The following is a 100,918-nucleotide window of genomic DNA, read 5'->3' as shown; positions in this document are numbered from 1 at the left end:
GCCTGCGCCGCGACCCCGTAGACGGCCTTGATCCCGGGGACCGCGGTCTGGATCCGGATCGACTTGTAGCCGAGCTCCAGGTGCTCCCGGACCGAATCGAAGAGCGAGGGCAGGTCCGCGCCGGAGGCGTGGCCATAGGCGCGCAGCCCGTTCCGGGACGCCCCGCCGAGCAGCTGGTAGACCGGCATCCCGGCGAGCTTGCCCTTGATGTCCCACAGCGCCATGTCCACCGCGGCGATCGCGGCCATCGTGACCGGGCCGCGGCGCCAGTACGAGGACCGGTACAGGAACTGCCAGGTGTCCTCGATCCGGTGCGGATCCTTGCCGATCAGCAGCTGCGCGACATGCTCCTTCAGATACGCGGCCACCGCGAGCTCGCGCCCGTTCAGGGTCGCGTCCCCGATCCCGGTCACCCCGTCCTCGGTGGTGATCCGCAGGGTCACGAAGTTCCGGGAGGGGCTGGTCACAAAGACTTCAGCGGCAATGATTTTCACAACAGGTCCTTTTCTGGTCTTTCGGGGTGTCTTAGTTGCGGGGCGCCAGCGGCGCGGCCTCGGCGGGAACAGGTGCGCCGGGACTTCCGGCGCCGTCGCCGTCAGTGCGCCGGGCACGGATTTCGGTGAGGATCCGTGCATGCATGGCATCGGTGAGTGTGTACTTGGCCATCACGAGCACGGCCAGGATGGTCATGACCGCCGGAAGTGCGCCGGCGGCGAGTTGGATGCCGAAGACGGCGTCGGGGGTCTGGACAGCGCCGGACTTGTAGCCGCCCAGGGCCAGGGCGTAGGCCGCGAGCGCACCGCCCACTGCCTGTCCGGTCTTACGGGTGAAGGAGAACAGGGCGTACGTGATGCCCTCGGTGCGGACGCCGGTCTTCCATTCGCCGTACTCGACCGTGTCGGCTTCCAGCGCCCACACCACGATGTTGACCGCGAGGACACCCACCAGGCTGATGACCAGGCCGGTGAAACCGATCCAGACCTGACTGGCCGGGGTAAAGAAGACGATGGCGCCGCCAATTACCGTGAGCAGCGACGAGGAGATGTAGACGCGCTTCTTGCCGAGGTTCCGGACCAGCTTGGGCATGAAGCCGGCCAGCACGAAGGTCAGGACGAGCTGGGTGATGGACAGCACGGGGTACAGATCCAGCCGGCCCAGGACGTCGCGGAGGTAATACAGCTGGACCGAGGTGAGGGCCAGGTATCCGGTCAGGAAGAAGAAGGAGCTCAGGCACAGCATCAGCAGCGGCCGGTTGCCTTTGAGCGTGTCCATGCTCTGCTTGAACGTGACGTTCGGGACGGCACGGTGGACCCGTTCCTTGGCGGTCAGGAAGGTGAAGAGGTACAGGGCCGCCCCGATGACGACGAACACCAGGGTGATGGTGGTGAAGGTGGCCTGCAGGTTGGCGCCCGGCTTGATCAGCGGGGCCACGAAAATGCCAAGGGCGGAGCCGACCAGCATCCCGCCGATCATCCGGGCGGAGCCGAGCTTGGCGCGTTCGGCCGGGTCCTGGGTCATGGCGCCGGCGAGGGAGCCGTAGGGGATGTTGACCAGGCTGTAGGCCAGGCCCAGCGCGGCGTACGTGACGTAGGCATACAGCAGGGTGCCGGATTCGCCGAGCGCAGGGACTGAGAAGGTTGCCACGCTCAGCAGCAGCAGCGGGATGGATCCGAACATGATGAACGGCCGGAACTTGCCGAACCGCTTGCTGAAGGTCCGGTCCACCACGCGGCCGGCGAAGACGTCGGCGAAGGCATCAAAGATCCGCACCACCAGCAGCAGTGTGCCGGCGGCCGCGGCGGAGATCCCGGCCACGTCCGTGTAGTACACCAGCAGGAACATGGTGGCGGTGGTGAAGGCGAGATTGTTGGCGGCATCGCCGGCGCCATAGCCGATGATGCTGAGCTTGGTCAGCTTTTTCATGAATGGGCTCCTTTACCCGTTGCCGGACCTAGGGCCCGGCGAAAAATGTGCGTTAAGGCCTACGCCTCGGAAGTGATGTTCTTGGTGCCGGCCAGTGCCGTCCACCGTTGGCGCAGGGCGTAGGCGGCGGGTTTGGGCCGCCTGTCGCGGGTGAAGACGCCCTTCTTGTTGCCGTCCACGCGCATGATGCCGTTGGAGGTCTGGAAGTCCGCGAAGTTCCAGACCTGTTCACCCACCATGGCGTCGACCCGGTCGAAGACCCGGTGGTACATGGCCAGGAACGCGGCCTGGTATTCCTCGCTCCAGGGCTGTTCATAGATGGAGTGGAAGCCGGGCATGGTGTCCGGCCCGTACTCGGTCATGATCATGGGCTTGCCGTACTTGGCTTCCCACTCGCGCAGCTCCTTCTCGAGGTGCTGTTCGGCGGTTTCGAGGTCGCCGTTATCGACGTACCAGCCGTAGTAGCGGTTGAGCATGATCACGTCGAACAGGTCCCCGAGCAGTTCCTTGTCCGGGGTGTCGAACAGGACGTTGACGTAGCCGACGGGCCGTGTGGGGTCCAGGCGGCGGGTCAGTTCCACGAGGGGTGCGAAGTACTCGCGGGCGCCTTCCTCCGAACCGTTGGGTTCGTTGGCGATCGACCAGATCACGACCGAGGGGTGGTTCTTGTCGCGGGCGACGAGTTCGGAAATCGCCTGCCGGTGGTTCGCGGCGGTGTTGGCATCCACTCCCCCGTCGACATAGGTCTTCTTGGCGATGCCGCCGAAGACGGCGCCGAAGCCCAGGTGCAGCCCGACGGCGGCGGTTTCGTCGATCACCACGATTCCGTGCCGGTCCGCGAACTCCATGACTTCCTCGGCGTAGGGGTAGTGCGAGGTCCGGAACGAGTTCGCGCCCACCCAATCCAGGAGCTGGAAGTCGTTGACCATCTGGGCGTTGCTGTGGCCCTTGCCGATGCCCACGTGGTCCTCGTGCATGCCGAAGCCGGTGAAGTAGAACGGTTCGCCGTTGATGAGGAATTCCTTGCCGCGGACTTCCACGGTGCGGATACCCACCGGCAGGGTGTAGCTGTCCAGTAGCCGGCCGGCGTCGCGGATTTCCGCGGTGAGGCTGTACAGGTAGGCGGCACCCGGCTTCCACAGGACGACGTCGGCGACCGTCAGGGTGCCGCGGGCGCCGTCGGCGCGGGCGGCCTCGACGCCGTCGGCGTCGCGGAGGGAAACTGTGACCGTTTCGCTGCCGGTGCCGCCGTCGGTGGCAATTGTGTAGTCGACGCTGCCGGTTGTTCCTTCGAAGCCGGTGACGACGGTGATGTCGTCGACCGTGACCGCGGGGGTGCTGAACAGCCAGAGGCTGCGGTGCAGGCCTGCGTAGTTGTAGAAATCGTGCAGGTAGCTCTGCTGCCGGCGGCCGTCCGCGGTGACGGTGATGGTTCCCGGCGGGATGGTGGCCTGCGTGAGCTCGTTGTTGACGGAGACCGTCAGGCGGAAAACCTGCCCGGCCGTCATGTGGTCCGTGATGTCCGCGCTGAAGGGCATGTAGCCGCCGGTGTGCTGGGCCACGAGGATGTCGTCGACCCACACCATGCCCTCGTGCGTGGCGGAGTCGAGGCGGACGTGGATGCGCTCCCCTGCCCAGCCGCGCGGGACGCGGACGTCGCGCTGGTACCAGACGTAGCCCACGTGGTCCCTGATGGCCTTGTCCGGGAAGACGTCGTTGTAGCTGGCCGGGACGCCCATTTCCAGTCCGGTTTCCAGGGGCGCCTTGAACCATTCGTCCCGGTGGCCGGAGCGGTCAAAGTCCACCTTGAAGCGGTACAGGCCGTCGAGGTTGACCATCTCGCGGGTTTCGCTGGCCTGGGGCTCGAGCATTTTTGGAGGTCCTATCGCGTCTTTGCGTGCAGTGCCGGGGGAGGAATTTGGGGGCCGGCGGTGCGGCCGGCTTGTGCTCTCGTTGTAATCCTAATCACGTGGCAATCAAATGGCAAGCGGTTGCCATCATTTTGTTGAAAGTTCATTGAAACACGGCTGCCCGGCTCCCCGTGATCCGGGAACCGGGCAGCCGCGCTTGCACGGAAGCCGCTACGGGGAGACAGCCCGCTCCCCGAACGTTCCGCTCAAGCTTTCAATCAGGTCCACGACGGAACCGTCTGCGGCCACGGCCGGATCCACCAGGGCCAGCAAGGCGCGGATCCGCCCGGCGCCCGCCAGGCGGTTGGCTGCGGCCACCTCGTCGGCCAGCGGGTCCTGGAACGCGGCGGAGGCGGCGCTGTAGTCCATCCAGGCGGCAATCATGAGCGCGGCGGCCGCGCCGGACCTGCCCGCGGCGCGCTCCGCCCGCAGCACCGGAACGGCGCGCATCCGCAGCTTCGTGCTGCCGTCCATCGCGATCTGTGCGAGGTGGTGGGCAATCCGGGCGTTGCCGAATCGCTGCAGCAGGGCGGCGCGGTAGGCCGGGATCTGCAGTTCCGCGGCGGTTCCCTCCGGCCCGGACAGGCTCGCTTCCGCCTCGTCCCAGAACTTTTCAACGGCCTGCAGGCACAGCGGGTCCGCCAGGGCCTGGGCCACGGTGGTGTGGCCGCGAAGCTTGCCGGCGTAGGCCAGCAAGGAGTGCGCGCCGTTCAGGAGCCACAGTTTGCGGTTCTCGTACGGCTCGATTTCAGCCACGAACACGGCGCCGGCGTCTTCCCAGCGCGGCCGGCCGGCGGGGAAGTCTCCGCTGAGCACCCAGTTGGAGAAGGGCTCGGCCACCACGGGCGACGTGTCGCGGTATCCGCAGGCGGCCTGGACGGCGGCAATGTCCGCGGCAGTGGTGCGCGGAGTGATGCGGTCAACCGAGGTGCTGACAAAGCTGACGTTGGCGTCGATCCATCCGGCCAGCCCGGCGTCCCAGGCCCCGGCCATGCCTGCCACGGCGTTGTGCGCCACGGCGCCGTTGTTGGAAAGGTTGTCGCAGCAGACGACGGCGAGCGGCCCCGCCCCGGCAGCCCGGCGGGCGGCGAGGGCCAGCACCAGCCGGCCCAGCGGCGTCGTCGGGCTTACGCTGCCGGACGCCAGCAGCGCAAGGTCGGCGGCGACGTCGGGCGCAGTGCGGTCAAGCTGCCCGTCGGCCCGGAGCCGGTAGGCCGCTTCGGTGACGGTCAGGGTGATCACCGCGGTGGCGGGAGCGGCAACCAACTCCGCCAGCCGCTGCACGTCAGCCCCGTCCACGGCTTCGACGATGCTGCTGACCACGGCGAAGGAGTCTCCGTCGTCGGCCCGGTTCACTACCGTGTAGAGCCCGTCCTGTTCGGCCAGCGCCAGCGCGGCGTCGGGGCGGCGGCCGGTAAAGGCCGCGATGCCCCAGTCCGCGGCGTCGGATGCCTGGTGGGTGTACCACGCCTGGTGCGAGCGGTGGAAGGCGCCCAGGCCCAGGTGGATGATCCGTACGGGCGCCTTGGCGCCGGGGTGCAGGCGGCGGTTCAGTTGGGGAAGATCCACGGCGGGCGCCACCTCGGAGTGCTGGTCGATGCTCACAGTTTGAAGACCCTTCGGGGCGAGCCGTCCACGATGTCGACGATCAGTTCATGGGCGCGGTCTTCGCTGACGCGGTGCTCCGCCACCAGCCGGGCCAGGAATGAGGCCTCGATCCGGCGGGAGGCATCGTGGCGCGCGGGGATGGAGCAAAACGCGCGGGTGTCGTCGATGAAGCCGGATGAGCGGGAGAATCCTGCGGTTTCGGTCACGGCCGAGCGGAAGCGCAGCATGGCGTCCGGTGCGTCCAGGAACCACCACGGGGCACCGAGGTAGACGGAGGGGTAGAAGCCTGCCAGCGGCGCGAGTTCGCGGGAGAACACGGTCTCGTCGAGGGTGAAGAGCACCAGGTGGAAGTCCTTGGCGGTGCCGAAGTCTTGAAGCAGCGGGCGGATTGCCTCGGTGTAGTTGACGGCGAACGGGATGTCGTGGCCGGTGTCGGCGCCGTGGGCGTTGAAGGTTGGTTCGTGGTGGTTGCGGTAGGACCCCGGGTGGATGGTCATGACCAAGCCGTCTTCCACGGACATGCGCCCCATTTGGTACATCATGTGCGCTTCGAAGTCGTCGCGGTCCTGCGCCGTGGCCTGGCCGGACCGGGCGCGGTCGAACAGCCTGGCCGCGTCGCCGGCGTCGAGCTTGAGCGTTGCCGGTGTGCGGACGCCGTGGTCGGCCGAGACGGCGCCGTGGTCCACGAAGTAACGACGCCGGTTTTCCAGGGCGGTGATGTAGCCGGCATAGCCGGTGGCGCCGTCGCCCGCTGCCGCGATGAGCCGGTCCACGTTCGCGGACCACGTGGGGTGCGCGATGTTGAGGTAGGCGTCCGGGCGGAAGGTGGGCAGGACGCGGCCGTGGAACGTGGGGTCCTCGGCGATCGCCTTGTGGCTGGCGAGGCTGTCCAGGGGGTCGTCCGTGGTGGCCAGGACCTCAATGTTGAAGTCCTTGAAAAGCTGGCGGGGCCGGAAGCCGGGCTCCAGCAGTCTGGCCGAGATCGCGTCAAAGCTGGCATCGGCGCTCGCGGCGCTGATCTCCTGCCGCAGGCCGAAGACGCTCTCGAACTGGGTGCGGAGCCAGTAGCCGGAGGCCGTCCCTTCGAACAGCGGCCAGGCCTTGCAGAACTCGTGCCAGACCGCGCGGGAGTCCGCTGCCCCGGCTGCGGGGCCGCGCAGCCGCTCCAGCGGCACGCCGCTGGCGTGGATCAGCCGGGTGACGTAGTGGTCCGGGCTGACCAGCAGCGCTGCCGGGTCCGGGAAGGGGGTGTTGTGCTCGATGACTGCGGCGTCAACGTGCCCGTGCGGGGAAATGATGGGGAGGTCCTGGACGCGCTGCAGGAGTTCGCGAGCAATGCTGCGCGTTCCGGGATCCGCGGGCAGGAGCCGGTCTGGGTTGGCGGCAATCGACTGTGACATAGGTCAATGGTCCGGCTTGCCTCGCGCATTTGTCAACCGGTTGCCAATAATTGCCAACAAGTTGCGGCCGGCTTCACCGGCAAGGCTAGCCCACGGGCAGCAGCCGTCCGCTCGAGCCCCGCAGCACCAGCTCCGTCTCGACGCGCAGGGTGACGGCAGGCTCCCCCGCGCCGTGCAGGAGATCCCTGTTCAGGAGATCCCCGTGCAGCAGATCAAGCAGCAGTGTGGCGGCGCCCGCGCCGCACTCCCCCAGCGGCGAGCGCACGGTGGTGAGCGGTGGTGTGGTGAAATCCGCCCCGAAGATGTCGTCGAAGCCCACGATGCTGATCTGGTCTGGGATGACCATGCCGGCGGCCTGGAGTTCCTGCATGAGCCCGATGGCCAGGAGGTCGTTGTAGGTCAGCACCGCCGTGGCACCGCTGGCCCGGACGTCGCGCGCCACCTGGCGGCCACCGTCGACGGTGGGCTTGGTGGATTCCAGCCGCACGGCTTCGAGCCGGGACCATTCGCAGGCAGCCTGAACGCCTTCCCAGCGGCGCGCGGACATCCAGGACTGCGGCGGACCGGCAACAAAGGCAACCTTGTGGTGCCCGTTGGCGGCAAGGCTCCGGACTGCCTCGCTGATGCCCTTGTTCACGTCGGGAACAACGCACGGCACGCCGTCGACCTCGCGGTTGATCACCACCACGGGCTTGTCGCGGGCGATCGTGCGGATGTCGTCGTCGTCCATGCGGGGGCTGGCCAGGATGAGGCCGTCCACCGTGGCCATCATGCGGCGGGCTGCCGTCAGCTCGGTGACACCGGACTCGGCGGACTCGGCCAGGACCAGGGTGTAGTCCCGTTGCGTGGCCGTCGTTTCCGCCCCGCGGATGATGTCGAAAAATGTGGGGTTGGTGATGTCCGCGACGATCAGGCCGAAGGTGTTGGTGCGGCCGGTGGGCAGCGCGCGGGCGAACGGGTTGACCTGGTAGTTCAGCTCGGCGGCGGCATCCTCGATCAGTTTCTGCGTTTTGGCGCTGACGCGGCCCGGCTTGCTGAGCGCCCGTGAGACGGTGGATGGGTTGACGCCGGCAACCTTGGCAATGTCGTAGATGGTGGCGCTGGACTTTCCGGCCCGGGAATGCTTCTTGACCGGGCCTGTTGTTGCGGCAGCGTCCGGCGTCTTGGGTTCAGTCACCGGCCCATCCTAACGAGGAAACAACCCAACTAGCTCGCGGTTGTTGCCGTTTTGAGCGCTCAAAACGGGGCAACTGCGAGCCAGTTGGGCTGGGGTTGCGGCGCGGGGCTAGGAGCGCTCGGGGAACTTGCCTTCGTCTGCGATGCGCTTGTTCAGCTCGGCGAGGAACTCGTCCTCGTCGAAGTCCAGCCCCACCTCCGTGCCCCTCCAGCTGGAGAGGTGGATGGCGTTGGCCAGGCGGACCCCCTTGATGCCGTCCGATCCCGGGGCAAGCAGCGGTGTGCCGTCCAGGATGTTGGCGGCGAAGTTCGCCAGGACGCCGGAGTGCTGTGCGCCCCAGGCGGACTCGAACTCGATGACCTCGGTGGTGTAGTACTCCTCGGGGTTCAGCTCGCCCATGAAGAGCTTGCGGACATCGTCCATGTCCATGCCGTCGCTGAGTTCACGCTCGGGCTTCTTCAGGCGGGTCACGGTGGCGGTCTTGCTGTTTTCCACCACGATCTTGCCCTGGTCGCCCAGGATCTCGAAGCGGTCGGTTCCCACGAGGTCGTGCGTCGCGGTGACGAAGACGCCCGTGGCGCCGTTGCCGTAGTCCACGACGGCAGTGACTTCGTCCTCCACTGCGATGTCGCGGCGGAAGCCGTAGGCAACCTTGGAGTAGACGGACTTCGGCACGCCGCAGATCCACTGCCACAGGTCCAGCTGGTGCGGAGCCTGGTTGACCAGCACGCCGCCGCCCTCGCCGCCCCAGGTGGCACGCCATTCGCTGGAATTGTAGTAACCCTGCGGGCGCCACCAGTTGGTGATGATCCAGTTGGTGCGGCGGATGCTGCCGATCTCGCCGTTATCGACAATCTCTTTCAGCTTCTGGTACAGCGGATTGTTGCGCTGGTTGAACATGATGGCGAAGGACAGCTCGGGCTTGCCCGCGGCAAAGTCGTTGAGCTCCTTGACCTGTTTGGTGTACACGCCGGCCGGCTTCTCCACGAGGGCGTGGATGTTGCGTTTGAGGGCCTCGATGCCCATCTCGGGGTGCAGGAAGTGCGGCACGCACGTGACCACCGCATCGACGTCGCCGCTTTCGAGCATGGCGATGTAGTCGTCGTAGAACGGCGCGTCCGGGTACTGGGAAGCGGCAAGTTCCTTCTTGGCGGGGTCGGTGTCGCAGATGGCGCCAATCACCATGTTCGGGACCGCGCCGTCAGCGATGAACTTCGCGTACATGCCGCCCTGCTGGCCCAGGCCGATGATGCCAAGGCGTACTTTCTTACTCATGTGGTGATTCTCCCTGTCTAGAAGAGGTTGGAGTGGCCCATGGCCACGAGGTTGTCGTAGGAGGTCTGCAGTGCGTCCCACACCGTGCGACCGTAAAGTTCGTCCTGCTCCACGAGCAGGTACCGGGCGCCGGCGGCCTGGGCGGCCGGGATGATGGACGGGAAGTCCAGGTTGCCTTCGCCCACCTCGGCGAACTGGACCACGTCCTTGAACTCGGCCATGAAGCCCTTGAAGTCCCCGGTTTCCAGCAGCCCGAATGCGCGCTCGGGGAGCTGGCCGATCCGGTAGTCCTTCAGGTGCACCATGGCCGTGCGGCCGGCGTACTTCTGCAGCGCCCGGACCGGGTCCAGGCCGCCGCGCTGCACCCAGTGGACATCGATTTCCAGGCCCATGGCCGGGGAGTTCGCGGCGATGATGTCCAGCATGTAGGTGCCGTCAAACTTCGCGAACTCGATGTGGTGGTTGTGGTAGTACAGGCCGATCCCGTGCTCGGCCAGGCGCCCGGCGTAGTCGTTGGCCTGCTTGGCAAAGTCCACCATGGCGTCGATCGATTTCATGGCGGGGAACGGCAGCATGCCGATCCGCAGGAGCGTCGTGTCCAGCCGCTTGGCGTCCTCAACGATCTTGTCGAAGTGGTCCTTCAGGGAATCGCCGGGCATGCCCTTGGGGGTTTCCATGGCGACGGAGAGGGCGGCCACGTCCATGCCGAGTTCGGTCTGCGCGCGGTCGAGTTCCGCCACGTTCTCCGCTGTCATGGGGATCTGGGAGACTTCGACGGCGTTGTAGCCGATCGCGTTGACCTTCCGGAGCGTCTCGAACGCCCCGAGTTCGGCGAAGCTGTCCTTCAGCATCATCGCCTGCACGCCAATTTTGGCTGTTGTTGCCACGCTTTTCCTCCGTTGCCTGCCAGATTCCCCAGGGGAAGCCGGCCGTTGTGTTCGCTTGCTGTCGTGTTCGGTTTGGGCGGGCGTCCTCAGGCGAGGACGCCCGCTTGTTCGTGCTGCATCCGCTGCGTTTCGAGCAGGCGGTGCCGGTCCGCTCGGCGCTGTTCCTGCCGGTCCGGGTCCGGGACCGGGGAGGCGAGCAGCAGCCGCTGGGTGTAGGGGTGGTCGGGGTCGGTGGTGACCACGCCGGCCGGGCCTTGTTCGACGATCTCCCCGTGATACATCACGGCGACGCGGTGGCTGATGTGCCGGACGACGTCGAGGTCGTGCGAGACGAAGAGGTAGGACACGCCGGTGTCCTTCTGGATCTGCAGGAACAGGTCCAGCACGCGGGCCTGGGTGGAGAGGTCCAGGGCGCTGACCGGCTCATCGCAGACAATCAGCTTGGGCGCGAGGGCCAGGGCGCGGGCGATCGCCACGCGCTGGCGCTGCCCGCCACTGAACTCGCGCGGCAGCCGGTTGATGGCGTCGGAGGGCAGCCCCACCTGGTCCAGCAGTTCCTTCACGCGCTTTTTGGCCGCCGCGGCATCCATGCCCTGCACCCCCAGTGGCTCGGCGAGGATGTCGCCGATCTCCAGTGCGGGGTTCAGCGAGGTGTACGGATCCTGGAAAACCACCTGCAGGTCCCGGCTCAGGACCCGCCGGTCCTTGCGGCTGGCGTGGCTGATGTCCTTGCCGTCGAAGCTGATCTTCCCGCCGGTCACCGGTGCCAGCCCCAGGATGGCGCGGCCCAGGGTCGTCTTGCCGGACCCAGACTCCCCCACCAGGCCGAGGGTCTCGCCCCGGCCGATGGTGATGTTGATGTCCGTCAGGGCGCGGAAGGGCTTTGCCCGGAACTTCTTGCTGGGGTACTCCACCACCAACTGGTCCACGGCGAGCAGCGGTGCGCTTTCGGTGGTGCTCATGCGACTGGCTCCTTCGGCCGGGGGGAAACGAGCATGGACATGGGTTCCTTGCCTTCAAGCATCGACGCCAACAGTCTCTGCGTGTAGGGTTCCTGCGGATTGCGGAGGATGTCGCGGACGGGTCCTTCCTCCACGAGCCGGCCGTTCTGCATGACGGCCACACGGTCACAGAGGTCCGCCACCACCCCGAAGTTGTGGGTCACCAGGATGACGCCGATGTTCAGGCGCCGCTGGAGCTCGCGGAGCAGGTCCAGCACGTCCGCCTGCACCGTGACATCCAGGGCCGTGGTGGGCTCGTCGGCGATCACCAGGTCCGGCTCGCAGCTGATGGCTCCGGCGATCAGCACCCGCTGGGCCATGCCGCCGGAGACCTCGTGCGGGTAGGCGTTGAAGGTCCGGTCCGGGCTGACGATTCCGACGTCGGCAAGCAGCTTCAGCGCCCGCTGCCTGGCCTCGGCCTTGGAAATCCCGAGGACGCGCACCATGGGGGTGACCAGCTGGTAGCCGATGGTGAAGGCGGGATCCAGGTTGCTCATGGGCTCCTGCGGAATGTAGGAAATCCGTTTGCCGCGGAGTTTGGACAGGCGCTCCTGGCTGACGCGTTCCTCGCCCGGGGCCACGGTGTAGTTGCCGTCGAACTGGATGGACCCGCCCACAACGCGGGCGTTCTCCGGCAGCAGCCCAAGGATGGAGAAAGCGGTCTGGGACTTGCCCGAGCCGGATTCGCCCACGATGCCCAGGAACTCGCCGCGGTCCACGTGGAAGGAGACATCGTCAACGACCTTCTTGATGGAACCGTCCGCTTGGGGATAACCGACGCCGAGATTGGTCACCTTGACCAGATGGTGTTCGGTTCCGAGGTCGACGGCGGCCACAGACTTCCGCGACGGGCGCGCGGGGAGGCGCGCCGGCGTCGGGCCCGCAAGAGGGCCCTTAACCGAGGTTGCCGCCTGTTTGCGGTGCTTGATCTTTTCGCCGTCTTCCAGGGCATCGCGGATGGCGTTGCCCAGCAGGACCAGGCCGCCAATGGTCAGCGCCATGGCCAACGCCGGCCAGAACAGCAGCGTCGGGGTCAGGTAGACGTTCTTGAAGCCCTCCGAGAGCATGACGCCCCAGGTCGCCTTGGTGGGATCGCCCAGGCCGAGGAACTCGAGTCCGGACTGGATGGCGATGGCCACACCGGCAATGGCCGCGGTCTGGATGATGATGGGGGCCCGGACCACAGAGAAGATGTGCCGGGCGATGATGCTGAGGTCCGACAAACCGGAGACCCGTGCGGCGTCCACATACAGCTCGTTGCGCACCGACTGGACGGCCGTGCGGGTCAGCCGGAAGTAGGACGGGCTGATCAGGATGCCGAAGGCGATCATGGACATCCAGACCGAAGGGCCGAATGCCGCCCGGATGGTCAGCAGCACGATCAGGCCGGGGAGGCTCATGAGGATGCTGACCACCCAGTTGGAGACCGCCTCGAACTTGCCGGCGTAGTAGCCGGCGATCAGGCCCGCCGGCAGCCCGATGGCAATGGCCACGCCGGCGCAGAGCAGGGCCGAAAGCAGGGTCAGCTGCGCGCCGAACAGCAAACGGCTCCAGACATCGCGCCCGGCACTGTCCGTTCCCAGGATGTTGACGGAGTCCGGAGCGGCGAGGGTCTTGGCGATGTTGGCGTAGTTCTGGTCAAAGGGGGCCAGGACCGGAGCCAGGATAGCCAGCAGCGAAATCGCCAGCAGGATCGTCATGGCAACGAGGCCCAGGGGGTTCCTGAACAGGCGGCGGATGACGGTGGAACGGACCACCGTTCCGCTCTGCCCCGTTGGAACGGCGGGCGTGGAGGCGGCGGCTGCCGCCGTTTCTACGGAATCGCTCATGACACACGTACCTTCGGGTTGAGCCAGCCATTGAGAATGTCCACCAGCAGGTTCACCACGATCACGACGACCACCGTGTACATCACGACGCCCATCACCACCGGAAGATCCGACTGGCCAGTTGCGGCGACCGCCAGCGGCCCCATGCCGGGGAGGGCGAAGATCTGTTCGATGATCACCACACCGCCGAGCATGCCGATCAACTGCAGGCTCAGCACGGTCAGGCCGGCCGGAGCGGCGCTGCGGAGCACATGCTTGAACAGGATCTCGCGCTCGCCGATCCCGCGGCTGCGCAGGGTGCGGACATAGTCCCGCTCGAGTTGTTTGATGACGGCGCTGCGGATCTGCTGCGCGCCTCCGGTGACGCCGTTGATCAACAAGGCAATCACCGGCAGCGACATGGAATAGACCCACGCGTCGGCCCCGGCTTCCGGGGAAATGGTGCTGGTGGCCGGGAAGAGACCCAGCTGGATGGCCAGGATGGTGACCAGGATGACGCCGATCACGAATCCCGGAATGGAGTCGCCGATGATGGCGCCAACCTGGACCACCCTGTCCACCCAGCCACGCTTGACCGCGGCAAGAACACCAATGAGGGCGGCACAAATTGCGATCAGGATCATTGCGGTGAAAACCATGGTCATGGTCACCGGAATCCGGCTGGCCAGGGAGTTGGCCACCGGCTCCGAAGTGAACCAGGAAGCGCCAAGGTTTCCGCTGAGGGCATCAGCCACCCAGGCGAGGTAGCGGGTCAGCAGCGGCTGGTCCAGACCCAGCTCCTGTTCCTTCAGCGCCACCTGTTCAGCGGTGGCCTGGTCGCCCAGGATATTCCTGGCGATGCTCCCGCTGGAGATATACAGCAGGAAGAAGGTGAGCGCCGAGACAACAAACAGCACCACCAGCCCGCTGCCCAGCCGTTTCGCAATGAACCTGATCATGGTGTCCTACTTGGCCGGTGAGTAGTTGTAGATGGAAGGAACGGCCTGCTGGATCTGCGGCGTCACGTTCACCTTGGCGTTGTGGTAATACATCTGGTTGACCCGGAACAGCGGCGCGAACCAGGCCTGCTCCACCACGTACTTGTTGACCTCCTGGGCCAGCTTGCCGGCGTCGGCGCCGCCAGCGCGCACGGCCTCAATCTTGGCGTCCAGCTCCGGCGTCGCGTTCTTGAACGGGTTGTAGAGCGCCTTGGTGGAGATGATCTGGTTGATGGCAACCGTCGGCTCACCCTGGAAGAGGGAGAAGTACATGGTGGTGTACTTCTGGGCCGCGACATCGGACGTGAAGGTGTTTGTCAGCGCGGCACCCACCTTCAGGGTGATGCCCACGTCTGCCAGCTGCTGCTGGACAACCGAAATCTGGGTTTCGAAACCGGGGACGCTCGGGATTTCCAGGGTGACGCCGCTTTCAAAGCCGGCTTCCTTGAGGAGCTGCTTGGCCTTGGCCGGATCGTAGCTGTAGTAGTTCTCCAGCCCTTCGGACCAGGCCCCGCTGGCCTTGCCGAACGGCTGCGACGTCGGGGTGCCCTGGCCCAGCATGACCTGGTCCAGGATGGTCTTGCGGTCAAAGGCGTAGTTGATCGCCTGGCGGACCTTGAGGTTTTGCAGCGCCGGGTTCTTGGCACCGTCCCGGTCCAAGAGGAGCAGCCCCTGCCAGTCGACCTCGTTGGCGGCCAGCTTCATCTTGGCGCCCTCGGCCTGCTTGCCGTTCTTGGGATCCAGGATCGTCGCATCCACCTGGCCGGAGACCAGGGCGTTGGTGCGGGCGGTGAGATCGGTCAGGATCTTGAAGGTGAGCTTGGAGTACTTCTGCAGATCCTTGTTCCAGTAATCCTTGCGGGCCGTGAATACGGTCTGGGAATCCTTGACCGACGCTGCCTTGTCCATCACGTACGGGCCGGAGCCCACCGGTTCGGTCTTGATGGCGTCGGTTCCGAGCGCCTTGGGGCTGCCCATCAGGCCGGCCGCCTGGCTGAGGAAGTATTCCAGGGCCGGGTCCGGGGCGGTGAGGTTGATGTCGATGGTGTCGGCGTCCACAACGGCCACGTCTTTGACCGCGTTGAGCTGGGCCATCTGTGGGCCGTTGGCCTTCTTGAAGTGGTCCATGTTGGCTTTGGCGGCCTCGGCGTCGAACTTGGCGCCGTCGCTGAACGTGACGTCCGTGCGCAGGTCCACCGTCAGCTTGGTGCTGGCTGCGTTGTACTTCCAGGCCGTCGCCAGCATGGGGCTGAGCTTTCCATCCGGCTCGCGCAGGATCAGGGTGTCGTAGACGGCCTGGTACGGCTGGAGGACGTGGCCCACATGGGCCTGGGCCGGATCCCAGGACCGCACGTCCTGGATGGTGCCCAGCGTCAGGGACGTGGCCGCGGTGCCTGCGGCGGCGCCGCCTGCTGTAGCGCCGCCGCCACAGGCGGTGAGCGCGAGGGACGCGCTGAGGATGAGGGCAGCAGCTGCTGCCTGGCGACCGAACTTCATTGTTGGCTCCTTTGGATCGCTTGACGGGTCCGTTGCTTCGGACCATGGCGGCGGCAATGTGGCTTGGGCCACATTGCCGCTTGTGGGTTCAGCGTACGTTGGGTTGCCATATCTGGCAACCGGTTGTCATAACCTTTTTGAATTATTGCGGCAAGGGGGCTGTGGCTGGGCGGCTGGAGGGCGCGCCGGCAGCCCGCACTCAGTGCTGCAGGGCGCCCCGGGAAGCGCCGTCGGGCAGCCATCCAGTCGGGCAGCCGTTCAACCGGGCAGTGGTGCAGTGCAACAGGAAGTCCGCACGCGGCGTTGCTCACACTGCGTAGCCGCGTCCGGTTAGGACACTTTTTCCTCAGAGCCCGGGTAGGACTGCCGGTAGAGGTCCTTCACGATCCGCAGCGACTTCGCCCCTTCGGCGGCGTCAATCCAGAACGGGCCCGGCTGCGCGAGTCCGGCATAGAAGTCTGCGATCAGCAGGGCGTGGGAAACACCCCAGTAGGAACGCCCGCCCGAGCCACTGGCGCGTTCCCGTACCACCTCGCTGCGTCCGTCCTCGTAAGTGACGGTCAGGTCCCCGCGCAGACTCAGTGTTGCCGTCTCGGTGCTGATGTCCAGGGTGACCGGTGCGTTGAGCGAGTTGGCGAGCGTGGCGTAGAAGACGCTGCGCGCGCCGTTGCTGTGGAGCGCGGCAAACTCCGCCGTGTCCTCCACCTCGATTGCCTCTGCCAGCGCATGGGTCGAGGCGCTGCCGGCGAGCTCGACGACGTCGCCTACCAACCATTGCAGCAGGTCAACGGTGTGGATGGCCTGGTTCATCATCAGGCCGCCGCCGCCCTCGCCCCAGCTTCCGCGCCAGGGCCGGCTCAGATAGTAGTCGGGCTGCCGGTGCCACATGACCGTGGCAGAGGCCCCGAGCACGCTGCCGAGTTCCCCGGAGTCCAGCAGCCGGCGCATTTCCTGCACCGGGGCGTTGTAGCGGTTTTGGAAGCACAGGCCAATTTTCGCCGGGCTGTCAGCAGCAGCGGCCAGCAGCCTTTCGCCCTCGGCCAGGGTGTGCGCCAGGGGCTTTTCCAGCACCACATGGACGCCGCGGCGCAGGCATTCGATGGCGATTGCTGCATGCTCGTGATGCGGGGTGGTGATGTGCACGACGTCCGGGGCGGCCGCCTCGAGCATGTCGCGGAAGTCCTCGAAGCCGGGGACCCCGTGAGCCTCCTGCGCCGCGGCCCTGCGCCCCGGATCCGTGTCACAGACGGCCACCAATTCGGCGTCGTCCATCCCTGCAAGTGCTTCAAAGTGAACGATCGACACGTCGCCGCAGCCGATGATTGCCGCCTTTGGCATCCGGAGCTCCCTACTTCTTAGTGGTGGTGCATTCCTGCTAAATGAGCTCAACTAGACGAGTTCGATCTGGTTCTTCGCGGCCAGCGCGGCGAAGGCGCGGGCCGCGGTGCCGAAGGCCACCGGGCCCGAGAAGCCGCCGAGTTCGTGGGCGCTGGCCAGGTGGGGTTCCAGCGAGGCGAAGCCGGCGTACCCGTCCGCCTTGAGGGCGGCGATGGTGGCGTCAAGCTCGCCATCGCCCTCGCCGGAGGGGACCACTTCCCCGCTGGTGGCGAGCGCGTCCTTGACCTGGAAGTACGCCAAGTAGGGGCGCAGCATGGCGTAGCCCTCGGTGTAGGGCTTGACGCCCACCTGGACGAAGTTGGCGTTGTCCCACGCGATGCGGAGCGCGGGCGAGTTCACGGACTCCATGATGTCCAGCACGCGCTGCGGCGTATCGCCGTAGATGCCCTTTTCATTTTCATGCAGGAGCACGACGCCGGATTCCTCGGCGAGCGCCGCAAGGGCGCCCATGCGGACCAGGACGTCCTCGCGGATGTCGCCCGCGCTGCGGCCTTCGGGCCGGTAAAAGGAGAAGATCCGGACGTACTTTGCCTCCAGCCCCTTGGCCACTGAGATGATCTGGCGGAGCCTTGCCAGTTCATGCTCCACCGGCAGGCTCACGTCCACCTTGCCGATGGGGCTGGCCACGGCCGAGACCTTGAGGCCCTTCTCATCCAGGATTTCCTTGAGCCGGGCCACCTGTTCGGGCTCCAACTCGGAGACATTGGTGCCCCAAGCGCTGCGCACCTCGATATGGCTTGCGCCCAGTGCCAGCAGCACGGCGGCCTGGACTGCCGGGTCCGGATCTATTTCGTCGCCGAAGCCTGAAAGCGACCAGACTGCTGTTGGTGTTTTGCTCACGCGGATCTCCTGGGTTACGCGGCCGCCGCGGGCAGCTTCCGGCTCCAGCGCGGTGACGCAGTTCACAATTGGTCTACGGCCCAGCTTAGCGAGTGTCGCGGCCAATGACAACCGATTGCCAAACTTTGACAATCTGTGGCATTCTTTGCTGACTGGTTCTGTGGCGGCAATCACAGGGCCGCCATCCGACCCGGCCGTCACGATCCGGCCACCACGTTCAGAGAGGAGCGCCGTGGCGACGACGCAACCAGCAGCAGTGGACCGCCCTGCCACCATCCACGACATCGCCGCGCTCTGCGGCGTGGCAGCCTCCACCGTTTCCCGGGCGCTCTCCACGCCGGACCGAGTCAACATCAGGACGCGGCAGCGGATCGAGGCGGCCGCGGTCCAGCTGCACTACACCCCCAACAGCCAGGCGAAGGCCCTGAGTTCCGGCCGCACGGGCGCCGTGGGAGTCCTGGTTCCGGATATCACCAACCCGTTCTACTTCGACCTCATCAGGGGCACCCAGCTGCAGCTCAAGGCGGCCGGGTACACCCAGCTGCTCGTGGACACGGAAGAATCCGACGAGGTGGAGGCCAGCACCGTGGAGCAGTTGCGCAAGAGCGCCGACGGCATCATCGTTGCCGCATCCCGGCTCAGCGACGAAAGCCTGCTGGACGCGGCGGCGAAGATGCCCTTGGTCACCATTAACCGTGACGTGCCAGGCGTTCCGGCGGTCCTGATCGACACACCGTCCGCCACCAGCCAGGCGCTGGACCACCTGATCTCGCTGGGACACACGCGCGTGGCCTACGTGGCCGGCCCGCCGACGTCGCAGTCCAGCGAACGGCGGTGGACTGCATTGTCCGCGGCAGCCGAGGAGCGCGGCGTGGAAGTGCGCCGGCTGGGCCCCTTCGCCCCCAAGACGCAGTCCGGCGCGGCCGCCGCGGACGCCGCCGTACATAGTGGAGTCACCGCCTGCATCGCGTTCAACGACCTTATCGCCATCGGCATGCTCCAGCGCCTTCGCGAACGCGGCATCCGCGTCCCGGACGACATGAGCATTGTGGGCTGCGACGACATCTTCGGCGCCGACTTCTGCAACCCGCCCTTGACCACGATGGCCTCCCCGATCGAACAGGCCGGCCGCGTGGCGGTCTCCATGCTGCTGGCCCAGCTGAACCCGCTCGCCGGCGGCGGCGGCCGAAGCCGGTCCGTGATGCCCACCCACCTCACGGTCCGCGGCTCCACCGGACCGGCCCGGCAGGGATCGTGATGGCGGGCGTGGTTTGCGCTGCGCAACCCGCCGAGCGCTGCGCAAAATACCTTGCGCTAGGGGTATCCGCGCAGCGCGGGGTATTTTGCGCAGCGCCAGTGGTTGTCCGCAACGCCAGTGGTAGTGCGCGGCGCCAACGGTTTTGCGCAGCGCCAAGCTGACGGACACAGTTGAGGATGGTTGACACTGCTGACTAGGCTGGATCACATGCGCGAACTCCAGGCCTCGATCATTGAAGAAATGGGCGTCCAGCCCCGGATCGACCCCGCCGGGGAGGTGCGCAAACGCGTCACGTTCCTGAAGGAATACCTCAAGGCAACGCACACCAAGGGCTTCGTCCTGGGCATCTCCGGAGGCCTTGACTCCTCCCTGGCCGGGCGGCTGGCCCAGCTTGCCGTCGAGGAGCTCACGGCCGAAGGCACGGACGCCAATTTCGTGGCGGTCCGCCTTCCCTACGGCGTGCAGCACGACGAGGACGACGCCCAGGCAGCCCTGGACTTCATCCAGGCGAAGACCGAGTGGACGTTCAACATCTCGGCGGCAGTGGACGGCTTCGAGGACGAATTCGAAAAGACCGTAGGCAACGGGATCTCCGACTTCCACAAGGGCAACACCAAGGCCCGCACGCGCATGATCGCGCAGTACGCCCTGGCCGGCGAGCACAACTACCTGGTGATCGGGACGGACCACGGCGCCGAATCAGTCACGGGCTTCTTCACCAAATACGGCGACGGCGGCGCGGACATTCTGCCGCTGTTCGGACTCAACAAGCGCCAGAACCGGGCACTGCTCGCCGAACTCGGCGCACCGGCCCGGATCTGGGAAAAAGTGCCCACAGCAGACCTCCTCGACGGCCAGCCCGGCCGCACCGACGAGGACGAACTAGGCCTGGGCTACGACGTGATCGATGACTACCTCGAGGGCCGCGACGTACCGGATGCCGCTGCCGAACGGATCGAGGCGATGTACCTGCGGACCCGCCACAAGCGCACGGTCCCGGTGACGATTTTCGATAGCTGGTGGAGGGGCCAGGGCCCCGAGGAGCCCCGGGCCGGTCTCTGAGCCGACGTGAATCACGACGTCGGGACGTACGTCGCGGGGAAGCCCGCGCCCGCCGTCGAGCTTTTCCACGTTTTCCGGGGGCTGATGCTGGCCGCTGGGCAGTGCGAGCTCATTGAGGCCCACGACACGGTGGGGCCGGGACCCCGCTGAACCCCAGCCTTAACCCTAGCCCTGCAGCAGCAGCGAGATGCGGTGGGCCTCATCCATGAGCAGCCTCCCCAGCTGCGGGCGCCGGTCTTCCCGGAAGCGTGGTTCGATGCCGGTCAGGGAAAGTGCCCAGGCGGGGCGGCCCCGCTGGTCGAAGACCGCCGCGCCCATCCCCCAGCTGCCTTCCAGGACCAGCCCCGGGTTGACCGAATAGCCGGCCTGCCGCGTCGCTTCGAGGTTCTCCCGGACACGCGCTTCTGTGTGTCCAACCGCAAAGGCGCCGGCGTGCGCTGCCCAGTTTGCGAGCATCTCCTCCTGCTCCTCTGCCGGCAGGAACGCCATGATAGCGGTGCCGGCGGAGGCCACGCCGAGCGGAAACCGCACGCCCTCATGCAGCACGAAGGAACGGACCGGGAAGCTGCCCTCCTCCCGGAGCAGGCACACCGTTTCGTTGCCGCGGCGGATGGAGAAGAACGCGCTCTCGCCAGTCTCTTCGGCGAGGCGCCGGAGGCTCGGCCTCGCGATGTCCTCCAGCGGGAAACGCGCCGAGGCCACGGACCCCAACAGCAGGATCTCCGGGCCCAGGACCCAGTTGCCGCTGCCCGGGTCCTGGTCCAGCAACCCCTCGGCCGCCAGGGAGCTGAGCAACCGGTGCACCGTGGGGCGCGTCAGGCCCGATTCGCGCACCAGCTCCACCAGCGGGGAGCCTTCCGGCTTCTGGCCCACGATCCGGAGCAGGCCCGCCACCCGGCTCACCACCTGGGCGCCCTGCACTGGGACGGAGTTCATCATTTTCCTCGCGCCTCCTCGTGTCTATCCACCATGAATATCCACATTGTGGACACTCATAACCCTACCGTCCACACTGTAAAAATGCACCAGTGTTGGTGGAAATCCGGCGTTGACAGTGCTCCACGCCACACCATAGGCTCCTTCTTCAGGTGAACAGTCCACAAAGTGGATCACAGCGGCGGGCATCGGCCCCCGGCCGCCGGTGACTCAATAGCTCAATGAGGAGATGCAATGTCAAAGGTGAAATCCGGGGCAGCGGCCGCCCTGCAGGATGTATTGCGGGACGGCATGACGCTCGCCGTCGGCGGTTTCGGCCTCAGCGGGATCCCCGCCGACCTGATCGAGGCGGTGCGGGACTCCGGGGTGAAGGACCTGACGGTGGTCTCCAACAACATGGGCGTGGACGGCAAAGGCCTCGGCATACTGATCGAAGGCGGCCAGGTCCGCAAGGTCATCGCCTCCTACGTCGGGGAAAACAAGCTCTTCGCCGAGCAGTACCTCGCCGGCCAGCTCGAGGTGGAGTTCACCCCGCAGGGCACCCTTGCCGAGCGGCTGCGCGCCGGCGGCGCCGGCATCCCGGCCTTCTACACGAAGACCGGAGTGGGCACCCTCGTCGCCGAAGGCAAGCCGCTGGCGGAGTTCGACGGCGAAACGTACGTACAGGAACGCGCCATCAAGGCCGACGTCGCACTGGTCCACGCTCACACCGCCGACACCGACGGCAATCTGATCTACCGGCACACCGCCCAGAACTTCAATCCGGTGGTGGCTACGGCTGGCGCCGTGACGGTCGCCGAAGCCGAGGTGATCGTCGAGCCGGGCCAGCTGGACCCGAACCACATCATCACCCCCGGCGTGTTCGTCCAGCGCCTGGTCCAGGCCAGCGGCCGTGTCAAGGACATCGAACAGCGCACCGTCCGCCCGCGCCCAGAAGTGGAAGCAGCAGCGGCCCACGCCGCATCCGCCGTCACTGTCTAATCCGGCCTGAGCGCCGCCCCACCCACACGTTTTCAGGAGAATCACCATGGCTTGGACCCGAGATGAAATGGCCGCAATCGCGGCCGAAGAACTGAACGACGGCGACTACGTCAACCTTGGCATCGGCATCCCCACGCTGGTGGCCAACAACCTGCGCGACGGCGTCCGCGTTGTCCTGCAAAGCGAGAACGGCCTGCTCGGCATGGGCCCGTTCCCCTACGAGGGCGAGGAAGACGCCGACCTCATCAACGCCGGCAAGCAGACCGTCACGGTCCTGCCCGGCGGCAGCATCTTCGACTCCGCGACCTCCTTCGGCATGATCCGCGGCGGCCACGTCAAGGTCGCGATCCTCGGCGCCATGCAGGTCTCCGGCGCCGGCGACCTCGCCAACTGGACCATCCCCGGCAAGATGGTCAAGGGCATGGGCGGCGCCATGGATCTCGTGGCCGGCACCCCGCGCGTCGTGGTCCTGACGGAGCACAACGCCAAGGACGGCACCGCCAAGATCGTCAAGGAATGCACGCTGCCGCTCACCGGGCTCAGCTGCGTGGACCGCATCATCAGCGACCTCGCGGTCTTCGACCTGATCAAGCATGACCACGGCGCCGGCCGGCAGCTGACGCTGACCCGTCTGGCCCCCGGTATCACCGTGGAGGAGATCCGTGAGAAGACCGAGGCAGAGTTCGACGTCGCCCTCGAACTTGCAGCAACCGAACAGATCGAAGCAACCGTCGTGGAGGTGGCGGGAGCATGAGCCTGAAGGAACAGTTCGGCAAGGACGTCCTGCTCACCGGCTGGGGCCACAGCCGCTTCGGCAAGCTGGCGGACGAGACCCTGGAATCCCTAATCGTGCAAGTCGCCACCGAGGCGATCGGTAACGCCGGGATCGAGGCCGGCCAGATCGATGAAATCTACCTCGGCCAGTTCAACTCCGGGATGATGCCGCTGGCCTTCCCGTCCTCCCTGGCGCTGCAGGTCTCGGACCAGCTGGCCAACGTGCCGTCCACCCGGGTCGAGAACGCGTGCGCCTCCGGCTCGGCCGCGTTCCAGCAGGGCACCAAATCCCTGCTGGCCGGCACCGCGAGGACCGTCCTGGTAATCGGCGCCGAGAAGATGACGCACGCCGGGGCCGACGTCGTGGGCGCGGCCCTGCTCGGCGCAGACTACGACATGGCCGGCAAGGCCTCCACCACAGGGTTCACCGGGCTCTTTGCCGAGGTCGCGAAGCACTACGGGAAGCGCTACGGGGACAGCAACGGAAAGCTCGGCGACGTCCTGGGCACCATCGCGGCGAAGAACCACCGCAACGGCGTCGACAACCCCTACGCCCAGCTCCGCAAGGACCTCGGCGAGGACTTCTGCCGCACCGTCTCGGACAAGAACCCGATGGTGGCGGATCCGCTGCGCCGCACCGACTGCTCCCCCGTGTCCGACGGCGCCGCCGCCGTCGTCCTCAGCGTTGCGCCCACCGGGGGTGCCACAGCCCCGGTACGGCTCGCCGGATTCGGCCAGGCGAATGACTTCTTCCCGGCCGAGCGCCGGGACCCGACCGAATTCGCCGCCACGCGGGCTTCCTGGCACCGCGCCCTGGCGATGGCCGGCGTCGGGCTGGAGGACCTCGATTTCGCCGAAGTCCACGACTGCTTCACCATCGCCGAACTGCTGATGTACGAGGCCATGGGACTGACCGAACGCGGCCAGGGTGCCCGGGCGCTGGAGGAAGGCTGGGTCTTCAAGGACGGCAAGCTGCCGGTCAACGTCTCCGGCGGTCTCAAGGCCAAGGGCCACCCCGTGGGCGCCACCGGCGTGTCCCAGCACGTCATCGCCGCCATGCAGCTCACCGGCACCGCCGGAGCCATGCAGCTGGCCAACCCGCGCCGGGCCGCGGTGCAGAACATGGGCGGTGTGGGCATCGCGAACTACGTCAGCGTGCTCGAAGCCGTCTAGCCGCGGCGGACACCAAGGGCCGCCGAACCTCCCCACCTTTGACCGCCTTGACCGGCGTGTTCCAGGCCACCGCCCGGCCACCGGCGGCATAGGTGGGGAATTTCCGCACCGTCACCGCGGCTGGTCCCGCTCCCGGATCAGCTTCGCGATGGCGCCGAAGCCCAGCCGTTCCGCGTTCTCCAAGGCTGCGCGTCCCCGGGGGTCGCGGATGCTGGGGTCCGCGCCGGCATCGAGGAGCTGGCGCACCACCTCCTGCTGCCCGGGACCCCCGTTGTTGAGCAGGATGGCCTCCTGCAGCGCGGTCCAGCCGAGCTTGTTGACGTGGTTCACAGGCACGCCCGCAGCGATCAGGATCTTCACGGTATCCACGTGCCCGTGTTCGCTGGCGGGAATCAGCGCCGTTCCGCCGAAGCGGTTGGTGCTCCGCACGTCCGCACCGGCGGCCAAGGTCAGCTGGAGCACCTCGTTGAACCCCTCTGCCCCTGCATAGAGGAACGCCGAGTCCTGGAGGGCGTCCTTCGCGTTGATGCTGCCCCCGGCCCGGATGAGCTCCGCCACAGCGCCGGCATTGTTGGCTTTCGCGGCCCGGATCAGTCTCTGGTCCAGGTCCAACTGCTCCTCAGGGGACAAGGCGGGACGGGTACTGGCAGCCTGCGTTGCCGCCGCCGTTGGCGGACCGGACGACGGCGGTGTCTCCAGCGGGCCGGGATCCCCGGCCGGCTGGCAGACAGCCAGGCAGGCGGCCAAGCAGGCAGCCAGGAATGCTGTGGCGAGGAATGCCATGGATCCCTGCCGACCGCCGCCATGGTTGCGCCACTTCATGGACCAGAGCCTACTTCGAGGTCCCGGCACCGATGGCCCCGGCGCCGGCACTTGCGCACGCTTCGTCCAGCATGCCGTCCGGGGCGCCGCCCACGCCGATCCCGGCCACGGAGACCCCGTTGACCTTGAGCGGGACTCCGCCGGCCAGGAACAGCGTGCCGGGGAGGTCAGCGATGCTGGGTCCGTTGCCGTTGATGCGCTTGGCAAGTTCGCTGGTGGGCGTGCCGAAGGCGGCAGCCGTATAGGCCTTCTGCCGCGCCGCTTCAATCGTGTGCTCTGCAGCATTGTCGCCGCGGAGCAAGGCCTGCACGGTCCCGAACCTGTCCACCAAGGCCACCGTGACGAACGGCAGCTTATCCGCCTGGCACTTGGCTAGGGCGGCCTTGACCGCGTCCGCGGAAGCGCCGGCGCTGATCCAGTTCTGGGCAACCACGGTTTCGGGCACCGGCTGGACGTCCACAACGGGAACAGCGACGGCGGGAACGTCCGCCGCCGCTGGAGAAACCGCTGACGTGCCGGCCGACGTGCCGGCATTCGCCGCAGCCGTCAGCCCGCCCGTCAGGAGCAGCGCTCCACCGAAAGCGGAAGCGGCGATTTTCTTGGACATGTTCACGAGTACTCCTTGGAATCAGGTTCTGGGACCGCCCGGCTAGTGCCCCCGGGCCTTGACTCCATGCTTCCGCTCAGGACCTGGCAGGGCATCGGGCGTTAGTCTGCCGAAGCCTCCCCCATCGGGCTGGGCGTATCAGCCAAATGGCTGAGAGACCAGTAACGGCGCGGGTCATAGCATGGTGGGTAGCACTCCTCCAGCGGAACCGGACCCCATGCCCTCCTCTCCACCAGCCCTTCCCACGCCGCCAGTCCCCGCGCCTGTCCCGCACAACGCCGCTGCCGGAAGCGGCACCCTTGGCCGGATCGACGCCGTCGTCCATCTTGGTTTTGCCGTCCTGCTGGTGGCGTCGGCAGTCCGCTACGTGATGCGGCACAGCCCCGCGGACAACCTGTGGGTGCTGGCCCTGGCCGCGGGGGTGTGTTCGCTGTATGCCGTGATCGCCGTGCTCTCGCAGCGGCGCCGGCCGTGGGCGGTGTGGATGTTTGCCCTGGTGGCGCTTTGGGCGGTGCTGGTGATCGCTGCGCCAAGCTTCGCGTGGTGCTCGTTCGCGCTGTTTTTCCTGTGCCGGACCGCCTTCAGCGGCCGCGTGGCGTACCTGGCGGGTGGCGCGACGGCAGCGGCCACCGCCGTCGGGCTGTTCCGGCTCAGCGGCGGCAGCGATATTGCCATGCTCCTGGGGCCACTGGCCGTCGGCGTCATGCTGACGCTGATCTACGACCGCATCGAGCAGGACGCCGCCGAGCAGCGCCGGCTGCATGCCGAGGTGTCGCTGGCCCAGGGCCGGCTGGCGGCCAGCGAGCGCAGGGCAGGCACGGTCGAGGAGCGCGAGCGGGTGTCGCGAGAAATCCACGACACCGTGACGCAGGGCCTGGCAAGCAGCCTCCTCCTGTTGGAAGCCGCGAACAGGTCATGGCCCAGCCCGGCAGCGCGCGAGGACGTCCTGAACGCCAGCGGAATGCTGCGCCGGAACCTGGCGGACACCCACAGCCTGGTCCACGAGCTCGCCTCCCCCGGACTGGACACGGCACCGCTGCCGGATGCCCTGCTTCAGGCGGCGTCCCAGTATGTCCCGGGCGTGCGCCTGCTGGTCACGGGCGAGCCGCGCTCTGTCCCCGCGGATGTCCGGCACGCACTGCTCCGCGTGGTCCAGAGCGCTGCGGCCAACACCAAGCTCCACGCAGCGGCCGCCAGCGCCACGGTGACGCTGGGCTTCCTGCCCGGCGCCGTCACCCTGGATGTGTACGACGACGGCGCCGGCTTCGACCCGCAGTCGCTGGCGCCGCCGTCGGACGCCGGAGGCTACGGGCTCCGGGCCATGCGCCAGCGGGTGGAACGGCTGGGCGGCGTATTCTCGGTGGAAAGCACCCCCGGCGAAGGAACCATCGTGGCCGCCCAAGTGCCAACTGCGGAGGAACAGTGAATCCGATTACTGTGCTGCTGGTGGATGACCATCTGGTGGTCCGCAGCGGACTCAGGGCGCTGCTGGGAACGCAGCCCGATATCCAGGTCGTGGCCGAGGCGGCCTCCGGCGAGGAGGCGCTGGTCCAGACGGAGCAGCTTGGTCCGGCCGTGGTGGTGATGGACCTCGCCATGGGGCCGGGCATGGACGGCATTGAGGCCATCAAACAGTTGCGCCGCCGCAACAGCCGGCAGGCGGTGCTGGTGTTCACCACCTACGATTCGGACGCTGACATTGTCCGCGCCGTTGACGCCGGCGCCATGGGCTACCTGCTCAAGGATGCCGCGCCGGAGGAGATCTTCGCCGCGATCCGAGGGGCGGTCCAAGGCAAGAGCGTGATGAGCGCTCCGGTGGCGTCGCGGCTCTTCCAGCAGCTCCGGGCCCCGGATGAGACCCTGACGCCGCGCGAAGCGGAGCTTCTGAGCCTGCTGATCGAAGGCCTCAGCAACCGTGAGCTCGGCCAACGGCTGTTCATCTCCGAGGCCACCGTGAAGACTCACCTGGCGCACATCTACGCCAAGCTGGGCGTGGAAACCCGGGCCGCTGCGATCGCCACCGCGATCCGCCGCGAGGGCATGCGCTGACCGCTGCCCTCCGCCCGGGACGCTGGTCTTGGCTCGAAACGGCCAACCGCGCAGGGGAGACTAAACTCGGTCCAAGCCCACCCACCACCATGCGAGGAGCCCCCCATGCGCGCCACCATCATCCACGGTCCCGGCGACATCCGAGTCGAAGACCGCGACTACCCCACCCTCCAGCTGCCCACCGACGTCATCGTGAAGGTCACCGCCTCCTGCGTCTGCGGCTCGGATCTGTGGCCCTACCGCGGGGTCAAGCCCACCCACAAGCCGTCCGCGATCGGCCACGAGTTCATCGGAACGGTGGAAAGCATCGGCGGGGACATCAAGGACCTGGCCGTGGGCGACCTCGTGATCGCGCCTTTCGTGGTCAGCTGCGGCAAGTGCCCCCAGTGCCTCAACGGCGTCACAGTCGCGTGCGACCACCTCGCCGGCTGGGGTGGCAAGGATGACACCGGTCACGGGATCGACGGCGGCCAGGGCCAGGCTGTCCGAGTGCCGCTCGCCGAGTCCACGCTGGTCAAGGTTCCGGGCGTTACCGATCCCGACGACGCGCTGCGCGCCAGCCTGCTCACGCTCTCCGACGTCATGGCCACCGGCCACCACGCGGCCCTCGCCGCCAAGGCCGGCCCCGGCCGGACGGTGGTCGTGGTCGGCGACGGCGCCGTCGGCCTCTGCGGCGTGCTGGCCGCCAAGCGCCTCGGCGCGGAGCGGATCATCGCCATGTCACGGCACGCCGACCGGCAGGCGATCGCCCGCGAATTCGGGGCCACGGACATCGTCGCCGAACGCGGGGACGACGGCGTCGCCAAGGTCCGCGAACTGCTCGGCGGCGTTCTGGCCGACTCTGTGCTGGAGTGCGTGGGGACCAAGGAATCCATGGAGCAGGCGCTGCACAGCGTCCGCCCGGGCGGCGCCCTCGGCTTTGTGGGCGTCCCCACCGGCGGGGCCGAAGCCCCGCTGCGTTTCCTGTTCGACACCAACATCTCGATCGGCGGCGGCATGGCCCCGGCCCGGACGTACATCCCGGAGCTACTGGCCGACGTGCTGGACGGCACCATCAATCCGGGCCGGGTATTCGACTCGGTCATGCCCCTTGAGGAGGCGCCCGAGGCCTACCGTGCCATGGACGAAAGGCGCGCCATCAAGGTCCTGCTGACCCCGTAGCCGAACTCCCGACGGCGGCGGCGCCGGATGCCGCGGAACTGCTTGCCGCCGCCCTTGCACGGGCAGGGGCGAGGGTCTAGCGTGAAGCGCATCAGCATCCGCCGCCGTCGAGGAGCCGTCATGGCCAGGTTTGTGCAGATCATCGAATTCCAGACGTCCCGCATCGAGGAGATCGAACAACTCGGCCGCCCGTCAAGGACCGAGGGGTCCACGGCCCCGACCTTCCGCCGCATCATGGCCACCGCAGACCGCGACCGCCCTGGCACCTACTTCACGATCGTTGAATTCGACTCCTACGAGTCTGCCATGGAGAACTCCAACCGGCCCGAGACCTCCGAGTTCGCCGCGAAGATGGCCGCCCTCTGCGACGGTCCGCCGGTCTTCCGCAACCTGGATCTCATGTGGGAGGACACCGGAGAGGCCGACGCCGGCCAGTAGGCCGGCAGCCGCATCAGGGAGATCGCCGTAGGGATCGCACCGGGCGCAGGACCGGCAACCGGCCATGGCTTCAAGCCATGGCCTGAATACGCGACTTGGATACGCGGACAGGACGTGGGAGCAGGGAAATGGGTTCTGCAGAGGGCAGGGCGCCGGAAAGCTTCGTCGTGGGACTCAGTGCACTGGGCTCCGCTCCCCTGCAACTCGTTGGCGGCAAGACCGTGAACCTCGGCAAGCTCACCGCGGCCGGGTTCCCGGTGCCGCGCGGCTTCTGCCTCACCACGGCCGCCTACTGGAAGGCCGCCCCGGCCGAACTGGACGCACTGGCGGCCCGCCTGGACGCCGCGCAGCCCGCATCCCCTGACGGCGGCGAACCAGACGACGGCGAACCAGGCCACCCCGAGTTGGACCACCCAGAACCTGACCTGCGCGAACTGGCGAGGCAGGCGCGGGAAATGATCGTGACCGCGCCGATTCCCGCCGACGTCGATGCCGCCGTCCGCACCGCGTATGCGTCGCTAGGCCGTGGGGCCGTGGTGGCCGTCCGGTCCTCCGCCACCGCCGAGGACCTGCCGTTCGCGAGCTTCGCCGGGCAGCAGGATTCTTTCCTCAACATCTCCGGAGCCGATGCCGTGGTCGAGTCGGTCCGGCGCTGCTGGGCCTCACTATGGACCGAACGGGCCGTGGCCTACCGCGCCGCCAACGGGATCAACCACCGCGAGGCGGGGCTCGCCGTCGTCGTCCAGGACGTCATCACCGCCACCAGCGCCGGCGTGCTGTTCACCGCTAACCCCGTGACTGGCACCCGCACTGAAACGGTCATCAATGCGAGCGCCGGTCCGGGCCACTTGGTGGTCTCCGGCAGTGTAAACCCGGACCATTTCGTCGTGGATACGGCCACCGGACGCATCCTGATGCGCTCTCCGGGGGCGACCACAGCAGGGCGGAACCGGAGCCTGACGGACGCCCGGATCCGCGAACTCACGGCGCTGGGCGATACGGTCCAGCGGCTGTTCGGTGCACCCCAGGATGTGGAATGGGTGATCGATGCCGGGGGCAAGATCTGGGTGACCCAGTCACGGCCCATCACCACGCTGTACCCGCTGCCGGACCCGGCCGCCGCCGAACCCCTGGGCGCAGAGTCGGGGGCCACCACCGACCCCCGCGTGTACCTGTGCGGCACCTTGCTCCAGGGCCTGACCAGGCCGCTGACCCCCATGGGGCTCTCCGTGCTGGGCTCAATGCGCAACCGCAACGGGCCTTGGGCGTACGTCAACCCGGGGCTGCGCATGTACGTGGATGTGACGGCCATGGTGCGCAACAGGTACGGCCGCCGCTACTTGCTGCGGATGCTCCCGCTGGCGGACGGGAGGTCCGGCGCGGTTTTCCCGGCGCTACTGGCTGATCCGCGGTTCGGCGTGCGCCAGCGGCCGCCCCGGCGGACACGTCCCGGCGCAGCCATCCGCCGGGTCCGGCGGAAACCGGGGCCCGGCAGCCCCTCAGCAGACGACCCCGCAGCGCGCAGTCCCAACACTCTGGCCGGCCTCGGCCTGACGCTCCGGCTGGTTCCGTCCCTGTTGCGGGCCGCGGTGCGGCCGACCGCCGAACTGCGCCGCGCCTTCGATTACGGAAGGCGCCTCGAAGCCGAGCTTGTCCTGTCCGAGCCGGCCACCGTCTTCGGCCGGCTCGATCACGCCCAGCGCATCCTGGACCGCACCGTGGACGGGCTCATCCTGGCGACGCTGCCCGGACCGTCCGTTGGTTACCTCATGCTGGCTTGGGCCCGCAGGCTGTTGCGCGGCATCGCGGAACCGAGGGAACTCGAGGCAGTGTTGCGGGGGCTGCCCAACAACGTCACCACCGAAATGGACCTTGAGCTCTGGCATCTCGCCGTCACGATTCGCGCGAACGCCGCCTCCCGTGAAGTGTTCCTGGCCCACGGCCCGAAGGAACTGGCCGCCCTGTATGCGGCCGGATCGCTGCCCACTGTGGCGCAGACCGGCCTGCGCGTGTTCCTGGACCGCTACGGCCACCGCGCCGTGGCAGAGATAGACCTTGGCATGCCGCGGTGGTCGGAGAAGCCGGCCCATATCCTTGGCATGATCTCGAACTACCTTCACGTGGAGGACCCCGAGCAGGCCCCCGACCGGCAGTTCGCCCGCGCCGAGGAACACGCCGAGGCCAGGATCCGCAGCCTGGTGGAACGGACCAGGGTCCGGAGCCGGCTCCGCGCCCGGCTGGTCGAGTTCTGCCTGCGCCGGACCCGCCAGTTGTCGGGACTGCGCGAACTGCCCAAGTTTTACATCGTCCTCGCGCTCGCAGAGATGCACCGGCAGTTGAACGCGATCAGCACCGAACTGGTCCGGGCCGGCGCGATCGCCGCGGCGGCCGATGTCTATTTCTTGGAGTTCGATGAGGTCCGCGTGGGTTTGCGCGGTGCCGACCTCAAGGGCATCGTCGCGGGCCGCCGCCGGCTCTACGACGTTGAACTACGCCGACGCCGGATTCCCCGGCTGCTGCTCTCCGACGGCACGGACGTGGAGGCCGCCGTGATGGCCAAGTCCCCCGCGTCCGGCGGCCTCGCCGGAACACCGGCGTCGGCCGGGACCGCCACCGGAAAGGTTCGGGTCATCCTGGATCCGGTCGGCGCCCACCTTGAGCCCGGGGAAATCCTCGTGGCACCTTCCACCGACCCCGGCTGGACACCCCTGTTCATGACCGCCGGTGCCCTGGTGATGGAGATGGGCGGGGTGATCTCGCACGGTGCAGTAGTGGCCCGCGAATACGGCATCCCGGCCGTGGTGGGCGTGCCGGACGCGACCACCCGCCTGCGGACCGGCCAGAGGGTGACCGTGGACGGATCCGCCGGAACAGTGCGGCAGGTGGATGCCCCGTTCTCCCCCGCGAAGGCCGCCGGCAGCCTGGCCGGCTGAGCAGATGAAGGGGCAATGTTAGGTCTATGGTGTCTGTCGGCCGCAACACACAAGGCACGCCGTTTCCCGAGCCCGAGGGCTTCGGTTCGGGGCTGGTGGACGATGCCGCCCGCCGGGACGCCGCGTTGCCCGACTTCGACTGGGCCGTCCTTCCCGAAGGCGTGGTGCGCGGGGAGTTCGCGGCGCCCAGCGGCACCCTGGCGACCATCTCCACCGGAGATCCCGGGAAGCCGCGCGTCGTGCTCATCCCGGGCGCAACCGGCTCCAAGGAAGACTTCGTCCTCATGCTGCCCGAGCTCGCCGCGGCCGGCTATTTTGTCCTCAGCTGCGACATCGCCGGGCAGTATGAATCCGCCCAGGCCGGGCCTGAAAACCTCGTTCCGCCCCGGTGCCGCTACGACTACGAGCTCTTCCGCGACGACCTCCTCGCCATGCTGAACGCCGAAGAAGGCGCCGTGCACGTCGTGGGATACTCCTTCGCGGCGATTGTCGCCCAACTGGCCTTTGCCCAACGGCCAGAGAAGTTCCGTAGCTTGACCTTGATCAGTTGCCCGCCCGAGCCGGGGCAGAGTTTCCGCGACCTGCGCCTGGCCGGCTGGTTCAGTCGCTGGGTCAACAACAGGGTGGGCACCGCATTGATGATTTGGGGTATCCGCAGGAATGTTGCCCATGTGGCGCCCAAACGGTTGCGGTTCGTGAGGAGCCGGTTCGCGTTCACGCGCCGCGCCTCGGTCATTGACATCATCGGCCTCATGAAGCACACACCAGATCTGCGGCGGGTCCTGGCCGCCGCAGAACTGCCGAAGCTTGTCGCCGTCGGCGAACACGACCTCTGGCCGCTGGCGCTGCACCGCCACTTCGCGCAGTCGATCGGGGCACGGATTGCGGTCTACCGCGGCGGCCACAGCCCGTCCGAGACCTCGCCGTACCAGATAAGCCGGGACCTGATTGAGCTCTTCGACGCCTCCGTCTCGGCATGACTGAGGCAAAGGTCCGGGACGAAGATCCCCTATAGACCCTTGCACCGCGGCCCGTCGCACCGTACGTTGGGGACAGCGGACGAATGTCTCCGCAGCCGTTGGCCTTATGGCCGCCGGAGATCAGCAGCATTTCAGAAGGATAAAGGCATGGCTACAGGCACAGTTAAATGGTTCAACGCCGAAAAGGGTTTTGGCTTCATTGCCCCGGATGACGGGTCGGCCGACGTTTTCGCCCACTACTCGGCAATCGCCACCAGCGGCTACCGCTCGCTGGACGAGAACCAGAAGGTTGAATTCGACGTCACGCAGGGCCCGAAGGGCCCGCAGGCTGAGAACATCCGCCCGCTCTAAGTACTCAGGAAAAGTCCCGGCCGCCCGGCCGGGACACCTTCCCCGAAGACCACAACGCCCCTCCGGAGGATTCCTCCGGAGGGGCGTTTGTGTTCGCCGGCCGTCAGCCGACGTGGACCCACGGGCGCCGCGTGACATCCGGTTCGGCCTCGCGCAGCACTTCACGCGTCACCGGGGCGATCTCGCCTTCGCCGAAGGCCAGGAACCGCAGGAGGTTGGTGAACGGGTTTCCCTCCGTCCAGCGGAAGTAGATGTGCGGCATCAGCCCGGTGACGTCGCGGATGTGCAGCAGCACGGAGGCGATCGTGTTCGGCACAACAGGCCCGTGGACCTCCAGGATCTGGTACCCGTGCCGGATGACCCCGCGGACCTCAAGCGCGGTCTCGAAGTCCGACGAGTCGTCCACCACGACTTCGAGGAACAGCGCCTGGTAGTCCACCGGGAGGTGGCTGACCTCGATGGCGGACGTGAGCTTGTCCTGGTACGCCTCGGCGCTCAGCCGCAGCGGCTCGTGGGCAATGATCGCGATGGGGCCGGTTTCGTTGGCGGCGAGGAATTCCAGGGCCGGGGTGTCCATCCGCACGTGGGTGGCGTGGAGCTCGAAGGAGCGCCGGAGGCGCGAGAGCAGCGAGATCACGATGATCCCGAGGATGAAGAGCGCCGCGATCCGGATGCCCTCGGGCCGCTCGAAGATGTTGGCCACCGTGGTGTAGATGAACACGACGGCGATGACGCCGAAACCGACGGTGCGCTTGCGTTGCCGCCGTCTGCGCGCGGAGAAGGTCACGGCGACGGCCGCCGACGTCATCAGGACCAGGACGCCGGTGGCGTAGGCGCCGCCCTGGGCGTCGACGTCGGCGTCGAAGAGCCAGGTGATCAGGAACCCGACAAGTGTGAACACCAGGACCAGCGGCCGCACGGCGCGGGCCCACGACGGGGCCATGCCGTACCGGGGAAGATAGCGCGGTACGAGGTTCAGCAGCCCGGCCATGGCGGAGGCGCCGGCAAACCACAGGATAGCAATGGTGCTCAGGTCGTAGACGGTGCCGAATCCGTCTCCCAGGTATTGGTGCGCGAGGTACGCCAGGGCACGCCCGTTCGCCTGCCCGCCCGGCTGGAACTCCTGCGCCGGGATCAGAACCACGGTGGTGAAGCTGGTCGTGATGAGGAAGGCGCTCATGATGACGGCGGCCGTGGTCAGCAGGCGGCGTGCGCCCTTTATCCGGCCCTCGGGGTTATCCTCGGTGTCTGTGGCGTGGCCGCGGATCTGCGGCATGACGGCGACGCCGGTCTCGAAGCCCGAGAGGCCCAGGGCCAGCTTCGGGAAGACGAGCAGTGCGATTCCCACCACCATCAGCGGGCTCCCGTGCTGGGTGGTCAGGGCCAGCCACCAGTTGTCCACTGCCACGGGGTGGGCAAAGACCTCGACGATCGTTGTGACGACGACGATGACGTTCAGCCCAAGGTAGAGCCCCACGAGGACGACGGCGACGCCGATCGCCTCCTTGAAGCCGCGCAGGAAGACCGCGGCGAGCAGGGCCAGCAGGAACAGGGTGACCGCGACGTTCTGGCCCTGCATCCAGGCGGGGGCGAAGGGGTTCTCGATCGCGTGCGCCGTTGCGTCGGCAGCGGAGAGCGTCATGGTGATCATGAAGTCGGTGGCGGCGAAGCCGAGCAGCACCAGAACGAGCAGTTTCCCGCCCCAGCGCGGCAACAGCCGCTCCAGCATGGCGATGGACCCTTCACCGCGCGGGCTTTCGCCGGCCACCCGGCGGTACACCGGCAGCGCGCCCAACAGGGTCACGGCGACCAGGACCAGGGTAGCCAGCGGAGAAATCACGCCTGCCGCGAGCGCGGCGATGGCGGGCTGGTAGCCCAGCGTGGAGAAGTAGTCCACGCCGGTCAGGCACATGACCTGCCACCACGTGTGTTTTTTCAGGTGGCTGTCGCTCACGGCCCCGGGCCCCTGATGGATTCCCTTGGCATCTTGGAGGCCGAACAGCAGCCAGTTCCTGAAGTGCTCCCCTGCGCCGGGCCGGGGCGCCGAAGGGTCTGCCGGAGGCCGGCTGAGGGTGGTCATGATGTCCTTTCCACGCGGCGCACCGCACCGCTTCCATCCGGGACAGTACCAGCGCCCGCCGCCGCCGCACCCGTCCGGCGGGCAATCCTGATGCTTCCTTAACGCCGCCCCCAAACACCGCCCTTCGGGTGCCCGTTCGGGTTGCCGTCGCGTCGCCGGCGTCGCCTCCAAGTGACACAATGGCGGCATGGCACGTGGAACGCTGCGGATCTTCCTGGGGGCCGCGCCCGGAGTGGGCAAGACCTACGAAATGCTTCAGGAAGCCCACCGCCTCGGCGAGCGCGGCGAGGACGTTGCCGTGGCGCTCGCGACGGACCACGGCCGCGCCGAAACACGGGCGCTCATGGCAGGCCTCGAGGTCATCCCGGCCCGCCGCCTGAGGTCCGGGGGTGCCGCGTACGAGGAAATGGATCTGGACGCGGTCCTGGCACGGGCCCCCGAGACTGCGGTGGTGGACGAATACGCCCACTCCAACGTCCCGGGCAGCCGCAACCAGAAGCGCTGGCAGGACGTCGACGAACTCCTCAGCGCAGGGATCAATGTCCTGTCCACGATCAACATCCAGGATCTGGCATCCCTCGGCGACGTCGTCAGCGCCGTCACCGCCGTCCTGCAGGAAGAGACGGTGCCGGATGACATCGTGCGCCGCGCTGACCAGATCGATCTGGTCGATATTCCGCCTGATTTGCTGCGCCAGCGCTTGAGCGAAGGCAAGATCTATCCCGCGGAGAGGATCGATGCGGCCCTGTCCAACTATTTCCGGCTGGGCAACCTCGGCGCGCTGCGCGAACTCACCCTGCTGTGGCTGGCCGACCGGGTGGACGAAGGGCTGGCGAAATACCGGGCCGAGAACGGTATCCAGGACAGCTGGCCTGCCCGCGAACGCATCGTCGTGGGCCTGACCGGGGGCCCCGAGGGTGAGGCGCTCATCCGGCGTGGGGCCCGCATCCTGACCCGCGTCAGCGGCGGAGATCTCCTGGCCGTCCACGTCCGCGCCGCCGGTCGAGTCGCCTCGGAATCACCGCAGGCCCTCGAACAGCAGCGGCGGCTGGTCCAGGACCTGGGCGGCAGCTACCAGATAGTGGCCGGAGAAGACCCGGCGGCCGCCCTGCTGGACTTTGCCCGCAGCGTCAACGCCACCCAAATCGTGGTCGGCATCTCGCGGCACAAGAACCTCGCGGGCCTGCTGGGCGGTCTTCTGGGCGGCGGGGTCGGAACCCGGGTGGTCCGGGACTCCGGGGACATCGATGTCCATATGGTCCCGCACCCTCTCGGGGCGAGGGGCACCGGGTGGCCGCGCCCCGGCGACCTTGGCCGGACCCGGGTTGCGGTGGGCCTGATCCTGGCGGTGCTCCTGCCTGCGCTCCTGCAACTGCTGCTGGTCTTCGTGAATCCGGAGCACAGCGTTGCCACCGCCATGCTCATCCAGCTCAGCGGCTCCGTGGCCGTCGCCCTGGTGGGCGGCCTGTGGCCCGCAGTCCTGGCGGCCCTGTGGAGCAGCCTGCTGGTGAACTACTTCTCCACACCACCGACCGGCAACCTGATCATCAGCGATCCGCAGAACTTCCTGGCCCTCTTCGTTTTCCTGGGGGTATCGTCGGCCGTAGCTGTGGTGGTGGACCTGTCCGCCCGCCGTTCGAAGGAGGCCGCCCGGGCCAGGGCCGAGGCCACCACCCTCAGTGACCTCACGCGCGGGGCGGCCGGGTCCGAGGACACCGTCCAGTCGCTGCTCGAGCAGGCCAGGACCGTCTTCCAGGTCCGCGGGACGGCCCTCCTCAGCCAGGTCCGCGGGGCTGATCTCTTCGACGACGGAACCTGGCGGCTCCTGGCGTCCGCCGGCGAGGTCCCGGCCGGCACAGTCCAGCAGGGCACAGTCCAGCAGGGCACAGGCCAGCAGGGCACACTCCAGCAGGGCACAGGCCAGCAGGGCACACTCCAGCAGGGCACAGGCCAGCAGGGCGCGGCAATGGGCGAAAGCCCCGACCGCGAGAATATCGAGGAGATCGACTCCACCACCCGGCTGGTCCTCTACGGACGCATCCTGCCGGCCAGCGACCGGCGGCTCCTCGCTGCGTTCGGCGTGCACCTGGCTGCCCAGCTGGAACGCCAGCAACTGGTGGCCAGCCGGCGCGAAATGATGCACCTGGCCGAGAGCAACACCATGCGCACCTCCATCCTCCGCGCGGTCTCGCACGATCTCCGGACGCCGCTGGCCGGGATCAAACTCGCCGTAGGCGGTCTCCGCCAGACCGGTGTCCCGTATACCCCGCAGGAAGAGCAGGAACTGCTGGCCACGATCGAGGAATGCTCCGACCGGCTCGATGTGCTGGTCGGCAACCTGCTGGACATGTCCCGCCTCACGTCCGACTCGGTCAGCCCCCGGCTCCATCCTCTCCGCTGGTACGAGGTCATCCCCGGCGCACTTCACGGTGTCCCGCCGGGCCGGGTGCGGGTGGAGCTTCCGGCCAACATGCCCGAGATTGAGGCCGACCAGGGCATGCTGGAGCGCGTCGTTGCGAACATCGTCGAGAACGCGGTCAAGTACGCCCCGGATTCAGACATAGTGGTGGCGGGCGCCGCCGGCGGGCTCAGTCCGGCCGCGCTCGCAGGGCAGCCCGCGGGAGAGCTGCGCATCATCGACCACGGCCGCGGCATCCCGGCGGAACGGGTCCTGGACATGTTCCGCCCGTTCCAGCGCCTCGACGACGCCAGCCAGGCCGCCGGCATTGGGCTGGGCCTGGCCGTGGCGAAGGGATTCACCGAGGCAATGGGCGGACGGCTCGCGGCGGAGCCGACGCCGGGCGGCGGGCTCACCATGGTGATCACCCTCCCGCTCTCCACCGGAGAGCCCTTCGACGCCCACCCGGGCGGGGCCCCGCTCCAACCGCAATCCGCCCAGCTCCAGCCGCAAACTAAGCCGACCGGCCGCCGCCACCTGACCGCGCCGTCGCCGTCGCCGTCGAACTCCAGGCAGGACGCCGGGCAGGACGCGCTGTGAGCGCGGTTCTGGTAGTCGACGACGATCCGTACCTGTTGCGGGCTCTGCGCATCACGCTGCAGGCCCACGGTTATGAGGTCTCCACAGCGGAGGACGGCCGCTCGGCGCTGCTGCAGGCCCGGCAGGGGCCGCCGTCGGTGGTGATCCTGGACCTCGGCCTGCCGGATCTGGACGGCACGGCGGTGATCCGGGAGCTGCGCGGCTGGAGCAGTGTCCCGGTCCTGGTGCTGTCCGCCCGCCACGGCTCCGAGGACAAAGTCCAGGCGCTCGACGCCGGTGCGGACGACTACATCACCAAACCGTTCGGCCTGGACGAGCTCCTGGCCCGGCTCCGCGCCCTGCTGCGCCGCAGCATCGAACCGGACCACCAAGCAGTGGTCAGCACGGAGAACTTCACCGTGGACTTGGGCAAGCGCAGGGTCATCCGGGATGGGCAGGACGTCCGGCTGACCCCCACCGAGTGGAACATGCTTCAGGTGCTGGTCCGGAATCCGGAAAAGCTCATCACGCAGCAGCAGTTGCTCTCCGAAGTCTGGGGTCCGGCGTACGCCAAGGAGACGAACTATCTCCGGGTCTACATGGCCCAGCTGCGGCGCAAACTGGAGCCGGACACCGCCAACCCCCGCCACCTGCTCACCGAGGCAGGCATCGGCTACCGGTTCATGCCCTGACAGTTTTTCCTGATGGTTTTCCGATGCCGCGGCGCGCCATGGATACTGGGGCAATGACTAATCGCAGCCCGCTCAACAGGGACGATGACGGCCCGTCGCCACTGCCTGAGATCCCAGCACAGCTGCGGGCCGTCCTCAACGGGATCCCGGCACTCGTGGGCTATTGGGACACGGGACTGCGTAACCGTCTGGCCAACGATGCCTACTGCGAGTGGTTCGGATTCGGGCCCCGGCAGCTGCACGGCATGCATGTCCGGGACGTGCTCGGCGAGGCCGTCTTCGAGGCCAACCGACCGCACATCGCGGGGGCGCTCGCCGGAGAGCAGCAGCAGTTTGACCGGACGCTGGTGGACGCCGCGGGCGAGTCCCGCTTCACCGAGGTGACCTACACCCCCGATAAGCGCGACGGCGTGGTGCAGGGCTTCTTCGTCGTGGTCACGGACATCACCGAGCGGGTGCTGGCCGACCGGCGCCGGCAACGGGACATGGACCGGTACCGTACCCTGGCGCGAAGCGTCCCCGGCGTCTTCGTGCTCCTCTTCGACGCCGAGCTACGCTATCTGATCGCCGAAGGCCAGGAGCTGGAGACCTTCGGCTACCGCAGGGAAGAGCTCGAAGGGCAGCGCATCCAGGACGTGCTCAAGGGTGATCTGGCCACAGAGCTGGAGCCGCGCTACCGTGCGGCCCTCGCCGGCCGCGAGGTCTCCTGGAGCCGGCAGATCGGGCACCGCACCTACCGGCTGAACGCCCGGCCGGTCCATTCCGACGACGAGGCCGCGGCCGGCATGGTGGTGGCGGTGGACATTACCGAGCGCCTGCAGCAACAGCAGGTTTGGCAGGCCCTGCACGAAATAGCGACCGAAGTCGCGCGCAACGCGGCCCCCGCAGACATTTCAGAACGGGTCGCCGCGATTGTCCGCAATCTGTTCAACGTGGACTCCGCCGCCGTCATCCGTTTCACGGGCGCGTCCTCGGCGGAAATCGTCGCCATGGCCCCGACCCTCCCGCCGACGCTGAGCCGGCGCCAGATCTTCGCCCCGACCGACGAGTCCGCCACCGTCCGGGTGGCAGTGACCGGCAAGCCGGCCCTCGTTCTCTACCGGCCGGAGGGCGGACAGGCAGCAAAGCAGATGCGCGCCGGCGGCTTCCAGTCCGCAGCTGCGGCGCCGATCCGGGTCCGTGGCAGCCTGTGGGGTGCGCTCAGCCTGAGCTCTAAATCGCACACCGGGGTCACGGAAGCGATGATGGAGCGGCTGGCCCAGTTCGCGGAGCTCGTCGAGATCGCCATCGGCAACACGGAGGCATGGACCGAGCTGGAGCAGCAGGCCACCACCGATGCCCTGAGCGGCTTGCCCAACCGGCGGGCCCTGGAACGGCACCTCGCCGAACACGTTGCGCAGGCCGGGAGCCGCGGAACGAGACTGAGTGCCATCGTCCTGGATATCGACCACTTCAAGCGGGTCAACGACACCCATGGTCACTTGATGGGCGACGTCGTCCTGGCGGAGGTCGCGGCGAGGCTCCGGAAAGTCGCCCGCGCCAAGGAGGTCGTGGCCCGATTCGGCGGCGAGGAGTTCGTGTGGCTGCTCCCGGAGACCGACGGAGCCGAGGCCCTGCGCGCGGCCGAACGGGCCCGCGTGGCCATCGCATCCGAACCGTTCGGGGAAGTCGGTTTCCTGACGATCTCCGCCGGAGTCTGCGAGCAGGGCGACGCCGCGGCCGGTTCCCTCCTGGACTGCGCGGACCGGGCCCTGTACGAGGCCAAGAACGGCGGCCGCAACCGCACGTCCCGGTACGGCCACCCCAGCCCGGCGGTTCAGTCTGGCCAGGCAGGCCAGACGCGGGACGGCACTGGCACTGGCACTAGCTCACGGGGAGCCTAGATCACGCGCGGAGCCTAGACGAAGGCTGACTTCCCCGTCACGGCCCGGGCCACGATCAGCGAATTGATTTCGTAGCTGCCCTCGTAGGTGTAGAGGATTTCTGCGTCGCCGAAGAGCTTGCCCATCTCGTAGTCGCTGCTGATGCCGTTGCCGCCCATGAGCGACCGGCCCATCGCCACCGACGCACGCGCCAGCCGCGTGGTGGTCGCTTTGGCCATGGCGGCTTGGACCATCTCGAGCTTGCCGTCTTCCTGGATTCGCGCCAATTGGGCCATCAGGGCCAGGGAGGCTGTCGCGTTGCCCAGGATCTCGGCGAGCTGCTGCTGGATGAGCTGAAAGCGGGCCAGTTCCTTGCCGAACTGGCGGCGCCGCAGCGAATAGGCGCGGGCGACGTCGAACGCGGCCAGCTGGATGCCGGCGCCCTGCCAGCCCACCCAGGCCCGTGAATCGCGCAGCAGCTCATTGGCCTTGGAGAAGTCGGTGGCGCCGGGCAGCAGGTTGGCCGCCGGAATACGGACCTCGTCGAGGACAATGTCGGCGTTCTGCATGATGCGCAGGCCGATCTTGTTGGCGATCTTCGTGGCAGTGTAGCCGGCACGGTCCGTCTCCACGATGAAGCCCTTGATGTGCTGGTCAGCGACGTCCCGGGCCCAAACGAGGGCGAAGTCCGCGATGGTGCCGGCGCCGATCCATCGCTTGGCGCCGTTGAGGACCCACTCGCCGCCGTCCAGCCGGGCGGTGGTTTCCAGGCCACCGGCGATGTCCGAGCCGTGGTCCGGCTCCGTCAGGGCGAACGCTCCAAGCTGCGTGAACGCTGTGAGGCCGGGGAGCCAGCGCGCCTTCTGTTCCTCCGAGCCCAGCTCATCGATCATGCCGACGATCAGCTCATTGTGGATGCCTACGAGCGCAGAGAGGGAGACGTCGGCGCGGGCCACCTCGACGTACATGAGCCCCTTGAAGAGCTTGGACGTGCCGTCCGTTTGCAGCCCGCCCAGACCGTATTTGCCGAGTTCCGCGAGCAGGCCGAAGGGAAACTCCTCGCGGTTCCAGTAGTCGATCGACGCGGCCCGGATCCGGGACTGCAGGAATTCCCGGACCTCCTGGTAGCGGAGCCGTTCGTCCGGCGGCAGCAGGTCCACGATGTACATCAGGTCGGCGTCGGGAAAGGGCGGCTGCGCTGTGTTTGTTTCGACTGCGGCTTCCGTGTTTGTTTCGGCTGTGTTCGATTCGCCTATCTCTACGGCTGTGTCTGATTCCGCTACCGCTCGCTGTCCGCTGGCACGTCCTTGTGGCTGCACGGGCACGTATCCCTTCGTCATGCGCCGCCTGCAGAGCAGCGCCGCTCTTCCAAACCCTTGGATGTCCTAGTATATTGCACAGTGACGGGGATCACTAGGCAGGCACCCTGCCGGGCCGGCAGACCCCAGGCAACGGCGCCAGACCCGGAACGGCAGCGCCAGAGGACTTCGAAAGGTGCACCATGACCGTGACTGAGGAATTCCGGGCCGCGCGGGACCGGCTGCTGGCCCTGCGCGGGGACTACGACCGCGCCCGCAACGAATTCCAGTGGCCGCGCTTCGAGGAATTCAACTTCGCTCTGGACTGGTTCGACCAGCTCGCGGCAGACCCGGCCAAGGCGGACAAGCCGGCGCTGGTGATCGTCGAACAGGACGGGTCCGCGACCCGGCGCAGCTTCGCGGACCTCTCCCGGCGCTCGTCCCAGGTGGCCAACTGGCTGCGCGGACAGGGCGTGCGGCGTGGGGACCGGATGATCATCATGCTCGGCAACCAGGTGGAGCTCTGGGAACTCATGCTGGCCGGCATCAAGCTGGGCATCGTCATGATCCCCACCACCACCCTCATGGGGCCCGCCGACCTCCAGGATCGGGTGGAGCGCGGCGGCGCGTCCTGGGCCGCCGTCGGCAGTGCCAACATCGCCAAGTTCGCCGACGTCGCCGGTGACTACACACTGATCGAAATCGGCGGGAATCCCACCAATCCCGCCGCCGCAGGCCAGGAAAATGCCCGGCAGTACACGGAGGCCGGCGCGGCCGGCGCGGATTTCATCCCGGACGCCCCCACCCTGGCCGACGAAACCCTCCTGCTCTATTTCACCTCCGGCACCACGTCCAAGGCCAAACTCGTGGAACACACGCACACCTCCTACCCGGTGGGACACCTGTCCACGATGTTCTGGATCGGGATGGAACCGGGCGACGTGCACCTCAACGTGGCCTCGCCGGGCTGGGCCAAGCACGCCTGGTCCAATGTCTTCACGCCCTGGATCGCCGAGGCGTGCGTGTTCATCTACAACTACGAACGCTTCGACGCCAAGGCGCTCATGGAACAGATGGACCGCGAATCCGTGACCAGCTTCTGCGCCCCGCCCACGGTCTGGCGGATGCTGATCCAGGCCGACCTCACGCAGCTGGTGAACCCGCCCACCAAGGTGGTGTCCGCGGGCGAACCGCTCAACGCCGAAGTGATCGACCAGGTCCACCGTGCCTGGGGCCAGACCATCCGGGACGGCTTCGGCCAGACCGAATCCACCGTGCAGATCGCGAACACCCCGGGCCAGCCGATCAAGATCGGCGCCATGGGCAAGCCGCTGCCTGGCTACGACGTCGTGCTCGTGGATCCCGCCACCGGTGAAGAGGCCGACGACGGCGAACTCTGTCTACGCCTCGACCCCCGCCCCGTGGGCCTCATGAAGGCGTACTACGGCGACCCGGAGAAGACTGCGGAGGCTTTCCGCGACGGTTACTACCACACGGGGGACATGGCGAGCCGGGACGAGCGCGGCATCATCACGTACGTGGGCCGCGGCGACGACGTCTTCAAGTCCTCCGACTACCGGCTGTCCCCGTTCGAACTGGAGAGCGTGCTGATTGAGCACCCGGCGGTGGCGGAAGCCGCCGTCGTCCCCTCCCCCGACCCGCTCAAGCTGTCGGTGCCGAAGGCCTTTGTGGTCCTCGCGGCCGGGCACCAGCCTGGTCCGGAGCTGGCCGAGGACATCCTGCGGTACTGCCGGGAGCACCTGGCCCCGTTCAAGCGGATCCGCCGGCTGGAGTTTGCCGAGCTCCCCAAGACGATCTCCGGCAAGATCCGGCGGGTGGAGCTGCGGCACAGCGAGGAGCTGCGCCACGGCGGCGGGCCCGTTCCCGAAGGCTTCGGCGTCGAGTACTCCGACTCCGATTTCCCCGGGCTCAAGGGTCAGGGCTGAGCATGGGGGCACCGCTGCCGCGAGACCCGATCGCCGACGCCCGGCTGAACTGGGAGCGCCACGGCTGGTCCGACGTGGCCGCCCCGATGGCCGCGATCACCGCCATCATGCGGACCCAGCAGATTCTGCTGGGTCGGATCGAGGCCGTCCTCAAGCCGTTCGGACTCACGTTTGCCCGGTACGAGCTGCTGGCGTTGCTCAGCTTCGCCCGCAGCGGGGCGCTGCCGATGAACAAGGCCAGCGCGCTGCTGCAGGTCCATCCCACCTCGGTCACCAACGCCGTGGACCGGCTTCAGAGCGCCGGGCTGGTGATCCGCTCACCGCACCCCACGGACGGCCGCACCACCTTGATCGAGCTCACCACCGACGGGCGCGCCCTGGCCAAACGGGCGACGGCGGTGCTGAACTCCGAGGTCTTCGGCCAGTCGGGCTTCGGGGACCAGGACGTGGACCAGCTGATCCGGATCCTGGGCACATTCCGCCGGAACGCCGGGGATTTCAGCTGAGCGGGGAAGGCGGGCCTGGCGGGGTGCCCGCGAGAGGGTCGACCTTGACTGGCTGGGTCTCCGGCGCCGCCGCTTCGCCACGTTCCGGCACCGGCTCGGCCGTGTGAAGCACACGCCACGCGGTTACCCCGGCGAGCACGGCTGCAATGGCGGCGCCCACGATTAGCCAAGGTTTCCCTGGCCAGCGTCCGTGGGCTTGACCAGTTGCCGGCGTCTCCACCTCGGGAAGGATCCGCGCAATGTGCTCGTGGACCCGCGGGGTCACCGCTTCCACTCCCCCGGCCAGTTCGTCGGCAACGGCCCTCAACGTGGCTTGGAGTCGGGGCGACGCTACGTCGATGCCGGCATCAACTTGTCCCAGCGCACGGCGGAGGGCGGCTTCGACACCGGGTGTCGCCCATTCCCTGCCCTTTGCCAGACGGGCGATAAGGTTTTCTTCGAGATGACGGGCTTGAGCCGCCCGGTCAGTTTTTTCGGACACACGCACAGCAGCCTCCAAAGGTTGATAAGTGTGAGGCACAGCCTAGGGTTTGATCCCGGTGAAGAACAGCCTTGATTTTCAACTGCGGGCTCTCGTCTGAATTCCAAGCTTTATGCAAGGAGGTTCAGGCAGGATACGGGTCCGAGGGTATCCCGATTGAACATGGGGTGGTTGTTATGGATGCAAACCCGAGGCGGAGCCCCTCCGTCCTGTTTTGGGTTGTTACCGTTGTCATTCTCGGAGCCCTAGTGGCCTTGGGCTCGTATGTGGTGAGCATCTTAGCTCCCCTGTTCTTCCCTGTCTGAGACAAATCGTTGTCATTGTCCCGGTAGCCAGGGACCACGTGGCAGCGCCTCCTCCAGCGCGCCCGCCGGCAGTGCCCCGGCCGTTCAAACGAAAACCGGTTTTGCCCGGGAACCGTCCGGAGTATCGTGGTTCGGAGCCGGACAGTGCCGTCCGGCCAGGCAGCAATTAGTGCTCACAGAGCGTCGATTGGCGATCGCCTAGGAGGGGCCATGACTTCGCCCAGCGTCCCCATACCGCAGCCTCCCACGAAGCCGGTGGTCGGCAACTTGCCGGACATCGACTCCAGCAAGGGAATCCTGGGGATAGTCGAGGTGGCCGAGCGGTACGGCCCCATTGTCCGCATCCAGTTCTTCAACCGCAGCATCATCGCCATCTCCTCCCAGCAGCTCGTCAACGAAGTGTGCGACGAGTCCCGTTTCGGCAAGGTGCTGGGCGTTTCCCTTCGGCAGGTGCGGGAATTCATCGGCGACGGATTGTTCACCGCAAGAACAGAAGAACTGAACTGGCAGAAGGCGCACCGGATCCTGATGCCGGCGTTCGGGCCAGCGGCGCTGACGCGGATGTTCAGCGGCATGGACGACATCGCCGAGCAGCTGCTCCTGAAGTGGGAGCGGCTCGGCCCGACGGCCCGGATCGACGTACCGGACAACACCACCCGGCTGACCCTGGACACCATTGCCCTGTGCTCGTTCAGCTACCGGTTCAACAGCCTCTACCGGGAAGAGATGCATCCCTTCGTCGGGGCCATGGTCCGCGGTCTGGTCGAGTCCGGGGATCGGGCTCGCAGGCTCCCGGTCCAGAACAAGATCATGCTGCGCAAACGCCACCAGCTCGAGGAAGACCATGCCCTGATGTTCGAGGTCGCCGACCAGATGATCAGCGACCGTCGGCGCAACCCCAGCCCCGCCGGCAGCGAGGACATCCTGGACACCATGCTCAACGCCGCGGACCCGGTGACCGGCGAGCGGTTGAGCGAGGAAAACGTCCGCTACCAGATGGTCACCTTCCTGGTGGCCGGGCATGAGACCACCAGCGGCCTGCTGTCGTTTGCGCTCTACGAACTGCTGCGCCATCCGGCTGTCCTGGCCAAGGCTCGCGCCCAGGTGGACGAGGTCCTCGGCACCGAGAGCGCCCGGTTCGAGCACCTGCCCCGGCTGGGGTACCTGGACCAGATCCTCAAGGAGACACTCCGGCTGTGGCCCACCGCCCCGGCGTTCAACGTCGCCCCGCACGAGGACACGACGCTTGGCGGCCGTTTCGACGTCCCGGCAGGCCAGCCCATCATGGTCCTGATCCCGCGGCTGCACCGGGACACGGCGGCCTGGGGGGAGGACGCCGCGACCTTCGATCCGGACCGGTTCTCACCTGTTCGGGCCGCGGAAATCCCTGCCAACGCCTGGAAGCCCTTCGGCAACGGACAGCGCTCCTGCATCGGCCGGGGATTTGCCCTGCAGGAGGCCATGCTCTTCCTGGCCAAGCTCCTGCAGCGCTTCGAGGTCACTGCGGCGGACCCGGGCTACGAACTGCAGATCAAGCACACGCTGACGATGAAGCCTGAGGGGCTGTTCATCCACGTGCGCCGGCGGGACGTCACGATCGCAGCCGGTCCGCAGGCCGCCGTCGAACATGCCCGGCAGGCCGAAGCGGCAGCGGCGGCTGCCGCGCCCAACGGCGTCCCGATCCGTGTGCTCTACGGTTCCAATGCAGGCACGTCCAAGGACTTCGCCCAGCGCATCGCCAACGACGCCGGCCGGCGCGGCTACAGCCCCACCATCGGTCCGCTCGACGAGGCGGCCGGTGGACTGCCATCGGAGGGACTCGTCGCAATCGTGACGTCCTCCTACGAGGGGCAGCCGCCGGATAACGCCCGGAAATTCGTGGCCTGGACCGAAGGCCTGCAGCCGGGCAGCCTCGCCGGGGTGCGGTATATGGTCTTCGGCAACGGCAACAAGGACTGGGCGCGAACGTACCAGGAGGTGCCCAAGGCCATCGACGCCCGGCTCGAGGCCGCGGGCGCCACGCGAATCTATGCCCGGGGCGAAGCCAACGCCCGCGGCGACTTCTTCGGCGATTTTGAAGAGTGGTACGCCGGACTTTGGCCTGCCGTGGACGCCGCCCTCGGGCAGAGGACCAGCCCGCCCACTGCGCAGCCCCAGCTTGAACTCCAGTTCGTCGGCAACGTCCGGGATCCGCTGCTGCGCCAGAACGGGCTGGCACTCGGTACTGTTGTCGCGAACCGGGAACTGGTCGATCTGGCCAAGCCCGGCGCCCGGTCCAAGCGGCATGTCGAGATCGCCCTGCCCGAGGGGATGAGCTACCGGACCGGGGACTATCTGGCCGTGCTGCCGCTGAATCCGAGCGCACTGGTGCAGCGCGCCCTGGTCCATTTCAACCTTGACTACGACTCGCATGTCGAGCTGAGCATGGAGCGGGGGGACACTTTCCTGCCCACGGGTGCTCCCGTGGCCGTGGGCGAACTGCTGAGCAGCTACGTGGAGCTCGCGGTCCCCGCCACCCGCATCCAGCTCGAGGACCTGGCTGATGTCGCGGCGGATCCCGCACAGCGCGCCGAACTTGAGGCCCTGGCCCAGGACCGCGGGCGGTACGCGGCCGAGATCCTGGACAAGCGGGTCTCCCTCCTGGACCTGCTGGAGACATATCCGTCATGCCAGCTGTCGTTCACCTCGTTCCTGCAACTACTGACACAGCTGACCCCCCGGCGGTACTCCATTTCCTCGTCCCCGCTCTGGAGCCCCGACCACGCCACCCTGACCTTCACCGTCATCGAGGCCCCGGCGTGGTCGGGCCGCGGCGTCTTCGAAGGCGCCTCGTCCACGTACCTCGCCCAGGCCAGGCCCGGGTCAAGGGTCGCGGTCACTGTCCGGCCCTCGAACGCGGCTTTCCACCCGCCGTCGTCCCTTAACGTCCCGGTCATCATGGTCTGTGCAGGGACCGGGCTGGCACCCTTCCGCGGCTTCGTCCAGGACCGGGCGCTGCGGGCCGAGGCCGAGGATACGACGCCGGCCCCTGCCCTGCTGTTCTTCGGCTGCCGGGCACCGGACACCGACTTCCTCTACCGCGCCGAACTCGCGTCGTGGGCGGAGCAGGCCAACCTGGATCTGCGCCCGGTCTTTTCCACTGCTCCCGAAGACGGCCTGAAATATGTCCAGGATCGGCTTTGGGCCGACCGCGCCGACGTCGTCGAGCTGGTCCGGCAGGGCGCCACGGTCTATGTCTGCGGCGACGGCAAGCACATGGCGCCGCAGGTTCGCGACACGTGCGCCCTCATTTACCAGGAAGCGACCGGCGCCTCCAAGGAGGATGCCGAGGCGTGGATGGATGAGGTGGAACGCACGCACGGCAGGTACGTGGCCGACATCTTCACGTAAGCCCGGCGCCCCGGCATTTGACGCCGCCGCGCCGTGTCCGGTTCCGTCTAGCGGTGGTTGAACTCCGGCTGCCGCTTCTCGGTGAAGGCGGCCATGCCTTCCTTCTGGTCCTCGGTGGCGAACAGAGAGTGGAACACGCGCCGTTCAAACAGCACGCCCTGGGCAAGTCCGGTCTCAAACGCCGCGTTCACCGCTTCCTTGGCCACCATCGCCACCGGCTTGGATTTGGAGGCGATCACCTCGGCAGCCTTCAGCGCCTCCTCGACGACGTCCGCGGCCGGGACCACACGGGACACCAGCCCCGCCCGTTCGGCCTCCTCGGCGTCCATGAACCGGCCGGTCAGGATCATGTCCATCGCCTTGGACTTGCCCACGGCGCGGGTCAGCCGCTGTGAGCCGCCCATGCCCGGGAGCACACCGAGGTTGATCTCCGGCTGGCCGAACTTGGCGTTGTCCCCGGCGATGATGAAATCGCACATCATCGCCAGCTCGCAGCCGCCGCCCAGCGCGAAGCCGGACACGGCCGCCACCACGGGGATGCGGAGCCTGGTGAAGTCCTCCCAGCCGCGGAACCAGTCCGCCGCGTACATGTCCATGTAGCCCTTGGACTGCATTTCCTTGATGTCCGCGCCGGCGGCGAAGGCCTTCGCGGAACCGGTCACCACCACGGCACCGACCTCCGGGTCCGCATCCATCCCGGTGACGGCCTTCACCAGCTCCTCCATCGTGGCCTTGTTCAGGGCATTGAGGGCTTCGGGCCGGTTGAGCGTCACGAGGCCCACGCGGCCGCGGCGCTCCACCAGAATGTTCGCGTACTGTTCCGTCATGAGTGGTCCCCTTAGGTGGTGCTCGTCTGGTTCTGCTTATGGTTCTGCGTATAGCTTCCGGGACTAGTGTCCGGCCGCACCGGATTCTGATTTGCCTGCTTCCGACTTTTCACGGATGTCGGTGATGATGCCGGAGAAGTCCCGGCCGGCACCGCCTTCCGCGGCAAAGGTATCGTAAATTTCGGATGCGAGGGGGCCGAGGCGGGCCGCGACGCCGGCACTCTGGAGCGCGTTGAGGGCCAGCTTGAGGTCCTTGGCCATGAGCGCCCCGGCGAAGCCGGGCTGGTAGTCCCTGTTGGCGGGGCTGGTCGGGACCGGCCCGGGCACAGGGCAATTGGTGGTCAGCGCCCAGCACTGTCCCGAGGCGGCGGAGGCGACGTCGAACAGTGCCTGGTGGGTCAGTCCGAGCTTCTCGCCCAGCACAAAGGCCTCACTGACGGCGATCATCGAGACGCCCAGGATCATGTTGTTGCAGATCTTGGCGGCCTGGCCCGCGCCGTGGGCGCCGGTGTGGACCACCCGCTTGCCCATGACTTCCAGCAGCGGTTTGACCGCCTCGAAGTCCTCCGGGAGGGCACCGACCATGAAGGTGAGCGTGCCGGCCTCGGCCCCCACCACCCCTCCGGACACGGGGGCGTCGACAGCACGGTGGCCGGCCGCCACCGCGAGTTCTGCGGCCTCGCGGGCCTCGTCCACGTTGATCGTGGAACAGTCCAGGAACATGGTGCCCGGGGCGGCCAGTTCAAGCAGGCCGGGCTCACCGCCCGTGCCCCGGTAGGCGTCGAGGAGGTGCTTGCCGCTGGGCAGCATGGTCAGCACGACGGCGGCGCCCGCCGCCGCTTCGGCTGCCGTCCCGGCGGTTGGAATGCCGTGCTCCCGGGCGGCGTCCAGGGCCGTCGGCACGACGTCGAAGCCGGTCACCCGGTAGCCGGCCTTGACCAGGTTGACGGCCATCGGGCCGCCCATGTGCCCCAGGCCGAGGAAGGCGATGGTGCCGGTTTCGGGCGCTCCTGCTTCAGACATGGTTCTTCTCCTTGTTCTTCTCCGCCGGAGAGAGCTTCAGTTCGCGCCCGCCCAGCGGGGCGAAGTAGGCCGCGACGTCCTCTGGGGTGACCTCCGCGAGGGTGGCGGGCTTCCAGCGGGGATTGCGGTCCTTGTCCACCACCTGGGCGCGGATCCCTTCGCGGAAGTCCGGTCCGGCGAGGAAGCGCAGGCCCACCCGGTATTCCTGCTCGAGTGCCCGCTCCAGGCTCAGTCCGCGGACGCGGCGCAGGGACTCCAAGGCCACCTTCACCGCCGTCGGCGACTTGGCCTCGATGGTGTCCGCGGCGCCGGCAGCCTCCCCGCCCACCGTGCGCAGCCGGAGCAGGATCTCCTCGGCGTCGTCGCTGGAGTAGCAGGCGTCGATCCATTCCTGCTGTGCGGCGAGGACTGACTGCGGAGCCGGTTCGGCGAAACGGGCGACGGCGGCTTCCGCTGCCTCGGTCTCGAGCGCCGCGGCCAGTTCAGCAAGGCTGGCGGAGGGCACGAAGTGGTCGGCGAGGCCCAGGAACAGCGCGTCCGCGCCGCTCAGGTGGGCGCCGGTCAGGGCCGCATGGGTGCCGGTCTCCCCCGGCGAGCCGGAGAGCAGCAGGGTGCCGCCGACGTCGGGCACGAACCCGATGGTCGTTTCGGGCATGCCCGTGCGGGTGCGTTCGGTGACGATCCGCACGGAGCCGTGGGCCGAGATCCCCACGCCGCCGCCCAGGACCAGCCCGTCCATGAACGCCACGTACGGCTTGGGGTATTCAGAGATGAGCAGGTTCAGCCGGTACTCGTCCGCCCAGAAGTCCGCGGTGGCGTCCCCACCGTCGAAAATGTCCCGGTAGATGGCGACGATGTCGCCGCCGGCGCAGAGGCCGCGGTCGCCGGCGCCGCGGACCAGCACCGTGGCGACGGCGCCGTCCTCGGCCCAGAGCGTGAGCTGTTCGAGCATCGCGGCGGCCATCCCGGCGGTCAGGGCGTTGACGGCCGTGGGCCGGTTGAGGGTCACCACGCCGAGGCTGCCGCGCCGTTCAAACAGGACTTCCCCATTCAAGGCTTCGCCGGCCCCTTCCTGCGCAGCCTCCGTCCCCATCAGCTGCCTTCCGGCATGACGAAGCTGCTGCCGGAACGGATGCCGGAAGGCCAGCGGCTCGTGACCGTCTTGGTCTTCGTGTAGAAGCGGAAGGCGTCGGCCCCGTGCTGGTTGAGGTCGCCGAACCCGGAGGCCTTCCAGCCGCCGAAGGTGTAGTACGCGATCGGCACGGGGATGGGGACGTTGATCCCCACCATGCCCACCTGGACCCGGCTGGCGAAGTCGCGGGCGGCGTCGCCGTCGCGGGTGAAGATGGCCACGCCGTTGCCGAACTCGTGTTCGCTGCAGAGCCGGAGGGCCTCGTCGTAGTCCTCGGCGCGGAGCACGCTCAGGACCGGGCCGAAGATCTCCTCTTTGTAGATCTTCATGTCCTTGGTGACGTTGTCGAACAGCGTGGGACCGACCCAGAAGCCGCCGTCGTAGCCTTCCACCGTCAGCCCGCGGCCGTCGGTAACGAGGCTGGCGCCTTCTTCGACGCCGGAGGCGATGTAGCCTTCGATCCGCTCCTTCGCGGAGGCCGCCACCACCGGGCCAAAGTCGGAATCCTTGGCAAGGCTGTGGCCCACCTTGAGACCGGCGATCCGCGCCTGCAGCTTCTCCACGAGCACATCCGCGGTCTTCCCGCCGACCGGAACGGCCACCGAGATCGCCATGCAGCGCTCTCCCGCGGAGCCGAAGCCTGCCCCGATGAGGGCGTCCGCGGCCATGTCGAGGTCCGCGTCGGGCATGATCACCATGTGGTTCTTGGCGCCGCCGAAGCACTGGGCGCGCTTGCCGTTCGCTGCGGCTGTGGCGTAGATGTACTGGGCAATGGGCGTGGAGCCGACGAACCCGATGGCCTGGACCCGGGGATCCTCCAGCAGCGCGTCCACGGCCTCCTTGTCCCCGTTGACCACGTTGAAGACGCCGTCGGGGAGGCCCGCCTCGGTGAAGAGCTCGGCCAGGCGCAGCGGTACGGAGGGGTCCCGTTCGGAGGGCTTGAGGATGAAGGCGTTGCCTGCGGCGAGCGCCGGCCCGGACTTCCAGAGCGGGATCATGGCCGGGAAGTTGAACGGCGTGATGCCGGCAACGACGCCGAGGGGCTGCCGCATCGAGTGCACGTCGACGCCGGTGCCGGCGTTGTCCGAGAACTCACCCTTGAGCAGATGCGGGGCACCCGCGGAAAACTCGACCACTTCGATGCCGCGCTGGATGTCACCCTTGGCATCGAGGAAGGTCTTGCCGTGCTCGGAGGAGAGCAGGGTGGCGAGCTCGTCCATGTGCTCGTTGACCAGGTCCACGAACTTGAGCAGGATCCGGCCGCGACGCTGCGGATTCATCGCGGCCCATTCCACCTGCCCCTTTTCCGCGCTGGCAATAACATTGCGCACTTCCTCTGCGCTGGCCAGCGGCAAACGGGCCTGGACCTCGCCGGTGCAGGGATCAAACACATCGCTGAACCGGCCGGAGGTGCCGTCCACCCGCTGCCCGTCAACGTAATGGGATAGTTCTCGAACCATGACCGAATGCTCCTTTGCATGTGACCTAGATCATCTCTGCAGCCGAATATACTCGGACTTCCTACTAATTTCCAGAGGGCGGAAGCCGCCGGCTGCTTCGTCCGGGGGCCAAGTTCGGTAAGTTAGGGACTGTGAAGATAGCTACCTGGAATGTGAACTCGCTCCGCGCCCGCGCCGACCGTGTGGAGGCTTGGCTCCAGCGCACGGACTGTGACGTCCTGGCCATCCAGGAAACCAAATGCAAGGACGAGAACTTCCCTTGGGAGCTCTTCGAGAGCATGGGCTACGAGGTGGCACACTTCGGCCTGAGCCAGTGGAACGGCGTCGCGATCGCCTCCCGCGTGGGAATCGACAACGTCGAACGCACCTTCCTGGACCAGCCGGTATTCGGCAAGAGCGGCAAGGACGCCGTGCAGGAGGCCCGCGCCATCGGCGCCACGTGCGGCGGCATCCGGGTCTGGAGCCTCTACGTCCCCAACGGCCGCGCCCTCGACGACGAGCACATGCCCTACAAGCTCAACTGGCTGGACATCCTGAAAACCCACGCCGGCACCTGGGTCAAGGAGGACCCCCAGGCGCAGATCGCGCTGATGGGCGATTTCAATATCGCACCGCAGGACGGCGACGTCTGGGACATCGACTTCTTCCGCGCCAACGCCATGACCCACGTCAGCGAGCCCGAGCGGGCTGCCTTCCACGCCTTTGAGGAGGCCGGGTTCCAGGATGTGGTCCGCCCGCACACCCCGGGACCTGGCGTCTACACCTACTGGGACTACACGCAGCTCCGCTTCCCGAAAAAAGAGGGAATGCGGATCGACTTCATTCTTGCCTCCCCGGCCCTGGCGGCACGGGTCACCGGTGCGATGATCGACCGCGAGGAGCGCAAGGGCAAGGGCGCCTCGGACCACGCCCCGGTGCTTGCGGAACTGGCGGACTAATGGCTGCCGCCCAGGAAGCGTCGTGATCCCATGACGGGGAACATTTACCACGGACAGGCCGGGCTGCCGTTCTCTTCCGCGCTCCGGATCTACGAGCCCCTCGAGGCGTTCCCTGAGAAGCAGCAGGAAACCCTGCGGGCCGCCGGCGCCGGCCTGGCGTCCCGCGCTGCCGTGGAGAACGCCGAGCTCCTGGCGTCCCTAGGCCGCATCACCCGGTCCGACGGGGACCCGTTTCCCACCGGCCGGACGGACCTTGTGCGCGTTGTCCCGGCCCCGGCACGGCGGGCGCCCTCCGGCTCAGCGCACGACGGCGCCGAGTCCGGCACCGGGGCCGCCGCAGCGCAGGCCGAACGGCTGCTGTACTGCCCCAGCCAGATGGTCCTCCGCGCCGGGCTGGCCGCCAATGCCCTGATGGAAGGCATCCACGGGCCCCTGGCCCAGCTCCTGATCCCGGAAGAACAGCGGGACAAGCACCAGGAACGCATTGATGAGGTGCGGGCCCACGATGGCCTGAGCCGGGTCCACACCCGGGCGTCCACGTGGGGCATCCCCTTCAGCTGGTTCTGCCTCTTCCAGGAATCGGATCCCACCGACGTCGTCGAATCCGAGGGGCACATCGTGACGGTCCGCATCCGTGCCGGCATCGGCAAGGCACTGGAGCGCGTGAGCTACGCGGTGGCGCACCTGGCCCTCGCCGCGCCCGATCTCGACATGCTCGAGGACCTGACCCAGCTCACGGAATGGCTTGAGCTGTTCCACGCGGATTCGGCAGTGGAACTCGATTACGGCGGCGTGGCAGACAAGGTCTATCCGGACGACTCGCCGCTGGACGTGCGCCTCGGCATCGAGTGCCTGGCGGATGGCGACATGACCGGCGCCGCCGCGGCCTACCGCCGGCTGGCCTCGCGCTGGGTGCCGATCCGCCAACTGGCCCGCGCTTCCTGAGCCAGGCCGGACCGCAACCCCTGCAGCCCATGCGGGACCGCCGATGCGGCCGAACGCCGCTAGCGGAGCCGCGCGGATGCCCGTACCGGCGGCGCCGTCGTCGTCCGCACAATTAGCCGGTGCGGCGCCACGGCGGACTGCACAGCCCCGGCAATTCCGTCGAGCTCGTCCAGCAGCATCTTGGTGCCGAGTTCGGCTTGGAGGTCCGGCCGCTGCCCGACCGTGGTGAGCCCCATGGCTTCGGCGAAGTCGTGGTCGTCGATGCCGATGACCGACAAATCCTCCGGGACGCGCACACCGGCCTTGTTGGCCTCGAAGATGACGCCCATGGCCATCTCATCCGAGGCGCAGAAGATTGCTGTCGGCTTGGGCAAGTCGATTGCCCAGAGACGCCGGAACGCCTCCTGACCGCTGCGAACGGTGAAGTCCCCCCACACGTCCCATTCGGCCCGGGCGGGCAACCGGGCCTCGCGCATGATGTCGTGGAAGGCCTGGATCCGGACCCTGGGTACGTCGAAGTTGAGGTCGGTTTCATCATCGCCGTGCAGGAGCGCGATGTCGGTGTGGCCCAACCCGATCAGGTGGCGGACCGCGGTGGCGGCCGCGGCGTAGTCGTCAATGCCAATATAGGGGCATTCCTCAACATGGCCGCCCACCACCACCAGCGGGATATCGATCTTCTGGAGATGCTCGATTTCCTCGTGAGTGAGCGCCATACAGAGGACCAGCAGGGCGTCTATCTGCTTGTAGACCATGGTCTTGCTGAAAAGCCGCTCACGGTTGCTGCCGTGGCCGCCGAGATTGAAGAGGGAAAGGTTGTACTGGCGGGAGTGCAGTTCCCGGTCCGCGCCCTCGATGGCCTTGGAGAAGAACCAGCGGCTGACGAACGGGGCCAGCACGCCGATGGTTTTGGTCCGGCCCGTCGCCAGGCCGGACGCCGAGGACGAGGCGACGTAGCCCAAGGATTCGGCAATACCCAGGATCTTCTCCCGCGTCGCCGGGGAAACGCGGGGCAGTCCACGGACGGCCCGGGATACGGTGGCCGTGGATACGCCGGCAGCGGCGGCAACATCCTCAATGCTGACGCCGGAGTGGCCGCCGCGCTGCGCCCTTTCTGTCCGTGCCACCTTTTGTCCCCTTGTTGACGGTCCGCGGAAGCCTGTCGGCTGCCCGCAGACGTGCTGCGCCCGCCTCCCCCGCGGCAGATGAATAGTCCTGGCCCCTGGCTGGCTAGCGGCGCCGGCTGGCCGTCCGTCCGGGCAAACGCCGGCGCAGCCGGATCATCCCGTAGAGGGCCAGCAGCATGGCCAGCAGTCCCAGTGCCCAGAAGAGGGCCGGCTGGGCGGTCACCTCCATCCAGACGGTGACCACCAGCAGCACGACGGTCCAGAAGCCGAGGAACCCGATGATGATGTCGAAGTCCTCGCCGGAGCGCACCTTTCGACGCGTTGCCGGCACGTGGCCCAGGTTCTGATCGTCAGTCATGACGGATCCATCACTTGATGCCATCCTCACTTGACCGCGCCGGCGGTGAGGCCCGCGACGATCTTACGCTGGAATACCAGCACCAGGATGACCAAGGGAATGGTCACGATGGTGCCCGCCGCCATAATCGCGGTGTACGGGATCTGGTTGGGCTGCGCACCGGCGAAGCTGGCAATGGCCACGGTGACCGGCTGCGTTGCGTCGGACGAGAGCTGGCTGGCGATCAGGAATTCATTCCACGAGGAAATGAACGCCAGGATGGCCGTCGTGAAGATGGCCGGTGCGGCCAGCGGCATGATGACCTTCCGGAAGGCCTGTCCCTGCGTACAGCCGTCCACCCGCGCCGATTCCTCGAGCTCCCACGGCATCTCCCGGAAGAAGGAGGTCATGGTGTAGACCGTCAGCGGCAGCACGAACGAGATGTTCGGGATGATCAGGGCCTGGTAGGTACCCATCCAGCCGATGTTCGTGAAGAGCTGGAACAGTGGAGTGATGAGGGCGACGCCCGGGAACATGGAAGCCCCCAGGATGAAGCCCAGCACGAGGTACTTGAACTTGAAGTTCAAGCGGGCCAGGGCGTAGGCGGCAAACACGCCGATCACCAGCGAAACAATGGTGACGACGGCACCGATGAACAAGCTGTTGAGCAGTGCCTGGCCGAAGTGGTTGCCGAAGGACGTGTCGAACGCCGTCTTGAAGTTGTCCAGCGTCACGTGGGTCGGCAGGATCGAGGTGTCGTAGGTGTAGCCGACGTCGCGGAACGCCGTCACCACCATCCAGTAAGCCGGCGCCAGGCACCAGAAGAGGATCACGACCGCACTGATGTAGGTGCGACTCTGGGCCCACTTCTCGCGGTTCTGCGCGACCTTCCGCCCCCGGTCCTGCTCTGCGCGTAGTTCGGTCGCGGCGGTCATTTCTTCCCCTTACCTGCGCCGGTCTGCTGCTCCACCACGTTCGCTCCGAGGAAGCGTACGAAGATGAAAGCCACCAGAAAGATGATGATGAACGTGATGGTGGACAAAGCCGCCGCCGCGTTGAAGCCCTGCCTGATCTGGTTGATCACCAGGATGGAGAGCGTTGTGGTGTTGTTCGCTCCGCCCGTCAGGATGTACGGGAGGTCGAACATGCGCAGTGCGTCCAGGGTGCGGAACAGAATGGCCACCATGAGCGCCGGCTTCACCAGCGGCAGGGTGATCATCCGGAACCGCTGCCAGGCTGAGGCGCCGTCGACCTTGGCCGCCTCGTAAACTTCCGCGGGAATCATCTGCAGGCCGGCAAGAATCAACAGCGCCATGAACGGTGTGGTCTTCCAGACGTCCGCGATGATCACGGCCCATCTGGCCGGCCATTCGCTGCCTGTCCACAGGACGGTGGTGTTGAAGAGTTTGTTGCCGATGCCCTCGAAGGCGAAGATGAACAGCCACAGCTTGGCCGTAACGGCGGTGGGGATGGCCCACGGCACCAGGACAGCTGCGCGGACCAGGCTGCGGCCCTTGAAGGCACGTGCCATGATGACGGCCATCCAGAAGCCGAGCACCGTCTCCAGTGTCACTGTGACGATGGTGAAGAAGAAGGTGGTGCCGGTGGCGGACCAGAACTGCGCCCCGAGTGTGCCGGGAGGGCACTCTACGGTTCCGCCGCCCGGAGCCGGGCATTGCTGGAAGATCCAGTTGTAGTAGTTCGAGAGCCCTGCCGGGCCACCTTCAGTGAAGAGACCCGTGGCGGGGTCCAGACCGGCATCCTTCTGGAATGACATCACAATGGCGGTGATGATCGGGTAAACGATCACCACTGACAATGCGAGGATAGTCGGCGCCAGCAGCCATGCTGCCCAGCGCCCCTGCGTCGCGATGCGGTTGTCCTCCCCGACACCCTTGGGTGCGTGGTGGATCGGTGCCCCGCCCGACGCCGGTGCCTTGACCGACGTCGGGCCTACTTCAGTTGCCATGATGGACCTACTGTCCCGCGCTAGCGGACTCGATGGACTTCTGCATGTCAGACAGTGCCGCGTCCACGGTCTTCTCGCCCTTGATGGCCGCGTACGCGTTTTCCTGGATGGCCTTGGTGACGGCCGGGTAGAACGGGGTAACCGGGCGCGGCACAGCGTTCTCGATCGAGGTCTTCAGGACCGGCAGGTACGGCAGCTTGGCGACGAGCTCCTTGTCGTCGTAGAGCGTGCCGATCACCGGAGCGAGCGAACCCTGGGTGGCGAAGAACTTCTGGGTCTCTTCCGTGGTGAGGAACTTCAGGAAGTCCAGTGCCGTGGCCTTGTTCTTCGAGTAGACGCTGACCGCGGCGCTGTGGCCGCCGAGGGACGAAGCGCCCGGACCGTCCGTGCCCGGGAGGGCCGTCATGCCGAGAACATCCTTGACCTTCGAGGAACCTTCGGTGGTGGCCAGGTTGTAGACGTATGGCCAGTTGCGCAGGAACAGCAGCTTGCCGTCCTGGAACGCCTGGCGGCTTTCCTCTTCCTGGAAGGTGATGGCTTCCTTCGGGATCTCGCCGGCCGCGTAGGCCTTGGTCAGGTTTTCGAGGCCTGCCTTCGCCTCAGGGGTGTTCAGGCTGGGCTTGCCGTCCTGGTCCAGCACGGATCCGCCGGCCGAGTTGATCGCCTCGGAGGCGTTGACGGTCAGTCCCTCGTATTTCTTGAACTGGCCGGAGTAGCAGCCGATGTTGTTGGTCTTGGCGATGGAGCACATGCTCATCATCTCGGCCCAGGTCTTCGGGGGCGTGGGGACCAGATCCTTGCGGTAGTACAGGATGCCGCCGTCGGATGATTCCGGCGCCGCGTAAAGCGTGCCCTTGTAGGATGCGGCCTCGACGGTCGGCTTCAGCATGGCGGAGGTATCCAGCGCCATCTTGTCCTTGAGCGGCTGCAGCCAGCCCTTCGCAGCGAATTCCGCGGTCCAGACGACGTCGACGCTCGCAACATCGTAGCCGGGGTCCTTGGCCTGGAAGTGCTGGACGAGGTCGTCGTGCTGCTGGTCGGCCTGGTCGGTCTGCTCCTTGAAGGTGACCTTCTCGTTCGGGTGGGCCGCGTTCCACTTGTCGATCAGCGGGCGGACCACGTTGCTGTTGTCCTTGCCCTGAACGTAAGTGATGGGGCCGCGCCCGTCCAGGCCCTGCGAGGCGGCGTCGCTGCCGCTGGTAGTGCCGCCACCTCCGCCGCCACACGCCGAAAGGGTGATAGCCAAAATGCCTGCCGTGGCGACGGGAAGAAGGAAATTGCGGGTTTTCATACTGGAGTGCTCCTCGCTGAGTACCGGTGAAAAACGGCCGTACTGTTGGTGTGCCGACCATCACAGTAATCAACAGACCCTGCTGATGCAAGCGTTTACATCAAACCTTTATGCAAAGGAGATTCCGCGGCCCCGGCGGGGAGCCGCCTCAGCGGACCCGCTCGGCCCGGCCAAACCGCGACCGCGCCCCGGATCCGATGTGGATCAGGACGGGGGTGCGCTTGCCGATCACCGCGTCGAGCGCCTCTACCAGGGAAGAGACCTCGGCGGCCAGCGCGTGCGGGGCGACGCCCTGGCGGGGCTCCACCCAAATCCTGAGGGACGGCTCCCCCTTGATCTCGTAGGCGGCCACCGTGACGCCGGCGAGGTCGGGGCGATCCGCGAGGGCCGCACGGAGCGCCTGCTCCGCCACGCCGTGGCCGATTCCGACATTGCCCGGCGCGTCGCCCGGGTCCTCCTCGGCCACGAGCAGGCTGGTCCGGCCCTTGCCCTGCTGGGCAATCCAGGCCACCATCAGGCCAAGCACCACCACCAGGACAAAGCAGATGACAAGCCACAGCCAGCTACCTTGGCGGCGGGGGAACTGCGTCCGTTCGAACAAATCGAGCCAGAAGTTCAGGACGCTGCCCGCCCACTCATGCCACCACACGCCGACGGCGGGAACGGTCGCCAGCAGCACCAAGAGGACGCCAAAGGCGAGAAGCGTGACGCCAAGGATGCCGATCAGGATGCGGTTCAGGACCCGGGGAGTGTTGTTCATGCCCCCACCACCCCCGCCGTGGACACCTGGATCCGCACTTCCGGCATCGGCCACGGGCCCATTTCCTGCAGCTCATGCCGCACGGCGTCAAGGACGGCGTCCGGGCGCAGCGGCACGCCGGAGGTCGGCCGGACGTTGACCATGACCCGGTTCCGCGACACGACCACCATCACCTGCTCCTGACTCACGTTGGCGGCCAGCCGGGCCCGGCGCGCCAGGGCCGCGGCAATCACCTCATCGTCCACCACGACGGCGGCCCGGCGGTCCGGGAGCAGGTGGCGCGCCCGCCGCCCCGGCAGCACGGCGTTGAGGAAGAAAAACAATCCGACCATGGCGATCACGGCGCCGGTGACGACGAGTAGTAGCGGCCCGATTCCGGCCGGGAGCGCGACCACCCGCTCGGCCGCGGTCTGCGGATCCACGAGCCACGGCGGCTGCCCGATCGCCTGGACAGCGGTCTCGAGCAGCGCATAACCGCACACCGCCATCACCAGGGCGGCCGCGATCACGGAGACGACAGCCCGCGATGAGTGCGTCTCTCGTTTCAAAATACGGTCCATACCCGCGGCACCGGAACCTAGCGGCGCGCTCCCGGGCACCGCGTCGGCGTCGTGCGCGCCGGAACCGAGACCGGCGTTCTGGGTGTCCTGGCTCAATGCACCCGACCTCCCCCGCGCACGCTGGCCCCGCTGATGCGGATGTCCACCCGGCTCAGCTGCGCTCCGGTCAGCTCGGTCACGCGGCCCAGGATCTGGGCTTTGGCGGCGACAGCACGGTCCCAGATGGAACCGCCAAAGCCAGCGACGCGGCCGGGATCCCGCAGGACCATCGTGAGGTTCGGGACCGCGACGGGCATGACCAGCGAAAGCGCGAGCAGCCCGTCATCGTCTGACCACTCGGCGCGCACGTCGTGCGCCGGCACCCCGAGGGCCTCACCCGCGGCCGCCCGGGCCACGCTCGTCAGGGCCTGGGTGCTGATGCGGTTGTGCCCGGCCATCGCGGTGCCGCGGATCGGCGTTTCAGCCGTCATGTTCATGAGGAGGAACGCCGGCCCGTGAGGGCGTCAAACACGCTGCGCAGGTCCAGCTTCCCCTCTGCGGCGCGGCCCAAGAGGGCGCCGATGCCCATGAACAACAGGGCACCGAGGAAGCCCCAGACGCCGAACTGGAAGGACATGAAAGCCGCGAAGGCCCCCATGGCGATTCCCACTACCGTCAGACTCATTGGATTGCCTCCCTGGCCGGCCGGGCCTCGGCGGACACGGCGGGTTTGACCGGGCCGGGCACATAAACGTCATTGATCTCGATATTTACTTCGATCACCTCGAGCCCCACCAGTTCCTCGACGGCGGAGTAGACGGCGGCGCGGATCTGGTCCGCGAGGGCATGCAGGGGGGTGCCGTACACCGCGACAAGGTCGATGTCCACGGCGACCTGAGTTTCGCCGACTTCCACGCGGACGCCCGCTGCGTGATCGGCGCTGCCGACGGCGTCGCGGATGGCCCCGAGGGCGCGTGACGGCGCTGATCCCAACGAGTAGACGCCGGGTACGGACCGGGCGGCGATGCCCGCGACCTTGGCGACGGCGGCTTCCGATATGATCGTGCGGCCGGTGCCGGCCGGCACGGACAGGCCGTCACCGGGCAGACCGGCCGCATGATTGGCAACGTGCTGGCGGGCGACGGGCAGACCGGCTGCCGGACCGGCGACGGGCAGACCGGCCGCAGGACCGGCTGCCGGACCGGCAACGGGCTGAGAATTCTGGTATTCCATAACGCACTCCCCCTTCTCTTTGACACCACCCTAGTCCCTGCCTCGGGCCGCGCGGGGGAATCTTGCGGCGCCCGTTCCCAGGGCCGCCGCAGGTGAGGGCCATGGGAACGGGCCTGTGCATCAGGGAGCAGGCATCCGGAGCAGGACTGGCGTCCGCCGGTCAGCGGCGCGACATCAGCCGGGAGCCAGTGCGGGCGATGGCCCGGTCAAACTTCCTAATTGCAGTTGGTGGCGATCCAGGTTGTTACGGGCGCCATGGCGGCCTGGAGCTTGCCGCTGGAGAAGACAGTCTGGTCGGTGACGCCCGCGACGGCCACCTCTTTGAGGTTGGCGAAGTCGGTCTTGAGGCTGTCCGGGACGCGCCCGGCCGTCTCGGCCAGGTCCGCTTTGAACTGTTCCAGCTCCGCGGTCTTGCCCTGGGCGGCCGACAGCGGAAGGAGCGTGGCGCCGGTGGCCTGCTCTGAGATCTTGGTGCACGCCTCGGCGGCGCTGGAGAAGCTGCCAAAGGGGCCGGACGTTGCGCTGGGGCTCGGCGTGGCAGAGGCGGAAGCAGTTGATGAAGCCGCGGCGGACGACGGCGCACTGCCGGCCTGGGGGGCCGAGCAACCGGTGAGGACGAGGGCGGCGAGAAACGCGGCGGCGGTGAGAGGACGGGCAATATTCTTCGAAATCACGTTGCAGAATCACTTTTCGGTTGAGATTGCGCCGCCCGCCCGGACCGGGCTGCCGGCGGCCTTGGTGTTCTTTCCCCAGCGTGCGAGTCTAGCCCGGCCAGCGGTCGGGCCCCCAACCGGTCCGCGCCGTCGGTGGCCCCAATCGGTCGCCGCCGTCGGTGGCCCCAATCGGTCGCCGCAGTCGCCCGCCCGTCGACGCAGCCCCGGCCTACCCGTCGATGCAGCCCGGCCTACCCGTCGTTTGCTCCGCAACTGCCCTTTTGACCCCTCAGAATGGCAGTTACGGAGCAATTGACGGTGTTAAAGAAGAAAAGCACCAGTTCTCAATGAACTGATGCTTCCCAGTGGTGGCTCCGACCGGCGTCGATCCGGTGACCTTTCGATTTTCAGTCGAACGCTCTACCAACTGAGCTACAGAGCCTAGGTGACATGTCACCTTGATGGCCGGAATTTCTTCCGGCAATCAGAGCGACCCTGACGGGACTTGAACCCGCGACCTCCGCCGTGACAGGGCGGCGCGCTAACCAACTGCGCTACAGGGCCTTGCTTTTTACTGCTTGTATTGCGTGTTTCTTGCTGTCTGCGGTATCGCTACCGCAAATTTTCAAGGCCTTTAGCCTACCAGACTTTTCCATCCGGTTTGACCAGTTCCTTGCGTACCCCCAACGGGATTCGAACCCGTGCCGCCGCCGTGAAAGGGCGGTGTCCTAGGCCGCTAGACGATGGGGGCCAGGACGCCATCCGGTTGAACATCTCAGGGCAAAAATTAAGGGCCGAAGCCTGTCGTTTTTGTCCTTTCGGGTTCCTCCGAACTGGACTATAAAACTATAAGGGCAGACCCCCGGATTATCCAAAATCTGGCCCCCGCCGGTGCAAGACGGGTGCAGGGTGGGTGCAAGATGGACGGATGGATGCCGTTGATGCCCTCAATGAGATTGCGTTCTGGCTGGAACGCGAGCTCGCCCCCACCTTCAAGATCCAAGCATTCCGCAAGGCAGCCGGGATTATCGGCGCCCTGGACCCGGACGAGGTCGCGGCGCGGGCACGCAACGGCAGGCTGAAAAGCATGAAGGGGATCGGGGACAGAACTTTCGAAGTCATCAGGCAGGCGGTCGACGGCGGCGTGCCCGACTATCTTGAGGGCCTGCGGCAACGCGGGCAGCAGCCCCTCGCGACCGGCGGCGCCGAACTGCGCTCCGCCCTCCGCGGGGACCTGCACAGTCACAGCGATTGGTCCGACGGCGGGTCCCCGATCGCACTCATGGCTGACGCCGCTAGGACCCTGGGCCGGGACTACCTCGCCCTGACAGACCACTCCCCTAACCTCAAGATCGCCAACGGCCTGAGCGCCGAGCGCCTTCGGGAACAGCTGGCCGTTGTTGCGGAGATCAACGGGGACAACGGGGACTTCCGCCTCCTGACCGGAATCGAGGTGGACATCCTGGAGGGCGGCAGCCTGGACCAGTCCCCGGACATGCTGGAGCAGCTGGACATCGTGGTGGCGAGCGTCCACTCGAAGCTCCGTTCTGACCGGCGCACCATGACCGACAGGATGCTGGGCGCCATCAACGATCCTCATATGAACGTCCTCGGCCACTGCACCGGCCGGCTGCTGCAGGGCTCGAGGGGAACCCGGCCGCAGTCCGAGTTCGACGCAGAGCGCGTGTTCGCCGCGTGCGCCGAGAAGAACGTGGCCGTCGAGATCAATTCCCGCCCCGAACGGCAGGATCCGCCGGACGACTTGATCCGGCTGGCCCTCGACGCCGGCTGCCTCTTCAGCATCGACAGTGACGCCCATGCGCCGGGCCAGCTGGATTTCCTGCAATACGGCGCTGAGCGCGCGGCCGCGAACGGCGTGCCCGCCGAGCGGATCGTCACCACCTGGCCACTGGATCGGCTGCTGGAGTGGGCCCGACGGGGAAAGTAGCGGCGCCGGCCGGGCCCGCGCCCTAGCCTTCGCCCCGGGACGGTTCCGGACCCTCGGGCCGCCACGGCCTGAGCCTGGGCAGCCAGCGCGGGACGTTACGGCGGTACTCCTCGTAGGCCGGGCCGAACTTCCGGGTCAGAGCCGGCTCCTCGTACAGCCGGACGAACGCGACCACCTGGACGGCGCCGATGCCCAGGGCCACAAAGAGCTTCGGCTGGCCAAGCAGGAGTCCCTGCCCGGCGATGGCCGCCGCAACGGACACGTACATCGGGTTCCGCACGTACCGGTAGAGCCCGCCAACCACCAGCTTCTTGGGCGGGGCGAATGGCGCGGGGGTCCCGATGCCCTCCACGGCGAAATGCACAAAGGAGTTCGCGATCACCGCCGCGCCCGCGCCGATCAGCAGGGCGCCGGTGATCTGCGCGGGCACCCCGCCGGGGACCGGGGAGGCCACTTCCCAGCGGGTCAGAAGCCACGGCACTACGCCGGCGGCCGTTGCGGGGGCAACAGCGAAGGCAGCTGTACCGATGGCTGCACGCTTTCTTTCGCGGGCTGAAGCCGGTGATGGAGTCATACCGGCAATCGTTACCCCGCCACATTCAGCGGACAAGGGCCTACCGGCCCGTGGCTGAGTGCCGGCTCCGGAAGCAGCTTGCGCTTCCGGCCTCGAGCGTCGGCGAAACGGCGGGCAGTCGCTCAGGCAAGCAGCAGCACGGCAAGAGTGACCATCACGACGGCGATTCCGGCGTCCAGCACCCGCCAAGCCGCCCGGCGCCGGAACAGGGACGTCAGGAAACGCGCCCCCGCACCGAGGGCGGTGAACCAGGCAATGCTTCCCAGGCCGGCCCCTGCGGCGAACCACCAGCGGCCGGCATCGCCCTGGGCCGCGGCGAGGGACCCGAGCAGCAACACCGTGTCCAAATAGACGTGCGGGTTCAGCCATGTGAAGGCCAGGCAGGTGCCCAGCACGGCGGCCCGGCCGCCGGCCGGCTTCTCGCCAGGATTCTCCAGCTGTTCCCCCCGGACCGCACGCCAGGCCGCGAGCGCTCCGTAGACGAGGAGGAACGCGGCCCCGATCCACCGGATCACCACGAGGGCAGCGGGCGCCCGGTCCAGGAGGACACCGACGCCCGCGACGCCCAGCAGAATCAGCACGAGGTCCGAAACCGCGCAGACTGCCACCACCATGACGACGTGGGAGCGCTGGATGCCCTGGCGGAGGACAAAGGCGTTCTGCGCGCCGATGGCAACGATGAGGGACAGTCCGGCGGAGAGGCCGGAAAACAGGGGGAGGATCACCACTCCACGGTAGGGGCCCACCGAAGATGAAGCCAGTTAAAGTTTCTGCTGATACATAAGATGAACTAATGATGGAAATTTCCCCCGAGCAGGCCCGGACGCTGGCAGCAATTCTCACGCACGGGAGCTTCGACGCCGCAGCAGCCCACCTGTCCGTGACGCCCTCGGCCATCAGCCAGCGTGTCCGGGCCCTCGAGGCCGCCGTCGGCCGGCCCGTCCTGACCCGCGCGCGGCCGCCCGGGCTCACGGAGTCCGGCGAGGCCGTGGTGCGGTTCGCCCGGCAGCTGGAGTTGCTCTCCGCGGACCTGGCCGAGGAACTGCAGCCGGAGCAACGCCGCGGGGGAACTCGCCTGACCCTGGTGATCAACAGCGATTCACTGCACACCTGGGCGTTGGCCGGGCTCGCCGCGGCCAGTGAAAACGTCCAGCTGGAGATCCTGCGCGAGGACCAGGAGCACTCGCTGGACCTGCTGCGCGCCGGCGCCGCCGCTGCCGCCATCACCGAGACAGCCAAGCCAGTGCCCGGCTGCTCGTCCAGCAAGCTGGGCATCATGCGCTATTTTCCGGTGTGCGCTCCGGACTTCACCCGCCGCTGGTTTGGGCCCGGGGTGAGCGCCGCGACGCTGGCCGCGGCTCCCGTTGTGGTCTTTGACCGCAAGGACGATCTGCAGGACCGCTGGCTGCGCCGGTTCAGCCGCGCAGCCCTGCAGCCGCCGCGCCACTATGTGCCGGCCGCCCAGGAGTTTGGCGATGCCATCCGCTGGGGCATGGGCTGGGGCATGATGCCCGAGCTCGAAGTCGGCGAAGATCTGGAGACCGGCAGGCTCGAGACGCTCTCTGCCCGCGCGCACGTGGACGTCGCCCTCTACTGGCAGCAGTGGCGACGCGGCTCGGCGGCGCTGACCGACGTCGCGAACGCTGTCCGGGCGGCGGCGCGGGTCCTCCGCTGAGGCCGTCCGGCATGTTGGCAGGATCTCGACTAGACGCGACCGATCTCCGCCAGTACTGACCGCGCGGGAACGGCTAGATTGGCAGCATGGCAACAACCGCAGCATCCGGCCCCACTCCGTCCGCAGGCCCCCACGAAGGGTCTCCGCTCGCCGCACACGCACCCGCCCCGCAACCCGCGCCCGCCTCTCCCCGACAGCCGGCCCCGATCAGCCGGCTCGGCATCGCCGCCGTCGTGGTCACCGTGGTCCTGTGGGCCTCGGCATTCGTGGGCATCCGGGCCGTGGGCCCGAGCTTCTCCCCCGGCTCCCTGACGCTCGGCCGCCTGGCGGTTGCCGCCGTCGTGCTGGGCCTGCTGGTGGTGCCGAAGCTCAGGGGGCTGCCCCGGGGCCGCGAATGGTGGCCCATTTTGGCTTACGGCGTCATGTGGTTCGGCGGCTACAACGTGGCCCTGAACGCCGCCGAGCACATGCTCGACGCCGGCACGGCCGCCCTGCTGATCAACGTCAACCCCATCCTGGTCGCCGTGATGGCCGGCGTGATCCTGAAAGAGGGCTTCCCGCGCTGGCTGATCATCGGCAGCCTGATCGCCTTTGGCGGCGTGGCCCTGATTGCGCTTGGTTCCGGCCAGCGGTCGACGGCGGACGTGGCCGGTGTGTTGCTGTGCCTGCTCGCGGCCGCGCTGGCCGCCGTGAGCGTGATCGTCCAAAAGCCGGTGCTCCGCAAGTTTCCGGCCGCCCAGGCCACGTGGTTCGGCATCATGGTGGGCGCCGTCTGCTGCCTGCCCTTCAGCGGCCAGTTGATCACCGAAGTGCAGGCCGCTCCCCTGCCGGCCACGCTGGGTCTGGTCTATCTGGGCATCTTCCCGACTGCGATCGCGTTCACCACGTGGGCCTACGCGCTCTCCCTCATTGACGCGGGGCGCCTCGCCGCCACCACCTACCTGGTCCCTGGCACCACAATCCTGATCTCTTGGCTGGTTTTGGGCGAGATTCCGACCATCTGGGGCCTGGTGGGCGGCGTGATCTGCCTCGTGGGCGTGGGGCTGACCCGGCGCCGGTCCCGCTAGAGTTTCCCTATGCGCTCATCCCTCCCGCCCGGCCTGCCGATCGTTCCGAACGGCGGGGACGGCAGTGACGGCGGGGACGGTGGTGACAGCCCGGCTGACGGGCCCTTCCCGATGTCCGAGGCCGATTTCGAGGCTGCGGTGAGTGACGCCCTGGGCCGGATCCCGCCGGAGCTGGCGAAGACAATGAGCAATGTCGCGATCTTCATCGAGGACGACTACACCCCGCAGCCCGGCGAGGATCCGGACACCGTGTTGCTGGGGCTCTATGAGGGTGTTCCCCTGACCGAGCGGGACTCCTGGTGGGACGCCGGCTCACTGCCGGACCGGATCACGATCTTTCGCCAGCCCATCCTGGACATCTGCGCCTCCCGGGAGGACGTGATCGAGGAAGTCACCGTCACCGTGGTGCATGAGATCGCCCACCACTTCGGCATCAGCGACGCGCGCCTGCACGAGCTTGGCTGGGGATAGCCTTGTAGGCATGGGACACGACCACAGCCACTCGCACGGCATCACTGCCACTGGCACAGCGAAGCACCGCAAGCGCCTGGTCGCCGTCCTGGCGATCACGCTCGCCGTGGTGCTCCTCCAGACGATTGGCGCCGTGGTCTCCGGGTCCCTGGCCCTGCTCGCCGACGCCGGGCACATGCTCTCCGACGCCGCCGGCGTCTTCATCGCCCTGCTGGCCGCGTGGATCGCCACCCGGCCCGCCAGCGATCTGCGCACCTACGGTTACCAGCGCGCCGAGGTCCTGGCGGCGCTGGCAAACGCCCTGGTCCTGATCGTCATCTCGGTGGTGATCTTCACCGAGGCCATCCGCCGGCTCGGCTCAACCCCCGAGGTCCACACCGACATCATGCTCGCAGCGGCCATCCTCGGCGCCGTCGCCAACCTGGTATCGCTGCTGATCCTGCGCGGCGCCCAGAAGGAGAGCCTGAATGTCCGCGGCGCCTACCTGGAGGTCCTGGGGGATCTGCTGGGGTCCTTTGCCGTCATTGCGGCGGCGCTGGTCATCATGGTCACCGGGTTCCAGGCTGCAGACACCATTGCGTCGATCCTCATCGCCCTCATGATCCTGCCCCGGGCCTGGCACCTGCTGCGCGACGTCGTGGACGTGCTCCTCGAGGCCACCCCCAAGGGCGTGGACGTTCAGATGATCCGCGAGCACATCCTCTCCGTGGACGGAGTGGTATCCGTCCACGACATCCACATCTGGACCATCACCTCCGGCGTCCCCGTCTTCTCCGCCCACGTGGTGGTGGAGGACGCGGCGCTCAGTGCCCGGGGCGCCGACCGGGTCCTCGACAAACTCACCAGCTGCCTGGGCTCCCATTTCGACACCGAACACTGCACATTCCAGCTCGAGCCCGTCACGCATTCGGAGCACGAGTCGCACCAGCACGCCTGACCCGGGCACCAGCGTGCGGGAGCCCCGGCAGCGCCGTGCGGCGATCGGCCGGGTCCGGCCGGGTGCGTCAGCGCCGTGCGGGTATCCCCGCGTCCGGGATGCCGCCGCGGCTGGCTGCCAGCACGACACACCCCTCGCATGCGTGGCCAAATGACACCAGTGTTGTTTATGTTATTCATGTGACTCGTGTTGCCAAAGTGACCTTTGGCACGTAGCCTCATGCCTGCTGGGTGATCCGCAGAGGGGCTTGAACGCGCCAAAATCCGACCTCGCTCATTCCAGCCTGACACTTCGCGAGGTTTGCCCATGAGTTGGACCGGATCCGGTCGCAAGACGGCTGTGCTCTGCACCGCCGTCGTCCTCCTTGGAACGCTCGCGCTCCCGGCACAGGCCACACCACTGACTTCCGCATTCGGGCGCGTACAGCTGCCAGCGGCCGGCCAGGTTCCGGCGTCGCCGGAGATCCCCTCACCGGAAGAGATCGCGGCCGCCAAGTCCAGCGAAAGCGCGACGGCGGCGGAGGTCACCAGGATCGACGGGCTCCTGGCCGACGCCTCGGCCGGCCAGGAAGCCAGCCTCGCCGCGTCCCTGCAAGCAAACAATGCCTACGGCGAGGCCCTCGTGGAGCTGGCTACGCGCCGTGACACGGCGGCTGTGGCGGCCGCCAGGGCTGCCGCCGCCGAAGCGGAACAGGCCAAGTCCCGCAAGCAGATCGGCCAGCTGGCCGGGGATCTGTACCGCAACGGCGGACTGAATCCTGCGCTCAGCAGCTTTGTCAGCGGCAGCGGACAGGCCCTCGAAGATGCAGCCACGCTGGAGGCTGTAACGGCCGGACGCGCGCGGGCGTTTCAGTCCGCGGAAACCGCGGCCGCCGCAGCAAAGTCACTGACGGAAGCCGCAGCGGACGCCAACCGCGCCGCGGACGAGGCCGCCGCGACCGCGGAAGACCGCAAGGTCGACGCCGACCGCGCCACCGCGGCCCAGCGCCAGGCCGTGACGGAAGCCAAAGCACAGCGCAGCGCGCTGGTAGACCAGCTGGCAAACCTTAAGAACACCACCGCGGCACTGGAATCGGCCCGGGTGGACGCCCTCGACCGCCAGCGCCAGCAGGAGCGGCTGGCGGCACTGACCGCGGCGGCCGCGGCGACGCCGCAGCCGGCCACGGACTCCCAGCCTGCCCCGGCATCACCGCGAGGGGACGATTCGGCCGCACAGCAGCCGGCAGCTCCGGCTCCGGCCCAAGTGCCGGCGGCTCCCGTTCCGGCACCGGCTCCAGCACCCGCGCCAGCCCCAGCACCCGCACCCGCACCGGTACACGCGTCCGCGCCGGCCCCCGAACCCGCGCCTGCTCCGGCGCCGATTCACGTTCCGGTTCCGGCGCCTGTCCCAGTACCTGCGCCCGTGCCGGCGCCGATTTCCGGCGGCTCGAACCAGACCGCGATTTCAGTTGCGCTGGGCAAGACAGGATCGCCCTTCTACTACCAGTACGGCGGAACCGGGGCCCGTGGGTTTGACTGCTCGGGCCTGGTGCAGAATGCGTTCGCCGCTGCCGGCAAATACCTGCCCCGCACTGCCTCCCAGCAGTTCGCGCAGGCCCCCGTCCACGTCCCGCTCTCCCAGGCCCGGCCTGGCGATTTGCTCGTCTGGGGCTCGGCCCCGGGTTTCTACCACGTGGCCATCTACGTCGGTGGCGGCCGCGTGGTTCAGGCTCTCAATCCCGACGCCGGCATCACCGTGACCGATGTTGCGGCCATGTCCGGGATGCAGCTCTACGGCTACGTGGCCCGCTACTGAGACCCTGTCCTGGGACCCGGTCCTAGGACGCGGTCCTGGTCCGGCCTGGCCGGCGGCTAGGAGAGCACGTCCTTGGTGATGAACCTGCAGTAGGCCAGTGCGCCGAAGACGGCGATGTAGCCGCCCTGCAAGACGGCGTTGCCGGCAAAGGCGTCCCAGGAAACCGGCTGGCGGAGCAGATCGCCGAAGTCCAGCCAGTAGTGGCTGAACAGCCAGGGATGCAGCGACCCAAGCTGCGGCAGCGCGTCCAGGACCTGGGCCACGACCGAGAGCACCACGGTGGCCGCCATGGCCCCGACCGGAACGTCCGTCAGGGTCGAGATGAACAGGCCGATCGCCGACAACCCCAGCAGTGAAACCGCCAGGTAGGCGGCGATCAGCAGGAGCCGGACCACTGCCTCGCCGGGCTCGATCGTGTCGCCGGAAAGCAGGGTCACCGGGCCCACAGGGAAGAGCGCTGCGCCGATTCCGGCCCCGGTCAGGGCCACCACGAGCGGGGCAACGAGCACGAACAGAGCCGTCCCGGCATATTTGACGATCAATAGACGGATCCGCCCGGCCGGGGCCACGAGCAGGTAGCGCAGGGTTCCCAGCCCGGCCTCGCCGGCGATCGTGTCTCCGGCCACGACGCCGACGGTGAGCGGCAGGAACAGCGGCACGGAGACCACCATGGCCGTGACGCCCACGAACAGGCCGTTCTGGGCGATCCGGTCCAGGAAGGCGGGCCCGCGGCCCGGCGGCACGGCCGAGGAGACCCGCACCGCCACGGCGATCAGGACCGGGATGGCCGCCAGCGCGCACAACATGGCCCACGTCCTACGGCGGCGGAACAGCACGCCGAGCTCGGAGGCCAGCAGTCCGCGGGTCAGGGATCCGCGCCGGACCGGCGGGCCGCCTGCCCCGACGTCGCCGCCTGCGCCTGCGGCCGCTCCACTGCGGCCGCCCGCCGGGGCGACTGATGGGCCGGCTGATGGGTCGGCTGGTGGATCGCCCAAAGATGGGCTGTTATTGGACAACGTCGAACCCCTCCCCCGTCAATGCCACAAACCGGTCCTCGAGGCTGGCCTGTTCGGTCGCGAAGCCGCGGACACGGACCCCGGCCGCCACGAGGGCCGCCACCACAGCTTCCGGCTCCACGGCCAGAGCCGATCCCTGGTCTTCCCGGGCTGCCGCACCTGGCGGAGCCGCAGGCAGTGCCGCGAACAGGGCCGCGTCCGTTCCGGAGCCAGCGGCACCGGAACCCGTGCCTGCGGAAGTGCGGCCGTCGGCACTCAAGGTCAGGCCCAGGCCCGTCAGCACCTGCGCCGCGGTGCCCGGATCCGGGGTCAGCACGCGGATCCTGGCCTGGCCCGCCCCACGCAGTTCCGCCAGGGTTCCCTGCGCCACAAGCCGGCCCGCGCTCATAATGGCCGCATGCGTGCAGATCTGCTCGACCTCGGCCAGCAAGTGGCTGGAGACGAACACCGTAGCGCCGTCCGCGGCGAGCGATCGCACCAGGCTCCGCACTTCACGGGTGCCCTGGGGATCCAGCCCATTGGTGGGCTCGTCCAGCACCAGGAGCTCCCGCGGAACGAGCAGGGCGTTGGCGATCCCCAGCCGCTGCTTCATGCCCAGCGAATAGGCCCGGACCAGCTTGTCCGCGGCGTGCGTCAAACCGACCCGTTCCAGGGCTGACTGGACCCGGGCGCGCCGCGTTGCCGCCGAACCGTGGGGGTCCGCGGCGTCCATGCGGCGCAGGTTGGCCGCGCCGGAGAGGAACGGGTAGAACGCCGGTCCCTCGACCAGCGCCCCGACCCGGGGAAGCACGCCAGCCAGTTTCCGGGGCATCTCCTCGCCCAGGACGCGCATGGAGCCGCCGCTGGCCGTGGCCAGGCCGAGCAGGAGCCTGATGGTGGTGGTCTTCCCCGAGCCGTTCGGGCCCAGAAAGCCGAAGACCGCGCCTTTCGGCACGGCCAGATCGACGCCGTTGACAGCCAACTGCTGGCCGAACCGTTTGGTCAGGCCCTTGGTCTCAATGCTCAGCTCGCTGCTGTTCTCGATGCTCGGCTCGGCCCCCGGCCCGGCGACGCTCACGCGGCCGTCACCGGAGGGTCACCCGACCGTCGCCGGATACCGCGCCCATCATCACTTCTGCGCGGCAGCGGCCTGGAGCCGCTCCAGTGGCACGGAGCCGGCGACGACCCGGCCGTCGTCGAGCACCAAAACGTTCACCAGCGCCGTGGACAGGAGCCGGCCGCCCTGGACCGGAACGGTGGCCTGTTCAAGCAGGGCCGGGGCCTTGGCGTCCGAGGCGGGACCGGCCGTTCCCGCCGGGAACTCAACCACCGAGTCCCAGCCGGAGCCGGTGACGGCAGGCTTGCGGGCGCTGTCCTTGGCTGCCGGCGCCGCAGCGTTCCCGGCATCGTTCCCGCGCTTGTGCTCCGGCACTGGGATTTCCTGGACGGTGGCGCCCGGCGGTGGGCTGAACGTGAAGACCGACGCGTCGGGGGCCCCGAGCGTCAGGCTCGTGTAGGTTACGCGGAAGGCGGGATCCGCCTGTCCGCGGGCCTTGATCTCGACGCCCAGTGGCAGCCCGGTCTGGCCGTCGACGGCTACGGCGATGGACCCGACCAGCGTCGCATCGGATTTCGGCGTCAGCACCAGGTTGTAGGCGGCCCGGCCGGCGACCTGGACGTCGGCGCCCACCGTCACGTCGGTGCCCGGTTCGATCTTGGCCAGGAGCATCGTGGCGAGCTGGTCCGGGGTGGCCGTAGCGTCCCTGCCGTCGCCGCGATGGTTGGCGGCGCCCGCCGGGTTGGCCGGGAGCTGGAGATGGGAGGCCGTGTTGTCCTTGGAGTTGTAGAACCAAACCTCGTTGCCGTGGCGGACGGCGTTGCGTTCAGCCAGCCGGTCCATCACTTGGATACGGGCGTTGTCCGGGCCGTCGCGATAGACCCGAGCGGTGTGCGGACCTGTCAGCAGTTCGAGCCAGGCGGTGCTGGACGAGTCCGGGCCGGTACCGGTCTTGGGGAGCTCGGGAAGACCGAGCTCGGAGGACTGTTCCAGGGTTCCGGAGAGGGCAGGCGTGCGGTGCTGGGCGATCAACTGCAGGACCTGCTCCGGCGTCTTGGTCGGCAGGGGATCCCCGGCGCTGGCGGGCAGGGATCCGGCCAGCGCGCCGGCGGCAATGACGGCAGGAACGGCGACGGCGGGCAGCCAGCGCAGCCATTTGCGCGTCATCGTGACCGCGCCCCGGGAAGAGATGATCCAAATATCCGCGTCTGAGGTATGCGCGCTTCAGTGCAGCTCATAGGTCAACAGTACGCCTGGCCCCGGCAGCCCGGTTGCCCTACTTCAACACATTGATGGTCAGTTCCACAGCGCCCAGCAGGAGCGCGAGCACGGAGGTGCCCAGGCCCGCCACGAGCAGCAGACCGGGATGGGCGAGACCCACCACCACCCGCCTCAGCCGCGGCCTGCCCCGCAGGAACTTCTTGGGCACGGTGCCCGGTTCCGGCGCTTGTTTCCAGCCCCGGAGCCGGCGCAGGAACCAGGCGCAGCGGATGATGAAGGCCAGCCACAGCACGGAGACCACCAGCGGGATCGCGGCGAGCAGGAGGTTGAAGCCCACCGCGGTGACCTCGCGCTCGGACGCCCCGACGAGCGACTGAAGGGTGGTCGAGATCGAGGCGCTCATGACCACGGACACGCCCCACACGAGGAAGGCGGCAACCAAGGCAAGGAAGCGGACGAAAAAGTGGCCCAGGACCGTGTCCCGGCGGGGCTTCAGGTAGCGGCGCGGGGTGGCGTGCAGAAGGGCGATGGTTGCCAGCAGCGTCGGCAGGGCGGCCATGCCGACCAGCACATACCAGGACCAGCCGGCCAGATCCAGGAATTCATCGGCCACGATCAGCGCTGCCCAGAACCCGGCCCACGCCCAGCCGGCCGTGAGCGGCCGCTCCACGAGCCACGCCGGCAGCCGCGCGTCCGGGTCCGCCTCCGGGTTTGCGGGCACGGGAGTTCCGGCCGCGGGACTTTCGGAGCGGGGGGCTCCGGAGCCGGGGTTCTCGGAGCGGGGGTTTTCGGGCGGCCGGGTGTCAGGTACCGGGGTGCCCGCGGCGGGAATTTCGGTGGTCCCGGGTTCCTGGCCCTCGGAACCGCGAACTTCGCTCATGGCCAGCGTCACCCTGCCGGCGTCACCGTGCCGGCGGCGCCGTCGAGCGTAAGGTTGTCGCCTGTGGCGACCCTCGTGGTCGCGTCGGGGACCCCCACCACCGCGGGGATCCCGTATTCCCTTGCCACGACGGCGCCGTGGGAGTTGGGCCCGCCCATTTCCATCACGAGGCCGCCGGCGGTCAGGAACAGCGGCGTCCAGCCGGGATCCGTGGAGGGCGCCACGAGGATCTCGCCCGGTTCCAGGCGCGCGCCCTGGGGGTCCAGGATCACGCGGGCCCGGGCCGTGACGGTCCCGGCCGACGCCGGCGTGCCGGAGAGCTGCCCCGCGCCGCCGTCAGCGCCCGCCGGGCCCCGGCCGTCGGCGCCAGACCGAGGAGCGCCGGTCCGCACAGCGTTGGTCTGCACTACGTTGGTCTGCACTGCCTCGGGCTCAGTGCCGTCCGAGAGCAGCACGCGGGGAATGTGCCGGCGGCCCAGTTCAGCCGCGTAAGCCTCCCGGCGCTGCGCCACCACACCCTGCAGCGCGTCGCCGCCCAGCCCCCGGTGCGCCTCGGTCAGGTCAACAAAGAAGATATCGTCCGCCGCATCGATAGCCCCGGCCGCGGCGAGTTCCGCGCCCACGGCCGCAAGCTGCTGGCGGACGGCACTGAGCGCTTCAACGAGATGGTACTTGGGCAGTTCACGCAGGCCCGCGAACATTCGGGTCCGGCGCAGCGCTGCCCGTACCAGGGCACCCCGCAGGCGGCTGCGCTGCCCGGCCGCAGCCACAAGCCGCCCTACCTGCGCCTCAGCCTCGCGCGCCGCCTTGCCGAACTGCCGGTCGGGTGCCAGGGCCGGGTCATCCACGCGCAGATAGTTGGCCAGGACCCCGAGGATGTGGGTCGGGTCGTCAGACCAGCGGGGCATTCCGACGTCGATCTCCGCCACGGCGCGGTGGCCGTACCGGCCCAAGAAGTCCGAAAGCCCGGATTGCACGACGCCGGGAAGATCCGCTGCCCGGTAACGCCGGGCTATCTCAGGCAATGCGGCTTCCTTGAACACGGCCACTGACGCCGGGTCGTCGCGGATCGCGGTAGCCAGCGCCCAGAGGTCCAGGTCCATCTCGGTAGTCACGTTGTTGGGCAGGCCCCGCAGGACTTCCTGCAGCGCCCCGTTCCCGGGATCCCCTGCGAGTTTTCCGGCGAGGGCGAGCAAGGCGAACCCCAATGCGGGCAGCGGCAGGATGGCGGGAACCACGGCAAAGACGCGCTGGCCAAGGATCCGCTCAACGTGGTCCAGGCGCTGCGCGGCGGTGGCGCCGGCAGGCACCGCGATTGCGGCCCTGAGCTGTTCGCCCACACGGTCGGCCCGGCGCAGCGCCTGCTCGGGCCGGATGAGGCCGCGGATCAGGGTCTCCGGGACTCTGGCCCGCGCCGCCACCGGAACGACGTGGCGCAGGAGCGGCCACGGCGATCTGATGGTGACGGAGAACCTGGAATCGGCGAAAAGGTTGCGCAGCACGGCCGCGGAGCGCGCCTCCATGACGTCGAATACCCGGGGGACGATCGCACGCCCGGCCTTGCTTCGGACGACGGGCGTGAGATCGAAGAAAATGCGCTGACCGGCCTCCGCGTACGGCGCGGGTCCGTCACGGGGCACCGGCACCGGGAAATGCGCCGCCCCCGCGACCGAGGACGCAATCAGCCGGATCCCGGCGAGGCCCATAGGCGTCAGGGGCCGGGTCAGCCCCTGGGCCAGGCTGAAGCACAGGTAAACGCGCGGCACGGGCCCGGACGGCGGCCTGTCCGGCATCGGATACAGCGTGGTGATGGGCCTGGACTGGGTCAGCCACACGGCGCCGTCCTGGCCGATGGCCCATTCGAGGTCCTGCGGCGAACCGAAGTGCACTTCCGCGCGGCGGCCCAGGAGCTCGAGCGCGGCCAGTTGGGTATCGTCCAGGCTGGGCGCCAACCCTGCGCTGGGTTGCGCCACCCGCTCGGTTCCGCCGCCGGGTAGTGGCCGGATGAGCATGCCCTTATCCCCAAGTCGCCGCTCGAGGATCCGTCCTGTGGCGCCGTCGAGCACGAAGTGGTCCGGGTTGACGGCCCCGGACACCACGGCCTCGCCCAGCCCCGGGCTGGCGTCGATGACGGCCTCGTGCCGCCGGCCGGTCACAGGGTTGGCCGTGAACAGCACCCCGGCCACGGCCGCGTCCACCATGCGCTGGACGACCACCGCGAGGGACACCGCCGAGGGCTCGATCCCCTGCACCGCCCGATACGTCACCGCACGGTCTGTCCACAGCGAGGCCCAGCATTGGCGGACGGCAGCCAGCACGGCATCTGCGCCGACCACGTTCAGGAACGTGTCCTGCTGGCCGGCGAAACTGGCGAACGGCAGGTCTTCGGCCGTCGCGGAGGACCGCACCGCTACCGGGGTGTCCGCGCCCAGCGCCGCATACGCGGCGCGCACGGCGGCGTCGATGCCGGCGGGGACATCGGCGTCGAGCACCAGCGCGCGGGCCTTCTCGGCAAGGGAAGCCAGCCCTGCCAGATCATCGGGGGCGGTCGCGGCGAGGGCCCAGTGTACGTCCGCCAGCTCCAGGGATGCTGTGGCGTCCAGGTAGGCCCTGGTGGTCAGGCAGAAGCCGGCCGGAACCGGAAGGCCGGCACGTGCCAGCTCGCCCAGGTTGGCCGCCTTGCCGCCGACCTTGGCCAGCATGTCCTGGCCAAGGCGTTCCAAGGCCAGGACCGGCCAGTCCTCGGCAGGGTCCGACTCCCCGGGGTGCTCCATCCGCAAACCGTCCTTCCGACGCCGGACCTGTGGCCTCGGGACTTTAGGAGTCGCCGAGCATCGGGCCGAAGCTGGCCCTGTCCGCCAGCCGCGGGTCGTCGCGGTCCGGCACCACCATGACCGGCCCCTTGGCGTGGTGGAGGACGCCGTCGGACGTGGAGCCCAGCAGCATTCCGGCGAAGCCGCCGCGCCCGCGCGTGCCGACCACCACGAGTTCCACGTGCCGGCTGGCGTCGACGAGGATGTCGACGGGAGAGCCGTCTACGAGCTGTGTCTCCACTTGGAGCGCGGGGAAGTGGCTCCGCAGCCAGGCCACGCCGGCGTCGAGCTGGACCTTAATGTCGGCGAACAAGGCATCGCGGTCCATCGGGGTGGGCACCCATGCCAGCGAGCCGGTGTACTGCGGCACGGCGCACACCACCCGCAGCCGGGCGGAGAGCCGTTCGGTCTGGGCTGCCGCCTCCAGCACCGCGACGCGGGCCTGCTCCGAGCCGTCGACGCCGACCACCACGACGTTTTCAATCGGCTGGCGGCCCAGTTTCGCCCGTTCGGCCAGGACATGCTTGTCGTCCGTGGTTTCGCCCAGCCGGTCCGCGCAGATCAGCGGCACGGTCACGGTGGGGCACTTCGCGTGGGCGGGCAGCGCGCTGCTGACGGAGCCGAGCAGCCGGCCCACGAAGCCGCCGCGGCCGCGGGTCCCGAACACCAGAAGCTCCGCGGTTTCGCTGATTTCCAGCAGCACACCGGACGCGTCGCCGTTTTCGACGGAGGCGTCGACATCGATGTTGTAACCCGCGATCTTGTCGAGGGCGTGCTTGAGAATGGCCTCGGCGCCCTCCCGGATCACGGAGTCGTCCACCGTGGCGTAGCCGCCGTCGAGCCCGGAAGCGGCGAAGATCGGCACCGAATAGGCGGTCACGATGTGCAGCGGGCGGCGGCGGCGCTCTGCCTCGCGGGCTGCCCACACCAGCGCGCAATGGCTGTGGTCCGAGCCATCCACTCCCACAACGATTCCCCGGGGAGGCGCCGGTTCGCCGCCGGCCTCCCATGCCGGGTCCGGATGCACCTGTTCACGGCCCATTGGGTCCGCCTCCTCGCGATTCTTGCCTGATGTTGCGGCTATTCTGCCAGAAGTACCGCCGCCCGGCGTCCACCGGCGAGGCGACCCGGAATCTGCGTGCAGGAACCCCTGATTTTCCTCACTATTCTCGGTTAATTGCGAACATTCAAGACGGCGGCCGGGCGGCCCTGGCGGGCCGCGGCCGAAGGATTTACGCAGAGTTAACACGCCGTTTCGCGGCGCGGATTCCCGGGCTTCCGGGCCGGTTTCCGAGGGGTACGGGGCCGGGAAACTCCGGAAATCCGGGACCACACCCAATGTCCTACCTCCCCTATCCATGGACGGGAATCTTAGGTATCCTTCGAGGCACTGCTGAACCGAGACTGGTATTTCAGAACGCAACCGCTGGGGTTGCCGAACCAGGCCTAGGTCAGCGTCCGGGGTATTTCCCCGCGACTGGCACCATTTCAAGGAGGTACCCTGCAGTGTCGAGCATGCCTTTGTACGGCGGGATTGAGCGGACCACCGCCGTAGTCATCGGAACGGGGCTCTCCGGCCTGGCTGTCGCCAGCGAGCTCCAACGCCGCGGTGTTGCGTCCATCATTGTGGACGGGCTCGACCTCTTGGGTGCCGGCCATCCGGCCAACACGTCCTCGCTCCAGCGCTGCGACGCGGCGGACGCCGCCAGCCTGAGGGAGCGCAACGAAATCCTGCGGCACCTGCGCAACTACGCCGCAAACCACAAGCTTGATGTACGGAACAACATCCGCGCACAGCAGCTGGACCTCCTTGAAACCGGCACGGACGGCTCCCCCACTGGGAAGTGGGCCGTCCAGACCCCGGGCGGCGTCCTTCTGGCCGACCATCTTGTCCTGACCCGCTGCGCCCACAGCCAACTGCGCCGCATGCTCTCGGACCTTGGCATGGCAGCCGGACAGAACCTCATGGCGGCGATGCATGCCCTCGGGATGTACCTCGTGGGGGTAGGCGAGCTGATTACGCCGACGCCCAAGGAAGTCCTGCGTCAGGCCAAAGTGGTGGGGCAGGCGATCTCCGCCAAGGTCCACCCCCATGGCTTCCCCACGCTGCTGCCGGCCGGCTTTGCCCTGGCTGCTCCCGCTTAGCCGGAGCCGGCCTGCCCGCCGGTTCCGCGGTTTTCCAGATGCTGCTCTGGGTCAGGAGTTGGGTCAGCTTTCTGTATCGCTGCCGTCGTCCGGCGTGAGGCGGCGTTTGGCCATCACGCCCAGGGCCACCAGGATGCCGACCCCCACGGCGACGAAAATCATGACGCTCCAGGGGAACTGCTCCGACCCAGCCGGCGCAGGGGCCGGCGCCGGGGTAGTGCCCGGCTGGGCGGTGCCCATCGTGGGGACTGCGGGAGCCGACGTCGGGCCTGCTGCAGCCGCCGTCGCGGTGAAGGTGAAGCTGCCCTCGATCGGGTGGCCGTCGGAGCTGGCCACCCGCCAGTGCACGGTGTACTTCCCGGCAGGGGCGCCGGACTTCAGCTTCTGCGCAGCGACATTGTCCACGATCGCCACGGGGCCGTCCGCCCAGTTGGCGCCCGTGGCGTCGTTGACCAGGATCTGCGATCCCAGGGCGAGCGGATTGTGGTTGAAAGTGACCGAAACCTGCTCCGGCGGTGCCGCGACGGTTGCTCCGGAAGCCGGGCTGGTGGACTCCGCTGTGTCGTGCGCCGACGCCGGGCTCACGGCTCCCAGCAGGATGGCCACGAGGACGACGGCGCCCAGCAGGGCAGTGCGAAGCTGGCGGATACGGCGCATGGGCGGGCTACTCCTAGTGTTGGCTTCCTTACAGACTAGGCGAAAACGCAGGGATGGCCGTTGGGCTCCAAATAGGATATAGGCAGAACCCATCACTCCCGGAGGACTAATGCAAGACCTAATGCTCAAGCAAGGCTCCGCACTCGACCGGTATTTCAAGGTATCCGAGCGGGGGTCGAACTTCTCGCGCGAGATCCGCGGAGGGTTCGCCACGTTCTTCGCCATGAGCTACATCGTGGTGCTGAATCCGCTGATCCTCTCCGGGCCGGACTCCACGGGCGCGACCCTCGGCTTCCCCGCCGTCGCAGCCGTCACCGCCTTCGTGGCCGGCATCCTCACCATCTTGATGGGCGCCTGGGCCAAGCATCCCTTCGCCCTGGCCACCGGGCTCGGCGTCAACGCGTTCGTCGCCGTCACCGTGGCCACGAACCCCGGACTGTCCTGGCCGGACATGATGGGCCTGGTGATGCTTTCGGGCATCACCATGCTGATCCTGGTCCTCACCGGTTTCCGGACGGCTGTGTTCAAGGCCGTTCCCGAGGGGCTGAAGACCGCGATCGTGGTGGGCATCGGCCTGTTCATCGCCCTGATCGGGCTCGTCAACGCGGGTTTCGTGCGCCGCATCCCGGATGTCGCCGGCACCACCGTTCCGGTCGGTCTGGGCTTCGACGGCAAGCTCCTGGGCTGGCCCACGTTCGTGTTTGTCTTCGGCCTGGTCCTGACCATCGCGCTCGTGGTCCGCAAGGTCAAGGGCGCCATCCTGATCGGCATCGTCGCCTCCACCATCCTGTCCGTGATCCTGGAATCCATCCTTCACATCGGGCCCAGCTTTGACGGCACGAACCACAACCCGCAGGGCTGGTCCCTCGTGGCCCCGACGTTCTCCGAATGGGCTGCCCCGGACCTGTCCCTGATCGGCCAGGCCAACCCATTCGGCGCCTTTGAGCACCTCGGCTTCGTCGCGGCGAGCTTGCTGGCGTTCGTGATCCTGCTCAGCATCTTCTTCGATGCCATGGGCACGATGGTGGGCCTGGCCACCGAGGCCGGCACCATCGACAAAGAGGGCAACATCCCCAACGTCGACCGCGTGCTGCAGGTGGACGCCCTGGGCGCGATCATCGGCGGCGGCGCCTCAGTTTCGTCGAACCAGATCTACGTCGAATCCGGTGCCGGCATCGGCGAAGGAGCACGCACCGGCCTGGCTTCCGTCGTCACCGGCCTGCTGTTCCTCGTGGCCATGTTCTTCACCCCGCTGATCAACCTTGTGCCGTTCGAGGCCGTGGCCCCCGCACTCGTGATCGTCGGCTTCATGATGGTCTCCCAGGTGGGCAAGATCGACTGGCAGGACTGGGGCATTGCGATCCCGGCCTTCCTGACGTTCACCCTCATGCCATTCACCTACTCGATCGCCAACGGCCTGGGCGCGGGCTTCATCACCTTCGTGCTGATCCGCCTGTTCCAGGGCCGGGCCCGCGAGGTGCACCCGCTCATGTGGGCTGTGGCAGCCGCGTTCCTGCTGTTCTTCGCGATCGGTCCGATCGAGGCCGCCCTCGGGATTCACTAAGTCCTGCTCCGGCCCTTCCCGCCCGCCGAGACGGCACTTCGCGGCAGTGTTTCCCGAAAACATTGCCGTGAAATGCCGTCTCGGCGGTGTTTAAGCGGGGTTTCCGGGATTCCGGACAGTCCGACCGCGGCGCTGCTGGTTTTCCGGCCCGGGCTGCGGTGAGCTAGGGGCATGGTTTCTCCCACGCTCCCCGTTGATGTCCCGCCGCAGCCCTGGACCGGCCGGTTCGACGGCGACGGTGCCGAGCACCGGCGCTGGTGGCAGTCCGTGACCTCCTACAGTCCGCGCACGGTTCCGGCGGCTTCCCCCGGTCCGCGTCCGGCCGTCATCCTCGGCTTCGGCAGCGACGCCGGAGTGCGGCGCAACAAGGGCCGGACCGGCGCCGCGGCCGCCCCCGCCGCCATCCGGGCCGCGCTCGGCCCACTCGCCTTCCACCTGTCGCGGGGCGTGCACGACGCCGGTGACGTCACCGTGGCCGGGGACGCGCTGGAGGCAGGGCAGGCACGTGCCGGGCTCGCCATCACCAGGCTGCTGGACGCCGGCCAGCTTCCCGTGGTGTTGGGCGGCGGGCACGAGACCGCTTTTGCCAGCTATCTCGGTGTGGCTGGGTCCGCGGCCGTGCGCGAGGGTCTGACGGTCGGCGTGCTGAACCTCGACGCGCACTTCGACCTCCGCGACGAGCCGGTGCCCAGCTCCGGCACCCCGTTCCTGCAGATGGCCCGCGCGGAAGCCGCCGCCGGCCGCGAACTGCGCTACGCCGTCGTCGGGATTTCCGAGCCGAACAACACCCGGGCGCTGTTCCGGACGGCAGAGGAGCTCGGCGTGGACTACCTGCTGGACGAGGACTGCTCGGCGGAGGCCGCGCACACCTTTGTGGCGGCGTTCCTGGCGCAGGTGGACGCGCTGTACCTGACCATCGACCTGGACGTGCTGCCGGCCTCGGTGGCTCCGGGTGTGAGCGCTCCGGCCGCGTATGGTGTGCCGCTGCCGGTGATCAGCGCCGTGTGCCGGCAGGTGGCCGCGAGCGGGAAGCTCCTGCATCTGGACATCGCCGAGCTGAACCCGGAGTTTGATATCGACGCCCGCACCGCCAAGGTGGCCGCACGGCTGGTCAATACGCTGCTGGGGTAGTGGCGCGCGGGGATGGACTGCCTGCCCCGCGCCAGCGATCATGAAAGCAGGCGCGAGGTTTCGGCGACCGCAGCAACACGGCTTCTCCTTGCGCGATGGAGGCGCAGCGCAATGTCCCCAAAAAACGGCCCTGCAGATCATGCCCCGCCGGACGCTTCCGCCGATGCCGCGGACACGTTCCTGACGGACTACTACGAGCATGTGGCCGACGACGACATACGGAACTACACCGCCGAATCGCTCCGGAACCGTGCGGAATACCATCGTTCGCTGGCCGCAACCCGGGGCCCGGGCCACGCCGTCGTCGGAGTGCTGAGTGAGACCGACGCCAGCGTCGTGGCAATCGTCGCTGAGGACATGCCGTATCTACTGCCCTCCTTCACGGCGGCACTCGCCCGCGACCTTGCCGCCATACGCTTGCTGGTCCACCCCACCTTCACCGTGGGCAGGACCCCCGGGACGAACAAGCTCGTGGACATCCAGCCGGTACCCCTGCGCACTGCTTTGCCGGTGGGCAACGAACCTCCCGCGATGCCGTCGCCGCCTGAAGCCAACGGAGATTTGACCTGCACGGAGGCCTGGATCGCCGTCGAAACCGCCAGACTGCCGGATCAAGCCAGCGCCGATCGGCTCATTCATAATCTCCAAGCGGTCCTGGCCGATGTTCGTGCGGCCGCCGAGGATTCCGCAGCCATCCATCGGCACGTGGCCGCGGAAGTTGCCGCCCTGGATGCCAATACCGCGGCGGCCACTGATGCGAATGCAGTGGATGTGACAGCGCAGGCGGCCAGGGACTTGCTGCTCTGGCTGGACGACGGCAACTTCGTGTTTCTCGGGTACCGCGGGTACGACATGGCCGACGAGGACGGAGTGCCGGTCCTCGCGGCACAGCCGGGGTCCGGGCTCGGGCTCCTCCGGCACCGGGAGCAGAGCCGGCCGCTGCGAGGTTCCGCCATGGAGGGGGCGCGGGGTCCGGCCCTGGCCCTCGCGAAAGCCGGCATCCGTTCCACAGTCCTCCGGGACGCCTACTTGGACGAAGTCAGCCTCCTGACGTTTGACATGGCCGGCAAACCTGCCGGGGAAGTGTGCTTTGTTGGTCTTTTCGCCCCTAGCATTGCAGGCCGGTCCGTGCTTCAGATCCCGGTCATCCGGGACAAGGTGGCCTCGGTACTGGACCGCTCCGGATTCCCGCCCGGGTCCCATGCCGGCAAGGAACTGCTGGCCGCCATCGAGGCCTATCCGCGTGACGAGCTCTTCCACATCGATGCAAACGATCTGGCCAGCCATGCGCGCGAAATCCTGCGTCTCCAGGAACGCCACAGCACCCGGCTGTTCCTCCGGCCCGATTCCTATGGCCGCTTCATGTCCGCCTTGGTATTCCTTCCCCGCCGCCGCTACAGCACGGCGGTCAGGCTCAACATCGAGCGGGAACTGCGGGAGAGCTTCAACTCCAAAGCCGTCGAGTTCGAACTTCGTCTCAGCGAGTCGGCCATGGCCCGCGTGTTTTTCCGGATCCTGCTTCCGGGCGGAGAACGGCCCGCCGTCGACGCCTCAGCACTGGAGCTGCGGATCATTGCTGCCACAAGGTCATGGGCCGAGGGCTTGGACGAGGCTCTGCAGCACAGATTCCCCGCTGGCGACGCCGCCCGGCTGTCCATGCAATGGGCCCAGGCGTTTCCGGCCAGCTACAAGGCTGACTACGAGGTGGAGGATGCCGTCGAGGACATTTTCAAATTCGAGAGCCTGGACGGGCCGGACGGCAGGAACCGCGCTGACCCGCTGCTTTCTGTCTACGCACGTCCGGGGACTCCGGTGCTGGCCGAGGACGCCCGGATCCGCCTCTATCTGACACGGCCGATGAGCCTGACCCAGATTCTGCCGTTGTTCCACAACCTGGGGCTCGAGGTGCTCGACCAGCGGCCCTTCGACGTCCGGCGTGCCGATGGCCACACGTTCTTCCTGTACGACCTCGGGCTGAAATATCCCTCCGGCGTTGACCCCCTGGGCACCAGCGAGCTGCTTGCCGACTCGTTTTGCGCCGCCATGAGAGGAGACATCGAGTCTGACACCTTTGACGCACTGGTCATCAGGGAGGGAATCGGATGGCGCCAGACAGCCGTCCTGCGCGCCTATGCGAAATACCTGCAGCAGCTCGGAACCACCAACTCCTACGGCTTCATGGCGGCCACGCTGCGGGCGAATGTCCGGGCCACGCGCGCACTTCTTGCACTGTTCGAGGCAAAGTTCGATCCGGATCTCGACCAGCCAACCCGCCTCAGTGACATGGATGCGGCCAGAAGTGAGCTAACGGCTGCTATCGACGCCGTGCCGGTCCTGGACGCCGACCGCCTGCTGCGCTCCTTCGCGAGTCTTGTCGAGGCCACCCTGCGCACCAACTACTTCCTGGACAAGCCCTACCTCAGCTTCAAGCTCAACCTCTCCGGCGTTCCTGTCGCACCTGCCCCGCGGCCAAAATACGAAATCTGGGTCTATTCGCCCCGGGTTGAAGGGGTGCATCTGCGCTTTGGCGCCCTTGCCCGCGGCGGGCTTCGCTGGTCCGACCGCCGGGAGGACTTCCGGACGGAGATCCTGGGACTCGTCAAAGCGCAGACCGTCAAGAACGCTGTGATTGTGCCAACGGGTGCCAAGGGTGGTTTCTACCCGAAGCGGCTGCCCAACGCCGGCACAGACCGGGCGGCCTGGCTGGCGGAGGGTCAGGAGAGCTACCGGATCTTCATCCGCGGCATGCTGGACATCACCGACAATCTGCACACATCCCCCGACGGCGCCCACCGGTCCACCGAGCTGGTTGTTCCTCCCGAGCGGGTGGTCCGGCACGATGGCGATGACTACTACCTGGTTGTTGCCGCCGACAAGGGGACGGCCGCGTTCTCGGACATCGCCAATGCCTTGGCCGTGGAGTACGGATTCTGGCTCGGCGATGCCTTCGCCTCGGGCGGCTCGGTGGGCTATGACCACAAGCAAATGGGCATCACGGCACGCGGGGCCTGGGAGTCGGTCCGGCACCATTTCCGCGACCTGCTCATCGACTCCACGGCCGAGGACTTCACGGTAGTGGGCATTGGCGACATGAGTGGTGACGTATTCGGCAACGGCATGCTGCTGTCCCGCCACATCCTGCTGGTGGCGGCGTTCGACCACCGGCACATCTTCCTCGATCCAACCCCCGATCCGGCCGCCTCCTATGCGGAGCGGCAGCGGCTGTTCGGGCTTCCCCGTTCCTCCTGGGCCGACTACGACGTCTCGAAAATCAGCGCGGGCGGCGGCGTGTTCTCCCGGCTGGAGAAGTCGATCGAGATCACCGAAGCGGTGCGCCTTGCACTGGGGCTGGAGCCGGGAACGACGGCGATGAGCCCGCCGGAGCTGCTCAAGGCCGTCCTTCTGGCCCCTGTGGACCTGCTCTACAACGGCGGCATCGGCACGTACGTCAAGGCCTCCATCGAGACCCACGCGGACGTGGGAGACAAGGCGAACGATCCCATCCGTGTCAACGCCAATCAGCTGAGGACCAGGATCATCGCCGAGGGCGGCAACCTTGGCATCACCCAGCGGGGCAGGATAGAGGCCGCACTGAGTGGGGTCCTGCTGAACACCGATGCGATCGACAACTCCGCCGGCGTGGACTGTTCGGACCACGAAGTGAACATCAAGATCTTCCTCGACCGGATGATCGCCGCGGGAAGGATGTCCTCGGACGAAAGGACAGGCTTCCTGCACTCCCTTCAGGAGGAAGTCGGACGCTTGGTCCTGAAAACCAATGTGGACCAGAACGTGCTCCTCCTCAACGACCGCCAGCTGGTGCTGCAATGGAGCCCGAGCTTTGAGCGGACCATGGACTGGCTGGAGGCCGTGACGGACCTGGACAGGAACCTTGAATGCCTGCCCAGCACCGAGCAACTGCACACCCGTCTGCAAACCGGCGCAGGCCTGACAGCTCCGGAGCTCTCCGTGCTGGCCGCGTATGCCAAGATCGCGCTGGCCAGGGAACTCACAGTCAGCGGACTGGCCGACGACCCCTGGTTCTCCCAGACGCTGCACGACTACTTTCCGCGCCAGCTATCGGAGCGGTTCGGGGAGGAACTATCCACGCATCCGCTGCGGCGGCAGATCGTAGCCACTGTCATTGCCAACGACATGATCAATCTGGGGGGCATTGCCTTCGCCTTCAGGGCAATGGAGGAGACCACAGTATCGGCGGCCGCCGTGGCCCGCGGGTTCGTCGTCATGCGCAAGATATGGGACTTTGACTCAATCACCGAAGCCCTCGCACAGCTGCCGGCAAGCATCCCCAGCGAGCACGGGTGTGCCGTGGCGCTGGACATGCGCCGCACGCTGGACCGCTCCACACGGTGGTATGTCACCCACGATTTCCGGGACAAGCCAATCGCCGATGCAATGGCCCGGCTCGAGCCCCCCATGTCGCTTCTGCGCCCCAAGTTCAACAGCTTCCTTCACGGCGTGAACCTGCAGCATGCGCTGATCCGCCTGGCCCACACCGACGCCGTCGGCCTGCCCCATGAATTGGGCGTGCGCGCCTCCGAGATCCTGGTCAGCTACGGCCTTCTGGACATCTCCGCCATCTCGGAAGAACTCCAGGAGCCTGTGGACACCGTGGCCGAAGTGTACTTTGCCGTCTTCGAGCGGATCTCGGCGGTCCCCATTCTTGAACACATCACGGCGTTGCCGCGGGAAACGCACTGGGAGGCCCTCGCGCGGGCGGCACTTCGGGACGACCTGTATCTGGTCCTTGCCGGCATGACGAAGGCTGTTGTGCGGAATACTCCGCGTCCCTCCGCCCCCGGAGGCGATCCAGTGGAGCGCATCGGCGCCTGGGAACGCGAAAACATCGAGCAACTCGGCAGGATCCAGGAAACCATCAAGGAGGCCATCAAGCCAGGCCCGGTGGACATTGCAGCATTGTCCGTTGCTGTCAAGCTGTTGCGGGCCGTGGTCAGCCGCTAGGTAGCACGGCTCAGTTTCCGGCCTCCCGAAGTCCGTCCGTCACACACAAAAACCGGGGCCCATCCGCGAAACCGCACCACCATGGTGCGGATCGACGAACGAACCCCGGTTTCTTGTTGAAGTGTTGAAGCTACGCCCGGCGCACCTGCACGCCGTCGGACTGCAGGAAAAGCTCCGTCTCGGACGGCCCGGCGGGGACCAACCAGAGCACATTTCCGCTCAGTGAGACTTCTTCGACCTCACCGGCTGCAATGACCTGTGCGTGCTTGACGATTTCGACGCGTTCGCCGACCCGGAGGCCGCTCCAGTCGGAAACCGTAGCTGCGGATGCAAGGCGCCTGGACAGTACCGTGCCGCGTGCTTTCATAGAACTTTTACCCCTTTGTATGTGTTCTTTGCCACAACTTCATTGGTGTGACTCTCCATTTGTACTACAGTTCCCGGGCCCCCGCCTTCCGTGTCGCCAAAGATTTCGGGGACGCCGGGAATTGTTCCGCTGCCGTGCACTTAGTTTCTTCTCAGGCGAGATTTCCGACTGCGGATTCGGCCGCCGCCCGGACCTTGCCCGACGCCACCAGGGCGTCCGCCGCTTCCAGCTCCGGCGACAGGAACCTGTCCGTGCCCGGACCGTCGACGACGTCGCGCAGCGCAGCGATCACGGCCGCGCCTGCAGGACCCGGACTGAGTTCGCCGCCGGAGAGCTGGGTGCGGATGTCCAGTGCCCGGGCCGAGGTCACCAGTTCGATCGCCAGGACGCGGCGCAGGTTCTCGACAGCGCGGCGGAGCTTGCGGGCCGCGTGCCAGCCCATGGAGACGTGGTCCTCCTGCATCGCCGAACTCGGGATCGAGTCCACAGACGCCGGGACGGCCAGGCGCTTGTTGTCCGAAACCAGACCGGCCTGCGTGTACTGGGCGATCATGAGGCCCGAGTCGACGCCAGGGTCCGCGGCCAGGAAGGCCGGCAGCCCGTGCGAGCGGGCCGGGTCCAGCATCCGGTCGCTCCGGCGCTCGGAGATCGAGCTCAGGTCCGCGACTGCGATCGCCAGGAAGTCCAGCACGTAGGCCACCGGGGCGCCGTGGAAGTTGCCGTTGGAGCTGACGCGGCCGTCGGGCAGGACCACCGGGTTGTCGATCGCGGCGGCCAGTTCGCGGGAGGCGACCAGGGCCGCGTGGTCCACGGTGTCGCGGACGGCGCCGGCCACCTGGGGTGCGCAGCGCAGCGAGTAGGCGTCCTGGACCTTGGTGTCGTTGATCCGGTGCGAGGCCACGATCGGCGAGTTGGACAGCACGCGGAGCATGTTGTCGGCGGAGGCGGCCTGGCCCGGGTGCGGGCGCAGCGCTGCGTGCAGCTCGGGCAGGAACACCTGGTCGGTGCCGAGCAGCGCCTCCACGCTCAGCGCGGCGGTGATGTCCGCCGTCGTGAGCAGCTGGCGGATGTCCGCGATGGCCATCAGCAGCATGCCGAGCATGCCCTCGGTGCCGTTGACGAGGGCCAGACCCTCCTTTTCGGCCAGGGTGACGGGTTCGATCCCGTGTGCGGCGAGGAGCTCGGCGACGCTGCGGCCGCCCTTGCCCCCGTACAGTTCCCCATCCGGGCCGGTCGCTTCACCTTCGCCCATCAGGACCAGGGCACAGTGCGAGAGCGGCGCGAGGTCGCCCGAGCAGCCGAGCGAGCCGAATTCGCGGACCACCGGGGTGATGCCGGCGTTGAGCACGTCCACCATGGTCTGCAGCACCACGGGTCGGACGCCGGTCCGGCCGGAGGCCAGGGTCTTGGCGCGCAGGAACATGATGCCGCGGACCACTTCGCGTTCCACGGCCGGGCCCATGCCGGCGGCGTGGCTGCGGATCAGGGATTTCTGCAGCTGGGTGCGCAGCTCGTTGGGGATGTGCCGGTTGGCCAGTGCCCCGAAGCCGGTCGAGATGCCGTAGGCGGGAACCTCGCTGTGCGCGAGGTCGTCGATGTGGGCGCGGACCTTGGCGACGGCGTCGAGGGCGTCCTGGGCGATGGTCACGTGGGCGTCGTGGCGGGCGACGGCGACGACGTCCTCGGGGGTCACGCCGCTGGAGCCGAGAGTGACGGTGAGCGGTGAGTGGGTGGTGATGGTCATGATATTCCTACTTCGTTTGGGGCCACGCGAGCAGGGTTCCCTGGCCGAGCTTTTGCGAGGTTAGGGGGCTCGTGGGGATCGATTGCTCCGCAAGTGCCCTTTTGGTGGCTCAAAACGGCAGTTGCGGAGCAATCGATGTGGGATGGGATGGTCAGCGGGTTTCTGACATCGGGATGCGGACGCCGCGTTCCTTGGCGACCTCGACGGCGCGGTCGTAGCCGGCGTCGGCGTGGCGGATGACGCCCATGCCGGGGTCGTTGGTGAGGAGGCGTTCGAGTTTCTGCGCCGCGAGATCGGTGCCGTCGGCCACCGAGACCTGGCCGGCGTGGATGGAGCGGCCGATCCCGACGCCGCCGCCGTGGTGCAGGGAAACCCAGGTGGCGCCGGAGGCGGTGTTGAGCAGGGCGTTGAGCAGCGGCCAGTCGGCGATCGCGTCGGAGCCGTCGGCCATTGCCTCGGTTTCGCGGTACGGGGAGGCGACGGAGCCGGAGTCGAGGTGGTCGCGGCCGATCACGATGGGCGCCTTTACCTTGCCCTCCTTGACGAGCTGGTTGAACAGCAGACCAGCCTTGGCGCGTTCGCCGTAGCCAAGCCAGCAGATGCGGGCCGGCAGGCCCTCGAACTCGACGCGCTCGGCGGCGGCGTCGATCCAGCGGTGCAGGTGCTTGTTCTCGGGGAAGAGCTCCTTGATGGCCTTGTCCGTGACCGCGATGTCCTCGGGGTCGCCGGAAAGGGCCACCCAGCGGAACGGGCCCAGGCCCTCGCAGAACAGCGGACGGATGTAGGCCGGGACGAAGCCGGGAAATTCGAAGGCGCGGTTGTAGCCGCCCTTGCGGGCCTCGTCACGGATGGAGTTGCCGTAGTCGAAGACCTCGGCGCCGGCGTCCTGGAACTCGACCATGGCCTGGACGTGCTTGGCCATCGAGGCCTGGGCCTTCTTGGTGAAGCCCTCGGGATCGGCGGCGGCCTCGCGGTGCCATTCCTCGACCGTGATGCCCTCGGGCAGGTAGCTCAGTGGGTCGTGTGCGGAGGTCTGGTCCGTGACGATGTCGACGGTGAGCTCGCCGGCGTTGTGGCGGCGCAGGATCTCGGGGAAGACCTCGGCGGCGTTGCCGACATAGCCCACGGACCAGCCGCGGCGCTCTTCCTTGGCTTTGAGGACCTTGGCGATCGCGGTGTCGAGGTCCGTTTCGACCTCGTCGAGGTAGCGCTTGCCGGCCCGGCGGCGGAGGTGGCTTTCGTCGACGTCGACAATCAGGCAGGCGCCGTCGTTCAGGGTGACGGCGAGCGGCTGGGCGCCGCCCATGCCGCCGCAGCCGCCCGTCAGGGTCAGGGTGCCGGCGAGCGTGCCGTTCTCGTCCCCGGTGAGCTTGCGGGCGATAGCCGCGAAGGTCTCGAAGGTGCCCTGCAGGATGCCCTGGGTGCCGATGTAGATCCAGGACCCGGCGGTCATCTGGCCGTACATCATCAGGCCCTCGGCCTCGAGCCGGCGGAACTCGGGCCAGTTGGCCCAGTCGCCGACGAGGTTGGAGTTGGCCAGCAGCACGCGCGGCGCCCATTCGTTGGTGCGGAAGACGCCGACCGGCTTGCCGGACTGGACCAGCAGGGTCTCGTCCATTTCCATGGTTTCCAGGGTGCGGGTGATCGCGTCGAACGCGGCCCAGGACCGGACGGCGCGGCCGGTGCCGCCGTAAACCACCAGGTCGTCGGGGCGCTCGGCGACCTCGGGGTCCAGGTTGTTCATGAGCATGCGCAGCGGGGCTTCCGTCTGCCAGCTCTTGGCGGTGAGCTCGGTGCCGCGGGCTGCTTTGACCGGGCGGGCACCGGTGGTGAAATCGGCGGGTGCCATGAGGATCTCCTTATGTGGCTGGATGTGTAGCTGGATGGTGTCTGTGCTGGGTGTTGTCTGTGTTGGGGCAAAATCGGGAGGAATGAGGTTCTGTATCAACTAAAGCCCCTTCGCGGCCTTGGAAACAGGCCCATCGCGGGGGTGCTGTCCGGGATTCCAGACCCTCCCCCACCCCCGTTGCGCTATCGCTTCCAGTGGCTAAAACGGGCGAATGGCAGCCCAGAGTGATAGCGCAAAAGGGAGTGGGGGCGGGAGGCGGGGGCAGCGGGGTTAGGCGGGGCGGCCGTGGATCCGGACCGAGAGCTCGTCGGCGACCTTCTGGACCCGGGCGGCCAGGACCGGCCACTGGTCCGCGGGCAGCTTGTCCTCGAGGAAAGTCACGGCGACGGCGGCCGTGGGCCAGCCCACGTGGTCGGTCACGGCGGCGGCGATCGAGCCGAAGCCTGGGGTCACCTCGCCGTGTTCGGTGGCGTAGCCGCGCTGCCGGACCTGGTCCAGATGGGACGACAGCGCGGAGTACTTCATGATGGGCGATTCGGTTTCGTGCCGGGCGGTGAAGGCGGCAGCGTTCGGGTACAGCGCCCGCACCTGGGACTTCGGCAGCGCGGCGAGGATGGCCCGCCCGCTGGCGGTCAGATGGCTCGGCAGCCGGACGCCGACGTCGGTCACCAGGGACGGCCGGTTCTTGGCCCGCTCCTCCACGATGTAGAGCACGTCGCGGCCGTGCAGCACGGCCAGATGCGCGCTTTCGCCGATCACGTCCACCAGCGAGGCGAGCATCGGCCGGCCCAGCCGGGACAGCGGCTCCTGCCGGGAATAAGCCGAGCTGAGTTCGAAGGCGCTGATGCCCAGGCCGTAGCGCTGCTCCTCATGCAGATGGAGCACGAAGCCGTTCGCTTCCATCACGCCGAGCAGGTGGTAGACGCTGGAGCGCGGCAGTCCCAATGCAGTGGCAATGTTCGACGCCGCCATCGGTCCACGCCGGGAGGCCAGCAGCTTGAGGATGCGCAGGGTGTTCTCAGCCGCGGGCACCTTCGACGCCACCTTGGTGCCCGCGGTCCGGTGGACGGTTTTGGGCGCAGGCCTGCCGGTGGTGGACTGTGCCGCGGGCGCGTCAGGCACTGTGGGCACGTCAGGCGCCGCAGACGCGTCGGGTGCTTCAGGTGCGTCCGGCTCTGCTGGCGAAGTCGCGGCAGCGGGGCTCAGGGCGGTGCTGGTGGGTGGCATGGATCCTCTTCAGGGTCGGGTGGTGTCCGGTATCCCATACTTAAGCATGCGCCCGGCGCCGGACAACTGACAGCCCCGCACAGGAAGCAGTGTCTGGGATTCCGGACACGCGTTGCTGCCAGCGTACGGGCCTTCCGCCCCTAGCGCGGCCCGGCGACCGGTGTTCCGATGAACCGGGGGCGCTGGCTTCCACGTGGCACCCCAGCCGATCACCGGACCAGCCCATCGCCGTACGGTTCCGGAGGATCCCGAGGGACGGCAATGGAGGGACGGCAAAGGCGGAAGGCAAGGACATGGATGCAGCGCTGTCGGGCAGAGTCGCCCTCGTCGCCGGGGCCACACGCGGCGCGGGCCGCGGCACCGCCGTCGCCCTTGGCGAGGCTGGAGCTGTGGTGTACTGCACCGGCCGCACCACCTCCCGCCACCGCTCCGACTACAACCGGCCCGAGACGATCGAAGAGACCTCCGATCTGGTCAGCGCCGCGGGCGGCACCGGGATCGCCGTCGCAGTCGATCACCGCCAGGCTGCCGAAGTGGAAGCCCTCGTGCGGCGGATCGACGCCGAGCAGGGCCGGCTGGACATCCTTGTGAACGACATCTGGGGCGGAGAAGACCTCATTGAATGGAACACTCCCCTCTGGGCCCACGATCTCAATGCCGGGTTGCAGATGCTCCACGTTGGCGTCGACACCCACCTCATAACGAGCCATTTCGCGCTCCCGCTGCTCACCCGCCGCCCCGGCGGCCTGGTGGTGGAAATGACCGATGGCACCCGCGAGTACAACGCCCAGCGCTACCGGGTGTCCGTGTTTTACGACCTCGTCAAGACCGCGGTGCTCCGCCTGGCGTTCAGCCAGGCCGAGGAGCTGAAGCCCTCCGGGTGCACGGCCCTGGCACTGACGCCCGGCTGGATGCGCTCCGAGATGATGCTCGAACATTTCGGCGTCACTGAGGCGAACTGGCGGGACGCCGCCGCCACGCAACCGCACTTTGCCGCGATCTCGGAAAGCCCGCTGTTCGTTGGGCGTGCGGTCGCGGCCCTGGCGGCGGACCCCAACGTGCTCAGCCGCACGGGCGGCTCATATTCCTCCGGCGCGCTGGCGCGCGAGTACGGTTTCACCGACACCGACGGCTCGCAGCCGGACTGCTGGAGATACCTGGTGGAAGTCCAGGAGGCCGGGCTCGACGCCGATGCCGCCGGCTACCGCTGAGTGCGGCGGCACAAGGCCCAGCCAGGGCGGAAGGACTACGATCTGGAGCATGAAGCAGACGTGGGAGCCATCCCAGGACGGCGTCCTGGTTCTTCCGTCCGGCCGGAGCGTCCGCGGCCGCGGGCTGCACTATGCGCTGCCGGAGGGTCCACTGCCCGAATTCGGTCTTTACCTGCTGGGCAAACAGCCGCCCCGGGTGGAATGGGAATCCAGGTGGCTGCTCTGGCCCGACCTGCGGCTGCCTGCCGACGAGAAGGAGGCCCTCGACGCCTTCCGGGAGGCCTGGCGCCGGGCCGCGACGGAACGGGTTGAAGTGGCCTGCTGGCGCGGCATCGGCAGGACCGGAACCGCGCTGGCCTGCATTGCCATCCTGGATGGAGTCCCGCCCGCCCAGGCGGTGTCCTACGTCCGCCGCAAGTACCGGTGGCGGACGGTCGAGACTCCGGGGCAGCGGCGGTACGTCGCCCGCTTTCACACGGAAACGCCCTAGGCAGAGGTTAAGCGGCAACCTCAAACGGTGACGATGGCCTTGCCGAGGAGGTGGCCGTCGCGCAGGTCCCGGATTGCCGCCGGCGCATCCGCCAGGGCATAGCATTTGCCGATGACCGGGGTCACTTCGCCGGCCTCGAGGAGCCCGGTCAGGAACCGGAGGTCCTCCGCGCGCTCTGCGGACATGACGCCCGTGAGCCGCTGGCCGACAAACACGGAGAGCAGTGCCGCGCCGAGTGAGCGTCCAATGCCGCCGGCCAGCCGCCCTCCGCCTTCCCCGCCGACGATGGCGAGCGTTCCCTTCGGCTTGAGCGCCCGACGGAGAACGGAGACCGGTCGGTTGCCGGCGGTGTCGACAATGAGGTCGAACTGCCTGGCCCCGTCCGCGAAGTCGTCATGCTTGTAGTCAATGACGTGGTCCGCGCCGATCGAGCGGACCAGATCGGTTTTCGCGGTACTGCACACTCCCGTCACCTGCGCCCCGAACGCCTTGGCGAGCTGCACCGCGTACGCGCCGACACCGCCGGCCGCGCCGATGACGAGGACCTCCTGCCCGGACTGGACCCTGCCGGCGTCCCGGAGGGCCTGGAGGGCCGTGACGGCGGAGATCGGGACGGCAGCGGCCTGCTCGAAGCTGAGGTTCTTCGGCTTCAGCGCGAGCCGGCCTTCCTTGGCGCACGCGTATTCGGCGAAGGATCCCTCGCAGGTGCCGTACACCTCATCCCCAGTCCGAAAGCCGACGACGTTCCGGCCGACGGCCTCCACCCGGCCCGCCACGGCCCGGCCCCGGATGCGGGTCTTGGGTTTCCTGAGCCCGTAGCCAACGGCGCGGGTCAGGTACGGAAGGCCCGTCATGAGGTGCCAGACGCCCTGATCGACGCCGGCGGCCCGGACCCGGATCAACACGTCGTCATCGCCGGGGACCGGGGCTTCGACGTCGCGCAGTTCCAGCACTTCAATGGAACCATAAACATCCTGAACGATCGCTTTCATGGTGCTTCTCCTTCAAGATCGGGGTACTGGAAGACGTCATCGAGCGGCACTTTAAGAACGTGGGCAATCTGGAACGCCAGCTCAAGCGACGGCGAGTAGCGGCCTTGTTCGATCGCGATGACCGTCTGGCGGGTCACGCCGATACGTTCGGCGAGCTCCGCCTGGGTCAGCTCGCCGATTTCGAAGCGCAGGCGCCGGATGGAGTTGGTGACCCGGGTCGGCTTCACCACGGCTGGAAGCCCTTGCGGTAGGCGACCACCTTGGCCACGGATCCCAGGATCGCCGAAAGGACGAAGGCCAGGTAGATGACGTTGGCGATCCAGAAGTGGTCGAGCCTGGCCATGGCCAGGAGGAGCGCCGCCACGGCCCCGGCCACAAGGAAGGACTGGCCGATGTACTCGCCAAAGCGGTAGATCTCCTTGTCCCGCTGGTCTTTCATGCCCGTGTCCTTGGCGGACAGGGCGCGGATCACCAAGTGGAGCACGATCGAAAGGCCGATCGAGGCACCGACCGTCCACAGCAGCGGCGCCACATACGGCACTTCCGCGAGCGGCATGGTGCCGGCCTGGCCAAAAACGACGGCGAGGTACACGGCGTAGGTTGCGGCCGCAAGCACCCCCATGATCCAGGCGCTCTTCTCTTCAAATGACATCTGCCGCTCCCGGACATCCAAGGCTATGTAAAACAAACCTGACATCCTCAAAGTAAAGAAAACCTAACATGATGTCAAGAGTTTTCGACTTTCCTTTGGCTTGGGTTCGACGGCGACTGCGGCCGGATCCGCCCGCGCCGCGGTGGCCGCACAGTCTGAAATCAAAGACACGAAGTTCCCGTGAGGCTCATCACAGCAAGGCCGGACATGGTCTGCTGGATAGCGATCCCCCTCCCAATGACGAGAAGGTATTCGCATGCAACAAGCCCAAACCGCCACGAAGCCGGCACCTGACGAAGCAGGCACCGGCCGTGCCGTCACGGCCGTCGGCGCAGCCGTCGACTCAGTACTCAGCCGGGGACTCAACGTCCGCCACATCCGCTTCATGGCGCTGGGGTCGGCGATCGGCACGGGGCTGTTCTACGGCTCGGCCTCCGCCATCCAAAAGGCCGGGCCCGCCGTCTTGCTCGCCTACATGATTGGCGGCGCCGCAGTTTTCATGGTGATGCGTGCCCTGGGCGAAATGGCGGTGCGGCACCCGGTGTCCGGATCCTTCGGCCAGTACGCGAGCCGCTACCTGGGCCCGCTGGCCGGTTTCGTGACCGGCTGGACCTATGTCTTCGAGATGGCGATCGTGGCCATCGCGGATGTCACGGCCTTCAGCATCTATATGGGATTCTGGTTCCCCGGCGTGGAGCGCTGGGTCTGGATCCTGGCCATCATCTTTTTCCTGGCGGCCCTGAACCTGCTCAGCGTCAAGGTGTTCGGTGAGCTGGAATTCTGGTTCTCCCTGATCAAGGTGGCGGCCATCATCGCCATGATCGCGGGTGGGGCGGCGATCATCGTCTTCGGCTTCCAGGCCGGCGGCGCCACAGTGGCGCCCGGGCTCGGCAACCTCGTGGACCACGGGGGCCTGTTCCCCAACGGGTTCGAAGGGCTCCTGGCCTCCTTCGCCGTCGTGATGTTCGCGTTTGGCGGCATTGAGACCCTCGGCATCACCGCCGGTGAGGCCGCCGATCCGAAAAAGGTCATCCCCAAGGCGGTCAACACCGTTCCCGTCCGGGTCCTGCTGTTCTATGTGCTGACCCTCGGCGTGCTGATGAGCCTGTTCCCGTGGGACGAAATTGGCAGTAACGGCAGCCCCTTCGTGCAGATCTTCAGCGGCCTGGGCATCCCGGCCGCGCCCCACATCCTCAACGCCGTGGTGATCACGGCGGCACTCTCGGCCGTCAATAGCGACATCTTCGGCGCCGGCCGGATCCTCTTCGGTCTTGCCCGGCAGGGCCACGCCCCGGCAAGCTTCGGTAAGGTTTCCCGTCACGGGGTGCCGTGGATGACCGTAGTGATGATGACGGTCATCCTGCTGGTGGGAGTGGTCCTGAACGCCGTGATCCCGGAGGATGTCTTCCTGCTGATCGCCTCGATCGCCACCTTCGCCACCGTGTGGGTCTGGGCCATGATCCTGGCCTCCCATGTCGCCATGAAACGCGAGATCGCCCGCAAGTCCCTGCCGGCATCGGAGTTCCCCTCACCGTGGTGGCCCGCCGCTTCCGTGCTGACCATCGTGTTCATGGCCCTCGTGATCGTGATTCTGGGCGTCTTCGAGGACACCCGCGTTGCGCTGTACGTGGGCGCGGTCTGGCTCGGCGTCCTGGTACTCGCCTACCGGCTCTGGGTCCGCGGCCACGGCCGGGCACGGGCGGAACTCGTGGACGAGACGGCCCAGCTCCCGCAGGTTCCCGCCGGGCCGTAACGGTGCCTCACCCTCCCGTGGGGCGACTCCCGGGAGCGCCGCCGCGGGGTTAGGATCAGGCATGGTCCCCACTACCAACCTCTTGGCCTTTGCCCTCGCCTCCCTCGTGCTCATCGCCGTCCCGGGGCCCAGCGTGCTGTTCGTGATCGGACGGACCCTGGCCCTGGGTCGCCGGGGCGGGCTGTTGAGCGTCCTGGGGAACGCGGCCGGGGAGGTGGTGCAGATCGCCGCCGTGGCCCTGGGCGTCGGCGTGGTGCTGGCCCAGTCCCTGCTGCTGTTCAGCGTGGTGAAATTCGCGGGCGCCGCCTACCTTGTTTACCTCGGGATCCAGGCCATCAGGCACCGTGGCGGCGGCCCGGCGACGGCGTCCTCCTCGAACCCGTCCTCGACCGCCCGCGTGCTCCGGGAGGGCTTCATCGTGGGCGCGACCAACCCCAAGTCGATTGTGTTCTTCGTGGCCGTGCTTCCGCAGTTCGTGGACTATTCCGGGGGCGCGATTCCGGTGCAGCTCGGAACCCTGGGGGCCATCTTCCTGCTGATTGCCCTTGTCTCAGACAGTACCTGGTCCCTCGCGGCCGGAACGGCCCGGCACTGGTTTGCCCGCTCCCCCCGGCGGATCGCCGCCCTCAGCACCACCGGCGGCGTGATGATGATCGGGCTGGGCGGCACCTTGGCCCTTGTGGGCAACTCCGCGGAATTCCAGCCGGGCAACTAGTCCGGGAAGCCGAAGCGGGCAAGCGGGCCGGCAACCAGCAGGCCGCTACCCTGCCACTAACCGGGCGAGTTCGGGCCGGCGGCCGGCTAACGCGCGGACCAGCCGCCGTCCATCGTGTAGCTGGCGCCGGTGACCATGCCGGCGTCGTCGGATGCCAGCCACGCCACCAGGGACGCCACTTCCTCGGGCTCCACGAGCCGCTTGACCGCCGATTCGGTCAGCATGATCTTGGCGAGCACCTCGGACTCCGGGATGCCATGCACCTTGGCCTGGTCCGCGATCTGCGCCTCCACCAGGGGTGTCCGGACGTAGCCGGGGTTGATGCAGTTGGACGTGACTCCGTGTGCCCCGCCTTCGAGTGCCGTCACCTTGCTCAGGCCTTCCAGCCCATGCTTGGCCGAGACGTAGGCGCTCTTGAACGGCGAGGCCCGCAGTCCGTGCACGGAGGACAGGTTGATGATCCGGCCGAAGTTGTTGGCGTACATGTGTGGCAACGCGGCCCGGATCAGCAGGAACGGCGCCTCGAGCATGAGGGTGATGATCCGGCGGAAGTCGGCCGGATCGAACTCCTCAATGGGGCTGATGCGCTGGATTCCGGCGTTGTTGACCAGGATGTCGCAGTCCAGGCTGAGCGTCTGGAGGGATTCAACGTCAAGGAGGTTGACGGCCCACGTGGTGCCGCCGACCTCGTCGGCGAGCGCTGCGGCGCCGGACTCGTCCACGTCCGCGATCACCACTTTGGCCCCTCGTGCCGCCAGGGCGCGGACGCTGGCTGCGCCGATCCCGCCGGCGCCGCCGGTGACCAGGGCCTTGCGTCCGTTCAGCGTGTTTTCCATAACTCAGCCTTCCATGTCAAAAAATTCGATGATGCGGCCGGCTCCAGCGTGGCTGGAGCCGGCCCGAAACTCAAGCAGCCCGGTTATTCAAGCTGCCCAGTGACGCAAGCAGCTCAGCGCATGGCTGCTACGGGCAGGCCTTCGCGTTCGGC

At 67.7% G+C, this 100,918-nt stretch carries 86 protein-coding genes, 3 tRNA genes and 1 pseudogene (1 of these 90 only partly in view); 34 read left to right on the top strand and 56 right to left on the bottom strand.

The window, feature by feature from the left end; translation table 11 throughout:
• The 14 genes and pseudogenes from M2428_RS08470 to M2428_RS08405 form a co-directional block, all read right to left on the bottom strand.
• A pseudogene (locus M2428_RS08470) lies at window positions 1-494 on the bottom strand (bifunctional D-altronate/D-mannonate dehydratase); the annotation flags it as partial.
• Window positions 495-525: 31 nt separating this feature from the next.
• The gene (gene uidB / locus M2428_RS08465; protein WP_277525512.1) at window positions 526-1,923 is read right to left on the bottom strand and encodes a glucuronide transporter; all 1,398 of its coding nucleotides are present in this window, start codon (window positions 1,921-1,923) and stop codon (window positions 526-528) included.
• A gap of 59 nt (window positions 1,924-1,982) precedes the next feature.
• Window positions 1,983-3,794, bottom strand: a complete 1,812-nt coding sequence (gene uidA / locus M2428_RS08460) for a beta-glucuronidase (protein ID WP_277525511.1) — start codon at window positions 3,792-3,794, stop codon at window positions 1,983-1,985.
• Between the two features lie 210 nt (window positions 3,795-4,004).
• Window positions 4,005-5,438 (bottom strand): mannitol dehydrogenase family protein, encoded by a 1,434-nt coding sequence (locus M2428_RS08455; RefSeq protein WP_277525510.1) that lies wholly within the window; start codon window positions 5,436-5,438, stop codon window positions 4,005-4,007.
• The gene (gene uxaC, locus M2428_RS08450; protein ID WP_277525509.1) at window positions 5,435-6,841 is read right to left on the bottom strand and encodes a glucuronate isomerase; all 1,407 of its coding nucleotides are present in this window, start codon (window positions 6,839-6,841) and stop codon (window positions 5,435-5,437) included. Before uxaC ends, M2428_RS08455 begins: the two co-directional genes overlap by 4 nt.
• Window positions 6,842-6,926: 85 nt before the next feature.
• Window positions 6,927-8,018: a LacI family DNA-binding transcriptional regulator gene (locus M2428_RS08445; RefSeq protein WP_277525508.1), complete on the bottom strand. Its 1,092-nt coding sequence runs from the start codon at window positions 8,016-8,018 to the stop codon at window positions 6,927-6,929.
• Between the two features lie 108 nt (window positions 8,019-8,126).
• Entirely contained in the window at window positions 8,127-9,293 is a 1,167-nt protein-coding gene (locus M2428_RS08440) for a Gfo/Idh/MocA family oxidoreductase (protein ID WP_277525507.1), read from the bottom strand.
• Window positions 9,294-9,310: 17 nt separating this feature from the next.
• Window positions 9,311-10,180, bottom strand: coding sequence for a sugar phosphate isomerase/epimerase (locus M2428_RS08435; protein WP_277525506.1), 870 nt, complete (start codon window positions 10,178-10,180; stop codon window positions 9,311-9,313).
• A gap of 86 nt (window positions 10,181-10,266) precedes the next feature.
• Window positions 10,267-11,142 (bottom strand): ATP-binding cassette domain-containing protein, encoded by an 876-nt coding sequence (locus M2428_RS08430; RefSeq protein WP_277525505.1) that lies wholly within the window; start codon window positions 11,140-11,142, stop codon window positions 10,267-10,269.
• On the bottom strand, window positions 11,139-13,010 hold the full coding sequence (locus M2428_RS08425) for a dipeptide/oligopeptide/nickel ABC transporter permease/ATP-binding protein (protein ID WP_277525504.1): 1,872 nt from the start codon (window positions 13,008-13,010) through the stop codon (window positions 11,139-11,141). Before M2428_RS08425 ends, M2428_RS08430 begins: the two co-directional genes overlap by 4 nt.
• A complete protein-coding gene (locus M2428_RS08420) occupies window positions 13,007-13,948 on the bottom strand; it encodes an ABC transporter permease (RefSeq protein WP_277525503.1) in 942 nt (313 codons plus the stop codon). The genes M2428_RS08425 and M2428_RS08420 overlap by 4 nt, the downstream gene beginning before the upstream one ends.
• Window positions 13,949-13,954: 6 nt before the next feature.
• Window positions 13,955-15,484: an ABC transporter substrate-binding protein gene (locus M2428_RS08415; RefSeq protein ID WP_277525502.1), complete on the bottom strand. Its 1,530-nt coding sequence runs from the start codon at window positions 15,482-15,484 to the stop codon at window positions 13,955-13,957.
• 330 nt (window positions 15,485-15,814) lie between these two features.
• Window positions 15,815-16,822 (bottom strand): Gfo/Idh/MocA family oxidoreductase, encoded by a 1,008-nt coding sequence (locus M2428_RS08410; RefSeq protein WP_277525501.1) that lies wholly within the window; start codon window positions 16,820-16,822, stop codon window positions 15,815-15,817.
• A gap of 51 nt (window positions 16,823-16,873) precedes the next feature.
• On the bottom strand, window positions 16,874-17,728 hold the full coding sequence (locus M2428_RS08405) for a sugar phosphate isomerase/epimerase family protein (protein WP_277525538.1): 855 nt from the start codon (window positions 17,726-17,728) through the stop codon (window positions 16,874-16,876).
• Window positions 17,729-17,954: 226 nt separating this feature from the next.
• On the opposite strand from M2428_RS08405, the gene M2428_RS08400 reads away from it, so the two are divergent.
• Both M2428_RS08400 and nadE read left to right on the top strand, forming a co-directional pair.
• On the top strand, window positions 17,955-18,980 hold the full coding sequence (locus M2428_RS08400; protein ID WP_277525500.1) for a LacI family DNA-binding transcriptional regulator: 1,026 nt from the start codon (window positions 17,955-17,957) through the stop codon (window positions 18,978-18,980).
• A gap of 207 nt (window positions 18,981-19,187) precedes the next feature.
• A complete protein-coding gene (gene nadE, locus M2428_RS08395; RefSeq protein ID WP_277525499.1) occupies window positions 19,188-20,042 on the top strand; it encodes an ammonia-dependent NAD(+) synthetase in 855 nt (284 codons plus the stop codon).
• Window positions 20,043-20,207: 165 nt separating this feature from the next.
• On the opposite strand, the gene M2428_RS08390 is transcribed toward nadE, so the two are convergent.
• Window positions 20,208-20,978 carry an IclR family transcriptional regulator gene (locus tag M2428_RS08390; protein WP_277525537.1) on the bottom strand — a complete coding sequence of 257 codons (771 nt, stop codon included), beginning with the start codon at window positions 20,976-20,978 and terminating at the stop codon, window positions 20,208-20,210.
• A 234-nt stretch (window positions 20,979-21,212) separates the two neighbouring features.
• On the opposite strand from M2428_RS08390, the gene M2428_RS08385 reads away from it, so the two are divergent.
• Genes M2428_RS08385 through M2428_RS08375 form a run of 3 tightly spaced genes read left to right on the top strand, consistent with a single transcriptional unit; the run spans window position 21,213 to window position 23,906 of the window.
• On the top strand, window positions 21,213-21,959 hold the full coding sequence (locus M2428_RS08385; protein WP_277525498.1) for a CoA transferase subunit A: 747 nt from the start codon (window positions 21,213-21,215) through the stop codon (window positions 21,957-21,959).
• Window positions 21,960-22,005: 46 nt separating this feature from the next.
• Window positions 22,006-22,713 (top strand): CoA transferase subunit B, encoded by a 708-nt coding sequence (locus tag M2428_RS08380; RefSeq protein ID WP_277525497.1) that lies wholly within the window; start codon window positions 22,006-22,008, stop codon window positions 22,711-22,713.
• A complete protein-coding gene (locus tag M2428_RS08375; protein WP_277525496.1) occupies window positions 22,710-23,906 on the top strand; it encodes an acetyl-CoA acetyltransferase in 1,197 nt (398 codons plus the stop codon). The genes M2428_RS08380 and M2428_RS08375 overlap by 4 nt, the downstream gene beginning before the upstream one ends.
• 111 nt (window positions 23,907-24,017) lie before the next feature.
• Here the strand turns inward: M2428_RS08375 and M2428_RS08370 are convergent, their stop codons facing one another.
• Both M2428_RS08370 and M2428_RS08365 read right to left on the bottom strand, forming a co-directional pair.
• Window positions 24,018-24,728 carry an ankyrin repeat domain-containing protein gene (locus M2428_RS08370; protein WP_277525495.1) on the bottom strand — a complete coding sequence of 237 codons (711 nt, stop codon included), beginning with the start codon at window positions 24,726-24,728 and terminating at the stop codon, window positions 24,018-24,020.
• 10 nt (window positions 24,729-24,738) lie between these two features.
• On the bottom strand, window positions 24,739-25,335 hold the full coding sequence (locus tag M2428_RS08365) for a heme-binding protein (protein ID WP_277525494.1): 597 nt from the start codon (window positions 25,333-25,335) through the stop codon (window positions 24,739-24,741).
• A gap of 217 nt (window positions 25,336-25,552) precedes the next feature.
• Between M2428_RS08365 and M2428_RS08360 the strand changes: the two genes are divergently transcribed.
• From M2428_RS08360 to M2428_RS08330, 7 genes are all read left to right on the top strand, one after another.
• Window positions 25,553-26,761 carry a histidine kinase gene (locus tag M2428_RS08360; RefSeq protein ID WP_277525493.1) on the top strand — a complete coding sequence of 403 codons (1,209 nt, stop codon included), beginning with the start codon at window positions 25,553-25,555 and terminating at the stop codon, window positions 26,759-26,761.
• Window positions 26,758-27,384: a response regulator transcription factor gene (locus M2428_RS08355; protein WP_277525492.1), complete on the top strand. Its 627-nt coding sequence runs from the start codon at window positions 26,758-26,760 to the stop codon at window positions 27,382-27,384. Before M2428_RS08360 ends, M2428_RS08355 begins: the two co-directional genes overlap by 4 nt.
• 105 nt (window positions 27,385-27,489) lie before the next feature.
• Window positions 27,490-28,545 (top strand): zinc-dependent alcohol dehydrogenase family protein, encoded by a 1,056-nt coding sequence (locus M2428_RS08350; RefSeq protein ID WP_277525491.1) that lies wholly within the window; start codon window positions 27,490-27,492, stop codon window positions 28,543-28,545.
• 81 nt (window positions 28,546-28,626) lie between these two features.
• Window positions 28,627-28,983: a hypothetical protein gene (locus M2428_RS08345; RefSeq protein WP_277525490.1), complete on the top strand. Its 357-nt coding sequence runs from the start codon at window positions 28,627-28,629 to the stop codon at window positions 28,981-28,983.
• Window positions 28,984-29,111: 128 nt separating this feature from the next.
• A complete protein-coding gene (locus M2428_RS08340) occupies window positions 29,112-31,916 on the top strand; it encodes a PEP/pyruvate-binding domain-containing protein (protein WP_277525489.1) in 2,805 nt (934 codons plus the stop codon).
• A 26-nt stretch (window positions 31,917-31,942) separates the two neighbouring features.
• A complete protein-coding gene (locus tag M2428_RS08335; RefSeq protein WP_277525488.1) occupies window positions 31,943-32,896 on the top strand; it encodes an alpha/beta hydrolase in 954 nt (317 codons plus the stop codon).
• A gap of 147 nt (window positions 32,897-33,043) precedes the next feature.
• Window positions 33,044-33,247, top strand: a complete 204-nt coding sequence (locus M2428_RS08330; RefSeq protein ID WP_009357211.1) for a cold-shock protein — start codon at window positions 33,044-33,046, stop codon at window positions 33,245-33,247.
• Between the two features lie 103 nt (window positions 33,248-33,350).
• On the opposite strand, the gene M2428_RS08325 is transcribed toward M2428_RS08330, so the two are convergent.
• Window positions 33,351-35,327, bottom strand: coding sequence for an amino acid transporter (locus M2428_RS08325; RefSeq protein ID WP_277525487.1), 1,977 nt, complete (start codon window positions 35,325-35,327; stop codon window positions 33,351-33,353).
• A 187-nt stretch (window positions 35,328-35,514) separates the two neighbouring features.
• Here M2428_RS08325 and M2428_RS08320 point away from each other — a divergent pair, with 187 nt between their 5' ends.
• From M2428_RS08320 to M2428_RS08310, 3 genes are read left to right on the top strand one after another with little or no spacing between them, the layout of a single operon-like run.
• Window positions 35,515-38,325, top strand: a complete 2,811-nt coding sequence (locus tag M2428_RS08320; protein WP_277525486.1) for a DUF4118 domain-containing protein — start codon at window positions 35,515-35,517, stop codon at window positions 38,323-38,325.
• Window positions 38,322-38,996, top strand: a complete 675-nt coding sequence (locus M2428_RS08315) for a response regulator (protein WP_277525485.1) — start codon at window positions 38,322-38,324, stop codon at window positions 38,994-38,996. Before M2428_RS08320 ends, M2428_RS08315 begins: the two co-directional genes overlap by 4 nt.
• Before the next feature lie 53 nt (window positions 38,997-39,049).
• Window positions 39,050-40,879 carry a diguanylate cyclase gene (locus M2428_RS08310; RefSeq protein ID WP_277525484.1) on the top strand — a complete coding sequence of 610 codons (1,830 nt, stop codon included), beginning with the start codon at window positions 39,050-39,052 and terminating at the stop codon, window positions 40,877-40,879.
• Window positions 40,880-40,893: 14 nt separating this feature from the next.
• Here the strand turns inward: M2428_RS08310 and M2428_RS08305 are convergent, their stop codons facing one another.
• Window positions 40,894-42,027: an acyl-CoA dehydrogenase family protein gene (locus M2428_RS08305; RefSeq protein ID WP_277525483.1), complete on the bottom strand. Its 1,134-nt coding sequence runs from the start codon at window positions 42,025-42,027 to the stop codon at window positions 40,894-40,896.
• Between the two features lie 332 nt (window positions 42,028-42,359).
• Between M2428_RS08305 and M2428_RS08300 the strand changes: the two genes are divergently transcribed.
• Entirely contained in the window at window positions 42,360-44,102 is a 1,743-nt protein-coding gene (locus M2428_RS08300) for an AMP-binding protein (protein ID WP_277525482.1), read from the top strand.
• A gap of 2 nt (window positions 44,103-44,104) precedes the next feature.
• On the top strand, window positions 44,105-44,608 hold the full coding sequence (locus tag M2428_RS08295) for a MarR family transcriptional regulator (protein WP_277525481.1): 504 nt from the start codon (window positions 44,105-44,107) through the stop codon (window positions 44,606-44,608).
• Here the strand turns inward: M2428_RS08295 and M2428_RS08290 are convergent.
• Complete coding sequence (locus M2428_RS08290) at window positions 44,601-45,089, bottom strand: hypothetical protein (RefSeq protein WP_277525480.1); 489 nt, start codon at window positions 45,087-45,089, stop codon at window positions 44,601-44,603. The two genes, M2428_RS08295 and M2428_RS08290, sit on opposite strands and share 8 nt — an antisense overlap.
• Window positions 45,090-45,604: 515 nt before the next feature.
• On the opposite strand from M2428_RS08290, the gene M2428_RS08285 reads away from it, so the two are divergent.
• Complete coding sequence (locus M2428_RS08285) at window positions 45,605-48,784, top strand: cytochrome P450 (protein WP_277525479.1); 3,180 nt, start codon at window positions 45,605-45,607, stop codon at window positions 48,782-48,784.
• A gap of 47 nt (window positions 48,785-48,831) precedes the next feature.
• On the opposite strand, the gene M2428_RS08280 is transcribed toward M2428_RS08285, so the two are convergent.
• From M2428_RS08280 to M2428_RS08265, 4 genes are all read right to left on the bottom strand, one after another.
• Window positions 48,832-49,611: an enoyl-CoA hydratase gene (locus tag M2428_RS08280; protein WP_277525478.1), complete on the bottom strand. Its 780-nt coding sequence runs from the start codon at window positions 49,609-49,611 to the stop codon at window positions 48,832-48,834.
• Window positions 49,612-49,674: 63 nt separating this feature from the next.
• Window positions 49,675-50,634 carry a 3-hydroxyisobutyrate dehydrogenase gene (gene mmsB, locus M2428_RS08275; protein ID WP_277525477.1) on the bottom strand — a complete coding sequence of 320 codons (960 nt, stop codon included), beginning with the start codon at window positions 50,632-50,634 and terminating at the stop codon, window positions 49,675-49,677.
• Window positions 50,627-51,727, bottom strand: coding sequence for an enoyl-CoA hydratase/isomerase family protein (locus M2428_RS08270; protein ID WP_277525476.1), 1,101 nt, complete (start codon window positions 51,725-51,727; stop codon window positions 50,627-50,629). The genes mmsB and M2428_RS08270 overlap by 8 nt, the downstream gene beginning before the upstream one ends.
• Window positions 51,727-53,226: a CoA-acylating methylmalonate-semialdehyde dehydrogenase gene (locus tag M2428_RS08265; protein WP_277525475.1), complete on the bottom strand. Its 1,500-nt coding sequence runs from the start codon at window positions 53,224-53,226 to the stop codon at window positions 51,727-51,729. The genes M2428_RS08270 and M2428_RS08265 overlap by 1 nt, the downstream gene beginning before the upstream one ends.
• A 131-nt stretch (window positions 53,227-53,357) precedes the next feature.
• On the opposite strand from M2428_RS08265, the gene M2428_RS08260 reads away from it, so the two are divergent.
• Complete coding sequence (locus tag M2428_RS08260; protein WP_277525474.1) at window positions 53,358-54,164, top strand: exodeoxyribonuclease III; 807 nt, start codon at window positions 53,358-53,360, stop codon at window positions 54,162-54,164.
• A 30-nt stretch (window positions 54,165-54,194) separates the two neighbouring features.
• Window positions 54,195-55,109 (top strand): hypothetical protein, encoded by a 915-nt coding sequence (locus tag M2428_RS08255; RefSeq protein WP_277525473.1) that lies wholly within the window; start codon window positions 54,195-54,197, stop codon window positions 55,107-55,109.
• Window positions 55,110-55,168: 59 nt separating this feature from the next.
• Here the strand turns inward: M2428_RS08255 and M2428_RS08250 are convergent, their stop codons facing one another.
• From M2428_RS08250 to M2428_RS08185, 14 genes are all read right to left on the bottom strand, one after another.
• Window positions 55,169-56,236, bottom strand: coding sequence for a LacI family DNA-binding transcriptional regulator (locus tag M2428_RS08250; RefSeq protein WP_277525472.1), 1,068 nt, complete (start codon window positions 56,234-56,236; stop codon window positions 55,169-55,171).
• 103 nt (window positions 56,237-56,339) lie between these two features.
• Entirely contained in the window at window positions 56,340-56,594 is a 255-nt protein-coding gene (locus M2428_RS08245; protein WP_277525471.1) for a hypothetical protein, read from the bottom strand.
• 26 nt (window positions 56,595-56,620) lie between these two features.
• The gene (locus M2428_RS08240) at window positions 56,621-57,508 is read right to left on the bottom strand and encodes a carbohydrate ABC transporter permease (protein ID WP_277525470.1); all 888 of its coding nucleotides are present in this window, start codon (window positions 57,506-57,508) and stop codon (window positions 56,621-56,623) included.
• Window positions 57,505-58,542 (bottom strand): sugar ABC transporter permease, encoded by a 1,038-nt coding sequence (locus M2428_RS08235; protein WP_277525469.1) that lies wholly within the window; start codon window positions 58,540-58,542, stop codon window positions 57,505-57,507. The genes M2428_RS08240 and M2428_RS08235 overlap by 4 nt, the downstream gene beginning before the upstream one ends.
• A 7-nt stretch (window positions 58,543-58,549) precedes the next feature.
• Entirely contained in the window at window positions 58,550-59,833 is a 1,284-nt protein-coding gene (locus M2428_RS08230) for an ABC transporter substrate-binding protein (protein ID WP_277525468.1), read from the bottom strand.
• A gap of 148 nt (window positions 59,834-59,981) precedes the next feature.
• A complete protein-coding gene (locus M2428_RS08225) occupies window positions 59,982-60,593 on the bottom strand; it encodes a hypothetical protein (protein WP_277525467.1) in 612 nt (203 codons plus the stop codon).
• Complete coding sequence (locus tag M2428_RS08220; protein ID WP_277525466.1) at window positions 60,590-61,249, bottom strand: DUF6286 domain-containing protein; 660 nt, start codon at window positions 61,247-61,249, stop codon at window positions 60,590-60,592. Before M2428_RS08220 ends, M2428_RS08225 begins: the two co-directional genes overlap by 4 nt.
• Window positions 61,246-61,629 carry a hypothetical protein gene (locus tag M2428_RS08215; RefSeq protein ID WP_277525465.1) on the bottom strand — a complete coding sequence of 128 codons (384 nt, stop codon included), beginning with the start codon at window positions 61,627-61,629 and terminating at the stop codon, window positions 61,246-61,248. The genes M2428_RS08220 and M2428_RS08215 overlap by 4 nt, the downstream gene beginning before the upstream one ends.
• Window positions 61,626-61,817 (bottom strand): hypothetical protein, encoded by a 192-nt coding sequence (locus M2428_RS08210; RefSeq protein WP_277525464.1) that lies wholly within the window; start codon window positions 61,815-61,817, stop codon window positions 61,626-61,628. Before M2428_RS08210 ends, M2428_RS08215 begins: the two co-directional genes overlap by 4 nt.
• Window positions 61,814-62,365 (bottom strand): Asp23/Gls24 family envelope stress response protein, encoded by a 552-nt coding sequence (locus M2428_RS08205; RefSeq protein ID WP_277525463.1) that lies wholly within the window; start codon window positions 62,363-62,365, stop codon window positions 61,814-61,816. Before M2428_RS08205 ends, M2428_RS08210 begins: the two co-directional genes overlap by 4 nt.
• A gap of 215 nt (window positions 62,366-62,580) precedes the next feature.
• Window positions 62,581-63,039: a hypothetical protein gene (locus M2428_RS08200; RefSeq protein ID WP_277525462.1), complete on the bottom strand. Its 459-nt coding sequence runs from the start codon at window positions 63,037-63,039 to the stop codon at window positions 62,581-62,583.
• 345 nt (window positions 63,040-63,384) lie between these two features.
• A tRNA-Phe gene (locus M2428_RS08195) sits at window positions 63,385-63,460 on the bottom strand.
• 48 nt (window positions 63,461-63,508) lie between these two features.
• A tRNA-Asp gene (locus M2428_RS08190) sits at window positions 63,509-63,582 on the bottom strand.
• Between the two features lie 114 nt (window positions 63,583-63,696).
• A tRNA-Glu gene (locus M2428_RS08185) sits at window positions 63,697-63,769 on the bottom strand.
• A 177-nt stretch (window positions 63,770-63,946) separates the two neighbouring features.
• Between M2428_RS08185 and M2428_RS08180 the strand changes: the two genes are divergently transcribed.
• Window positions 63,947-64,966, top strand: coding sequence for a PHP domain-containing protein (locus M2428_RS08180; protein ID WP_277525461.1), 1,020 nt, complete (start codon window positions 63,947-63,949; stop codon window positions 64,964-64,966).
• Between the two features lie 22 nt (window positions 64,967-64,988).
• Here the strand turns inward: M2428_RS08180 and M2428_RS08175 are convergent, their stop codons facing one another.
• Window positions 64,989-65,540, bottom strand: coding sequence for an isoprenylcysteine carboxylmethyltransferase family protein (locus M2428_RS08175; protein ID WP_277525460.1), 552 nt, complete (start codon window positions 65,538-65,540; stop codon window positions 64,989-64,991).
• 122 nt (window positions 65,541-65,662) lie between these two features.
• Window positions 65,663-66,265: a LysE/ArgO family amino acid transporter gene (locus M2428_RS08170; protein WP_277525459.1), complete on the bottom strand. Its 603-nt coding sequence runs from the start codon at window positions 66,263-66,265 to the stop codon at window positions 65,663-65,665.
• A 68-nt stretch (window positions 66,266-66,333) separates the two neighbouring features.
• Between M2428_RS08170 and M2428_RS08165 the strand changes: the two genes are divergently transcribed.
• The 5 genes from M2428_RS08165 to M2428_RS08145 all read left to right on the top strand — a co-directional run bounded on the left by M2428_RS08165 (window position 66,334) and on the right by M2428_RS08145 (window position 71,484).
• Entirely contained in the window at window positions 66,334-67,215 is an 882-nt protein-coding gene (locus M2428_RS08165) for an ArgP/LysG family DNA-binding transcriptional regulator (RefSeq protein WP_277525458.1), read from the top strand.
• Window positions 67,216-67,301: 86 nt separating this feature from the next.
• Window positions 67,302-68,282 carry a DMT family transporter gene (locus M2428_RS08160; protein WP_277525457.1) on the top strand — a complete coding sequence of 327 codons (981 nt, stop codon included), beginning with the start codon at window positions 67,302-67,304 and terminating at the stop codon, window positions 68,280-68,282.
• Window positions 68,283-68,291: 9 nt separating this feature from the next.
• Window positions 68,292-68,753: a metallopeptidase family protein gene (locus M2428_RS08155; RefSeq protein ID WP_277525456.1), complete on the top strand. Its 462-nt coding sequence runs from the start codon at window positions 68,292-68,294 to the stop codon at window positions 68,751-68,753.
• 10 nt (window positions 68,754-68,763) lie between these two features.
• Complete coding sequence (locus tag M2428_RS08150) at window positions 68,764-69,690, top strand: cation diffusion facilitator family transporter (protein ID WP_277525455.1); 927 nt, start codon at window positions 68,764-68,766, stop codon at window positions 69,688-69,690.
• A 306-nt stretch (window positions 69,691-69,996) separates the two neighbouring features.
• A complete protein-coding gene (locus M2428_RS08145; protein WP_277525454.1) occupies window positions 69,997-71,484 on the top strand; it encodes a C40 family peptidase in 1,488 nt (495 codons plus the stop codon).
• A gap of 56 nt (window positions 71,485-71,540) precedes the next feature.
• Here the strand turns inward: M2428_RS08145 and M2428_RS08140 are convergent, their stop codons facing one another.
• The 6 genes from M2428_RS08140 to M2428_RS08115 form a co-directional block, all read right to left on the bottom strand.
• Window positions 71,541-72,290, bottom strand: a complete 750-nt coding sequence (locus M2428_RS08140; protein ID WP_277525536.1) for an ABC transporter permease — start codon at window positions 72,288-72,290, stop codon at window positions 71,541-71,543.
• A gap of 199 nt (window positions 72,291-72,489) precedes the next feature.
• Window positions 72,490-73,557: an ATP-binding cassette domain-containing protein gene (locus M2428_RS08135; RefSeq protein WP_277525453.1), complete on the bottom strand. Its 1,068-nt coding sequence runs from the start codon at window positions 73,555-73,557 to the stop codon at window positions 72,490-72,492.
• 51 nt (window positions 73,558-73,608) lie between these two features.
• Entirely contained in the window at window positions 73,609-74,703 is a 1,095-nt protein-coding gene (locus tag M2428_RS08130; RefSeq protein WP_277525452.1) for a hypothetical protein, read from the bottom strand.
• 109 nt (window positions 74,704-74,812) lie between these two features.
• A complete protein-coding gene (locus M2428_RS08125; RefSeq protein WP_277525451.1) occupies window positions 74,813-75,637 on the bottom strand; it encodes a hypothetical protein in 825 nt (274 codons plus the stop codon).
• An 8-nt stretch (window positions 75,638-75,645) separates the two neighbouring features.
• On the bottom strand, window positions 75,646-78,411 hold the full coding sequence (locus M2428_RS08120; protein WP_277525450.1) for a PEP/pyruvate-binding domain-containing protein: 2,766 nt from the start codon (window positions 78,409-78,411) through the stop codon (window positions 75,646-75,648).
• A gap of 43 nt (window positions 78,412-78,454) precedes the next feature.
• Window positions 78,455-79,492 carry a universal stress protein gene (locus M2428_RS08115; protein WP_277525449.1) on the bottom strand — a complete coding sequence of 346 codons (1,038 nt, stop codon included), beginning with the start codon at window positions 79,490-79,492 and terminating at the stop codon, window positions 78,455-78,457.
• Window positions 79,493-79,965: 473 nt separating this feature from the next.
• Between M2428_RS08115 and M2428_RS08110 the strand changes: the two genes are divergently transcribed.
• On the top strand, window positions 79,966-80,595 hold the full coding sequence (locus tag M2428_RS08110) for an FAD-binding protein (protein ID WP_277525535.1): 630 nt from the start codon (window positions 79,966-79,968) through the stop codon (window positions 80,593-80,595).
• A gap of 63 nt (window positions 80,596-80,658) precedes the next feature.
• On the opposite strand, the gene M2428_RS08105 is transcribed toward M2428_RS08110, so the two are convergent.
• Window positions 80,659-81,252, bottom strand: a complete 594-nt coding sequence (locus M2428_RS08105; RefSeq protein ID WP_277525448.1) for a copper resistance CopC family protein — start codon at window positions 81,250-81,252, stop codon at window positions 80,659-80,661.
• A gap of 121 nt (window positions 81,253-81,373) precedes the next feature.
• Here M2428_RS08105 and M2428_RS08100 point away from each other — a divergent pair, with 121 nt between their 5' ends.
• From M2428_RS08100 to M2428_RS08090, 3 genes are all read left to right on the top strand, one after another.
• Window positions 81,374-82,816 (top strand): NCS2 family permease, encoded by a 1,443-nt coding sequence (locus tag M2428_RS08100; RefSeq protein WP_277525534.1) that lies wholly within the window; start codon window positions 81,374-81,376, stop codon window positions 82,814-82,816.
• 171 nt (window positions 82,817-82,987) lie between these two features.
• The gene (gene hutG, locus M2428_RS08095) at window positions 82,988-83,947 is read left to right on the top strand and encodes a formimidoylglutamase (RefSeq protein WP_277525447.1); all 960 of its coding nucleotides are present in this window, start codon (window positions 82,988-82,990) and stop codon (window positions 83,945-83,947) included.
• Between the two features lie 111 nt (window positions 83,948-84,058).
• A complete protein-coding gene (locus M2428_RS08090; RefSeq protein ID WP_277525446.1) occupies window positions 84,059-88,930 on the top strand; it encodes an NAD-glutamate dehydrogenase in 4,872 nt (1,623 codons plus the stop codon).
• Window positions 88,931-89,060: 130 nt separating this feature from the next.
• Here M2428_RS08090 and M2428_RS08085 read toward each other — a convergent pair whose 3' ends face one another.
• The 4 genes from M2428_RS08085 to M2428_RS08070 form a co-directional block, all read right to left on the bottom strand.
• Window positions 89,061-89,297 carry a hypothetical protein gene (locus M2428_RS08085; RefSeq protein ID WP_229994734.1) on the bottom strand — a complete coding sequence of 79 codons (237 nt, stop codon included), beginning with the start codon at window positions 89,295-89,297 and terminating at the stop codon, window positions 89,061-89,063.
• A gap of 151 nt (window positions 89,298-89,448) precedes the next feature.
• The gene (hutH, locus tag M2428_RS08080) at window positions 89,449-91,041 is read right to left on the bottom strand and encodes a histidine ammonia-lyase (RefSeq protein ID WP_277525445.1); all 1,593 of its coding nucleotides are present in this window, start codon (window positions 91,039-91,041) and stop codon (window positions 89,449-89,451) included.
• 151 nt (window positions 91,042-91,192) lie between these two features.
• Entirely contained in the window at window positions 91,193-92,890 is a 1,698-nt protein-coding gene (locus M2428_RS08075; RefSeq protein WP_277525444.1) for a urocanate hydratase, read from the bottom strand.
• A 270-nt stretch (window positions 92,891-93,160) separates the two neighbouring features.
• The gene (locus tag M2428_RS08070) at window positions 93,161-94,117 is read right to left on the bottom strand and encodes an IclR family transcriptional regulator C-terminal domain-containing protein (RefSeq protein WP_277525443.1); all 957 of its coding nucleotides are present in this window, start codon (window positions 94,115-94,117) and stop codon (window positions 93,161-93,163) included.
• A 293-nt stretch (window positions 94,118-94,410) separates the two neighbouring features.
• Here M2428_RS08070 and M2428_RS08065 point away from each other — a divergent pair, with 293 nt between their 5' ends.
• Both M2428_RS08065 and M2428_RS08060 read left to right on the top strand, forming a co-directional pair.
• On the top strand, window positions 94,411-95,328 hold the full coding sequence (locus M2428_RS08065; RefSeq protein ID WP_277525442.1) for an SDR family oxidoreductase: 918 nt from the start codon (window positions 94,411-94,413) through the stop codon (window positions 95,326-95,328).
• A 49-nt stretch (window positions 95,329-95,377) separates the two neighbouring features.
• Window positions 95,378-95,818, top strand: a complete 441-nt coding sequence (locus M2428_RS08060) for a protein-tyrosine phosphatase family protein (protein WP_277525441.1) — start codon at window positions 95,378-95,380, stop codon at window positions 95,816-95,818.
• 20 nt (window positions 95,819-95,838) lie between these two features.
• On the opposite strand, the gene M2428_RS08055 is transcribed toward M2428_RS08060, so the two are convergent.
• The 3 genes from M2428_RS08055 to M2428_RS08045 are packed head-to-tail and all read right to left on the bottom strand — an operon-like array spanning window position 95,839 to window position 97,462.
• Window positions 95,839-96,810, bottom strand: a complete 972-nt coding sequence (locus tag M2428_RS08055; protein ID WP_277525440.1) for an NAD(P)-dependent alcohol dehydrogenase — start codon at window positions 96,808-96,810, stop codon at window positions 95,839-95,841.
• Window positions 96,807-97,040: a helix-turn-helix transcriptional regulator gene (locus M2428_RS08050; RefSeq protein WP_277525439.1), complete on the bottom strand. Its 234-nt coding sequence runs from the start codon at window positions 97,038-97,040 to the stop codon at window positions 96,807-96,809. The genes M2428_RS08055 and M2428_RS08050 overlap by 4 nt, the downstream gene beginning before the upstream one ends.
• On the bottom strand, window positions 97,034-97,462 hold the full coding sequence (locus M2428_RS08045; protein WP_277525438.1) for a hypothetical protein: 429 nt from the start codon (window positions 97,460-97,462) through the stop codon (window positions 97,034-97,036). Before M2428_RS08045 ends, M2428_RS08050 begins: the two co-directional genes overlap by 7 nt.
• A gap of 256 nt (window positions 97,463-97,718) precedes the next feature.
• Between M2428_RS08045 and M2428_RS08040 the strand changes: the two genes are divergently transcribed.
• A complete protein-coding gene (locus M2428_RS08040; protein ID WP_277525437.1) occupies window positions 97,719-99,215 on the top strand; it encodes an amino acid permease in 1,497 nt (498 codons plus the stop codon).
• A 61-nt stretch (window positions 99,216-99,276) separates the two neighbouring features.
• Complete coding sequence (locus M2428_RS08035) at window positions 99,277-99,930, top strand: LysE family translocator (protein WP_277525436.1); 654 nt, start codon at window positions 99,277-99,279, stop codon at window positions 99,928-99,930.
• Window positions 99,931-100,016: 86 nt separating this feature from the next.
• On the opposite strand, the gene M2428_RS08030 is transcribed toward M2428_RS08035, so the two are convergent.
• Together M2428_RS08030 and M2428_RS08025 are read right to left on the bottom strand one after the other, a co-directional pair.
• The gene (locus M2428_RS08030) at window positions 100,017-100,766 is read right to left on the bottom strand and encodes a 3-hydroxybutyrate dehydrogenase (RefSeq protein ID WP_277525435.1); all 750 of its coding nucleotides are present in this window, start codon (window positions 100,764-100,766) and stop codon (window positions 100,017-100,019) included.
• Between the two features lie 113 nt (window positions 100,767-100,879).
• Window positions 100,880-100,918, bottom strand: partial view of an MFS transporter gene (locus M2428_RS08025; protein ID WP_277525434.1) — the 3' end only. The gene runs 1,344 nt beyond the window's last position; the window shows 39 of its 1,383 coding nt (coding positions 1,345-1,383); its start codon lies beyond the right edge, outside the window; it ends in the stop codon at window positions 100,880-100,882.

Origin of the sequence: Arthrobacter sp. ES3-54 (genome assembly GCF_029504395.1) — a bacterium.
Lineage (GTDB): Bacteria > Actinomycetota > Actinomycetes > Actinomycetales > Micrococcaceae > Arthrobacter.
The sequence above is the reverse complement of the archived record's forward strand: the minus strand, read 5'-3'. Positions and strand labels throughout refer to the sequence as shown.

Excerpts from the sequence above, each read along its gene's own strand:
- M2428_RS08130 (WP_277525452.1), bottom strand. The coding sequence starts at position 74,703 with ATGACGCGCAAATGGCTGCGCTGGCTGCCCGCCGTCGCCGTTCCTGCC.
- M2428_RS08240 (WP_277525470.1), bottom strand. The coding sequence starts at position 57,508 with ATGACCGCCGCGACCGAACTACGCGCAGAGCAGGACCGGGGGCGGAAG.
- hutG (WP_277525447.1), top strand. The coding sequence starts at position 82,988 with ATGGTTTCTCCCACGCTCCCCGTTGATGTCCCGCCGCAGCCCTGGACC.
- nadE (WP_277525499.1), top strand. The coding sequence starts at position 19,188 with ATGCGCGAACTCCAGGCCTCGATCATTGAAGAAATGGGCGTCCAGCCC.
- M2428_RS08040 (WP_277525437.1), top strand. The coding sequence starts at position 97,719 with ATGCAACAAGCCCAAACCGCCACGAAGCCGGCACCTGACGAAGCAGGC.
- hutH (WP_277525445.1), bottom strand. The coding sequence starts at position 91,041 with ATGACCATCACCACCCACTCACCGCTCACCGTCACTCTCGGCTCCAGC.
- M2428_RS08115 (WP_277525449.1), bottom strand. The coding sequence starts at position 79,492 with ATGGGCCGTGAACAGGTGCATCCGGACCCGGCATGGGAGGCCGGCGGC.
- M2428_RS08085 (WP_229994734.1), bottom strand. The coding sequence starts at position 89,297 with ATGAAAGCACGCGGCACGGTACTGTCCAGGCGCCTTGCATCCGCAGCT.
- mmsB (WP_277525477.1), bottom strand. The coding sequence starts at position 50,634 with ATGTCTGAAGCAGGAGCGCCCGAAACCGGCACCATCGCCTTCCTCGGC.
- M2428_RS08235 (WP_277525469.1), bottom strand. The coding sequence starts at position 58,542 with ATGGCAACTGAAGTAGGCCCGACGTCGGTCAAGGCACCGGCGTCGGGC.
- M2428_RS08105 (WP_277525448.1), bottom strand. The coding sequence starts at position 81,252 with ATGCGCCGTATCCGCCAGCTTCGCACTGCCCTGCTGGGCGCCGTCGTC.
- M2428_RS08215 (WP_277525465.1), bottom strand. The coding sequence starts at position 61,629 with ATGAACATGACGGCTGAAACGCCGATCCGCGGCACCGCGATGGCCGGG.
- M2428_RS08110 (WP_277525535.1), top strand. The coding sequence starts at position 79,966 with ATGCCTTTGTACGGCGGGATTGAGCGGACCACCGCCGTAGTCATCGGA.
- M2428_RS08380 (WP_277525497.1), top strand. The coding sequence starts at position 22,006 with ATGGCTTGGACCCGAGATGAAATGGCCGCAATCGCGGCCGAAGAACTG.
- M2428_RS08270 (WP_277525476.1), bottom strand. The coding sequence starts at position 51,727 with ATGGGGACGGAGGCTGCGCAGGAAGGGGCCGGCGAAGCCTTGAATGGG.
- M2428_RS08255 (WP_277525473.1), top strand. The coding sequence starts at position 54,195 with ATGACGGGGAACATTTACCACGGACAGGCCGGGCTGCCGTTCTCTTCC.
- M2428_RS08045 (WP_277525438.1), bottom strand. The coding sequence starts at position 97,462 with ATGTCATTTGAAGAGAAGAGCGCCTGGATCATGGGGGTGCTTGCGGCC.
- M2428_RS08165 (WP_277525458.1), top strand. The coding sequence starts at position 66,334 with ATGATGGAAATTTCCCCCGAGCAGGCCCGGACGCTGGCAGCAATTCTC.
- M2428_RS08425 (WP_277525504.1), bottom strand. The coding sequence starts at position 13,010 with ATGAGCGATTCCGTAGAAACGGCGGCAGCCGCCGCCTCCACGCCCGCC.
- M2428_RS08205 (WP_277525463.1), bottom strand. The coding sequence starts at position 62,365 with ATGGAATACCAGAATTCTCAGCCCGTTGCCGGTCCGGCAGCCGGTCCT.
- M2428_RS08285 (WP_277525479.1), top strand. The coding sequence starts at position 45,605 with ATGACTTCGCCCAGCGTCCCCATACCGCAGCCTCCCACGAAGCCGGTG.
- M2428_RS08035 (WP_277525436.1), top strand. The coding sequence starts at position 99,277 with ATGGTCCCCACTACCAACCTCTTGGCCTTTGCCCTCGCCTCCCTCGTG.
- M2428_RS08225 (WP_277525467.1), bottom strand. The coding sequence starts at position 60,593 with ATGAACAACACTCCCCGGGTCCTGAACCGCATCCTGATCGGCATCCTT.
- M2428_RS08070 (WP_277525443.1), bottom strand. The coding sequence starts at position 94,117 with ATGCCACCCACCAGCACCGCCCTGAGCCCCGCTGCCGCGACTTCGCCA.
- M2428_RS08030 (WP_277525435.1), bottom strand. The coding sequence starts at position 100,766 with ATGGAAAACACGCTGAACGGACGCAAGGCCCTGGTCACCGGCGGCGCC.
- M2428_RS08155 (WP_277525456.1), top strand. The coding sequence starts at position 68,292 with ATGCGCTCATCCCTCCCGCCCGGCCTGCCGATCGTTCCGAACGGCGGG.
- M2428_RS08180 (WP_277525461.1), top strand. The coding sequence starts at position 63,947 with ATGGATGCCGTTGATGCCCTCAATGAGATTGCGTTCTGGCTGGAACGC.
- uidA (WP_277525511.1), bottom strand. The coding sequence starts at position 3,794 with ATGCTCGAGCCCCAGGCCAGCGAAACCCGCGAGATGGTCAACCTCGAC.
- M2428_RS08415 (WP_277525502.1), bottom strand. The coding sequence starts at position 15,484 with ATGAAGTTCGGTCGCCAGGCAGCAGCTGCTGCCCTCATCCTCAGCGCG.
- M2428_RS08390 (WP_277525537.1), bottom strand. The coding sequence starts at position 20,978 with ATGAACTCCGTCCCAGTGCAGGGCGCCCAGGTGGTGAGCCGGGTGGCG.
- M2428_RS08150 (WP_277525455.1), top strand. The coding sequence starts at position 68,764 with ATGGGACACGACCACAGCCACTCGCACGGCATCACTGCCACTGGCACA.
- M2428_RS08350 (WP_277525491.1), top strand. The coding sequence starts at position 27,490 with ATGCGCGCCACCATCATCCACGGTCCCGGCGACATCCGAGTCGAAGAC.
- M2428_RS08090 (WP_277525446.1), top strand. The coding sequence starts at position 84,059 with ATGTCCCCAAAAAACGGCCCTGCAGATCATGCCCCGCCGGACGCTTCC.
- M2428_RS08280 (WP_277525478.1), bottom strand. The coding sequence starts at position 49,611 with ATGACGGAACAGTACGCGAACATTCTGGTGGAGCGCCGCGGCCGCGTG.
- M2428_RS08160 (WP_277525457.1), top strand. The coding sequence starts at position 67,302 with ATGGCAACAACCGCAGCATCCGGCCCCACTCCGTCCGCAGGCCCCCAC.
- M2428_RS08245 (WP_277525471.1), bottom strand. The coding sequence starts at position 56,594 with ATGACTGACGATCAGAACCTGGGCCACGTGCCGGCAACGCGTCGAAAG.
- uxaC (WP_277525509.1), bottom strand. The coding sequence starts at position 6,841 with ATGTCACAGTCGATTGCCGCCAACCCAGACCGGCTCCTGCCCGCGGAT.
- M2428_RS08365 (WP_277525494.1), bottom strand. The coding sequence starts at position 25,335 with ATGTCCAAGAAAATCGCCGCTTCCGCTTTCGGTGGAGCGCTGCTCCTG.
- M2428_RS08430 (WP_277525505.1), bottom strand. The coding sequence starts at position 11,142 with ATGAGCACCACCGAAAGCGCACCGCTGCTCGCCGTGGACCAGTTGGTG.
- M2428_RS08125 (WP_277525451.1), bottom strand. The coding sequence starts at position 75,637 with ATGAGCGAAGTTCGCGGTTCCGAGGGCCAGGAACCCGGGACCACCGAA.
- M2428_RS08100 (WP_277525534.1), top strand. The coding sequence starts at position 81,374 with ATGCTCAAGCAAGGCTCCGCACTCGACCGGTATTTCAAGGTATCCGAG.
- M2428_RS08065 (WP_277525442.1), top strand. The coding sequence starts at position 94,411 with ATGGATGCAGCGCTGTCGGGCAGAGTCGCCCTCGTCGCCGGGGCCACA.
- M2428_RS08370 (WP_277525495.1), bottom strand. The coding sequence starts at position 24,728 with ATGAAGTGGCGCAACCATGGCGGCGGTCGGCAGGGATCCATGGCATTC.
- M2428_RS08295 (WP_277525481.1), top strand. The coding sequence starts at position 44,105 with ATGGGGGCACCGCTGCCGCGAGACCCGATCGCCGACGCCCGGCTGAAC.
- M2428_RS08055 (WP_277525440.1), bottom strand. The coding sequence starts at position 96,810 with ATGAAAGCGATCGTTCAGGATGTTTATGGTTCCATTGAAGTGCTGGAA.
- M2428_RS08210 (WP_277525464.1), bottom strand. The coding sequence starts at position 61,817 with ATGAGTCTGACGGTAGTGGGAATCGCCATGGGGGCCTTCGCGGCTTTC.
- M2428_RS08310 (WP_277525484.1), top strand. The coding sequence starts at position 39,050 with ATGACTAATCGCAGCCCGCTCAACAGGGACGATGACGGCCCGTCGCCA.
- M2428_RS08325 (WP_277525487.1), bottom strand. The coding sequence starts at position 35,327 with ATGACCACCCTCAGCCGGCCTCCGGCAGACCCTTCGGCGCCCCGGCCC.
- M2428_RS08335 (WP_277525488.1), top strand. The coding sequence starts at position 31,943 with ATGGTGTCTGTCGGCCGCAACACACAAGGCACGCCGTTTCCCGAGCCC.
- M2428_RS08140 (WP_277525536.1), bottom strand. The coding sequence starts at position 72,290 with ATGTTGTGCGCGCTGGCGGCCATCCCGGTCCTGATCGCCGTGGCGGTG.
- M2428_RS08305 (WP_277525483.1), bottom strand. The coding sequence starts at position 42,027 with ATGTACATCGTGGACCTGCTGCCGCCGGACGAACGGCTCCGCTACCAG.
- M2428_RS08120 (WP_277525450.1), bottom strand. The coding sequence starts at position 78,411 with ATGGAGCACCCCGGGGAGTCGGACCCTGCCGAGGACTGGCCGGTCCTG.
- M2428_RS08330 (WP_009357211.1), top strand. The coding sequence starts at position 33,044 with ATGGCTACAGGCACAGTTAAATGGTTCAACGCCGAAAAGGGTTTTGGC.
- M2428_RS08060 (WP_277525441.1), top strand. The coding sequence starts at position 95,378 with ATGAAGCAGACGTGGGAGCCATCCCAGGACGGCGTCCTGGTTCTTCCG.
- M2428_RS08410 (WP_277525501.1), bottom strand. The coding sequence starts at position 16,822 with ATGCCAAAGGCGGCAATCATCGGCTGCGGCGACGTGTCGATCGTTCAC.
- M2428_RS08385 (WP_277525498.1), top strand. The coding sequence starts at position 21,213 with ATGTCAAAGGTGAAATCCGGGGCAGCGGCCGCCCTGCAGGATGTATTG.
- M2428_RS08075 (WP_277525444.1), bottom strand. The coding sequence starts at position 92,890 with ATGGCACCCGCCGATTTCACCACCGGTGCCCGCCCGGTCAAAGCAGCC.
- M2428_RS08375 (WP_277525496.1), top strand. The coding sequence starts at position 22,710 with ATGAGCCTGAAGGAACAGTTCGGCAAGGACGTCCTGCTCACCGGCTGG.
- M2428_RS08360 (WP_277525493.1), top strand. The coding sequence starts at position 25,553 with ATGCCCTCCTCTCCACCAGCCCTTCCCACGCCGCCAGTCCCCGCGCCT.
- M2428_RS08265 (WP_277525475.1), bottom strand. The coding sequence starts at position 53,226 with ATGGTTCGAGAACTATCCCATTACGTTGACGGGCAGCGGGTGGACGGC.
- M2428_RS08440 (WP_277525507.1), bottom strand. The coding sequence starts at position 9,293 with ATGAGTAAGAAAGTACGCCTTGGCATCATCGGCCTGGGCCAGCAGGGC.
- M2428_RS08420 (WP_277525503.1), bottom strand. The coding sequence starts at position 13,948 with ATGATCAGGTTCATTGCGAAACGGCTGGGCAGCGGGCTGGTGGTGCTG.
- M2428_RS08300 (WP_277525482.1), top strand. The coding sequence starts at position 42,360 with ATGACCGTGACTGAGGAATTCCGGGCCGCGCGGGACCGGCTGCTGGCC.
- M2428_RS08340 (WP_277525489.1), top strand. The coding sequence starts at position 29,112 with ATGGGTTCTGCAGAGGGCAGGGCGCCGGAAAGCTTCGTCGTGGGACTC.
- uidB (WP_277525512.1), bottom strand. The coding sequence starts at position 1,923 with ATGAAAAAGCTGACCAAGCTCAGCATCATCGGCTATGGCGCCGGCGAT.
- M2428_RS08175 (WP_277525460.1), bottom strand. The coding sequence starts at position 65,540 with ATGACTCCATCACCGGCTTCAGCCCGCGAAAGAAAGCGTGCAGCCATC.
- M2428_RS08145 (WP_277525454.1), top strand. The coding sequence starts at position 69,997 with ATGAGTTGGACCGGATCCGGTCGCAAGACGGCTGTGCTCTGCACCGCC.
- M2428_RS08320 (WP_277525486.1), top strand. The coding sequence starts at position 35,515 with ATGGCACGTGGAACGCTGCGGATCTTCCTGGGGGCCGCGCCCGGAGTG.
- M2428_RS08230 (WP_277525468.1), bottom strand. The coding sequence starts at position 59,833 with ATGAAAACCCGCAATTTCCTTCTTCCCGTCGCCACGGCAGGCATTTTG.